The 113,134-nt window shown below is 71.4% G+C and carries 104 protein-coding genes and 4 tRNA genes (2 of these 108 only partly in view); 68 read left to right on the top strand and 40 right to left on the bottom strand.

The features are described from left to right. Positions 1-852 carry the 5' portion of an MFS transporter gene (locus DEJ09_RS03240; RefSeq protein ID WP_111030570.1) on the bottom strand. 390 nt of this gene lie to the left of the window's left edge, so 852 of the gene's 1,242 nt are visible here — the first part of the coding sequence; the start codon lies at positions 850-852; its stop codon lies beyond the left edge, outside the window. Beyond that, positions 849-1,298: a MarR family winged helix-turn-helix transcriptional regulator gene (locus tag DEJ09_RS03235; protein ID WP_111087616.1), complete on the bottom strand. Its 450-nt coding sequence runs from the start codon at positions 1,296-1,298 to the stop codon at positions 849-851. Before DEJ09_RS03235 ends, DEJ09_RS03240 begins: the two co-directional genes overlap by 4 nt. An 83-nt stretch (positions 1,299-1,381) precedes the next feature. Here DEJ09_RS03235 and DEJ09_RS03230 point away from each other — a divergent pair, with 83 nt between their 5' ends. Together DEJ09_RS03230 and DEJ09_RS03225 are read left to right on the top strand one after the other, a co-directional pair. After that, positions 1,382-1,672 carry a hypothetical protein gene (locus DEJ09_RS03230; protein ID WP_071405508.1) on the top strand — a complete coding sequence of 97 codons (291 nt, stop codon included), beginning with the start codon at positions 1,382-1,384 and terminating at the stop codon, positions 1,670-1,672. 29 nt (positions 1,673-1,701) lie between these two features. Further along, on the top strand, positions 1,702-1,962 hold the full coding sequence (locus tag DEJ09_RS03225) for a thioredoxin family protein (protein ID WP_027464648.1): 261 nt from the start codon (positions 1,702-1,704) through the stop codon (positions 1,960-1,962). On the opposite strand, the gene DEJ09_RS03220 is transcribed toward DEJ09_RS03225, so the two are convergent. From DEJ09_RS03220 to DEJ09_RS03210, 3 genes are all read right to left on the bottom strand, one after another. After that, positions 1,906-3,447: a DUF6716 putative glycosyltransferase gene (locus DEJ09_RS03220; protein ID WP_111087615.1), complete on the bottom strand. Its 1,542-nt coding sequence runs from the start codon at positions 3,445-3,447 to the stop codon at positions 1,906-1,908. The genes DEJ09_RS03225 and DEJ09_RS03220 overlap by 57 nt on opposite strands. A 67-nt stretch (positions 3,448-3,514) precedes the next feature. Beyond that, positions 3,515-4,387, bottom strand: a complete 873-nt coding sequence (locus DEJ09_RS03215; RefSeq protein ID WP_071405510.1) for an N-acetylneuraminate synthase family protein — start codon at positions 4,385-4,387, stop codon at positions 3,515-3,517. After that, positions 4,384-5,127: a cytidylyltransferase domain-containing protein gene (locus DEJ09_RS03210; RefSeq protein WP_111087614.1), complete on the bottom strand. Its 744-nt coding sequence runs from the start codon at positions 5,125-5,127 to the stop codon at positions 4,384-4,386. The genes DEJ09_RS03215 and DEJ09_RS03210 overlap by 4 nt, the downstream gene beginning before the upstream one ends. 152 nt (positions 5,128-5,279) lie before the next feature. On the opposite strand from DEJ09_RS03210, the gene DEJ09_RS03205 reads away from it, so the two are divergent. Then, positions 5,280-5,352, top strand: a tRNA-Arg gene (locus DEJ09_RS03205). A 62-nt stretch (positions 5,353-5,414) separates the two neighbouring features. Here DEJ09_RS03205 and DEJ09_RS03200 read toward each other — a convergent pair. Both DEJ09_RS03200 and DEJ09_RS03195 read right to left on the bottom strand, forming a co-directional pair. Continuing rightward, on the bottom strand, positions 5,415-6,743 hold the full coding sequence (locus tag DEJ09_RS03200) for a hypothetical protein (RefSeq protein WP_111087613.1): 1,329 nt from the start codon (positions 6,741-6,743) through the stop codon (positions 5,415-5,417). Positions 6,744-6,832: 89 nt separating this feature from the next. Continuing rightward, on the bottom strand, positions 6,833-7,099 hold the full coding sequence (locus DEJ09_RS03195; RefSeq protein WP_017886047.1) for a hypothetical protein: 267 nt from the start codon (positions 7,097-7,099) through the stop codon (positions 6,833-6,835). Between the two features lie 150 nt (positions 7,100-7,249). Between DEJ09_RS03195 and msrA the strand changes: the two genes are divergently transcribed. The 3 genes from msrA (at position 7,250) to DEJ09_RS03180 (ending at position 8,815) form a co-directional block, all read left to right on the top strand. Further along, on the top strand, positions 7,250-7,777 hold the full coding sequence (gene msrA, locus DEJ09_RS03190) for a peptide-methionine (S)-S-oxide reductase MsrA (protein ID WP_111087635.1): 528 nt from the start codon (positions 7,250-7,252) through the stop codon (positions 7,775-7,777). 37 nt (positions 7,778-7,814) lie between these two features. Beyond that, positions 7,815-8,018 carry a methyltransferase gene (locus DEJ09_RS03185; RefSeq protein ID WP_111039301.1) on the top strand — a complete coding sequence of 68 codons (204 nt, stop codon included), beginning with the start codon at positions 7,815-7,817 and terminating at the stop codon, positions 8,016-8,018. A 119-nt stretch (positions 8,019-8,137) separates the two neighbouring features. Further along, on the top strand, positions 8,138-8,815 hold the full coding sequence (locus DEJ09_RS03180) for a single-stranded DNA-binding protein (RefSeq protein ID WP_111054841.1): 678 nt from the start codon (positions 8,138-8,140) through the stop codon (positions 8,813-8,815). Between the two features lie 72 nt (positions 8,816-8,887). On the opposite strand, the gene DEJ09_RS03175 is transcribed toward DEJ09_RS03180, so the two are convergent. After that, positions 8,888-9,625 carry a hypothetical protein gene (locus DEJ09_RS03175; RefSeq protein WP_111087612.1) on the bottom strand — a complete coding sequence of 246 codons (738 nt, stop codon included), beginning with the start codon at positions 9,623-9,625 and terminating at the stop codon, positions 8,888-8,890. 189 nt (positions 9,626-9,814) lie between these two features. Here DEJ09_RS03175 and ettA point away from each other — a divergent pair, with 189 nt between their 5' ends. Both ettA and DEJ09_RS03165 read left to right on the top strand, forming a co-directional pair. Beyond that, positions 9,815-11,500, top strand: coding sequence for an energy-dependent translational throttle protein EttA (ettA, locus tag DEJ09_RS03170; RefSeq protein ID WP_111030561.1), 1,686 nt, complete (start codon positions 9,815-9,817; stop codon positions 11,498-11,500). Between the two features lie 5 nt (positions 11,501-11,505). Then, positions 11,506-11,985 carry a thioesterase family protein gene (locus DEJ09_RS03165; protein WP_111087611.1) on the top strand — a complete coding sequence of 160 codons (480 nt, stop codon included), beginning with the start codon at positions 11,506-11,508 and terminating at the stop codon, positions 11,983-11,985. Here DEJ09_RS03165 and DEJ09_RS03160 read toward each other — a convergent pair. Beyond that, positions 11,972-12,835 (bottom strand): acyl-CoA thioesterase II, encoded by an 864-nt coding sequence (locus DEJ09_RS03160; RefSeq protein ID WP_111087610.1) that lies wholly within the window; start codon positions 12,833-12,835, stop codon positions 11,972-11,974. The genes DEJ09_RS03165 and DEJ09_RS03160 overlap by 14 nt on opposite strands. A gap of 91 nt (positions 12,836-12,926) precedes the next feature. Here DEJ09_RS03160 and DEJ09_RS03155 point away from each other — a divergent pair, with 91 nt between their 5' ends. Continuing rightward, positions 12,927-13,628 (top strand): hypothetical protein, encoded by a 702-nt coding sequence (locus tag DEJ09_RS03155; RefSeq protein WP_071405518.1) that lies wholly within the window; start codon positions 12,927-12,929, stop codon positions 13,626-13,628. Between the two features lie 79 nt (positions 13,629-13,707). Then, the gene (locus DEJ09_RS03150) at positions 13,708-14,550 is read left to right on the top strand and encodes an NAD-dependent epimerase/dehydratase family protein (protein ID WP_111087609.1); all 843 of its coding nucleotides are present in this window, start codon (positions 13,708-13,710) and stop codon (positions 14,548-14,550) included. A gap of 208 nt (positions 14,551-14,758) precedes the next feature. Here DEJ09_RS03150 and DEJ09_RS03145 read toward each other — a convergent pair whose 3' ends face one another. The 3 genes from DEJ09_RS03145 to pepN all read right to left on the bottom strand — a co-directional run bounded on the left by DEJ09_RS03145 (position 14,759) and on the right by pepN (position 18,999). Continuing rightward, positions 14,759-15,220, bottom strand: a complete 462-nt coding sequence (locus DEJ09_RS03145) for a globin (RefSeq protein WP_244993484.1) — start codon at positions 15,218-15,220, stop codon at positions 14,759-14,761. 56 nt (positions 15,221-15,276) lie between these two features. After that, complete coding sequence (locus DEJ09_RS03140; RefSeq protein WP_111087608.1) at positions 15,277-16,344, bottom strand: mechanosensitive ion channel family protein; 1,068 nt, start codon at positions 16,342-16,344, stop codon at positions 15,277-15,279. Positions 16,345-16,419: 75 nt separating this feature from the next. Then, on the bottom strand, positions 16,420-18,999 hold the full coding sequence (pepN, locus tag DEJ09_RS03135; RefSeq protein ID WP_111039296.1) for an aminopeptidase N: 2,580 nt from the start codon (positions 18,997-18,999) through the stop codon (positions 16,420-16,422). 120 nt (positions 19,000-19,119) lie between these two features. Here pepN and DEJ09_RS03130 point away from each other — a divergent pair, with 120 nt between their 5' ends. Next, complete coding sequence (locus tag DEJ09_RS03130; protein WP_307810221.1) at positions 19,120-19,773, top strand: DsbA family protein; 654 nt, start codon at positions 19,120-19,122, stop codon at positions 19,771-19,773. A 121-nt stretch (positions 19,774-19,894) separates the two neighbouring features. Here DEJ09_RS03130 and DEJ09_RS03125 read toward each other — a convergent pair whose 3' ends face one another. After that, the gene (locus tag DEJ09_RS03125) at positions 19,895-20,413 is read right to left on the bottom strand and encodes a GNAT family N-acetyltransferase (protein WP_111087606.1); all 519 of its coding nucleotides are present in this window, start codon (positions 20,411-20,413) and stop codon (positions 19,895-19,897) included. On the opposite strand from DEJ09_RS03125, the gene DEJ09_RS03120 reads away from it, so the two are divergent. From DEJ09_RS03120 to DEJ09_RS03110, 3 genes are read left to right on the top strand one after another with little or no spacing between them, the layout of a single operon-like run. Beyond that, positions 20,412-21,053: a helix-turn-helix domain-containing protein gene (locus DEJ09_RS03120; protein ID WP_111087605.1), complete on the top strand. Its 642-nt coding sequence runs from the start codon at positions 20,412-20,414 to the stop codon at positions 21,051-21,053. The genes DEJ09_RS03125 and DEJ09_RS03120 overlap by 2 nt on opposite strands. A gap of 46 nt (positions 21,054-21,099) precedes the next feature. After that, on the top strand, positions 21,100-21,588 hold the full coding sequence (locus DEJ09_RS03115; protein ID WP_027464669.1) for a ribose-5-phosphate isomerase: 489 nt from the start codon (positions 21,100-21,102) through the stop codon (positions 21,586-21,588). Between the two features lie 36 nt (positions 21,589-21,624). Further along, a complete protein-coding gene (locus DEJ09_RS03110; RefSeq protein WP_110864895.1) occupies positions 21,625-22,554 on the top strand; it encodes an Fpg/Nei family DNA glycosylase in 930 nt (309 codons plus the stop codon). Between the two features lie 36 nt (positions 22,555-22,590). Here DEJ09_RS03110 and DEJ09_RS03105 read toward each other — a convergent pair whose 3' ends face one another. Both DEJ09_RS03105 and DEJ09_RS03100 read right to left on the bottom strand, forming a co-directional pair. Beyond that, entirely contained in the window at positions 22,591-24,063 is a 1,473-nt protein-coding gene (locus tag DEJ09_RS03105; RefSeq protein WP_111087604.1) for an amidohydrolase, read from the bottom strand. After that, on the bottom strand, positions 24,060-24,719 hold the full coding sequence (locus DEJ09_RS03100) for an FMN-binding negative transcriptional regulator (RefSeq protein WP_111087603.1): 660 nt from the start codon (positions 24,717-24,719) through the stop codon (positions 24,060-24,062). Before DEJ09_RS03100 ends, DEJ09_RS03105 begins: the two co-directional genes overlap by 4 nt. A gap of 179 nt (positions 24,720-24,898) precedes the next feature. On the opposite strand from DEJ09_RS03100, the gene DEJ09_RS03095 reads away from it, so the two are divergent. The 7 genes from DEJ09_RS03095 to DEJ09_RS03065 all read left to right on the top strand — a co-directional run bounded on the left by DEJ09_RS03095 (position 24,899) and on the right by DEJ09_RS03065 (position 33,431). After that, on the top strand, positions 24,899-26,485 hold the full coding sequence (locus tag DEJ09_RS03095) for an ABC transporter substrate-binding protein (protein WP_258373772.1): 1,587 nt from the start codon (positions 24,899-24,901) through the stop codon (positions 26,483-26,485). 8 nt (positions 26,486-26,493) lie between these two features. Continuing rightward, complete coding sequence (locus tag DEJ09_RS03090) at positions 26,494-27,888, top strand: M14 family zinc carboxypeptidase (protein ID WP_111087602.1); 1,395 nt, start codon at positions 26,494-26,496, stop codon at positions 27,886-27,888. Then, entirely contained in the window at positions 27,888-28,829 is a 942-nt protein-coding gene (locus DEJ09_RS03085; protein ID WP_111087601.1) for an ABC transporter permease, read from the top strand. Before DEJ09_RS03090 ends, DEJ09_RS03085 begins: the two co-directional genes overlap by 1 nt. Next, entirely contained in the window at positions 28,826-29,716 is an 891-nt protein-coding gene (locus tag DEJ09_RS03080; protein WP_042538539.1) for an ABC transporter permease, read from the top strand. The genes DEJ09_RS03085 and DEJ09_RS03080 overlap by 4 nt, the downstream gene beginning before the upstream one ends. 84 nt (positions 29,717-29,800) lie before the next feature. Further along, positions 29,801-31,210, top strand: a complete 1,410-nt coding sequence (locus tag DEJ09_RS03075) for a serine hydrolase (protein ID WP_258373770.1) — start codon at positions 29,801-29,803, stop codon at positions 31,208-31,210. Then, a complete protein-coding gene (locus DEJ09_RS03070; protein WP_111047788.1) occupies positions 31,207-31,773 on the top strand; it encodes a GbsR/MarR family transcriptional regulator in 567 nt (188 codons plus the stop codon). The genes DEJ09_RS03075 and DEJ09_RS03070 overlap by 4 nt, the downstream gene beginning before the upstream one ends. Further along, positions 31,770-33,431, top strand: coding sequence for an ABC transporter ATP-binding protein (locus DEJ09_RS03065; protein WP_111087600.1), 1,662 nt, complete (start codon positions 31,770-31,772; stop codon positions 33,429-33,431). Before DEJ09_RS03070 ends, DEJ09_RS03065 begins: the two co-directional genes overlap by 4 nt. An 18-nt stretch (positions 33,432-33,449) precedes the next feature. Here the strand turns inward: DEJ09_RS03065 and DEJ09_RS03060 are convergent, their stop codons facing one another. Next, the gene (locus tag DEJ09_RS03060; protein ID WP_146245664.1) at positions 33,450-34,031 is read right to left on the bottom strand and encodes a hypothetical protein; all 582 of its coding nucleotides are present in this window, start codon (positions 34,029-34,031) and stop codon (positions 33,450-33,452) included. 256 nt (positions 34,032-34,287) lie between these two features. On the opposite strand from DEJ09_RS03060, the gene DEJ09_RS03055 reads away from it, so the two are divergent. Together DEJ09_RS03055 and DEJ09_RS18020 are read left to right on the top strand one after the other, a co-directional pair. After that, the gene (locus tag DEJ09_RS03055) at positions 34,288-34,617 is read left to right on the top strand and encodes a hypothetical protein (RefSeq protein WP_035807629.1); all 330 of its coding nucleotides are present in this window, start codon (positions 34,288-34,290) and stop codon (positions 34,615-34,617) included. A 101-nt stretch (positions 34,618-34,718) separates the two neighbouring features. Next, complete coding sequence (locus tag DEJ09_RS18020; protein ID WP_163343414.1) at positions 34,719-34,871, top strand: hypothetical protein; 153 nt, start codon at positions 34,719-34,721, stop codon at positions 34,869-34,871. Between the two features lie 67 nt (positions 34,872-34,938). On the opposite strand, the gene DEJ09_RS03050 is transcribed toward DEJ09_RS18020, so the two are convergent. The 3 genes from DEJ09_RS03050 to DEJ09_RS03040 are packed head-to-tail and all read right to left on the bottom strand — an operon-like array spanning position 34,939 to position 38,083. Further along, the gene (locus DEJ09_RS03050) at positions 34,939-35,796 is read right to left on the bottom strand and encodes a DMT family transporter (RefSeq protein ID WP_071405532.1); all 858 of its coding nucleotides are present in this window, start codon (positions 35,794-35,796) and stop codon (positions 34,939-34,941) included. 13 nt (positions 35,797-35,809) lie between these two features. Further along, complete coding sequence (locus tag DEJ09_RS03045; protein ID WP_027464682.1) at positions 35,810-36,472, bottom strand: response regulator transcription factor; 663 nt, start codon at positions 36,470-36,472, stop codon at positions 35,810-35,812. A 39-nt stretch (positions 36,473-36,511) separates the two neighbouring features. Continuing rightward, positions 36,512-38,083: a sensor histidine kinase gene (locus tag DEJ09_RS03040; RefSeq protein WP_111087598.1), complete on the bottom strand. Its 1,572-nt coding sequence runs from the start codon at positions 38,081-38,083 to the stop codon at positions 36,512-36,514. A gap of 132 nt (positions 38,084-38,215) precedes the next feature. Here DEJ09_RS03040 and DEJ09_RS03035 point away from each other — a divergent pair, with 132 nt between their 5' ends. Continuing rightward, positions 38,216-39,046, top strand: a complete 831-nt coding sequence (locus tag DEJ09_RS03035; protein ID WP_111087597.1) for a helix-turn-helix domain-containing protein — start codon at positions 38,216-38,218, stop codon at positions 39,044-39,046. A gap of 243 nt (positions 39,047-39,289) precedes the next feature. Here DEJ09_RS03035 and DEJ09_RS03030 read toward each other — a convergent pair whose 3' ends face one another. Then, positions 39,290-40,321 carry a LacI family DNA-binding transcriptional regulator gene (locus DEJ09_RS03030; RefSeq protein WP_111030547.1) on the bottom strand — a complete coding sequence of 344 codons (1,032 nt, stop codon included), beginning with the start codon at positions 40,319-40,321 and terminating at the stop codon, positions 39,290-39,292. Between the two features lie 118 nt (positions 40,322-40,439). Between DEJ09_RS03030 and DEJ09_RS03025 the strand changes: the two genes are divergently transcribed. The 8 genes from DEJ09_RS03025 to DEJ09_RS02990 all read left to right on the top strand — a co-directional run bounded on the left by DEJ09_RS03025 (position 40,440) and on the right by DEJ09_RS02990 (position 50,246). Then, positions 40,440-41,714: a sugar ABC transporter substrate-binding protein gene (locus tag DEJ09_RS03025; protein WP_111087596.1), complete on the top strand. Its 1,275-nt coding sequence runs from the start codon at positions 40,440-40,442 to the stop codon at positions 41,712-41,714. Continuing rightward, a complete protein-coding gene (locus DEJ09_RS03020) occupies positions 41,714-42,592 on the top strand; it encodes a carbohydrate ABC transporter permease (protein ID WP_027464687.1) in 879 nt (292 codons plus the stop codon). Before DEJ09_RS03025 ends, DEJ09_RS03020 begins: the two co-directional genes overlap by 1 nt. Further along, positions 42,589-43,566, top strand: a complete 978-nt coding sequence (locus tag DEJ09_RS03015) for a carbohydrate ABC transporter permease (protein WP_214521659.1) — start codon at positions 42,589-42,591, stop codon at positions 43,564-43,566. Before DEJ09_RS03020 ends, DEJ09_RS03015 begins: the two co-directional genes overlap by 4 nt. Then, a complete protein-coding gene (locus DEJ09_RS03010) occupies positions 43,566-44,963 on the top strand; it encodes a cellulase family glycosylhydrolase (RefSeq protein ID WP_111087595.1) in 1,398 nt (465 codons plus the stop codon). Before DEJ09_RS03015 ends, DEJ09_RS03010 begins: the two co-directional genes overlap by 1 nt. Positions 44,964-44,977: 14 nt before the next feature. Further along, on the top strand, positions 44,978-48,004 hold the full coding sequence (locus DEJ09_RS03005) for a glycoside hydrolase family 38 C-terminal domain-containing protein (RefSeq protein ID WP_111087594.1): 3,027 nt from the start codon (positions 44,978-44,980) through the stop codon (positions 48,002-48,004). Positions 48,005-48,060: 56 nt separating this feature from the next. Next, positions 48,061-49,038 (top strand): endo-beta-N-acetylglucosaminidase H, encoded by a 978-nt coding sequence (locus DEJ09_RS03000; protein ID WP_111087593.1) that lies wholly within the window; start codon positions 48,061-48,063, stop codon positions 49,036-49,038. A gap of 235 nt (positions 49,039-49,273) precedes the next feature. After that, entirely contained in the window at positions 49,274-49,564 is a 291-nt protein-coding gene (locus DEJ09_RS02995; protein ID WP_111087592.1) for a DUF1905 domain-containing protein, read from the top strand. 349 nt (positions 49,565-49,913) lie between these two features. Next, complete coding sequence (locus DEJ09_RS02990; protein WP_111087591.1) at positions 49,914-50,246, top strand: hypothetical protein; 333 nt, start codon at positions 49,914-49,916, stop codon at positions 50,244-50,246. 46 nt (positions 50,247-50,292) lie between these two features. Here the strand turns inward: DEJ09_RS02990 and DEJ09_RS02985 are convergent, their stop codons facing one another. Beyond that, positions 50,293-50,709 carry a DUF3761 domain-containing protein gene (locus DEJ09_RS02985; protein ID WP_258373769.1) on the bottom strand — a complete coding sequence of 139 codons (417 nt, stop codon included), beginning with the start codon at positions 50,707-50,709 and terminating at the stop codon, positions 50,293-50,295. Between DEJ09_RS02985 and DEJ09_RS02980 the strand changes: the two genes are divergently transcribed. Beyond that, positions 50,606-50,872, top strand: a complete 267-nt coding sequence (locus DEJ09_RS02980; RefSeq protein WP_181433252.1) for a hypothetical protein — start codon at positions 50,606-50,608, stop codon at positions 50,870-50,872. The two genes, DEJ09_RS02985 and DEJ09_RS02980, sit on opposite strands and share 104 nt — an antisense overlap. A 489-nt stretch (positions 50,873-51,361) precedes the next feature. Here the strand turns inward: DEJ09_RS02980 and DEJ09_RS02975 are convergent. Next, positions 51,362-51,432 (bottom strand) — tRNA-Gly (locus DEJ09_RS02975). A gap of 54 nt (positions 51,433-51,486) precedes the next feature. Between DEJ09_RS02975 and DEJ09_RS02970 the strand changes: the two genes are divergently transcribed. The 5 genes from DEJ09_RS02970 to DEJ09_RS02950 all read left to right on the top strand — a co-directional run bounded on the left by DEJ09_RS02970 (position 51,487) and on the right by DEJ09_RS02950 (position 54,777). Continuing rightward, positions 51,487-51,762, top strand: coding sequence for a hypothetical protein (locus DEJ09_RS02970; protein ID WP_111087589.1), 276 nt, complete (start codon positions 51,487-51,489; stop codon positions 51,760-51,762). Positions 51,763-51,856: 94 nt separating this feature from the next. Next, a tRNA-Pro gene (locus tag DEJ09_RS02965) sits at positions 51,857-51,933 on the top strand. Positions 51,934-51,986: 53 nt separating this feature from the next. Continuing rightward, complete coding sequence (gene tig / locus DEJ09_RS02960; RefSeq protein WP_027464695.1) at positions 51,987-53,294, top strand: trigger factor; 1,308 nt, start codon at positions 51,987-51,989, stop codon at positions 53,292-53,294. 167 nt (positions 53,295-53,461) lie between these two features. Next, positions 53,462-54,091, top strand: coding sequence for an ATP-dependent Clp protease proteolytic subunit (locus DEJ09_RS02955; protein ID WP_071405541.1), 630 nt, complete (start codon positions 53,462-53,464; stop codon positions 54,089-54,091). Between the two features lie 26 nt (positions 54,092-54,117). After that, positions 54,118-54,777 (top strand): ATP-dependent Clp protease proteolytic subunit, encoded by a 660-nt coding sequence (locus tag DEJ09_RS02950; RefSeq protein ID WP_027464696.1) that lies wholly within the window; start codon positions 54,118-54,120, stop codon positions 54,775-54,777. A gap of 63 nt (positions 54,778-54,840) precedes the next feature. On the opposite strand, the gene DEJ09_RS02945 is transcribed toward DEJ09_RS02950, so the two are convergent. After that, positions 54,841-55,449, bottom strand: a complete 609-nt coding sequence (locus DEJ09_RS02945; RefSeq protein ID WP_181433248.1) for a copper resistance CopC family protein — start codon at positions 55,447-55,449, stop codon at positions 54,841-54,843. A 50-nt stretch (positions 55,450-55,499) separates the two neighbouring features. Beyond that, on the bottom strand, positions 55,500-56,228 hold the full coding sequence (locus DEJ09_RS02940) for a YcnI family protein (RefSeq protein WP_181433247.1): 729 nt from the start codon (positions 56,226-56,228) through the stop codon (positions 55,500-55,502). Between the two features lie 236 nt (positions 56,229-56,464). Between DEJ09_RS02940 and clpX the strand changes: the two genes are divergently transcribed. Further along, positions 56,465-57,745: an ATP-dependent Clp protease ATP-binding subunit ClpX gene (gene clpX, locus DEJ09_RS02935; protein WP_017886000.1), complete on the top strand. Its 1,281-nt coding sequence runs from the start codon at positions 56,465-56,467 to the stop codon at positions 57,743-57,745. 101 nt (positions 57,746-57,846) lie between these two features. Here the strand turns inward: clpX and DEJ09_RS02930 are convergent, their stop codons facing one another. Continuing rightward, a complete protein-coding gene (locus DEJ09_RS02930) occupies positions 57,847-59,871 on the bottom strand; it encodes a M3 family metallopeptidase (RefSeq protein WP_111087586.1) in 2,025 nt (674 codons plus the stop codon). A 226-nt stretch (positions 59,872-60,097) separates the two neighbouring features. Beyond that, positions 60,098-60,679: a TetR/AcrR family transcriptional regulator gene (locus tag DEJ09_RS02925; protein WP_111087585.1), complete on the bottom strand. Its 582-nt coding sequence runs from the start codon at positions 60,677-60,679 to the stop codon at positions 60,098-60,100. A gap of 122 nt (positions 60,680-60,801) precedes the next feature. Between DEJ09_RS02925 and DEJ09_RS02920 the strand changes: the two genes are divergently transcribed. Next, positions 60,802-61,641: an alpha/beta fold hydrolase gene (locus tag DEJ09_RS02920; protein WP_111030535.1), complete on the top strand. Its 840-nt coding sequence runs from the start codon at positions 60,802-60,804 to the stop codon at positions 61,639-61,641. 119 nt (positions 61,642-61,760) lie between these two features. Here the strand turns inward: DEJ09_RS02920 and DEJ09_RS02915 are convergent, their stop codons facing one another. Both DEJ09_RS02915 and valS read right to left on the bottom strand, forming a co-directional pair. After that, on the bottom strand, positions 61,761-62,012 hold the full coding sequence (locus tag DEJ09_RS02915; protein WP_111087584.1) for a hypothetical protein: 252 nt from the start codon (positions 62,010-62,012) through the stop codon (positions 61,761-61,763). Positions 62,013-62,077: 65 nt separating this feature from the next. Further along, positions 62,078-64,672, bottom strand: coding sequence for a valine--tRNA ligase (gene valS, locus DEJ09_RS02910; protein WP_258373768.1), 2,595 nt, complete (start codon positions 64,670-64,672; stop codon positions 62,078-62,080). A 288-nt stretch (positions 64,673-64,960) separates the two neighbouring features. Between valS and proP the strand changes: the two genes are divergently transcribed. Beyond that, positions 64,961-66,523, top strand: coding sequence for a glycine betaine/L-proline transporter ProP (proP, locus tag DEJ09_RS02905; RefSeq protein WP_258373767.1), 1,563 nt, complete (start codon positions 64,961-64,963; stop codon positions 66,521-66,523). A gap of 150 nt (positions 66,524-66,673) precedes the next feature. Here the strand turns inward: proP and DEJ09_RS02900 are convergent, their stop codons facing one another. The 4 genes from DEJ09_RS02900 to DEJ09_RS02885 are packed head-to-tail and all read right to left on the bottom strand — an operon-like array spanning position 66,674 to position 71,929. After that, complete coding sequence (locus tag DEJ09_RS02900; protein ID WP_111087583.1) at positions 66,674-68,416, bottom strand: ABC transporter ATP-binding protein; 1,743 nt, start codon at positions 68,414-68,416, stop codon at positions 66,674-66,676. Further along, positions 68,413-69,312 carry an ABC transporter permease gene (locus DEJ09_RS02895; protein ID WP_111087582.1) on the bottom strand — a complete coding sequence of 300 codons (900 nt, stop codon included), beginning with the start codon at positions 69,310-69,312 and terminating at the stop codon, positions 68,413-68,415. Before DEJ09_RS02895 ends, DEJ09_RS02900 begins: the two co-directional genes overlap by 4 nt. Then, positions 69,309-70,304: an ABC transporter permease gene (locus DEJ09_RS02890; RefSeq protein ID WP_111087581.1), complete on the bottom strand. Its 996-nt coding sequence runs from the start codon at positions 70,302-70,304 to the stop codon at positions 69,309-69,311. Before DEJ09_RS02890 ends, DEJ09_RS02895 begins: the two co-directional genes overlap by 4 nt. A gap of 5 nt (positions 70,305-70,309) precedes the next feature. Then, on the bottom strand, positions 70,310-71,929 hold the full coding sequence (locus tag DEJ09_RS02885; RefSeq protein ID WP_111087580.1) for an ABC transporter substrate-binding protein: 1,620 nt from the start codon (positions 71,927-71,929) through the stop codon (positions 70,310-70,312). A gap of 32 nt (positions 71,930-71,961) precedes the next feature. Here DEJ09_RS02885 and DEJ09_RS02880 point away from each other — a divergent pair, with 32 nt between their 5' ends. After that, entirely contained in the window at positions 71,962-72,561 is a 600-nt protein-coding gene (locus DEJ09_RS02880) for a TetR family transcriptional regulator (protein WP_111087579.1), read from the top strand. A 345-nt stretch (positions 72,562-72,906) separates the two neighbouring features. Here DEJ09_RS02880 and DEJ09_RS02875 read toward each other — a convergent pair whose 3' ends face one another. Beyond that, positions 72,907-73,929 carry a cation diffusion facilitator family transporter gene (locus DEJ09_RS02875; RefSeq protein WP_111087578.1) on the bottom strand — a complete coding sequence of 341 codons (1,023 nt, stop codon included), beginning with the start codon at positions 73,927-73,929 and terminating at the stop codon, positions 72,907-72,909. Between the two features lie 244 nt (positions 73,930-74,173). On the opposite strand from DEJ09_RS02875, the gene ileS reads away from it, so the two are divergent. From ileS to DEJ09_RS02850, 5 genes are read left to right on the top strand one after another with little or no spacing between them, the layout of a single operon-like run. Beyond that, on the top strand, positions 74,174-77,431 hold the full coding sequence (ileS, locus tag DEJ09_RS02870) for an isoleucine--tRNA ligase (protein WP_111087577.1): 3,258 nt from the start codon (positions 74,174-74,176) through the stop codon (positions 77,429-77,431). Beyond that, positions 77,428-78,921 carry a folylpolyglutamate synthase/dihydrofolate synthase family protein gene (locus DEJ09_RS02865; RefSeq protein WP_181433246.1) on the top strand — a complete coding sequence of 498 codons (1,494 nt, stop codon included), beginning with the start codon at positions 77,428-77,430 and terminating at the stop codon, positions 78,919-78,921. Before ileS ends, DEJ09_RS02865 begins: the two co-directional genes overlap by 4 nt. Beyond that, entirely contained in the window at positions 78,918-79,334 is a 417-nt protein-coding gene (locus tag DEJ09_RS02860) for a DUF4233 domain-containing protein (protein WP_051596525.1), read from the top strand. Before DEJ09_RS02865 ends, DEJ09_RS02860 begins: the two co-directional genes overlap by 4 nt. Positions 79,335-79,369: 35 nt before the next feature. Next, on the top strand, positions 79,370-79,789 hold the full coding sequence (gene ndk / locus DEJ09_RS02855) for a nucleoside-diphosphate kinase (RefSeq protein ID WP_017885984.1): 420 nt from the start codon (positions 79,370-79,372) through the stop codon (positions 79,787-79,789). Positions 79,790-79,803: 14 nt separating this feature from the next. Beyond that, positions 79,804-80,652 (top strand): thioredoxin domain-containing protein, encoded by an 849-nt coding sequence (locus DEJ09_RS02850; RefSeq protein ID WP_111039262.1) that lies wholly within the window; start codon positions 79,804-79,806, stop codon positions 80,650-80,652. A gap of 70 nt (positions 80,653-80,722) precedes the next feature. Here the strand turns inward: DEJ09_RS02850 and DEJ09_RS02845 are convergent, their stop codons facing one another. Both DEJ09_RS02845 and DEJ09_RS02840 read right to left on the bottom strand, forming a co-directional pair. Next, on the bottom strand, positions 80,723-81,586 hold the full coding sequence (locus DEJ09_RS02845; RefSeq protein ID WP_111087576.1) for a thioredoxin domain-containing protein: 864 nt from the start codon (positions 81,584-81,586) through the stop codon (positions 80,723-80,725). A 31-nt stretch (positions 81,587-81,617) separates the two neighbouring features. Then, positions 81,618-82,220, bottom strand: a complete 603-nt coding sequence (locus DEJ09_RS02840) for a vitamin K epoxide reductase family protein (RefSeq protein ID WP_244993419.1) — start codon at positions 82,218-82,220, stop codon at positions 81,618-81,620. 347 nt (positions 82,221-82,567) lie between these two features. On the opposite strand from DEJ09_RS02840, the gene DEJ09_RS02835 reads away from it, so the two are divergent. Further along, the gene (locus DEJ09_RS02835; protein ID WP_181433245.1) at positions 82,568-85,573 is read left to right on the top strand and encodes an Rne/Rng family ribonuclease; all 3,006 of its coding nucleotides are present in this window, start codon (positions 82,568-82,570) and stop codon (positions 85,571-85,573) included. Position 85,574: 1 nt separating this feature from the next. Next, positions 85,575-86,504: a hypothetical protein gene (locus tag DEJ09_RS02825; RefSeq protein ID WP_111087574.1), complete on the top strand. Its 930-nt coding sequence runs from the start codon at positions 85,575-85,577 to the stop codon at positions 86,502-86,504. Positions 86,505-86,720: 216 nt separating this feature from the next. Here the strand turns inward: DEJ09_RS02825 and DEJ09_RS02820 are convergent, their stop codons facing one another. Further along, positions 86,721-86,993, bottom strand: a complete 273-nt coding sequence (locus DEJ09_RS02820; RefSeq protein ID WP_071405560.1) for a DUF4031 domain-containing protein — start codon at positions 86,991-86,993, stop codon at positions 86,721-86,723. Between the two features lie 179 nt (positions 86,994-87,172). On the opposite strand from DEJ09_RS02820, the gene rplU reads away from it, so the two are divergent. The 15 genes from rplU (at position 87,173) to DEJ09_RS02745 (ending at position 103,492) form a co-directional block, all read left to right on the top strand. Then, entirely contained in the window at positions 87,173-87,481 is a 309-nt protein-coding gene (gene rplU, locus DEJ09_RS02815) for a 50S ribosomal protein L21 (protein WP_027464715.1), read from the top strand. 12 nt (positions 87,482-87,493) lie between these two features. After that, positions 87,494-87,745, top strand: coding sequence for a 50S ribosomal protein L27 (rpmA, locus tag DEJ09_RS02810; protein WP_017885976.1), 252 nt, complete (start codon positions 87,494-87,496; stop codon positions 87,743-87,745). 104 nt (positions 87,746-87,849) lie between these two features. After that, positions 87,850-89,427: a GTPase ObgE gene (gene obgE, locus DEJ09_RS02805; RefSeq protein WP_111087573.1), complete on the top strand. Its 1,578-nt coding sequence runs from the start codon at positions 87,850-87,852 to the stop codon at positions 89,425-89,427. A 7-nt stretch (positions 89,428-89,434) separates the two neighbouring features. Beyond that, the gene (gene proB, locus DEJ09_RS02800; RefSeq protein WP_217499638.1) at positions 89,435-90,253 is read left to right on the top strand and encodes a glutamate 5-kinase; all 819 of its coding nucleotides are present in this window, start codon (positions 89,435-89,437) and stop codon (positions 90,251-90,253) included. Between the two features lie 424 nt (positions 90,254-90,677). Further along, positions 90,678-91,943 (top strand): glutamate-5-semialdehyde dehydrogenase, encoded by a 1,266-nt coding sequence (locus DEJ09_RS02795; RefSeq protein ID WP_071405563.1) that lies wholly within the window; start codon positions 90,678-90,680, stop codon positions 91,941-91,943. A gap of 40 nt (positions 91,944-91,983) precedes the next feature. Beyond that, complete coding sequence (locus DEJ09_RS02790; protein ID WP_035807661.1) at positions 91,984-92,184, top strand: hypothetical protein; 201 nt, start codon at positions 91,984-91,986, stop codon at positions 92,182-92,184. Between the two features lie 11 nt (positions 92,185-92,195). Continuing rightward, on the top strand, positions 92,196-92,795 hold the full coding sequence (gene nadD, locus DEJ09_RS02785; protein WP_027464719.1) for a nicotinate-nucleotide adenylyltransferase: 600 nt from the start codon (positions 92,196-92,198) through the stop codon (positions 92,793-92,795). Beyond that, positions 92,792-94,318, top strand: a complete 1,527-nt coding sequence (locus tag DEJ09_RS02780) for a hypothetical protein (RefSeq protein ID WP_111087572.1) — start codon at positions 92,792-92,794, stop codon at positions 94,316-94,318. Before nadD ends, DEJ09_RS02780 begins: the two co-directional genes overlap by 4 nt. Before the next feature lie 132 nt (positions 94,319-94,450). Then, complete coding sequence (rsfS, locus tag DEJ09_RS02775; protein WP_027464721.1) at positions 94,451-94,825, top strand: ribosome silencing factor; 375 nt, start codon at positions 94,451-94,453, stop codon at positions 94,823-94,825. 108 nt (positions 94,826-94,933) lie between these two features. After that, a tRNA-Ala gene (locus DEJ09_RS02770) sits at positions 94,934-95,006 on the top strand. A gap of 80 nt (positions 95,007-95,086) precedes the next feature. Further along, positions 95,087-96,010, top strand: coding sequence for an aldose 1-epimerase family protein (locus DEJ09_RS02765; protein WP_181433244.1), 924 nt, complete (start codon positions 95,087-95,089; stop codon positions 96,008-96,010). Continuing rightward, the gene (locus tag DEJ09_RS02760; protein WP_111087570.1) at positions 95,989-97,506 is read left to right on the top strand and encodes an anthranilate synthase component I family protein; all 1,518 of its coding nucleotides are present in this window, start codon (positions 95,989-95,991) and stop codon (positions 97,504-97,506) included. Before DEJ09_RS02765 ends, DEJ09_RS02760 begins: the two co-directional genes overlap by 22 nt. A gap of 46 nt (positions 97,507-97,552) precedes the next feature. Continuing rightward, complete coding sequence (locus DEJ09_RS02755) at positions 97,553-98,422, top strand: hypothetical protein (RefSeq protein ID WP_181433243.1); 870 nt, start codon at positions 97,553-97,555, stop codon at positions 98,420-98,422. Continuing rightward, positions 98,419-100,047, top strand: a complete 1,629-nt coding sequence (locus DEJ09_RS02750) for a DNA polymerase Y family protein (RefSeq protein WP_084741164.1) — start codon at positions 98,419-98,421, stop codon at positions 100,045-100,047. The genes DEJ09_RS02755 and DEJ09_RS02750 overlap by 4 nt, the downstream gene beginning before the upstream one ends. Positions 100,048-100,081: 34 nt before the next feature. Next, the gene (locus DEJ09_RS02745; protein ID WP_071405567.1) at positions 100,082-103,492 is read left to right on the top strand and encodes an error-prone DNA polymerase; all 3,411 of its coding nucleotides are present in this window, start codon (positions 100,082-100,084) and stop codon (positions 103,490-103,492) included. A gap of 46 nt (positions 103,493-103,538) precedes the next feature. Here the strand turns inward: DEJ09_RS02745 and DEJ09_RS02740 are convergent, their stop codons facing one another. Together DEJ09_RS02740 and DEJ09_RS02735 are read right to left on the bottom strand one after the other, a co-directional pair. After that, complete coding sequence (locus tag DEJ09_RS02740) at positions 103,539-105,050, bottom strand: cell wall metabolism sensor histidine kinase WalK (RefSeq protein WP_111087569.1); 1,512 nt, start codon at positions 105,048-105,050, stop codon at positions 103,539-103,541. Further along, complete coding sequence (locus tag DEJ09_RS02735; RefSeq protein ID WP_017885962.1) at positions 105,047-105,724, bottom strand: response regulator transcription factor; 678 nt, start codon at positions 105,722-105,724, stop codon at positions 105,047-105,049. Before DEJ09_RS02735 ends, DEJ09_RS02740 begins: the two co-directional genes overlap by 4 nt. Before the next feature lie 195 nt (positions 105,725-105,919). Between DEJ09_RS02735 and DEJ09_RS02730 the strand changes: the two genes are divergently transcribed. Continuing rightward, positions 105,920-106,234, top strand: a complete 315-nt coding sequence (locus DEJ09_RS02730) for a hypothetical protein (RefSeq protein WP_110864838.1) — start codon at positions 105,920-105,922, stop codon at positions 106,232-106,234. 59 nt (positions 106,235-106,293) lie between these two features. Here the strand turns inward: DEJ09_RS02730 and DEJ09_RS02725 are convergent, their stop codons facing one another. Beyond that, entirely contained in the window at positions 106,294-107,388 is a 1,095-nt protein-coding gene (locus tag DEJ09_RS02725; RefSeq protein WP_111087568.1) for an aromatic acid exporter family protein, read from the bottom strand. 80 nt (positions 107,389-107,468) lie between these two features. Here DEJ09_RS02725 and DEJ09_RS02720 point away from each other — a divergent pair, with 80 nt between their 5' ends. Next, the gene (locus DEJ09_RS02720; RefSeq protein ID WP_071405569.1) at positions 107,469-108,713 is read left to right on the top strand and encodes a phosphotransferase enzyme family protein; all 1,245 of its coding nucleotides are present in this window, start codon (positions 107,469-107,471) and stop codon (positions 108,711-108,713) included. A 452-nt stretch (positions 108,714-109,165) separates the two neighbouring features. Further along, entirely contained in the window at positions 109,166-111,292 is a 2,127-nt protein-coding gene (locus DEJ09_RS02715; protein ID WP_181433242.1) for a DEAD/DEAH box helicase, read from the top strand. Between the two features lie 105 nt (positions 111,293-111,397). Here the strand turns inward: DEJ09_RS02715 and DEJ09_RS02710 are convergent, their stop codons facing one another. Continuing rightward, positions 111,398-111,670, bottom strand: a complete 273-nt coding sequence (locus DEJ09_RS02710) for a mycoredoxin (RefSeq protein WP_071405571.1) — start codon at positions 111,668-111,670, stop codon at positions 111,398-111,400. Positions 111,671-111,728: 58 nt separating this feature from the next. Between DEJ09_RS02710 and DEJ09_RS02705 the strand changes: the two genes are divergently transcribed. After that, positions 111,729-113,134, top strand: the 5' portion of a protein-coding gene (locus DEJ09_RS02705) for a CYTH domain-containing protein (protein WP_181433241.1). Its footprint extends 124 nt past the window's final position; only the first 1,406 of its 1,530 coding nucleotides appear in the window; it begins with the start codon at positions 111,729-111,731; its stop codon lies beyond the right edge, outside the window.

The following is a 113,134-nucleotide window of genomic DNA, read 5'->3' as shown; positions in this document are numbered from 1 at the left end:
CAGCGCGATCTTCAACACCGTCGTCCTCCGGAGACGGGCGGTGAGCATCGGGGCGACCCACACGGACGTGATCGCGAGACCGACACCCCAGCCGAAGAACGTGAACCCGATGCCGAGCGCGCCGAAGCCGAGCGGGAACGGCGTGTACGCCAGCAGGACGAAGAAGCCGATGTTGTAGAACAGCGCGGTCGCGGCGAGGGCGGCGAGTGCCGGACGGGTCAGGGCGCGGAAGGGTGCGGAGAGCTTCGTCGGCGTGGGCTTCTCGAGGCTGCCGGTCTTCAGCAGGGCGACGATGGCGATGAACGCGACGGCCATCAGGGTCGTGACGCCGAAGAACGGGCCGCGCCAGCTCACCGAGCCGAGCAGACCTCCGACGAGGGGACCGACGGCGATGCCGAGGCCGAGCGCTGCCTCGTACAGGATGATCGCCGAGGCGGTGCCGCCGGACGCTGCTCCGACGATGGTCGCGAGCGCGGTGGAGATGAAGAGCGCGTTGCCGAGGCCCCAGCCAGCACGGAAGTCGATGATGCTCCACACGCTGTTCGACGTCGCGGCGAGCACCGAGAAGAGCACGATCAGGGCGAGTCCGATGAGCAGGGTGCGCTTCGCGCCGATGCGGCTGGAGACCCAGCTGGTGAAGAACATCGCGACGCCGGTGACGGCGAGGTAGCTCGTGAAGAGCAGCTCGGTCTGCGCCGGAGTCGCCTTGAGGGACGCCGCGATCGCCGGGAGGATCGGGTCGACGAGCCCGATGCCCATGAACGCGACGACGCAGGCGAAGGCGATCGCCCAGACCGCGGACGACTGCTTGAGGATGGAGCCGGACTGGCCGGCGGGTGCGTGAGCGTTCACGCGGGGATCTCCGTTCCGTTGGGGGTTGTCCGGGTGCGCTGGGCGATCAGGTTCGTCGCGTGGTGCAGGACGTCCCAGTCGTCGTCGGTCAGGTCGGCGAACAACGGACCGACCGTGCTGGTGAGGGTGGAGCGCCAGGATGCGAGCCGTTCGCGTCCGGCCTCGGTGAGTTCGATGAGCTGCCCGCGGGAGTCGTCCGGGTCGACGCTGCGGCTGACCAGGCCGTCGGCGAGCATGCCGGCGACGAGTCGCGTCATCGTGGGCTGCGCCACACGGGAGGCGGTGGCCAGTTCACCGAGTCGCAGGGGTTCGTCGGTCTCGAGGATGCCGAGCGTGCGCCAGACCGCGGTGGACGTGGTGTTGCCCGTCGACTGGACGGCGCTGCGGATCAGGCGGTTGACGGAGACGAGGAGGGTCTCGATCGTCTGCTCACGCGGTGTTTCCATAGCTGAACTATATAGCCGTGCTATGCATAGCGCAACGACGGGCTCGACAGACCGCACCAGCCACCGCCTGGTAGAAGGGAGGCATGAGCGACATCACCATCCACGAAGGCGACGAGTACACCGCGATCTTCCACGGCGGTCCCTTCGACGGCACGACCGACACCCGCACCGCCACGAGCGACGCGCTGGACGACGAGGTCACGGTGTTCGCCGACGTCGAGGGCCTGCAGACGGCCTTCACCTACCGCGCCACCAAGTCCCGCCAGGTCCTCGACCAGATCTCGGTCGAGTTCACCTACGAGCCCGGCGAGTCCGACCCGGTCGACGACCTGCAGGACCGCGGCGACCGCAGCGGCGAGTTCGACCGGGAGTAGAACCCCCACCCGCCGCGTTGCAGGACCACATGCAGCTCGACCTCTGGACGTCCGCCTTCTGTGCGCCGTGCGCCGCCGCCCGCCGGGTGTCGGCCGAGGCCTCGGCGCTCGTCCCCGGGCTCACCGTGACCGAACGCGACGTGGCGGCACACCCCGACGACGCGGAAGACCTCGGTATCCGGTCCACGCCCACGATCATCGTGCGGCAGGACGACGGCACCGAGGTCTTCCGGTCACCTGGCGTCCCGACCCGCGACCAACTCCTGCTCGCGGTGGCCAAGGCGCTCTGAACGAGCCGCCGCCGCGGCCGGGGCGGCCGCCGCAGCGGTGGCCCCCGGCACGGGCACAGCGGCCCGCGCCCCCGCACGCTGCGACGTCGGCGCCGCCACCACGACGGGCTCCGGCGGATCGACCAGCGCCCGCACGCGTCGTGCCAGACGCTTCGCGCCCCGGATCGGCGCCCCGATGCCCAGTGCCACCAGTCCGAGCGGGCTGCGATCGGCCCCACCGAGGGCGTTCTTCCGCTCCCACGCACGGCGCAGCACGCCACCGCGACTCCGCCGAGCCGGTGCCCGGTCCACCAGCGTGCCGGCGTCCCGTCGGGCCATGAGCTCCACGAGCCGGTGCTGCCAGTCGTCCTCCGAGGCCGGGTGGAAGTAGTTGTCCCGCATCCACTCCGGCCGGACGACACCGAACCGTCCGTCGACCAGGTCGACGGCGTCACCCTCGAGGCCGCTCCCCACGAACACCTCGTTGATCAGGTGTCGCCCGATCCCGAAGTCGGTCAGCGTGAGCGCGGGCACGCCTCGCGCCGCCGCCTCGAGCACCGCGGTCGAGCTGATCGTCACGAGCGCCACCGCCCGGTCGAGGTGCTCGGCCATCGGGCCGCTCTCGACCACGAGGTTGGTCGGCGCGTCCGCCGGCACCAGGTCCGGGTACGGGTGCTCCTCGCGGTGTGTCTGGTGCTCGCCTGCCGCGGCGCGCGTCTTGATGACGACGCGCCACTCCGGGTGCGCCCGCGCCGCGTCGACGAGCCACCGCACGACGAGGGCACGGTCGGCCCGCTCGAACGGCACACTCGGCTGCGCCGCGAAGACGACGGAGTCGCGGACGGTCGAGCCCGCACCATCGCTCGCTCCGACACCGCCGGTCGCGCCGGCGCCCCGCGCGAAGGGCAGCGTGGCGAGCGCGAAGTGCGGCTCGACGCCGCCCTCGCGCGCCATCTCCTCGTACGCGCGGACCTCGCGATGGCTGTGCAGCACGAACAGGTCAGCCCGGGCTCGGAAGAAGATGCCCTTCCACTTCGACGGGAACGAGATCCCCGGCAGCCCCGAGACCAGCACCGGCCGGTCCGGGATCCGCCGGTGTACCTCGTCGATCACGAGCTCGGCCACCGGTCCGATCAACGACACCAGGACGGCGTCCGGCGGGTCCTGTCGGAGCTCCTCGACGACGGCGTCGACGTCCTTCGGCGCGGGCGGTTCCCGGTGCAGGTGGGCGAGGCGCCGGTCCAGCCCGCGGAACGCCGACCGCAGCTGCTTCGGACTCGCCGACCGCGGGGTCGCCACGGTGCGCAGCTCCAGGTCCCAGTCCGCCGGTGCGCTCGCCAGCAGGTGGGCGCCCCACTTCGCGAACGAGTCGGTGTCGACCAGGCCGACCACGCGTCGGACGCGTGGTGACGCGTCGGACGGGAGGCGCGCCTCCAGTCCGACCGTCGACCCACCGCCGTCAGCCGGCGCGTCCAAGGCGCTGGTCCCGTCGACCGGGCCGGTCACGCGCCGACGCGACGCAGCTTCGCGAGCGGTGCCTGCTCGCCGGCGGTCGGATGGGGACTGCATCCGCTCACGCGCCGACGCGACGCAGCTTCGCGAGCGGTGCCTGCTCGCCGGGGAAGATCCTCTTGACGCCGTCGCCGAGGGCGGTCTCGATGATGCGGATGTCACGGGCGAGCGTCTTCAGGCCGTGCGGCTCGAGCGACGCGGCGTGGTCGGAGCCCCACATGGTGCGGTCGAGCGTGATGTGGCGCTCGACGGCCGTGGCACCGAGGGCGACCGCGGCGATGGAGATCTGCAGGCCGGGCTCGTGGCCGGAGTACCCGACGGGGACGCCCGCGTAGCGGTGGGCGAGGGTGTCGATCATGCGGAGGTTCGCCTCCTCGGCCGGCAGCGGGTAGGTCGACGTCGCGTGCATGAGGACGAGGCGGTCGGTGCCGAGGGCCTCGACGGCGGCGTCGATCTGCTCGAGCGTGGACATGCCGGTCGACAGGATGACGGGCTTGCCGGTCGCGGCGACGGCGGCGAGCATGCCGAGGTCGGTGACGGACGCCGAGGCGATCTTGTACGCGACGACGTTGAGGTCCTCGAGGAAGTCGACCGACGGCTCGTCCCACGGCGACGCGAACCAGTCGAGCCCGCGGAGGGTCGCGTGGTCGCCGATCTCGATGTACTGGTCGCGGTCGAACTCGACGCGGTAGCGGTACTCCAGGTAGGTCATGTCGCCCCACGGGGTGCTGCGCGGGGTGTTCTTCATGTGCTCCGGCGTGGAGATCGCGGGGGTGCGCTTCTGGAACTTCACGGCCTGCAGCCCCGCGTCGGCAGCGACGTCGATGAGCTGCTTCGCGATGTCGACGTCGCCGTTGTGGTTGAGGCCGATCTCGCCGATGAGGTAGGCGGGGTGGCCCGCGCCGATCGTGGACGTACCGATGGTGACGGTCATGGTGCTCCGTTCGGTGCGGGGGTGGCCCGCGTCGGGGATGGGTCTCGGGTCGTGGTGGGTGCGGGCGCTTTGGCGAGGGCTTCGGCGAGGGCCAGGTCGGCCTCGTCGTCGATGTCGATCGCGCCGGCACCGTCGACGACGGCCAGTTCGACGCGGCCGTGGAACCGGTGTCGGTTCTCGAGGAACCCCGCCGTCCGCATCACGTAGAAGGCACCGGTCTCGCGGTACTCGGGCTCCCGGTCCTGCCGGCGGGGCCTGGTCGCAGCGTCGTGGTTCACCGCCACCGCGGTGCCGTCCGGGGCGGTCCGCCACAGGAACGCGTGCGACGGCGTGGCGGCGAACACCGCGTCGGCGTGCCCGTCGACCACGCGCGCGACGGCGGCGTCGAGGTCGGCCGGGTCGATGAACGGCGAGGTCGCCTGCAGGAAGACGAGGACCTCGGGCAGCGGCGTGCTGATCGCGTCGAGGACGTGCAGCAGGGCGGACTCCGAGGACGCCTCGTCACCGGCGAGCTCGGCCGGGCGGCGGACCACGGCGGCACCGGCGGCGACCGCCTCGGCAGCGATGGCGTCACCGTCGGTCGTGACGACGACCTCGTCGATGCGGGTGGCACGTCGTGCCGAGTCGACCGCCCGACGGACCAGCGAACGACCCGCGACCGTGCGCAGGTTCTTGCCGGGGATCCCCTTCGACCCGGCACGTGCGGGCACGACGGCGAGGACGGAACCGGTGGTGCGCATGCTCCGGACGCTACGAAGCGTGGGTGTCGCGGAGGGGAACGGGGAGCAGACGGCGGCCGACCGTTGGGCGACCGCCGGGTCCTGTCACGGCGACGCGGCGGGGCGCGCATCGAGCGTCCGGGGGCTGCTCGCCGCTACAATCGACGCTGCTCGCCTCCGTAGCTCAGTGGATAGAGCAGGTGGTTTCTACCCACCGTGCCGCGGGTTCGATTCCTGCCGGGGGCGCCGAAGACGAACAGGGCCGCCATCCTCTCCGGATGGCGGCCCTGTTCTCGTCGTGGGGGTGGTTACTCGTCGTCGTCCGCGGCCCGGCGTCGGAGTTCGGCGGCGCTGATCGGCTGCGTGTACGGCGCCTCCGAGGTCTCGTTCGCGTCGGCCGGCTCGGCGGGGGCCTGGTTCAGACGCGTCGGGACGGACGTGGTGTTCGTCGCGCCGGGGGTGTCGACCCGGGGTGCCGATGCGGGCGGGACGTCGTTCGCGGGCGCCCGGTTGACGTGGGCGTCGGCCGCGGTGGGCGTCGCGACGGGGCGGTCGGACGAGGACGGACGGTCGTTCCGCGGTGCGCGGTCGGTGTCGCCGAAGGCGCGGGTGGCACCGGCGTCGCCGGGTGCCCGCGTGGCGCTCGCGTCGCCGAAGGCCAGCGTGGCGCTGTCGTCGTCCACGACCTCGGTGTCGTCCGTGCCGCGGCCCTGGACGGAGCGGGCGGGCGAGGTCGGGGTGCCGAGCGCCGGACGGACCGGGGGTGCAGCCTCGTCGTCGCCGTAGACGCGGGTGGTGTTGTCACCGAAGGAGCGCGTGGCGTTCTGGTCGGCGCTGCCGCGGTTCGGGTTCGTGGCGGCACCACGGTTCACGGAGAACGACGGGGTCGACCCGCCGGCGGCCCCGGCAGACGCAGCGGGCGCGGCAGCACCGGCTGCGGCAGCGGCAGCGGTCGGCGCCGGAGGAGTCGAGGGTGCGGACGCGGGGCGCTGCGCCGGACGCAGCGAGGTCGTCGTCGGGGTGGGACGCTCGGCGGGAGCAGCCAGCGCCGGGGCCTGTGCCTGTGCCTGCGTGCGCGGGGGGTCGGCCTGGTCGGCGTTCCAGTCCTGCTGGCGCTTGATGAGATCGGCGTCGGGGTCCGGGGACTCGAACTTCCAGCGCTCGAGGTCGGCCTTGAAGAGCTTGCGCGCACGGCTCGGTCGCGCCTGCCAGTCGAGCAGGCGGTCACGGAACTCGGCGAGGGACTGGTCGGCCTGGAAGCTGAACGTCGACGAGTTCTTCTTGATGTCGGCGATCTCGTGCTGGGCCCAGTTGGCGGCCAGCGGCGCACCCTGCACGGGGAGCAGGCGCAGCCGGATGTCGGCGTCCTCGGCGAGGTGGTCCGCGTACGCACGCTCGTCGTGTCCGAGCGATCCCCACGCCGCTGCCTTGCGCGCAGCCGTCAGGATCGCGGCGACGGCCGCGTTCTTCGATTCCCGCTCCTGGAGCGCCACGACCCGCTTGGTCGCGCTGCGCCCGATGAGCGCCGCGATGACGCCCGCCACGACGATGGCGACGAAGGGGATCACAGCGCCCGAGAGCACCCGCCAACCCGTGTCGGACGAAGTCCAGTCGGTCAGGTCGTTCCACCAGTCCATGCGCGCACCATACCCACGGAACGGTCAGGCGTCGGGGAGGCCGGACGGCGTTCCGTGCATCCCGGTGCAGATGATTCCAATGTGGAACATCATGACCAGCGCAGGGTGTCCACGGCGTCGTCGGCGGACCACACGCTCGGCAGCTCGACGAACCGGCGCTCGGTCGCGACGTACCGGCGGGCACGGTAGGCGGTGTCGCCGGCGACGTCGATGCGGTCGACGTACCCGACGATCTCTCCGTTGGCCCGGGTGACCCGGCTCAGGTCGTCGCGGACGTCGAGGATGCGGTAGTCGCCCCGGGCTCGGGCCAGCGGGACGGTGCGGATCCGCAGTGCGGGTTCGGTGATGGTCTGCATCGCTGGCCTCCTGGTCGGTGTGGTGCCGACGCTACGGGGGACCACCGACACGCCGAGGGGCAACGTCCGATCTGGGGAACAGGGTCCCCGCGCACACTGTTGTGGAGGAACGACGGGGCTGCACGGGCAGCCCGGAGAGAGGTTGTGGCCATGACCACGTTCGTGCTCGCAGGTGGATGTTTCTGGTGTCTCGACGCCGTGTACCGCACGCTCCAGGGTGTGCAGGACGTGGTGTCGGGCTACGTCGGCGGACAGGTCGAGGACCCCTCGTACGAACTGGTGTGCACCGGGACGACGGGCCACGCCGAGGCGGTCGCGGTGACGTTCGACGAGTCGGTGATCCCGGCTGACGTGATCCTCGACGTCTTCTTCACGCTGCACGACCCCCGGCAGCTGAACCGCCAGGGGGCCGACGTCGGCACGCAGTACCGCTCTGCGATGTTCCCGGCCGACGACACGCAGCGCGAGCTGTTCGAGCGCGCCATCGAGCGGGCGTCGGACATCTGGGACGGCGGCATCGTCACCACCATCGAGCCGCTCTCGACGTTCTGGACGGCAGAGGAGTACCACCAGGACTTCTTCGCGAAGAACCCCGGGCAGGGCTACTGCCTCGCAGTCGCGCTGCCCAAGGTGAACAAGGTCCGGAAGGCCTACAGTCAGTACATCCTGGCGTCCTGACCCCGGGGCGGCAGGGCCACGAGGAGGTGGTTCGAACATGACGGACAACACGGGAACCTGGGTCGCGATCGGTCCGGCCGGAGCAGTGGGCAGCATCCACCGCGCGGTGGACGGGTTCCAGGTCGAGCTCTACGGACGACGACGAGCGGGCGGGCCGTACCCGTCCCTCGAGTCCGCGAAGGGCGCGGTCCACGCCGCGCTCGGACCGTTGGCCGCCCGGCCCGAGTTCCGAGCGCACTGACCGGGTCCGGACAGGAGGCTCGGGGGACTCTTCCTCCACAGGTCACCTGATCGGGTCCACACGCCACAGATCGAGCCCGGGGTCGCTGACGCGGCCCCGGGCTCCGTGACGATCGACGCATGAACGACATCATCACCGTCTGCGGAATCGTCGCCACCGAGCCCCGGCACCTCGTCACCGAGACCGGCATCGCCATCACGAGTCTCCGACTCGCCTCACCCTCGCGCCGCTGGGACCGGGCCACCGCCGCCTGGGTCAACGGCGCCACCAACTGGTACACCGTCACCGCGTTCCGGTCGCTCGCGTCGAACGTGTACAAGTCCCTGAAGAAGGGCGACCGGATCGTCGTCGCCGGACGGGTCCGCATCCGCACATGGGAACGCGACGGTCGCGGCGGGACCTCGGTCGAGATCGACGCCGACGGCATCGGCCACGACCTGGCGTGGGGGATCAGCAACTGGCTGCGGGTGCCGCGGCAGGTCGGCGACGGCGCCTCGGGGCAGGGTGGTCTGCGCGGGGTGGACCCCCGCACCGGCGAGGTCCGCGACCCGGCGGGGCACGGCGCCGGTCACGGCTCCGACCACGGGGCGGAGCCGGACGGTCCGCACGACCACGCACCGGCGACCGAGCACGGTCCGGACGGTGACGGCGACGTCGACGGGGTCCACGGGGCACCGCCGCCCGGCGACGGCGAGGAGCCCGCGGGGCCGTCCGAGCACGTCCTCGAACAGGACGCCGCCCCCTGGGACCCCGCGCCGCCCCTCGACGACCACGCCCACGACGCCGAAGCGGCCTGACCCGCACGCCGACCGGAGTCGGGGTGCGGGTCAGGCCGCCGGGGACGCGTGCGGTTCACCGCGTCGCGTCGGTCACCACTTCTGGGCGATCATCCCGATGCCGGAGACCTGGGCGGTGTCCCAGTTGCCGCCGCGGGGCAGCCCGGTCACGCGGCCGTCGATCTTGAAGCTGGCGCCCTGCACCCGCGGGCTGTTCGTCTGCTTCGCCTTCAGCCCGTGGAACGAGAAGCTCGTGTCCCACTTGCCGTTCAGGCCGGTGTTCGACCTGCGGTCACCGACCGTGATGCGGGTGTTCTGCACCGTCGAGTGCACGACGTCACCGTTCAGGCGGGCGTTGGCCTCGGCGTTGAAGAACAGGCGACCGTCGAGGTTGAGCTTGAGGGTGCCGATCGTCTTGTGGTTCACGATCATCGTCGCGACGTCGTTCTTGTACCAGCGCATGCCGATGGGCGTGAGCTTGTTGGTGGCCGGGCCCAGGTAGCCGTAGGTGAACTTGCCGTTCTGCACGCGCTCCCAGATGTAGCGCGGCTTGCCCTTGCTCTGCGGGGAGCCCTTGTCCGACTGGATCCCGAACGCGTAGGCGTTGTTGTGGGCGTCGTGCACGTTGATGTACGACGAGTAGCCGGTGCCCGTGCCGTTGGCGCTGATGCTCGCCGTGTACAGCAGGTAGGGGCTGCCCTTCGGCACGGCACCGGCGGCCGATGCCGGCGACACCGGGGCGATGAGCGCGACGGTGAGTGCGATCGCTCCGACGAAGGGGAGTGCGAGGCGGCGGAGCCGCGACGGGGTCGTGGTCGTGTGCGTGGTCATGGTCCTCGTCCTGTCCGTGGTCCTGATCCTGGTCCTCGTCGTGGTGGGTGACGGGCCCGAGGTAGCGGGGTGAGGCCAAGCTACGTCGTCCGTGTCGCGAACAACAGGCTTGTTCGTACAGGTGCGGGAAGCGGCGATCCGGCGTCGGGCGAGCGGTGCTCCGACGGTGTCACTACACTTGGGGCCGATATGGCTGAGTACATCTACCAGATGGTCCGCGCCCGCAAGGCGGTCGGCGACAAGCTGATCCTCGACGACGTCACGATGTCGTTCCTCCCCGGTGCCAAGATCGGCGTCGTCGGACCGAACGGTGCGGGCAAGTCGACGATCCTGAAGATCATGGCGGGTCTCGACCAGCCGTCCAACGGCGAGGCGAAGCTCACGCCGGGCTTCAGCGTCGGCATCCTCATGCAGGAGCCGGAGCTCGACGAGAGCAAGACCGTGCTCGAGAACGTGCAGGAGGGCGTGGGCGAGATCCACGGCAAGCTCGCACGCTTCAACGAGATCTCGGCGCTCATGGCCGAGCCGGACGCCGACTTCGACGCGCTCCTGGCCGAGATGGGCACCCTGCAGGAGGACATCGACGCCGCCGACGCGTGGGACCTCGACTCCCAGCTCGAGCAGGCCATGGCCGCGCTGCAGTGCCCCCCGGGGGACGAACTCGTCACCCACCTGTCCGGTGGTGAGAAGCGCCGCGTCGCGCTCTGCAAGCTGCTGCTCCAGAAGCCCGACCTGCTCCTCCTCGACGAGCCCACCAACCACCTCGACGCCGAGAGCGTGCTCTGGCTCGAGCAGCACCTGCAGCAGTACCACGGTGCCGTCCTTGCCGTCACCCACGACCGGTACTTCCTGGACCACGTCGCCCAGTGGATCGCCGAGGTCGACCGTGGCCGCCTGTACCCGTACGAGGGCAACTACTCGACCTACCTCGAGAAGAAGCGTGCTCGTCTCGAGGTCCAGGGCAAGAAGGACGCCAAGCTCGCGAAGCGCCTGTCGTCCGAGCTCGACTGGGTCCGGAGCAACACCAAGGGCCGTCAGGCGAAGTCGAAGGCCCGTCTCGCCCGGTACGAGGAGATGGTCACCGAGGCCGAGCGCACCCGCAAGCTCGACTTCGAGGAGATCGTGATCCCGGTCGGCCCGCGTCTGGGTTCGCAGGTCATCGACGCTGAGCACCTGCGCAAGCAGTTCGGTGAGCGCGTCATCATCGGCGACCTGTCGTTCACGCTGCCCCGCAACGGCATCGTCGGCGTCATCGGCCCGAACGGTGTCGGCAAGACCACGCTCTTCAAGACGATCGTCGGCCTCGAGCCCCTCGACGGCGGCACGCTGAAGATCGGCGACACGGTCGACATCTCGTACGTCGACCAGAGCCGTGGTGGCATCGACCCGAACAAGAACCTGTGGGAGGTCGTTTCCGACGGACTCGACTACATCCAGGTCGGCAAGACCGAGATCCCGTCCCGCGCGTACGTGTCGCAGTTCGGCTTCAAGGGTCCGGACCAGCAGAAGCGCGCCGGCATCCTGTCCGGTGGTGAGCGCAACCGTCTGAACCTGGCGCTGACGCTCAAGCAGGGCGGCAATCTGCTGCTCCTCGACGAGCCGACCAACGACCTGGACGTCGAGACGCTCGGCAGCCTCGAGAACGCCCTGCTCGAGTACCCCGGTTGCGCCGTGGTCATCACCCACGACCGGTGGTTCCTCGACCGCATCGCCACGCACATCCTGGCGTGGGAGGGCCTCAACGAGGACGGCACGCCGAACTGGTACTGGTTCGAGGGCAACTTCGAGGCGTACGAGGAGAACAAGATCGAGCGCCTCGGTGCCGATGCCGCGAAGCCCGGTCGCGCGACGTACCGCAAGCTCACCCGCGACTGACCCTCGTGGCGAGACTGCACGCTCCCATCCGCCTGCGGTGGAGCGACATCGACGCCTACGGTCACGTCAACAACTCCGCGATGCTGCGCCTGCTCGAAGAGGCGCGCATCGTGGGGTTCTGGGGTGCCGACCCCGGTGAGGACCCCGACGGCGACCTGCCCGAGCCGATCATCGACGGTCGGCCGGGTTCCGGCACCATGACGGTGATCGCCGGCCAGCGCCTCGAGTACCTGGCGTCGATCCCGTACCTCCGTCAACCGCTCGACATCCAGATGTGGATCGGGCGGCTCGGGGGCGCGAGCATCGACGTCTCGTACGAGGTCTGGTCGCCGGTGGGGCAGCACCCCGCCGTCCTGTACACCCGGGCGACGACGGCACTCGTGATGGTCGATGCGGCGACGAACCGTCCGCGTCGACTGACCGACCCCGAGCGTGCCGCGTGCGAGCGCTACCTCGAGGAACCGGTGCAGTTCAGCCGGCCGTAGGCACCCGCATCATGCCCTCCTGGGCGACGGTGGCCAGCAGCTGACCGTCGCGGGAGAACATCCGACCGAACGCGAGTCCCCGGCCGCCCTGTGCGCTCGGGGACTCCTGCGTGTACAGGATCCAGTCGTCGGCGCGACCGTCGCGGTGCCACCACATGGCGTGGTCGAGGCTCGCGCTCTTGACCCCCGGGGTGCCCCAGGCGACGCCGTGCCGCCGCATGATCGGCTCGAGGATCGACAGGTCGCTCGCGTACCCGAGCACCGCACGGTGGAGCGCCGGGTCGTCCGGCAGGTCGCCCTGCACCTGGAACCAGACCGCCTGGTGCGGCACGTGCTCGCCCTGCACGTCGACGAACACCGGCCCCTCGACGTGGCGCAGATCGATGGACCGTGCGGCCCAGGCACGTGCGACCGGGTGGTCGATCGCGGACAGGATCGACGCGGCCGACGGCAGGGACTCCGGGTCCGGGGTGTCCACCGGGTACGGGTCCTGGTGCTCGATGCCGGTGTCCGGCACCTGGAACGACGCGATCATCGAGAAGATCGGGACACCGCGCTGGTACGCCTGCACGCGTCGGGCCGCGAACGAACGACCGTCGTGGATGCGCTCGACCCCGAAGGTGATCGGCACGTCGATGTCGCCGGGCCGCAGGAAGTATCCGTGCATCGAGTGGACGTCGCGTCCCTCGATCGTGCGCTGCGCGGCGACGATGCACTGCGCCAGCACCTGCCCGCCGAACACCCGTCCGCCGGGGGACCAGTGGCTGGCACCGGTCAGGATCGTCTCGCCCGTGCTCGCGCCGGTGTCCTCGAGTCGCAGGGTCCGCAGGAAGTCGGGTTCGCCGTTCACGCTGTGCAGTCTACGAACGGCTGCCCGCCGCCGTCGCAGGTCGTCGCGCCCAGGCCGCTCGGCGCCGATGGCCGGTAGGATCGGGGACGACATGGGCAACTCGTTCACGCTTCCCGACGCCGCCTCACTCGGTGACCTCCGCACGTACCTCGGACGTGCCGCTCGGATCGAGGACGGCTCGGTCCGGCTCATCGCCGACTCCGGCGTCCTGGCCGTCTACACGGCGATCCTCTACCCGCTCGGGTTGCTCGACGAACTGCCGACGGTGCTCGGGCTCCGCACGTTCTCGCTCACCGAGCCGGCGTCGATCGACACCGTGGTCCCGCTGCAGTCGCTCCTCGAGCGTCTCCGCCTGCTGGCCGAGGCGCAGGACGCCGAACACGCCGAGGGCGCCGACCCGACGCGGGCCACCCCGATCGAGGTCGAGCTACCGCACGAGGTGCACACCGTGACGTGGGCGGCCATCTCCCCGCCCCGCGGTGGCTGGGTCCCGCTGCCGGACGTCTCACCGGAACTCCTCCGCCGCGCCACCCGCGACGGCATCGCCGAGGTCGCCGACGCCGTGCCGTCCAACGCCGGCGAGGCCATCGTCCGACGGATCCGTGCCGAGGTCTGGGGCCGACCGGTCCCCGGCGTCGAGCACCTGCCCGCCGGTGCGGGCTTCGCGGGCGAGAGCCTCGGGTTCCTCGGGCACGACCCGGTCCGGCTGTTCGAGACGGGTCCGTGGAGCCGACTCACGACCTCGCGCGGCCACGTGCTCGTCAAGCGCCGCGCCTGGACCCTGAGCTCCTAGCAAAGACGACGGCGACGACGACGGGGCGCCGACCACCGCCGACCGCGACGCCGCCCGGCCGCCGTGGTTGGCTGGCCGCATGCACGTCTTCCTCACCGGTGCGTCCGGCTACATCGGCTCCTCCGTCCTCCGCTCCCTCGTGGCCCACGGCGACGAGGTCACCGCGCTCGTCCGCTCCGACGAGAAGGCCCAGCACGTCCGTGACGCCGGTGGCCGGGCCCTGGTCGGCGACGTCACCGACACCGACGTCGTCGAACGCCTGCTGCACGAGAGCGACGGCGCCATCCACACGGCATCGGCGCCCGGCGTCGACCCGGACTTCATCCGCACCGCGATCGGTGCCCTGGCCGGCACACCGAAGCCGTTCGTGCACACCGGCGGCATCTTCACCTTCGGTGACTCGACGGACATCTCCGAGCAGTCGCCGATCGACCCGCCGTCCTTGACCGCCTGGCGCGGACCGAACGAGGCCCTGCTGCGGGCGAGCGACGTGCGGAGCACCGTCGTCGCCCCCGGGATCGTGTACGGGCGCGGCGCGGGCATCCCGGCGATGTTCGTCAGCGACGGTGAGCAGCCGGTGCAGCTGGTGGGCGACGGCTCGCAGCGCTGGACGACGGTGCACGTCGACGACCTCGGCGAGCTCTACGTCCTCGCGCTGCACCGCGGCGAGCCCGACGGGTACATCGTCGCCGCGACCGGCGACAACCCGACCGTCCGGCAGATCGCCGAGGCCGGGGCCCACGGTGCACCGGTCGTCGCCGAGCGCCTGGACGCGAGCCGCGAACGGCTCGGGCGCGACTTCGCCGACGCCCTGCTGCTGCACCAGGAGGCGTCCGGCGCACACGCCCGGTCGGCCTTCGGCTGGCGGCCGTCGCGGCCGTCCCTGGTCGAGGACCTCGCCTCCGGCTCATACGTGCGCTGACCGCGCTGCCCGAACACGCCGGCGTTCCGCGGGCACGAGAACGTGCGGACAGTCGGACGGGAGGCCCGTGGCGGCGCCGCCACGGGCCTCCCGTCAGCCGCTCGCGACGATCACTGCACGCCGGCGTCAGCGGAAGACGCCGCGGGAGCGTCGAGACGCCGCCGGATTCGGCGGCGTCTCGACGACACGACGGCGTGTGCCGCGCGCGTCAGTCGAAGGTGTTCGTCATCGCGTGGGCAGCGCGGTCCAGGTAACCCCAGAGCTCGGCTTCGTCGAGGGGCGCGAGCTCGAGTGACTCGACCGCCTCGTGCATGTGGTGGAGCCAGCGTTCCCGGGCCTCGGACGTGATGCGGAACGGGTTGTGCCGCATCCGCAGGCGGGGGTGGCCGCGCTGCTCGCTGTAGGTGCCCGGGCCGCCCCAGTACTGCTGCAGGAAGGCGGACAGGCGCCAGATCGCACCCTCGAGGTCGTCGGCCGGGTACATCGGCCAGATGACCTCGTCCTGCTGCACGCCCTCGTAGAAGCGCCGGACGAGCTGGTCGAAGGTGGGGGCGCCGCCGATCCGCTCGTACAGCGACCCGGTGGCCGAGGCACCGTGCTCCCCGACGCGCAGGGTGATCGGCTGCGCCGGGACGCCGACCGAGCCTGGCATCGCGGGGGAGCCGGGCATGCCGAGCGAGCCGCGTGCTCCGGGGCCGCCCGTGCCGCTCGGGGGTGTGGGGTCGGTCATCGGGGGTCCTTCCCGCTGTCGGGGTCGTCGGTGCGGATCGGCTGCCCGAGGATGTTGCGCTTGGTTCGCCGGGGCTTCGTGGGGGCCGGCGTCGGCTGGGTGCGGACGGTGCGCAGTCCGTTGATCGAGGTGGCGTTCTCCCAGCCCTCGGGCATGATCATCGCCATCGCCGGCAGGGTGATGCCGAGTTCGTCGACGGCGTGCTTCAGGCGGGTGCGGAGCTCCCGGCCGACGACGTCGAGCTCGGACGCGCGGGTCTTCACGACGAGGCGGAAGACCATGCCGGCGTCGGTGATCGACTGCAGGCCCCAGATCTCCGGCTTCTCGACGATCCGCTGCCGCCAGCGGGACTCCTGCGACATCGTGACTGCCGCCTTGAGCAGGGCGTCCTGCACGGCGTCGATGTCGGTGTCGTAGGGCACGGTGATGTCGACGAGCACGCGCGACCAGCCCTGCGACAGGTTGCCGACGCGCAGGATCTGGCCGTTCGGCACGAACCACAGGATGCCGTTCACGTCGCGGATCTGCATGACGCGCAGCCCGACGTTCTCGACGACGCCGGTGGCCTGACCGGTGTCGACGACGTCACCGACGCCGGCCTGGTCCTCGAGGATCATGAAGATGCCGGACAGCAGGTCCTTCACGATGGACTGGGCGCCGACGGCGAGGCCGGCTGCGACGAGCGATGCACCGCCGACGATGCCGACCGCGGCGCCCTTCCACAGCGCCGTCGCGATGATCACGAGCGCGATCACGACGACGACCACGGTGGCGAGGTTCTCGAGCACGCTGCCGAGCGTCCGGGTCCGTTGCACGACCCGCGCGGTCTGCACGGGTGAGGCGATGAGGGCCTGGGTGTCGGCCGCTCCCTGACGCTTCTTGACGCCGTTCACGATGCGGTCGACGACCTGCTTGATCATGCGACGGAGGATCAGCCGGAGGATGATCGCCGCGAGGATCGTGATGACGATCGTGATCGGTGCTTGCCAGGCATCGACGAACTGGAGGAACGCGTTGGACGCCCACTTCGGGACGTCGGTGGTGTCTGCTGCAGCCAAGTTCATATCCGGTCGATGCTAAGCGGCGGGGCCTCGGCATCCCTGGAGGAACACCAAGACCCCGCCGGATCAGAGCAGGGGTCAGGCGTCGGCGGCCTGGACCCGGAGTGCGCGCTCGGTGCCCGCGAGGCTCTCGGACACGATGCGGCGCAGCGCCGGCGTCTCCGGGTGCTCCTCGAGCCACGCGGCGGCGGCGTCACGGAGCTCGGCCGACGCGAGCGGCGCCGGGTAGAGGCCCGAGACGATGGTGTCGGCCATGTGGTAGCTGCGCTCGGCCCAGATGCGCGTGAGCACCTCGAAGTACTTCGGCACGAGCCCCTCGAGCAGCACCGGGCTGTTCACGTGCTGGAACCCGACCGTGGTCTGGCGCACGATGGCGTTCGGCAGCTCGGACGAGTCGACCAGTGACGAGAACGCCGCCAGCTTGCCCTCGGCCGTGGGGATCGTCGCCCGGGCGCGGGCCGCGGCCTGCTCGCCCGACGCGGTCTTGTCCGCGGCGAGCTCGGCGTCGATCTCTGCGTTGTCCGCAGCACCCGCGAGCACGAGGCCCTCGAGCAGCTCCCAGCGCAGGTCGGTGTCGATCTCGAGGCCCTGCAGCGTGACCGATCCGTCGCGGAGGCCCTGCAGGGTCGCGACGTGCTCGGGCGTGGACGGGACCTGCGCGAAGAACTTCACGAACTGGAACTGCGCGTCCGAGCCGGCCTCGGCCGAGGACGCGAGCTGCCAGAGGGTGTCGCCGACGGTGCGGACCGTGGCCTCGACCGAGCCCGGTGCCACGTAGTTGCGTGCGGTGAGCAGCAGCTGCGAGAGCGTCGTGCGGATGGTCGTCGACTCGGTCTCGGTCGCGATGTTGCCCAGCACCAGACGGACGTAGTCGCTGGCCGGGGACTCGGCGTCGCGCGTGGCGTCCCACACGGAACCCCAGACGATCGAGCGGGCGAGCGGGTTCGCGATCGACGCGAGGTGCTCGATCGCGGTGCGCCGGGAGTGCTCGTCGAGACGGATCTTGGCGTAGGCCAGGTCGTCGTCGTTCAGCAGCACGAGGTCGCCGCGCTGGACGCCGACGAGCTCGGGCACCTCGGTGCGGGCACCGTCGACGTCGATCTCGACGCGGTGGACCCGCTCGAGCTTGCCGCCGGCGGAGGCCGTGTCGGCACCGAACGGCGCGGACTCGTCGTTCCGGAAGGCGTACACGCCGATCGCCAGACGGTGCGGGCGCAGCGTCGGGTAGTCGGCGGGGGCTTCCTGCAGGACGGTGAACGACGTGATGACGCCGGATTCGTCGGTCTCGATCTCGGGACGCAGGGTGTTGACGCCCGCGGTCTCGAGCCAGAGCTTCGACCACTCGGTCAGCTCACGGCCGCTCGTCGCCTCGAGCTCGACGAGCAGGTCGCGGAGCTCGGTGTTCGAGTGGTGGTGCTTCTTGAAGTACGCGGAGACACCGGCGAAGAACGCGTCGATGCCGACCCAGGCGACGAGCTGCTTGAGGACCGAGCCACCCTTCGCGTAGGTGATGCCGTCGAAGTTGACCTGGACGTCCTCGAGGTCGTTGATCGTCGCGACGATCGGGTGCGTCGAGGGGAGCTGGTCCTGGCGGTAGGCCCAGGACTTCTCCATCGCCTGGAACGTGGTCCAGGCCTCGGTCCACTCGGTGGCCTCGGCCGTGGCGATCGTGGAGGCCCACTCGGCGAAGGACTCGTTGAGCCACAGGTCGTTCCACCACTTCATGGTGACCAGGTCGCCGAACCACATGTGGGCGAGCTCGTGCAGGATCGTGACGACCCGGCGCTCCTTGATGGCGTCGGTGACCTTCGACCGGAACACGTAGGTCTCGGTGAAGGTGACCGCGCCGGCGTTCTCCATCGCACCGGCGTTGAACTCCGGCACGAACAGCTGGTCGTACTTGTCGAAGGGGTAGGCGACGTCGAACTTCTCCTCGAAGTACGCGAAGCCCTTCTTCGTGATGTCGAACACGTACTCGGGGTCGAGGTACGAGGCGAGCGACTTGCGCGCGAACACGCCGAGCGGGATCGTCCGGCCGTCGCGGCTGGTCAGCTCGTCGCGCACGACCTCGTACGGGCCGGCGACGAGCGCGGTGATGTAGCTCGAGATGCGCGCGGTGGGCGGGAAGGCCCAGGTCGCGACGTCGCCGTCGACGTGCGGCTCCGGCGTGGGGGAGTTCGAGACGACCTGCCACCGCGACGGCGCCGTCACGGTGAAGGAGAACTCGGCCTTCAGGTCGGGCTGCTCGAACACCGCGAACATGCGGCGGGAGTCCGGGACCTCGAACTGGGAGTACAGGTACACCTCGTCGTCCACCGGGTCGACGAAGCGGTGCAGGCCTTCACCGGTGTTCGTGTACAGCGCGTCGCTGACGACCACGAGCTCGTTCTGCTCCTGCAGGTCGTCGAGCTGGATGCGCACGCCGTCGTTCACCGCGGCGACGTCGAGCGCCGAGCCGTTCAGCGTGATCGAGTGCACGGTCTTCGTGATGGCGTCGATGAAGGTCGATGCGCCGGCGGTGGCGGTGAAGCGCACCCGCGTGGTGCTGCCGAAGCTGTCGGCGCCGCGGGTCAGGTCGAGCTCGACGTCGTACGTCTGCACGGCGACGACGGCCGCGCGCTCCTGGGCTTCGATTCGGGTGAGGTTCTCTCCGGGCACGCAACGCTCCATCTTCGCTGGGGACGCGGACGATCGGTGTCCGCGTACGGGGCCCCGGACGGCGTCGTGCGCCGGCGGGACGATGGGTTCCAGCCTAGCGACGCCGCGTACGCTCGGATCGTGACCGAGACGACTGTGGACAACCCGACCGACCCCACCACCGAGCGCACCGCCGTGGAGTTCTGGTTCGACCCGAACTGCCCCTGGGCCTGGATGACGAGCCGCTGGGTGGGTGAGGTCGCCGAGCACCGCGACCTCGACGTGACCTGGAACGTGATGAGCCTGTTCGTCCTCAACGAGGACCAGGACGTGCCGGAGAGCTACAAGGAGCGCCTGCACGCCGGCCAGGTCTACCCGCGCATCGTCACGGCGGCGAGGCTCCGGCTCGGGCAGGACGTCGTCAAGCCGCTGTACGACGCCCTCGGCGAGCACATCCACCACCGCCAGGAGTCCGACCCGGAGCAGGTCGTCCCCGCCGTGCTCGCGGAGCTCGGCCTCGACGCCGACCTGCTCGAGTACGCCTGGACGGACGAGGTCGACGCCGCCGTGCGCGTCAGCCACCAGGACGGCATCGACCGCGTCGGACAGGACGTCGGCACACCGGTCATCGCCGTCGAGGGCACCGCGTTCTTCGGACCGGTCATCTCCCCGGCGCCCAAGGGCCAGGAGGCGCTCGACCTGTGGGACGGCGTCGTCGCCGTCGCGAAGTACCCCGGCTTCTTCGAGCTCAAGCGCTCGCGCACCGTCGGCCCGATCTTCGACACCACCGACTGACGCTTCGGAACCAGGTTCCGGACACAGCACCGCGGAATCGCGTGGTTCCGTGTCCGGAACCAGGTTCCGTTCGTCGACGGGCGGCCGGGAGGCCCGTGGTGCGCCCGCCCCGCCCGTCCCGTCAGACGAGCGGCAGGCGCATGAGCGTCAGGTCGAGCCAGCGGTCGAACTTGCGTCCGACCTCGGGCACGACCGCGACCGTGGTGAACCCCAGACGTTCGTGCAGGGCGATCGACCCCGTGTTGGTGCTGCAGATCCCGGCCATCATGACGTGCCGGCCCTCGGCGGTGGCCCGCGCGACCAGCTCGGCCATCAGGGTCGTCGCGATGCCCCGGCCGCGGAACGCCTCGACCACGTAGACGCTGTGCTCGACGGTGTGCCGGTACCCGTCCGGTTGCCGCCACTGCGAGTACGTGGCGTACCCGGCCACGACGCCGTCGACCTCGGCCACGACCACCGGGTACCCGCCGCCCTGCCGCTCGGCGAGCCACCCGTCGAAGTACGCACGCGGGTGCGGGGTGTCCTGCCAGATGGCGGTGGAGTGCAGGACGGCATCGACGTGCAGGGCGTGCACGACGTCGAGGTCGGTCGGGGTGCAGTCGCGGATCACGACCCCGTTCGTCGCATATGCTGTCGTCATGTCTCACATCGTAGACGACGCGCGCGCCGATCCCGCAACCGGCGCCGACGACACCTCGGTCGCCGAGCAGCGGGCGCTCGGTGAACGCCTCCAGCGCCTCCGCACCGAGCGGAAGTGGAGCCTCACCGAGCTCGCCGAGGAGTCCGGCGTCTCCCGCGCGATGATCAACCGGGTCGAACGCGGAGTTTCCAGCCCCACCGCGACGATCCTCGGTCGCCTGTCCGGTGCCTTCGGCCTGACGATCTCGCAGCTCCTCGACGATGCCCTGGAGCACGAGGTGCCCAGGGTGACGGACCCCGACGAGGCGCGCGGGGTGCAACGGGGCGCGACCGCCGATTCCTGGACCGATCCCGACACCGGGTACCGCCGCCGTCCGGTCTCGAGCGCGGCGTTCCCCGCTGACGTCACCGAGGTGCGCCTCCCGGCCGGCCGCGAGGTGGCCTACCCGGCGTCCGCCTACGCGTTCCTGCGGCACTGCATCTGGGTCGTCGAGGGCGTGCTCGAGGTCGTCGTCGGCGGCGAGCCGACGCGTCTGGCGGCGGGGGACCGGATCGAGCTCGGCGACCCCGCCGACGTCGTCTACCGCAACCCGGGCGAGGACCCCACCCGGTACCTCGTGGTGGTGGTCCGCGCACCGTAGTCCGTCGTGGTCCGGGCCCCGGAGCCGCAGGAATAGGATCGGTTCCATGCGCATCCACCTCGGAACGGACCACGCCGGCCTCGAGTTCAACAAGACCCTCGCAACCCACCTGACCGAAGCCGGGCACGAGGTGGTGGACCACGGTCCGACCGAGTACGACGCGCTCGACGACTACCCCTCGTTCTGCATCAACGCCGCGCACGCCGTGGTGCAGGACCAGCGCGCCGGTGTCCAGGCCCTCGGCGTCGTCTTCGGCGGTTCCGGCAACGGCGAGCAGATCGCCGCCAACAAGGTCGAGGGCATCCGCGCCGCGCTCGTCTGGAACGAGTCGACCGCCCTGCTCGCCCGGCAGCACAACGACGCCAACGTCATCTCCATCGGTGCGCGCCAGCACACCGAGGACGAGGCGATCCGGTTCGTCGACCTGTTCATCGCCGAGCCGTTCTCCGGCGAGGAGCGCCACGCCCGCCGCATCGCCCAGCTCGCCGAATACGAGACCACCGGGCTGATCGCCGGCCGCCAGATCGACGCGTAGTCCGGCTCGTCAGGGGTACCGGGTAGAACGGTAGTCATGCCCGAGGGTCACTCCGTCCACCGCATCGCCAACCAGTTCACCCGGCACTTCGTCGGCAAGCGCTGCGAGGTGTCGAGCCCCCAGGGTCGCTTCGCCGCCGGGGCCGCGCAGCTCGACGGCAAGCGCATGATCGCCGCGCGTGCGGTGGCGAAGCAGATGTTCCTGGAGTTCGAGGACGACCTGTTCCTCCGCGTCCACCTCGGGCTGTACGGGGCGTGGGACTTCGCGGGCGTGATCTCCACCGCCGAGGCGCTGTCCGACGACGACGACCGCGAAGAGTCGCTCAGCTCGATCGGCGCACCGCGGCTCGCTCGCTACCGGATGGCCGAGCAGGAGAAGGCGGAGGACCCGATCGAGTCCTTCCCGCCGGACCCGGTGGGCCAGGTCCGGGTGCGGATCCTCACCGAGGACACCGTCGCCGACCTGCGTGGCCCGACCGCGTGTGTCGTGGAGACCCCGGCCGAGGTGCAGCGTGCGCTCGACAAGCTCGGCCCCGACCCGATGAACGACGACGGGCCCGAGGCCGAGAAGACCTTCGTCGACAACGTCCGCCGTCGGAACGTCGCCATCGGGCAGCTGCTCATGGACCAGTCCGTCGTGGCGGGCATCGGCAACATCTACCGCGCCGAGCTGCTGTTCCGGCAGCGCATCGACCCGTACAAGCCGGGCAAGAAGATCACCGTCAAGCAGGCCAAGGCGCTCTGGGCCGACTGGTCGAAGCTGTTGCACGACGGCGTCCGCGACGGCCTGATGATGACGATGGACGACCTGTCCGAGGCCGACCACAAGAAGGCCCTGCGCTCCCGCAAGGACCGCCACTGGGTGTACCACCGGCAGGGCGAGCCGTGCCGGGTCTGCGGCACCGAGATCCGGATGGCGGACATGGCCGGCCGGAAGCTCTACTGGTGCCCGAAGGACCAGAAGTAGTCCACGGGGCACAGACGCAGCCGCCGGCCCTCCTGCTCACAGCTCCCGGTACGTGAACCGTCCGGCGACGGCCGTCCCCAGCACCCGCATGCCACGCAGTGCGGCGGACGAGGACGCGGCCAGCGGGTCGGTCTCGACGAGCACCAGGTCCGCCACGTCGCCGACGGACACGCCGACGCGCCCGTCGGTCGACCCCTGCCACGCGACGAGTGCCGAGAGCCGCTCGGCCGGGTGCCACGGGTCCCGCCCGTCGCGGTCCCGCCCGACGGCCGCCGCCATCGACACCCACGGGTCGAGCGGCGCCACCGGCGCGTCCGACCCGAGCAGCAGGCGCGCGCCGGCCCGTGCGAGCGATGCGAAGGCGAACGCCCGGTCGGTGTGCCCGGCCCAGTGCCGGTCGGCGATGTCCCGGTCGTCCATGGCGTGTTCGGGCTGCACGGACGCGGCGACCCCGAGCCGGGCGAACCGGTCGACGTCGGTGTCGACGAGCAACTGCGCGTGCTCGATCGTGCCGCGGGTCCCGACGGTCTCGAAGACGTCGAGGGCCAGCGTGTTCGCCCGGTCGCCGATCGCGTGGATCGCGGGGACGAGTCCGGCGTCGACGGCACGGCGGGTGATCGCGACGAGCTCCTCGAACGGCCAGGCGAGCACACCGGAGCCGTCGGTCATGGCGGCGGTCCGGGTGCCGAGGGACCCGTCCGTGACCACCTTGAACGGCCCCATCGTGAGCAGGCCCCGCGTGCCGTCGACCACGTCGCCGGTGCGCAGTCCCCGGGCGATGGCCTCGTCGAGCTCGGCCGGGTACACGCCGGACGCGACCCGGATCGCGTCGGTGCCGGCGTGGATCCGGCGGCGCCAGCGGTCGAGTCCGAAGCGCATCTCGAGGTCGACCACGCCCGTCACCCCACGTGCCGCCGCGGCTTCGGCAGCGTCCGCCACGTAGGCGTCGAGCAGGTCGTCCGGCACCTGCGACAGCGCACCGGTCACGTCGAACGCGTCCTGCTCGCGCAGGACCCCGTCCTCGCCCGCCTCGAGCGGTCGGCCGACAGCAGCCGAGAAGTGCGCGAGCGCGAGCGCGTTGCACCACACCGCGTGCAGGTCCGCGCTGATCACGACGACCGGGAGGCCCGGTGCGGCACGGTCGAGCAGCTCGCGTCGCGCAGGGCGCGGCCACATCCCGTCGCGGTAGCCGTGTCCGACCAGGACGCGGTCCGCCACGCCCGCCCGCGCGACGGCGGCGAGCAGGTCGGCGGTCGCCTCGGCGGAGTCGCAGCCGGTCACGTCGACACGGCGGCGGACGAGCGCCCACTGGTCGAAGTGCGTGTGGTGGTCGCGGAGCCCCGGGCCGAGCCAGGCGCCGGCGGCCTCGACCACGTCGGTGTCGACGCTCGTGGGGTCGAGGGTGCCGGTCGGTGCGATCTCGGTGACGCGACCGTCGACGATGCGGACGTCGGCAGGGGCCCCGGAGGTGCCCACACGCCGGACGGTGCGGAGCAGGATGTCCGTCACGACGCCTCCAGGCCGTTCGCCGGGGACGGGACGGGCCGGACCCGCTCGACCTCGTCGGCGAGCGCCGGCGACGCGTAGGGGCCGTCAGCCCGCAGCCCGGCGACGATGCGGTCGATCACCTCGGGGGCCTTGTTCTGCGAGAGCTTCGCGCGGGCGTCGAACCGGGTGACGCGGATCCGGATGCCCACGGTGCCCTTGGCGATCCGGCGGGCGGTCTCCTCGTCGATCTGCAACGACACGGGCGAGGGCATGACCTGCTCGAAGTGGTCGACGAGTTCGCCGAGCACCCGGAAGTTCTCGTCGTCGGACAGGATCTCGGGGGTGCCCCAGACGTGGGCGGTGACGTGGTTCCAGGTGGGCACGAACTGCTCCGGCGGGTACCAGGCGGGGGAGACGTAGCCGTGGGGACCCTGGAACACGACGAGCACCTCGTGCTGTCCGAGTTCGTGCGCGACCTCGTCGGGGCGGCCGACGTGGGACACCAGCACGAGGGCGTCCGGGTCGTCGTCGGGGCCGGGGGCCTCGAGCAGCACCGGGTAGTGCGAGGCGACCAGCCCGGCCGCGGTGTGGGACACGATCGTCGCCCACGGGTTCCCGGTGATGAGGCGTCGGACCTCGTCGACGTCGGTCATCAGGAAGTGCGGTGTGTGGCGCATGTTCCGAGCGTGGCACAACGGGCCCGGTCGCGCGACGGGTGTCGTTTCGTCAGTGTTTCTGCGCGGTAAAACTCTCAGAGCGCATTGAAAGAAGTCTTGTGGTCGGGATTCGAACCGTCCTAGCTTTCCCACCACGACGACCGGGCAGGGATCCGGCCGCACCCGATCGAGGAGAGATCATGCGACGCAGGACGATCGCCGCGCTGGCCGCGGCGGCAACCTTGGCACTGGTGGCGACCGGCTGTTCGGCGGGCGGCGCGGCCGACGACGACGCTCCCTCGAGCCTGGTCTACGCGACCGGCGAACCCGACCACCTGACCCCGGGCCGGCAGACCGTGGCCTTCGACCAGGTGATGAGCGTCTTCGCGCCGCTGACCCAGACCGACGCCGACGGTGACCTGCAGGACGTGGCGGCGAAGAGCGTCGAGAGCGACGACGCCACCACGTGGACGATCACGCTGCGGGACGGCTGGACGTTCCAGAACGGCGAGGCCGTGACGCCGGAGAGCTACGTGAAGGCCTGGAACCACGTCGCCTACGGCCCGAACGCGTGGGAGAACAGCGGTCAGCTCGCCGGGATCGTCGGGTACACGGACCTCAACCCGGCGAAGGGCACCCCGAAGACCAAGGAGATGTCGGGACTGAAGGTCACCGGCAAGGACACCTTCACGGTCACGCTCACCCACGCGGACAGCCAGTTCCCCCTGCAGCTCAGCCAGGCCCAGACGGCGTTCTACCCGATGCCCGAGGCCGCGTACGACGACCTGAAGGCGTACGACAAGAAGCCGATCGGCAACGGCCCGTACGAGATGACGGAGGCGTGGAAGGCGGACCAGGAGTTCACCGTCACGGCCTGGAAGGACTACGAGGGCACGAAGCCCGCCACCGACGAGGTGACCTTCCGCAGCTACTCCGACATGAACACCGCGTACACCGACGTCCTGGCCGGCAACGCCGACGTGCTGTTCCTGCCGACCGACAAGATGACGAGCGCGAAGGCCGACTTCGGCGACCGCCTGCACTCCTTCGACGCCCCCGGCATCGACTACCTCGGGTTCCCGCTGTGGGACGACCGGTACTCCGACCCCGACGTGCGCCGCGCGATCTCGATGTCGATCGACCGTGACGAGGTCAACGACGCGATCTACGGCGGGCTGTACGAACCGGCCACCGCACTCACCCCGCCGTCGATGTCCGGCACCGAGGAGGGCATCTGCGGCGACGCCTGCGAGTTCGACCCGGCAGCGGCGAAGAAGCTCCTCGCCAGTGCCGGCGGGTTCGACGGCACGATGACGCTCGTCTACCCGGGCGGCACCGGCCTCGACTCCCTGTACGAGGCGTACGCCAACCAGATCCGGCAGAACCTGGGCGTCGACGCCGAGGCGAAGGCCACCACCGACTGGGCGTCCTACTACTCGGAGCTCACGGACAAGACCGTCGCCGGCCCGCACTTCGGCCACTGGGGCGCGCTGTACATCAGCCAGCAGAACACGCTCCGTGCGCTGTTCACCACGGCCGGTGGCTGCTCTCCGTGCACCGGCTACTACCAGTCCGACGACGTCGACTCGCTGCTCGCGAAGGCCGACTCCGCCGGGTCCCAGGACGAGGCGAACGGGTACTACACGAAGACGCAGGAGGCCGTCCTGCAGGACTTCCCGATCGTCCCGACCTTCTTCGACAAGTACTCGTACGTCACGAGCGACAAGATCGCGAAGCTGCCGGCGGTGGCGGGCAGCCCCGTGATCGCGCAGATCGCCGTGAAGTAGGGCGGGGCATGGAGCAGCACACCGTCCTCGACCTGGTCCGCGACGTCCCCGACCGCGACGGCTTCCCGCTCGTCGACGACCTGCACGCCCGGTTCGCCGCGCTCGCCGCGGCGCACCCGGACCGGGTCACGGTCACCCGGATCGGCACGAGCCGCCTCGGCGAACCCCTGCACAGCTACCGCATCGGCACCGGGTCGCACGCGGCCGTCGTGGTCGGCGGGGTGCACCCGAACGAGCCGATCGGTTCGTGGACGGCGCTGCACCTCGCTGAGACGGCCCTCGGTGACGAGCGGGTGGCCGGGCTCGACGTCACCTGGCACATCGTCCCGACGATCGACCCGGACGGCATGCGGCTCAACGAGGCGTGGTTCCACGACCCGCACGACCGGGTCTTCTACTCGCGGCACTTCTACCGGCCCGCTCCGGACAGCCAGGTCGAGTGGACGTTCCCGAACAGCTACAAGTCGGTGTACTTCGACCAGGTGCTGCCCGAGACGCTCGCGTTCATGCGGCTCATCGACGACACCGAGCCGGACCTGCTCGTGAGCCTGCACAACGGTGAGATGGGCGGCGTCTACTACTACCTGTCCGAGGACCTGCCCGACGTCGTCGACACCCTGCACGCGGTGCCGGCCGCACTCGGGCTGCCGCTCGACACCGGCGAGCCGGAGTCCCCGTACCTGCGGGAACTCGCCCCGGCCGTGTTCGCGATGGACGGCATCGAGACGGCGTACGCCTACCTCGAGGAACTCGGCGTCGACCCCGGCGAGCACATCCACGGCGGATCGAGCGCGGCGTGGGCGATGCGGCACGGGGCCCTCTGCATGGTGGCCGAGCTGCCGTACTGGAGCCACCCCGACGCCGACGACCAGACCCCGACCGGCGAGCCGTACGCCGACCTGCTGCGCCGGTGCGCGGACGAGCTCGGTGCCTCGGGTACGGAACTGCAGGCGTTCCTCGACGAGGCATCGCCGATGCTCACGATCCCGTCCCCGTTCGTCGAGGCCTCCCGGGCGTTCGTGCCGATGCTCGTCGGGATGGCGGACACCGACCGCCGCCGCGCCGAACGGGAACCGGCGGACCGGACGGCCACCGTCGCGGAGCGCTTCGGCTGCGAGGACCTCGTCCGCTGCTTCCGCCTGCGCTACGGCGGCATGCTCCTGCGCGCCGTCGAGGCGGAGACGACCGCCGGCACGGCGTCCGCGCCGCTCCGACGGCTCCGCGACCGCCTGGCCGAGCGCTACGCGCGCTGGCAGGCGGACGCGTCGACGGGTGCGCAGCCGATCCCGGTGGGGAAGCTCGTGGGCGTGCAGTACGGGGCGATCCTCGCCTGCGCGGCGCACGTGGCGGACCCGACCCGCGCCTCCCGTCCGGTGTCGGCGGCCGTGTCGGGAGGCGCGTGATGCGTCCGACGCTCGCCGTCGGTCGCCGACTCGGCGGCCTGGTCATCGTGTTCCTCGGGGTGACCTTCCTCATCTACGCGATGACGTTCGCGCTGCCCGGCGACCCGATCAAGGCGCTCGGCGGCGAGCGCCCCCTGACCGACTCGGTCGTGCGGGCGCTGCGGGCGGAGTACCACCTGGACCAGCCGCTGTGGCTGCAGTACGTGCAGTACCTGGGCGGCCTGTTCCGGGGTGATTTCGGCACCGACTTCAACGGGCAGTCCGTCGGCGAGCAGATGGCCTCGCGGTGGCCCGTGACGATCACGCTGGCGCTGAGCGCCTGGGCGCTCGAGATCGTCCTCGGCATCGGGCTCGGCGTCGTCTCGGCGCTCAGGCGCGGCACCGCGCTCGACAAGACGGTGCTCGTCGGCACGATCGTCGTCGGGGCGGTCCCCGTGTTCGTGCTCGGCGTGGCCCTGCAGCTGGTGTTCTCGGTGCGGCTGCACTGGTTCCCGGTCGCGGGGGTCACCGCCGGGTGGCCGACCGCGTACGTCCTGCCGGCGTTCGTGATCGCCCTGTTCGGCCTGGCCGCAGTGTCCCGGCTCACCCGGACGTCGATGATCGAGACGCTCGACGCCGACTACGTCCGGACGGCCCGCGCCAAGGGGCTCGCTCCGGGCCGGATCGTCGGCGTGCACGTCCTGCGGAACTCGCTCATCCCCACCGCCACCTACCTGGCGACCGACCTCGGGTACCTGATGGGCGGCACCGTCATCATCGAGGGCATCTTCAACCTGCCGGGCGTCGGGAACCTGCTGTTCCAGGGCATCCGCTCGCACGAGGGCGCCGTCGTCGTCGGCATCTCGACCGCCCTCATCCTGGTGTTCCTCGTCACGAGCGTGCTCGTCGACCTGCTGCACGCCGCCCTCGACCCGCGCGTCCGGACAGGAGCCTCCCGATGACCACCGAAGCCCTCGGCGCCACCGTCGAACCCGTCGTCGGGGTCCGGCGTCGGCCACTGCTCGCCGCCGCACGGACGCCGGGGTTCTGGGTGCCCGCGTCGGTGCTCGTGGTGGTCCTGCTCATCGCAGCGTTCCCGCAGCTGTTCGCCGGCCTGTTCGGCCACGGCGACCCCCGGGTGTGCGACCTCGGCCGGAGCGGGGCGTCAGCGACCGCCGGGCACCCGTTCGGCTTCGACCTGCAGGGCTGCGACGTGTACGCGAACGTCATCTGGGGCACCCGGTCGTCGATCGCCGTCGCGGTGCTCACGACCCTGCTCGCCGGCATGGTCGCGGTCGTCGTCGGCACCGTCGCGGGCATGGTCGGCGGGTGGGTGGACGCCGTCCTCGCCCGGCTCACCGACGTGTTCCTCGGGTTCCCGTTCCTGCTCGGCGCCGTCGTCGTGCTGAACAGCGTGGGGGAGCGGTCGGTGCTCACCGTGTCGCTCGTGCTCGCCCTGTTCGGGTGGCCGACGATGGCCCGGCTCGTGCGGTCGAGTGTCCGCAGCGTCCGGGGTGCCGAGTTCGTGCTCGCCGCCCGGACCATGGGGCTGTCGACGTGGCGGATCACCACCCGGTACGTGCTGCCGTCGTCGATCTCGCCGCTGCTCGTGCTGGCCACCATCACCGTCGGCGGGGTCATCGTGTCCGAGTCGTCGCTGACCTACCTCGGCATCGGGCTGGAGCGTCCGGCGATCTCGTGGGGGCTGCAGCTGTCCGCCGCGACGTCGCAGTTCCTCCGGGCCCCGCACATGCTCATCGCGCCGGCGGCGTTCCTCGCCGTGACCGTGCTCGCCGTCATCGCGCTCGGCGACACGCTGCGCGCCGCACTCGACCCACGTCGGCGCTGACCGGCACGGCACACGCCGCGTCGCGGCGGGCACCGTCGCGACCGACGCGCCAGACTCGAACCACCGCCCTTCGAAAGGACCACCGTGACCGACACCCTCTCCGCGTACCGGAAGACCCTGCCCTACATCCGTGAGTGGGTGTCGTACAAGGTGTGGCAGCTGCGGGTGCCCGGCGTGCAGGTCGCCGTCGGCTTCGGCGGCGAGGTCCTGTTCGACGAGGCCTGGGGCTACGCCGACGTCGAGGCCGGGCGCCGCCTGACCACCACCGACCTGTTCCGCATCGCCTCGCACTCGAAGACCTTCACCGCGACGGCCCTGCTGCAGCTGGCCGAGCGCGGGTCGCTCCGGCTCGACGACACCGTCGGCACGTACGTCCCGGCACTGGTCGACGGCGGCTCCCCGCTCGCCGACGCAACCCTGCGCGAGCTCATGGAGATGGGCGCCGGCGTCATCCGCGACGGACACGACGGCGACTACTGGTCCCTGCTCCGCCCGTTCCCCGACGAGCAGGAACTCCTGGCGCTCGTGCTCGACCGGGGCCAGAAGGTGCCGACCGGCTCGTCGTTCAACTACTCGAACCTCGGCTACTCCCTGCTCGGCCTGGTCATCGCCGCGGTGTCCGGGCGGTCGTACAACGACTTCGTGCGCGAGTCGATCACCGAACCCCTGGGCCTGCGGAACACCGGCCCCGACTGGGACCCCGCACGCGCCGACGACTTCGTGGTCGGGTACACCGGCTTCCACACCGCCCGGCACCGGCAGCGCATCGACCACGTCGACACCCGCGCGATGGCCGCCGCCACCGGGTTCCACGGCACCGCGTCCGACCTGGTCCGCTACTTCTCGCAGCACGTGATCGGGCAGGGCACCCTGCTCGACGACCACTCCAAGCGCCTCGCGCAGCGGAAGGCCTGGAGCGCCACCGACGACCCCGCGGCCCGCGGCTACGGTGCCGGGTTCATCGTCGACCGGATCGGCGGGCGCGAGATCCGCGGCCACTCGGGCGGGTTCCCGGGGCACATCACCCAGTCGATGTTCGACCCGGCGTCCGGGCTCGTCGTGTCCGTGCTCACGAGTGCCGCCGCCGGACCCGCCACGCTCATCGCCACCGCGGTCATCGCCATGCTCGACGCCGCGGCCGACGCCGACGCCCCGGGGACCCCGTTACCCGTCGACGTCGACACCGCCGCCTTCACCGGGCGCTTCGCCAACCCGTGGGGCGTCACCGACGTCGCCCGGATCGGTGACCGGCTCGTCGAGGTCGACCCGTCCGGCGCCGAGCCGATGGACGCCCCCACCCGGCTCGAGGTCGTCGACGCCGACACCCTGCGGATGACCCACGGCAACCGCTTCGGCTCGGTCGACGAGGACATCACCTACACCCGCGACGAGGACGGCACCGTGCGGGCGATCCGTGGCGGTGGCGGCATGTCGCAGGAGCCGTGGTCGATCCCGGACGAGCGACCCGAGGTGGCCGCCGGGCTGGCCTCGTGACCGACGACAGAGGCACCGCCGAAGGGGCCCCCGACGACGACCGGCTGCTCGGACCGGAGCGCCAGGCGTTCGTCGAGGAGTTCGCCCTGATGCTCAACGACGGCGCGGGCATGCCCCTCACCGACGCCCGGGTGCTCGGCTACCTGATGATGACCCGCGCACCGCACTCGTCGTCGTCGGACCTGCAGGCAGCGCTCGGTGCCAGCTCGGGGTCGGTGTCGATGGCCACCCGACGGCTCGTCGACTCCGGGTTCGTGAAGCGCCACATCGTCCCCGGCGAGCGCAGTCACTACTTCCGGGCCGAGGCCGACGTCTGGGGCTCCTGGCTCGCCAGCGAACGGAAGTACCTCGACCGGCAGCGCGACATCATCGGCCGCGGGCTCGCCGTCGTCGAGGGTGCCGGCCGCACCGGCACGGGCGACGTGGACGCCGAGGTCCGCGAGCGTCTGCTCAACGGCCGCGACTACATGCAGTGGCTGCAGGGCTACCACCGCAAGATGCTCGAGGAGTGGGAGGCCTTCAAGGCCGCCCGCGACGACACCGACCCCCCGGAGACCCCATGAGCGGCACCACCGACGTCCTGACCGTCGAGCACCTCACCGTCACCTTCGACGTCGACGGCGAGGTGGTCCGCGCCGTCGACGACGCCTCGTTCACCGTGGCCCGGGGCGAGGTCGTCGCGGTCGTGGGGGAGTCCGGCTCCGGCAAGAGCATGACCGCGATGACCGCGATGGGCATCGCCCCCGACGGTGCGCGCGCCTCGGGGAGCATCCGGCTCGGCGACCTCGAGGTCATCGGCACCGACGAGCGCACCCTCCGGTCGGTCCGGGGTCGCAGCGTGTCGATGATCTTCCAGGACCCGTCCGCGGCCCTGAACCCGGTGTTCACGATCGGGTTCCAGCTCGCCGAGGCCGTTCGACGCACCGACGGCCAGCACGACCGCGCCGCCGTCCGGGAACGCTCGCTCGAGCTGCTCCGTGCCGTGGAGGTCCCCGAACCCGAATGCCGCCTGGGCCAGTACCCGCACGAGCTCTCCGGCGGGCAGGCCCAGCGCGTGATGATCGCGATGGCGCTCGCCGCCGACCCGGACCTGCTCATCGCGGACGAGCCGACGACCGCCCTCGACGTCACGGTGCAGGCCGAGGTGCTCGACGTCCTCCGCGCGCTGCGCGAGCGGACCGGCACCGCGATCCTGCTCATCACCCACGACATGGGCGTCGTCGCGGACCTCGCCGACCGCGTGGTCGTGATGCGCCGCGGCCGCGTCGTCGAGACCGGCACCGCCGAGGCGGTCTTCGCCGCACCGTCCGCCGACTACACGCGCGAACTCCTCGCTGCGGTCCCGCGCATGGGCACCGGGTCCGGTCTGGAGGCCCGGCTCGGCTCCGCCACGGAGCCCCCGGCCGCCGTCCTGGACGTCCGGCACCTCGTGGTCGAGTACGGCGGCGCCTTGCGCGGGCGCTTCCGTGCCGTCGACGACGTGTCGTTCACCGTCGGCCGTGGCGAGATCGTCGGCCTGGTGGGGGAGTCCGGCAGTGGCAAGACCACCATCGGCCGGGCCGCGGTGGGCCTCGCGCCGATCACCTCGGGCTCGGTGGTCGTCGACGGCACCGACGTCGCCGGCGCACGACGAGCCGCCCGCCGGCAGATGCGCCAGCACGTCGGCGTGGTGTTCCAGAACCCGCTCCGGTCGCTCAACCCCCGGTACACCGTCGGGCAGACCGTCGCCGAGCCGCTCCGCCAGATCCTCCGGCTGCCGGCGGTGCAGGTCGAGGAGCGTGTCGAACGGCTCCTCGCCGACGTCGGTCTCGACGGCGGGTACGCCGAGCGCTACCCGCACGAACTCTCCGGCGGCCAACGGCAACGCGTCGCGATCGCCCGCGCGGTGGCGCTCGACCCCGCCCTCCTGATCGCCGACGAGCCGACGAGCGCACTCGACGTGTCGGTGCAGGCCCGCGTGCTCGACGTGTTCCGCGAGCTGCAGGAGCGCCTCGGGTTCGCGTGCCTGTTCGTCACGCACGACCTCGCCGTGGTCGACACCCTGTGCGACCGGGTCGTCGTGCTGCACGGCGGCCGGGTCGCCGAACACGGCACCCGCGACGCCATCCTGCGCTCGCCACAGGACCCGTACACACGACGGCTCATCCAGGCCGCCCCGGTGCCGGACCCCGCGGAGCAGGCACGCCGACGCTCCGAGCGCCTGGCCGCTCGCGCGGGCTGAGGTGGGCGGGAGTCCGGGTCAGCGCACCTCGGCCGAGGCCCACAGCACGCCGGCCCCGCGGCCCACCGGGCGCAGCAGCGGCACGGCGACGAGCACGGCCGCGGCCAGGTAGGCGACGGTCTGCAGCAGGCCCGGGACCGCGAAGGCGACACCGAGCGACTCCTGCGGGAGCGCCGTGAGGAGCACGGTCCCCGACAGCAGTGCGGTGACGAACCACGCCGCAGCCGCCACCGTGACGATCCAGCCGAAGGCCCGCTGCGCACCCGGTCCACTCCGGACGGTGACGACGCCGAAGGCCACGAGCGCCGCCTGCGCGACGACGAGGAACACATCGATCAACAGTCCGGGAACCAGCGACACGAGCGCGAACGCGAGCACGGACACCGCGAACGTGAGCGCCCGGCGGTCTCGAGCACGCACCGCGGCGACGAGCACGACGACGGCAGCGATGCCCCCGACGACCGTGGCGCCGAGGAGCAGCCCGCGGGGTAGGTCCCAGGGTGCCAACCAGACCGTCCCGACCAGTCCGGCCGCTCCGAACACCAGCGCCGCCACCACCGCGGCCGCCGACACCACCCGTACCCCCGTGCTGCTCTGCATGCCCGCACCCTATGCCCGGGACCCCGCCAGCGGAACACCCCTCCGCTCGGCGAGGGACGGACGTTCGTGTCCGCGCGATGACGGTTCCGGTTCGCGCAGCCCGGGGATCGTGAACCAGAACCGTCAACGAGGTGGGAACGCGTGCCCATCCGCCCCGGCTCGCCGCTCGCCGACGACACGCCCGTCCGATGCCAGGTCGTCGTCCAACCGGCGCGGTCGACTTGACTGTCGTTCGAACACACGTTCGAATACCGTCGTGGGACGGCGTCGCGAGAACCGGTGGCAGCCCCCGGAACACCCGGAGGTCGAGCGTCCGCGCGCGTACTCCCTGTCCGAGGACGCCCGCGGCGGCGACGTGTGCCATGCCGTCACCCCGAAGCCGGTCTGGGCGTGGATCCAGTTCCCGACCTTCCACGTCCGGGTGAAGGCCTTTGCCAAGAGCTGGACCCGCGACGCCGTGCTGGTGGAGTGGGCGCAGTTCGGGCAGCAGGCCGAGGCGTGGGTGTGGCGCTCCGCGGTGAAGCACCGCACGCTCCGTGCCGACCGGGACAGCGCGAACCGGAGTCCGCAGAACGCACTGCGTTGACTTCCACCCACACCCCGAGGATGGTTTAGCGAACGCGGGTTCAGCAAGTAACTCACTGATCGAGGCATTCGATCCGGACCCGTACCCACGAAGGAGGCACCATGAAGAACGCAGCGGTGCCGTCCTGGGTCGCCCACGTGCTCACCCCGCCCGAGGTCATCAGCGCCTACGTCGAGCGGCGGATCAACGATCCGTCCCTCCTGTCGGGTGAGCAGTCGGAACCCACGTACGCAGACTTCCTGCGCGACGAGTAGACGGTCTTCTCAGGAGGCCCGGATCACGCACCGCCGTCGGCGGACGTGATCCGGGCCTCCTCTTCGTTCATCCCACCGGTCCGCCGCGTCGGCGACGGGCCGACAGCGTCACGCCGACGCTCGCGGCGGTGACGCACGCCAGGGCGACCGTCTCGAGCACCGAGAGCCCCTCGGCCAGCACGACGAGACCGGCCAGGGCGGCGATCGCCGGGCCGAGGCTCTGCAGCACCCCGAACACCCGTGTCGGCATCCGGCGGAGCGCGAGCATCTCGAGGGCGTACGGCAGCACGCTGGACAGCACGGCGACGGCGCCGAAGACGAGCAGGAGCGTCGGTTCGTGCACGACGCCGTCGACCGCGGAGCGGAGCCCGAACGGCAACGACACGAGCATCGCGACCACCATCGACACGACGAGCCCGTCGACGCCGGGGATCGCGGCGCCGACGTGCCGGTTCATCACTATGTAGCCCGCCCAGCACGCGGCGGCGAGGACCGCCCAGACGACCCCGCCCACCTCGGTCACCGCGGTCGGCCCGACGCCGAGCAGCACGACCCCCGCGAGCGCCAGCACGGCCCACAGGGCATCGCGCCAGCGCCGGGTGTGCACGAGCGACAGGGCGAGCGGCCCGAGGAACTCGATCGTCACGGCGACACCGATCGGGATGCTCGCGAACGACAGGTAGATGAAGACGTTCATGCCGCCGAGCGCCAGGCCGAGGCCGACCGCACCGAGCCACTGCGCCCGCGTCCAGTGCCGGACGCGGGGACGGACCACCAGGGCGAGCACGACGGCACCGATGACGAGCCGGAGCGTGGCGGCCCCGACCGCGCCGACGTCGTCGAAGTGGGTCTTCGCGATCGCGGCGCCGAGCTGGACGGACACCATCGCGGTGAGGGCCAGCAGGGGTGCGGGGACCCGGTTCATCCTCGGGCTCGGCTCATCCGAGGTAGGCGAGGACGGCGAGGACGCGGCGGTGGTCCTCTCCGGTGTCCTCGAGCGCGAGCTTGCCGAAGATGCTCGACACGTGCTTCTCGACGGCACCGGTACCGATCACCAGGGCGCGGGCGATCGCGGCGTTCGTGCGGCCCTCGGCCATCAGCCCGAGCACGTCACGCTCGCGCGGGGTCAGGGCTGCGAGCGGGTCGCGGCGGCGGCTCATCAGCTGCGTGACGACCTCGGGGTCGAGCACGGTGCCCCCGGCGGCGATGCGGCGGACGGCGTCGTCGATCTCCTCGAGCCGGGTGACGCGGTCCTTGAGCAGGTACCCGATGCCGGTCGCGCCGGCCGCGAGGACGTCCTCGGCGTAGGTGGCCTCGACGTACTGGGAGAGCAGGAGCACACCCGTCCGTGGAGCGATCCGGCGGGTCTCGACGGCGGCGCGGACGCCCTCGTCGGTGAAGGTCGGCGGCATCCGCACGTCCATCACCACGACGTCGGGCGCACCCTCGGGCAGCGTCGCCAGGAATGCCCGGGCGTCGGAGTACTGCCCGATCACGTCGATGCCGGCCTCGTCGAGCACTCGTGCCAGGCCCTCTCGCAGCAGGACGGCGTCGTCGACGACGACGGCCCGGATGCGTGCTGCATCCGGGCCGTCTGTCATGCCGACCAGCCTAGTGGGAGCGCGGGCGCCCCCGTGGGGTCACGACCGCTGGTTCGCCGCCGTCGGCACGCCGTTCAGGGCACCGAGGGGGATCCGGGCGGTGGCCTCGGTCGGGCCGCCCTCGGGGCTCGAGACGACCAGGTCGCCGTCGAGGGCCCGCATGCGGCCGATCAGGCCCTCGATCCCGTGGCCCTGCTGCGGTCGTGCGCCACCCCGGCCGTCGTCGGTGACGCTGACCGTCAGGTACCAGAGGCCCGAGGCGTCGACGACCAGCCCGAGGTACACCCCGGCGGTGGTGGCGCCGGCGTGCTTCATGGTGTTCGTCAGCAGCTCGCTCACCGTGAAGTACACGTTGCGCTGGATCTCCGTGGCGAGCTCCAGGCCCTCGGGCAGCCGGACGTCCAGGCCCACCGGGATCGGGGTGCGGGCGACCAGTGCCTCGAGCGCCGCGACGAGTCCGCGGTCGAGCAGGATCGGCGGGGCGAAGCCGCGGGACAGTGCGCGCAGTTCGTCGAGGGCGTCCTGGGCGTGCTCGGATGCCTCACCGATGAGCTGCTTGGCCTTCTCGGGGTCCTTCTCGAAGGCGCGCTCGGCGGCGGACAGGTCCATGCGGAGTCGCACCAGCCGCTGCTGCGGGCCGTCGTGCAGGTCGCGCTCGATCTGGCGGAGTGCCTGCCCCTCGGCGGTGACGGCACCGGCGCGGGAGGCCTGCAGGCCGGCGACGCGCTGCTCGAGCTGCTCGGCGCGGAAGCCGCCCAGCAGGCCGAAGTCGACCCAGTAGTGCGCCAGGACGGACCCGCGGGCCCAGAGCGGGAAGAGCACGACCGAGGCGGCCATCGACAGCAACCCGGCGACGCCGATGCCGGCCACCACGCCGTAGTCCCAGCTCGGGTACGACAGCCCACCCACACCGCCGAACGCCCAGGCGCCCGCCACGACGACCGGCCAGGTGAACCCGAGGATCAGCAGTGCGCCGGCCCCGACGGTCACGACCGCGACGAGCGGGTACACGACCGCGGCGTGCAGCAGGTAGAGCCAGTAGTGCGGGTTGGCGACGGCCGACCCCGTGCGGGTCCACCAGTTCTGCTGCCAGCGGGGCGTCCAGTCCACCGGGCGGATCGGCCTCGGGTCGGCCCAGCTCATGCGGAGCTTCTCGAACTGTCCGAGCCACCGCGCCACGAACAGCGCGATGAAGAACATGAGCAGGACGAAGGGGTTGAAGAGGTCGCGGAACCCGCCACCGAAGATCGCCGTCGGGAACGCGAAGTACAGCGTGCAGAGCAGCACGGCGGTGAGCGCCATGTAGCCGAAGTCCCGCGGCAGGCGCTTCCACGCGTCGCGGTAGAACTGCCCGGCGGTCATGCCGGGCCCGCGACCGGAACCACCGACCGGGCCGGACCCGACCCGCGGGGTGGCGCTCCACGACGCCGGCGGGGACTGCGGGGCGTCCTGGGGGTCCTGGTGGTGCTGGCGCGGGTACTGGGGCATCGGCTTGGTGGCTCCAGGGGGCACGGAGCCGCCCAGCGGGACGGTCTGGGCCTGGTCGGGCGAAGGCGTGACGTCGTCCAGCGGGACGGTTCGCGCCTGGTCGAGGCGGTCGGTGTCGGTCATGCATCCAGCCTCGCGATCGCGGAGCCGTTCCCCCATCCTGCCCTCTCCCCACCCCGGGTGGGGTTATCCCCCCTCTTCCACAGGTCGCCCGATCCACGCTCGCGCGTCCTGCCCGTGGATCACGCTCGTCGGATGGCTGATGCGCTCCGAGCACTGATCGACGCCGTCGGGCTCCAGGTGGGGCCGGGCACCGAGGTCCGGTCCGACGACGAGGCGTGGACGCTCGACGTCGAACCGACGGGCACCCACGTCTGGGTGGCGACGCGGTCCCGTTCCGTGTGGATCCGGCGCGGAGACGACATCGCGATCGTCGACGCCGGCACCGCCGCCCTCGTCGAAGGGCACGCGACGATCACGATCAGCACGGGCCCCGAGCGCTCCGGCCCGCCCCGCGTCGCGGAGACGTACGCGTTCCCGCACGAGGCGCTCTTCGCGCTGACCGGAGTCCTCGTCGGTGCCGCAACGCTCGGCCCGCTCGTCGACGAGGTCCTCGCACTCCCGCCCATCGCGAGCACCGGCCCACCCGGTGCGCCCTCGCCAGACGTCGGCCTCGCGCTGCGCCACGTCGGGCACCTCGACGGCGGGAGGTGGCACGGCGCGCAGCAGCAGGCCCTCGCCCGGCTCGTCGTCACGACGGTGCTCCGCGACAACCCGCCCCCGATGCTCGGCGACAACGGTCTCGCGCGGATCCTCGACCGCCTGTTCGATCCGGCTGGTCCGTCGTCTCTGCAGGGCATCCTCGTCGGTGTCCAGATGTCGGAGCGCACCCTCGAGCGCCGGTGCGCCGCAGCAACGGGATGCTCGCCCGCGCAGCTCGGCCGCTGGTACCGCAGTCTCGCCGTCCGCAGCGCACTCACCCGTGGCGACCGCCCGTCCGACGTCGCGACACGCTTCGGCTTCAGCACGACGTCGTCCATGCGGCGAGCCCTCGAGCGGGTCCGACCCCCGACGACCCGCCGGTGACCGTCGACCGCGGGGAAGGAGGTTCCGAGCCGCATCGATGACGGTTCTGGTTCACGATCCTCGGGTTTCGTGAACCAGAACCGTCACGGCGCGGAGAAGACCACGTCGTCCCGCGTCGGTGCAGTGCGGTGCAGTGCGGTGCGTGCGCTAGATGCAGGCAGCCGCGCCGCGCTTCGGAAGCGGCAGCGGCGGGAGCGGGAGTGGGAGCGGGAGCGGGTCGTCGGCGCCGAGGTCCGGAGCGGGTCAGGCGGGGGCGCGGCCGGTGGACTCGCGGACGCTCAGGGTGAGCGAGGGGCCCGGGCGTGAGGGGAGCGGGGCGCTGGCGTCGATCTGCGCGCGCAGCAGGGTCGCCGCACGCTGTCCGAGCTCGACGGTGTCACGGGTGAGGGAGGTGATCGCCGGGCGGACGAGCCGGATCATCGCCGAGTCGTCGAAGGACACGATCGAGACGTCGCCGGGTACCGCGACGCCCATCTCGCTCGCCACGCCCAGCCCGGCGACGGCGAGCACGTCGTTGTCGTAGACGATCGCGGTCGGTCGGATGCTCCTCGACAGCAGGGTGCGGGTGGCGCTGGCGCCGGCCTCGGCCGAGTAGTCCGTCGGCACCGAGACCGTGTCGTCGAGCCCCTCGTCGGCAGCGAACGCGCGGAGCCGGTCCATGCGCATGGCGGTGTGCTCGAACTCGGGCCGGCCGGCGACGTGCGCGATGCGTCGGTGCCCGAGGGCGTGCAGGTACCGCAGAACGGTGTCGGTGGCGTCCGAGTCGTCGATCCAGACCGTGGGGGCGGCGCCGTCGGGGGAGGGGTGCGAGCCGACGACGACGGTCGGCATGCCGAGGTCGGCGAGCAGGGCGAGCCGGGCGTCGTCGCGACGGGGGTCGATCACGATCACGCCGTCGACACGGTGTCCGCGCCACCAGTCCCGGTAGGTCTCGAGTTCTTCCTCGGCATCACGCGCGACGAGCAGGTTCATGCCGACGTGCGTGCCGGCGAGCCCGAGCTGGATGCCGGAGATCAGGTCGCCGAAGAACGACTCCGTGCCCAGGGTCCGGGCCGGGCGGTTCAGCACGAAGCCGATGGAACCGGCCTTCGCGCCGCCGAGTGCCCGGGCCGCGGTGTGCGGCTGCCAGTCGAGCTCGCGGGCGATCTCGCGTACGCGGCGACGGGTCTCGTCGGAGACGCCGGGGCGGTCGTTCAACGCGAACGACACCGCACTGATGGACACGCCGGCCCGCGCGGCGATGTCGGCGATCGTCGTTCGACGCTTGGTGGCCACGGGGTTGACTATAGCGCTTTAGTCATTCACAGTGGCTGCCACACACGGGTTCGGTGACTGCTGCTGAACCGGTTCAGCTATGACGAGGGAGTCAGACGCCATGAGGACCACCACACGCATGACGAGGGGCCGCGCCACCGCGCTGCTCGCGACGGCCGCCGCCACGGCGCTCGTCCTGACCGGCTGCTCGAGCGGCGGGAACGCGGCCGACAACGGCGGCGGCGAGATCAGCGGCACCATCACCCTGCAGACCTGGGCGCTCACGCCGACCTACACGGGCTACCTCAACGGGGTCATCAAGGACTTCGAGCAGGCCCACCCGGACGCGAAGGTCAAGCTGCAGGACCAGCCCGGCGACGGGTACGCCGACAAGGTGCTCAGCCAGGCCTCGTCGAACAGCCTGCCCGACGTGATCAACCTGCCGCCGGACATCGCTCTGCCGCTCGCGAAGCGCGGGTTCCTGCAGGACGTCGCGAAGGACGACTCGAAGCTCGCCAGCACGTACGTCGCCGGCGCGTTGGACTCGTACAAGTACAAGGGAGTGGACGGCACGTTCGGGTACCCCTGGTACCTCAACACCGACGTGAACTACTGGAACTCGACGATGTTCGCCAAGTGCGGCCTCGACGCGAAGAACCCGCCGAAGACCACCGACGAGCTGTTCACGCAGGCGAAGACCATGCACGACAACTGCCCGACCGACTACCTGATGAGCCGGAAGCCCGGCCTCGGCGACTTCACGCTCGCCGGCGTCAAGGTGCTCAACGCCGACGGCACGAAGTTCACCTTCGCCGACTCGTCGAAGGCCGCCGACCTGATCGACCGCTACAAGGACGCGTACCAGGACGGCTACATGCCCTCCAACGTGCTGAACAGCGACTACCTCGGCAACTCCACCCTGTTCACGCAGGCCAAGGTCGCCTGGACCACCGGTGGTGCCACCTCGCTCGCCGACTTCGAGAAGAACAACCCGTCGCTCAAGGGCAAGGTCACCGTCAGCCCCGCACTCGACACCCCGCCGCTCTACGTGCAGGGCCTGTCGGTCTCGAGCAAGTCGAAGCACCTCGCCACCGCCGAGGCCTTCGCGAAGTTCATGACGAACGCGGAGAACCAGGAGGCGTTCGCCCACGAGGTCAACATCTTCCCGTCCACCACGTCGTCACAGTCCGACCCGTACTTCTCGAAGGACGACGGCACCGTGAACGGCGAGGCCCGGGTCCTGGCGAACGAGGCCCTGAAGACGGCGAAGGTCATCAACCCGGTCGAGGCGAACTCCGCGATGACGGACTTCCTCGACCAGCAGATCGCCCTCGCGATGAAGGGCCAGGTGGCGCCGAAGCAGGCGCTCGAGACCGCCCAGACCAAGATGAACAGCCTGCTGGCCAACGGCTGATGCGTGCGAACCGCTGGTACACGCCCTGGTTGCTCGTCCTGCCGGCACTGATCTGGCTCGTCGCGTTCAGCCTGTGGCCCTCGATCAACACGGTCCGGTTGTCGTTCACGAACGCCAGCCCGCTCGGCGGCGTCAGCCAGTGGGTCGGGGTGCAGAACTTCGAGACCCTGCTCGCTGACCCGCAGGTGTGGGAGGCGCTGCTCAACAGCGTCATCTACATGGCGGTGTGCCTGCCGCTGCTGACGGTCCTCCCGCTCCTCATCGCGGTGCTCGTGCAGCAGAAACTGCCCGGGATCGCGTTCTTCCGCACCGCGTTCTACACGCCGGTCATCGCGTCCGCGGTGGTCGTCGGGCTCATCTGGACGTGGATCCTCGACGACCGCGGTGTCATCAACGAGATGGCGCAGGCGCTCGGCGTCGTGCAGGGCAGCGTCCCGTTCCTGACCGACCGGTGGCTGCTGCTCCTCAGCGCCATCAGCCTGACGGTGTGGAAGGGGCTCGGGTACTACATGATCATCTTCCTGGCCGCCCTCGGGAACGTCGGCAAGGACCTGCACGAGGCCGCCGCGCTCGACGGCGCCGGCGCGGTTCGACGCTTCTGGTCGGTCACGATGCCCGGGGTCCGCGGCACCATGACGCTCGTCGGGATCCTGGTGTGCGTCTCCGCGCTCCGGGTGTTCAGCGAGCTCTACATCCTCACGAACGGCACCGGGGGGCCCGGCGGGCAGGACAACTCGCTCGTCATGCTCATCCAGCAGTACGCCCGCGGCTTCACCGGCAACCTCGGCTACGCGTCCGCCCTGAGCCTCCTGCTCTTCGTCGTGACGCTCGTGCCGATGCTCGCCCTCGCCCGGATGAACAGCAAGGCGGACAAGTGACGAACACGACCAGCACGACCGAACCCGTCATCGGCGGCGCGCAGGGCGCAGCCAGCCCGACGCCGGACGTGACCGGCGCGACGGGCGCTGGACGGGCCTCCAGGCAGAACGGACGCGACGGACGCAAGCGGCGCCGCGCGGTCTGGGGCGTCATGTCCACCCGCGAGAAGGTCGTCCGCTACGTCCTGCTCATCGTGGTGCTCTTCATCACGATCGGCCCGTTCCTGTGGCAGCTGTCCACGTCACTCAAGGGCGCCGGTGAGGACATCTACACGGCGAACCCGTCGTTCATCCCGTCCGAACCGACCATCGAGAACTACCTGAAGGTCGCCGCCGCGATCCCGGTGTGGCGGTACATCGGCAACTCCCTGCTCGTCGCCGCGATCGACGTGCTCGGCAACATCGTGTTCGCGACCCTGGCCGGCTTCGCCCTCGCCCGGCTGCAGTGGCGGCACCGGAAACTCGTGCTCGGCCTGTTCCTCGGCACCCTCGTGCTGCCCGGCGAGGCGACGATCATCTCGCAGTTCGTCACCGTGAAGGACCTCGGCCTCGCCGACAACCTGGTCGGCGTCGCCCTGCCCGGCATGATCGCGGCGCTCAACGTCCTGCTGATGTTCAACGCGTTCCGGCAGATCCCCGAGGAGATCGACCAGGCCGCGGTGATGGACGGCGCGAACGCGATGCAACGCCTGCGGTACATCTCGCTGCCCGCGGTGCAGGGGACCATCGCGGTCATCGCGATCTTCTCGTTCATCGGTGCGTGGGACGACTTCCTCTGGCCGCTCATCGTGCTGCAGTCGCCCGAGAACCTCACCCTGACCGTCGGGTTGCAGTACCTGCAGGGCACGTTCGCCACCGACCAGCGGATGATCGCGGCCGGCACCATGATCGCCTTCATCCCGATCGCCGTGATCTTCGCCGTCCTGCAGCGCTTCTTCTTCAAGGGCGTCGAAGAGGGCGGTGTGAAGGGCTGATGCGCTTCGGGGTCAACTACACGCCCTCGGTCGGCTGGTTCCACTCGTGGCTCGACTTCTCGCGGTCGGACACCGCCAGGGACCTCGAGGCGATCGCGTCGATCGGTGCCGACCACGTGCGGATCTTCCCGCTCTGGCCGGTCGTCCAGCCGAACCGGACGCTCATCCGGCAGCAGGCCCTCGACGACGTCGCGACGGTCGTCGACCTCGCCGGCTCGTTCGGACTCGACGTCAACGTGGACGCGCTGCAGGGGCACCTGTCGAGCTTCGACTTCGTGCCGTCCTGGCTGGACAGCTGGCACCGCCGCAACATGTTCACCGACCCGGACGTGGTCGCGTCGACCGCCGCGTACGTCCGGGCGCTCGCCGGAGCGGTCGCCGACAAGCCCAACCTGCTCGGCATCACCATCGGCAACGAGGTCAACCAGTTCGCACACGCGCCGCACCCCGCACCGCACACGATCACGGCGGAGCAGGGGCACGCGTGGGCGGCGGCGATGGTCGCGGCGGCGCGGGCGGGGCTGTCGGACGGGTCGTCGGCGTCGGTCGCGTCGTCCGTGTCGGTCGGCCGGGAGGCGCGGCTCGACCCCGCCTCGACGGTCCCGCCCGCCACCGGGTCGCGTCCCGGGCCACTGGTCACCGTCGCGCAGTACGACGCGGCCTGGTACGACGACGCCCAGCCCTTCGGCCCCGAGCACGCGGCGGACCACGGTGACGCCACGGTCACGCACTCGTGGGTGTTCAACGGCTCGGCGGCCCTGCACGGCGCCCTCGGAGCCGGGTCGGTGCGGCACGGGGAGTACCTGCTCCAGCTCGCCGCGGCCTGGAACCACGACGCCGCCCGGCCGAACTGGCTGCAGGAGGTCGGCGCCCCCACCAACGTCGTCGACCCCGCCGACGCCGCCGCGTTCACCGAGCAGACCATCCGGCACGTCCTCGACGCGCAGCAGGTGCTCGGGGTGACGTGGTGGTGCTCCCACGACGTCGCCCGGTCGCTCGCGGACTTCCCGGAGCTCGAGTACGACCTCGGGCTGTTCACGAACGACGGACGGCTGAAGCCCGCCGGCGAGGCGTTCGCCGCCCTCGCCCGCGCCGAGCACACCCGCGACGCCCGCGCCGCACCGCCGACCACCGCGCTCGTCCTCGACGACGTGCTGTCCGACGGCACCGACCGGCACGGCACCCGTGCCGACTGCGCCCCCGGCGGTCGGTTCGCCGCCGCCTGGGTCGCCCTGGCCGAGGCCGCACCGGACGGCCGCGGCCCCCAGGTCGTCCTGCGCTCCCGGCTGTCGGACACCGCGCTGCTGGCCGCGCGGGGCATCGACCGCTGCGTCGACGTGCCGTCCGACCTCGACACCACCACCGTCCGCGTCGCCCACCCGGCGACCACGCCCTGACCCCGGAAGGCCCCATGCACGACGACATCCCCCTCACCACCGGACGCGCCCGACGGGTGCTCGACGAGCGGATCACCCCCGCGGTGCACGCGACCACGACGGCCCTCGAGGCCGCGTGGCACGAGCTGCCGGGGGAGCCGGTCCCGCCGACCGAGGGGCTCGCGCTCACCTTCGAGCCCTACGAGGTCGGCACCCCGTGGGGCGCGGCCTGGGGCACGACGTGGTTCCGGCTGACCGGGACCGTGCCGACCGAGTGGGCCGGACGCCGGGTGGAGGCCGTGATCGACCTCGGCTTCGACAAGAACATGCCCGGGTTCCAGTGCGAGGGACTCGTCTACCTGGCCGACGGCACCCCCGTGAAGTCGATCAACCCGCGCAACCAGTGGGTCCTGGTCACCGAGCGGGCCGAGGGCGGCGAGACCGTCGAACTGTTCGTCGAGGCCGCGTCGAACCCCGTCCTGCTCGACTACCACCCCTTCCTGCCGACGCAGGAGGGCGACGTGCAGACCTCGTCCTCGAAGCGCCTCTACGCCACCCGCCGGATGGAGCTCGCCGTCTTCGAGTCCGAGGTGCACGAACTCGCCCTCGACATCGACGTCCTGCTCGAACTGCAGGCCGAGCTGCCCGCCGGACCCCGACGCATGCGGATCCTGCAGGCCCTCGACGACGCCCTCGACGCGCTCGACCTGCAGCACATCCCGGAGACCGCCGGGGGCGCCCGTGCGGCGCTCGCCGAGGTGCTGGCCGCTCCCGCCGAGGCCTCCGCGCACACGATCTCGGCTGTCGGGCACGCCCACATCGACTCCGCCTGGCTCTGGCCCGTGCGCGAGACCATCCGGAAGGTCGCCCGCACCACGTCGACGATGACCGAGCTCATCGACCAGACCGACGACTTCCTGTACGGCATGTCGAGCGCGCAGCAGTACGCGTGGATCAAGGAGCACCGCCCCGAGGTCTACGCCCGGGTCAAGGCCGCGGTCCAGGCCGGCCGGTTCCTGCCGATCGGCGGCATGTGGGTCGAGTCCGACACCGTGATGCCGACCGGCGAGAGCATCGTCCGGCAGTTCTCGCAGGGCCAGCGGTTCTTCGAGTGCGAGTTCGGCATCCGACCCAAGGGCGTTTGGCTGCCGGACAGCTTCGGGTACTCGCCGGCGCTGCCGCAGCTCATGCGCCGAGCGGGCTTCGAGTGGTTCTTCACGCAGAAGATCTCGTGGAACCAGGTCAACAAGTTCCCGCACCACACGTTCCTGTGGGAGGGCATCGACGGGTCGCGGGTGTTCTCGCACTTCCCGTCGATGGACACCTACAACTCGCGATTGTCCGGCAGCGAGGTCGCGAAGGCCTCCCGCCAGTTCCGCGAGAACCGGCTCGCCACCGGCTCGATCGCCCCGGTCGGCTGGGGCGACGGCGGCGGTGGCACCACCCGCGAGATGACCGGCACCGCCGCACGGTTGGCCGACCTCGAGGGCAGCGCGAAGGTCCGCTGGGAGCACCCGGACACGTTCTTCGACCGGGCGAAGTCCGAACTGACCGATCCGCCCGTGTGGGTGGGGGAGCTGTACCTCGAGCTGCACCGGGCCACGCTCACGTCGCAGCACGGCACCAAGCAGGGCAACCGTCGGTGCGAGCAGCTGCTCATCGAGGCCGAGCTCTGGGCCGCGACCGCCGCCGCCCGCACCGACTTCGCCTACCCGTACGACGAGCTCGACGCCCTGTGGCAGCAGGTCCTGCTCCAGCAGTTCCACGACATCTTGCCGGGCACCTCGATCGCGTGGGTGCACCGCGAAGCGGTCGAGCGGTACGCCGAGACGGCCGCGGCGCTGACCACGATCATCGACCAGGCGCTCTCGGCGCTCGCCGGCACCGGGGACGCGGCCGTCGTCGTGAACCCGGCCCCGTTCCTCCAGGCCGGTGCACCCGCGCAGGGCGCCGTCGTGGCGACCGACGTGGCGGCGGCGACCGCCGTGTCCCTGACCGAGCAGGACGGCGGGTACGTGCTGGCGAACGACCTGGTGCGGGTCGTGGTCGACGCGCAAGGGCTCGTGATGAGCGCCGTCGACCTGGCGAGCGGGCGCGAGGCGATCGCGGCCGGCCAGGCGGCGAACCTGCTGCAGCTGCACCAGGACTTCCCGAACATGTGGGACGCGTGGGACGTCGACCGGTACTACCGCAACCGCGTCGAGGACCTCGTGTCGACCACCGGGTTGACCGCGTCGGTCGACGAGTCCGGGGCCGCACGGGTCGTCGTGTCCCGGGCGTTCGGTGACTCGACGGTGACGCAGGAGATCGTCCTGCCGCCGGGGTCGCGCACCCTGGAGTTCGACCAGGTGACCGACTGGCACGAGACCGAGAAGTTCCTCAAGGTGGCCTTCCCGCTCGACGTCCGCGCCGAGCACACCGTCGCCGAGACGCAGTTCGGCGCGCAGAAGCGGGTGACGCACACGAACACCTCGTGGGAGGCCGCGAAGTTCGAGACCTCGATGCACCGCTACGTGCTGGTGTCGGAACCGGGCTTCGGCGTCGCCCTCGTGAACGACTCGATCCACGGCTTCGACACCACGCGCGACGCCGTCGACGGGCACGTCACCACCACCGTGCGGCTGTCGCTGCTGCGGGCACCGCGGTTCCCGGACCCCGAGACCGACCAGGGCGTGCAGACGCACCGGTACGGCATCGTCATCGGCACCGACCAGCTCGGCGCCACGTCGGCCGGCGTGCGGATGAACGCGGGCGCGCGGACGATCACCGGGGCGCACGGCTTCGACCCGCTGGTGCAGGTCTCCGGCGACGTCGTGCTGTCGAGCGTCAAGCTCGCCGACGACCGGTCGGGCGACCTGGTCGTGCGCGTCTACGAGCCGTCCGGGCAGCGGGGGACCGGGGGCATCGCGGTCTCGGCCGACGAGGCGACCTTCGGCGCTGCCGTCGAGGTGACCCTCCTCGAAGAACCGCTCGGTGACGCCGTGCCGTCGTCCGACGCGGCCGCGTCCTCGTTCGCCGTCGACGCCTACGAGGTCCGCACCTTCCGGTTCCCGCGCAACTGACCGACCGACTGACCGACTGACCGACCGACCGCCCGTCCCACCCAAGGAGGAACCACATGAAGCAGTCCACGAAGTTCAGCATCGCGACCGCACTGGTCGCCATGCTCGCGGCACCACTGGTGCCCGCCGCAGCGTCCGCGGCGCCCTCCTCGTCCGGGTCCAGCCACGGGCACGGACACGGTTCGTCCCACGGCGGTGGGCACGGCCACGGTCATGGTCACGGGCACCACGCTGCGCCCACCAAGTCGGGGCCGACGAGCATCGCCTACGTCGAGGTGAACAACGACGAGCTCGCCAACGTCGGGCGGTACACGCTGGAGAACGGCGCGAACGCGTTCGACGTGGCGATCATCTTCGCCGCGAACATCAACTACGAGGACGGCAAGGCGGTCCTGTACAACAACGAGAACGTCCAGCGGACCCTCGACCAGGCCGCCACGCAGATCCGCCCGCTGCAGGCCAAGGGCATCAAGGTGACGCTCTCGGTGCTCGGCAACCACCAGGGCGCCGGCCTGGCGAACTTCCCGACGAAGGCCGCGGCGCGGGACTTCGCGGCGCAGGTCTCGGCGACGGTCAAGAAGTACGGACTCGACGGCGTCGACCTGGACGACGAGTACTCCGACTACGGCGTGAACGGCACCCCGCAGCCGAACCAGCAGTCCATCGGCTGGCTCATCAGTGCCCTGCGTGCGGACATGCCGGGCAAGATCATCTCGTTCTACGACATCGGCCCGTCCTCCGATGCCCTGAAGACCGCGAGCCCGTCGATCGGCGGAAAGCTCGACTACGCCTGGAACCCGTACTACGGCACTTACACGGCACCGACGATCCCGGGCCTGCCGAAGTCGAAGATCTCCGCCGCCGCGGTCGACATCCAGAACACCCCGCAGGCCACGGCGGTGTCGCTCGCGCAGCGCACGAAGGCCGACGGCTACGGCGTCTTCATGACGTACAACCTCCCGGGAGGCGACGGATCCGCTTACGTCTCCTCCTTCACCAAGGTGCTGTACGGACAGGCCGCGTCGTACCGCTGACGCGTCCGTCCTGACGGCGACTCGCGCCCCGTGCTCCCCGGCTCCGGCCTGGAGGCACGGGGCGCGTCGTCCAGGTCCCGCTGGGCGGGGGGTGGAGAGGAGGGGGAGGCACCAGTTCCTCCTCGCCCGTGACGGTTCCGGTTCGCAGACCCCGGCGATCGTGAACCGGAACCGTCATCCACCGAGAACGAATCCCGACCCGGCGCGCCCGACGCCGCGGCCGTACGATCGCCGCATGGAGCTCGAGTTCCGCGGCGAGGTGATGGAGTGGCGCGGCCCGTCACCGTTCTTCTTCGTCGTCGTGCCACCGGACGCTGCCGAGGTCATCGCCGACCTCGCTCCGGTGCTCACCTACGGGTGGGGTGTGATCCCGGCCCGCGTGACGATCGGCTCGGTGACGTGGACGACGTCGCTGTTCCCGAAGGACGGCGGGTACCTCGTGCCGTTGCGGGCGGCGGAGCGGAAGCGTGCCCGGGTGGAATTCGGCGACTCCCCGGAGATCACCCTGGAGTTCACCGACCCCTGACGTTCGTGCCATCGACCCTCACTCCTCCACAGGTCCGTCGATCGCGATACCTCCCCACAGTCATCGACGGTGGGCCCCGGTGTCGCGGTCCTGCTCCCTACCGTCGAAGGTGTGGAGGGGAGGTGGCGATGGTCGAACGACCACGACATCCCAAGAAGGACATCGAACTGGTCATGCGCGGTGCAGAGGCGCGGGGATGGCGCTTCGCGAAGGGGAGGAAGTACCACAAGGCGTACTGCCCGTGCGGAGAACACCTGCACACGGTCCACTTGACGACGTCGAACCCCTGGTACGTTGTGCATCTGAAGTATCGGCTCGCGCGAACGGGCTGTGAGGACAGGAGAACGTGATGACGAACTACCTCGTGCGGCTCGAGTGCGTGGCGCAACTCGGGGCAGCGGACGATCCGCGCGCAGCCCTCGCGGCGGACTTCGACGCCATCGCGGAAGCACTCTTCGACCTCGACGACGTCCACGACCAGGACCTGACCGCTGACCTGCCGACCGGCACGCTCACCTTCTCGATCGGTGTCGACGCAGACGACGAGTCCGGGGCGCTCGACCGTGCGCTCGGTGCTGTCCGGACCGCGCTGCACGTTGCTGGTCGCGGCACTCCCGGTTGGGAGCAGCACTACCGGATGCTGCGGCAGGAAGTCGGAGAAGCGCCGCTCGGAGCGCTCTAGGGGTGGCTCGGGAGCGTGCGACCGTTCATCGTCTCAGCGGCCGGGGTCACAACCAAGTGGCGACGCCGCCGTGCCCGGAGCAGGTCCCTCGCCGCGACTGGCTGTAGCTGTAGACACCGTCGACACACTGTGCCGTCGCTCCGGCGGGTGCGCTCGAAGCTGCTTCGGGTCGGCAGACCGTTGCGCCAGCGGAATTGACGTACGTGCCGTTGGAGCACGTCGGAGCTGCGGGAACTGCGGGAGCGACGTAGGTGCCGACCGTCGTGACCTGCGTCACCGGCGGGGTCGTCACGCGTTCGCTCTTCAGGACCCGACCGGACTCCACGCCATCGGTGTAGGTGATCGTGTAGGTCTTCGTGGTGACGCCCCGCACCCCGGGCGTCGTGACCGTCGTCGTCCCCTGCGCCAGCGTCGAGCTCTGCACCGTCGTGGAGCTGAACGGGATCCGTGAGGTCTCCGTCATCGCCTTGGTCGTGACCACCGGTGTGGGTGTCGGCGACGGTGTCGTTGTGGGCGTCACCGTCGGTGTCGGGGACGTCTTCGGCTTCGCGGCCGTCGTCGCGCTCGGGGTCGTCGCGGCGGCGACCTGTGCCGGTGCGTCCGGCAACGGATGGGTCGCACCGTAGGCCGAGGTGGATCCGATCAGTGCGGCGAGAGCGATGCCCGCACCGATCGCTGCAGTAGCTCGCTTCCTCGGGATCCGGAGCCAAGTCGACCGCCGGAAGGCGACGGCGTAGAGCGTCGTGGGCAGGATGACGAGCGCGATCATCATCAGCATCCCCCAGACCCCGGTCGATGCGAAACCGGCGAGCGCGAGGACGGCGGTTCCGACGATGCCGACCCACGTGATGATCGGTACCCGCCGACGGGTACGTGGCGAACGCGGGCTTGTGGTCTGGCGGGGGTTCGGCACTGAGCTCCTATGCATGGCGAGGACCGCTCAAGTGTCCTGGAGACAGCTCCGCCGCCCCATCCCCAGTTTTGGGTGGTGTCGATCGCGCGCTGCGCCCGTTCGCTCGTGGTGCGAGGTTGATCACTCGGTGCGCCGAAACAACCTCGCACCGAGCGTGCAACCGTGCACCAGCCGACGAAGCGCGGGGCAGAAGGAAGATGAGAGGGGATGACGGGAATCGAACCCGCGTAGCCAGTTTGGAAGACTGGGGCTCTACCATTGAGCTACATCCCCGCGCCTGCGCACCAGGCGCAGCCCGACCATCGTAGCGGACGAACGAGCACCGACATGCCGACGCGCGTCATCCCGAAGCCGGACGCCGGTGCCGAGCGCACCATCCGCTGGTCGCGGGTGGTCTCGTACGTGCTGGTGGTCCTCGCCGCCGCGGTGCTGTCCCTGCGTCCCGACCTGTTCGGTGACCCGCAGTCGCAACCCGCGCACGCACTGCTGCACGTCTGGCGGATCGTCGTCGGACTGCTGCTCGCGGTGGCTGTCCTCGGGGTCCAGGTGGCCGTCGGGATCCGGTGGCGGCGGGGTCTGCGACGCGCCGCGGAGGACGACTGAGCAACCCCCGGGAACAGCGCGCCGTCGGACCGCTAGACTCACCGGGGTCGCATGCGCCCCTCGGCGTGCGCGGCTGATCCCTGGCACGAAGCAACGGGGCGTAGCTCAGCTTGGTAGAGCGCCCGCTTTGGGAGCGGGAGGTCGCAGGTTCAAATCCTGTCGCCCCGACCAGGTCCTCCGAGCACCACCGACCACACGAACGTCAACCAACAGGAGAACATCCCTTGGCCACCAGCACCGTCGACAAGGTGAGCGACACCCGCGTCAAGCTCACCGTGAACGTGACGCCGGACGATCTCAAGCCGAGCATCGACCACGCCTACAAGCACATCGCCGAGCAGATCAACATCCCCGGCTTCCGCAAGGGCAAGGTCCCGCCGGCGATCGTCGACCAGCGCGTCGGCCGCGGCGAGGTCCTGAACCACGCCGTCGGTGACGCCATCGACAACTTCTACCGCCAGGCGGTCGAAGAGCAGGAGCTGCGCATCCTCGGCCGTGCCGAGGCCGACGTCGCCGAGCTGCCGAACGTCGCGGACTTCACCGGCGACCTCGTCCTCACCTTCGAGGTCGACGTCCGCCCCGAGTTCGACCTGCCGGACTACTCCTCGTACGAGCTCACCGTCGACGCCGTCGAGGTGTCGGACGACGAGATCGAAGAAGAACTGCAGAACCTCCGCACCCGCTTCGGCACGCTCGTGACGGTCGACCGTCCGGCGAAGACCGGCGACTTCGCGCAGATCGACCTCACCGCCAGCATCGGCGACGACGAGGTCGACTCGGCCACCGGCGTCTCCTACGAGATCGGCTCCGGCGACCTGCTCGAGGGCATCGACGAGGCGCTCGAGTCCCTGACCGCCGGTGAGTCGACGACCTTCGAGTCGAAGCTCGTCGGTGGCGACCGCGAGGGCGAGACCGCTCAGATCGCCGTCACCGTCACCGCCGTCAAGGAGCGCGAGCTCCCCGAGGCCGACGACGAGTTCGCCCAGATCGCCAGCCAGTTCGACACCATCGACGAGCTCAAGGCCGACCTGAAGGAGCAGATCGCGAAGTCCAAGACCTTCGGTCAGGGCGCCGCGGCTCGCGACAAGCTCGTCGAGAAGCTCACCGAGGACGTCAACATCCCGATCTCGGAGCAGCTCATCGCTGACGAGGTGCACCGTCACCTCGAGCAGGAGAACCGCCTCGAGGACGAGGAGCACCGCAAGGAGGTCTCCGAGTCCAGCGAGACCGCCTTCCGCTCGCAGATCCTCCTCGACGCGATCGCCGAGAAGGAAGAGATCCAGGTCTCGCAGGAGGAACTGACCCAGTACCTCATCCAGGCCGCCGCGCAGTACGGCATGGAGCCGGCCGAGTTCATCAAGGTCATCGACCAGAACGGCCAGATCCCCGGCATGGTCGGCGAGGTCGCCCGCTCGAAGGCGGTCGCGACCGTCCTGTCCAAGGTGACCGTCAAGGACACCAACGGCGACGCCGTCGACCTGTCCGCCTTCACGGCGGGCGTCGCGCAGGAGCCGGCAGGGGACGCCGAGTAACGATCTCGACGCCACCAGTACGACAGACGGGAGGCGCGGTGCCAGCTGGCACCGCGCCTCCCGTCCGTATTTCCGCACCACCGCATTGCTGTCGGCGAACAGACGAGAACTGGTGCGTTGCACCCGATAAGTTCGACAACAAGCGACAACTGAACGGGAGCTTTTCCATGGCCGAAGCAACACTGAACCCCAGTGTTTTTGACCGCCTTCTGAGAGACCGGATCGTGTGGCTCGGCTCCGAGGTCCGCGACGACAACTCGAACGAGATCGCAGCCAAGCTGCTGCTGCTCGCCGCCGAGGACCCTGAGAAGGACATCTACCTCTACATCAACTCGCCCGGTGGTTCGATCACCGCCGGCATGGCGATCTACGACACGATGCAGTTCGTCCCGAACGACATCGTCACCGTGGGCATCGGCCTCGCCGCGTCGATGGGACAGTTCCTGCTGTCCTCCGGCACGCCCGGCAAGCGCTACATCACGCCGAACGCGCGCGTGCTGCTCCACCAGCCGTCCGGTGGCTTCGGCGGCACCGCTGCCGACATCCAGACGCAGGCCAAGGTCATCCTCGACATGAAGCAGCGCATGGCGGAGCTCACGGCCGAGCAGACCGGCAAGTCGGTCGAGCAGGTCCTCAAGGACAACGACCGCGACAACTGGTTCACGGCGCAGGAAGCGCTCGAGTACGGCTTCGTCGACCACCTCCGCGCCTCGAGTGCCGAGGTCATCGGCGGTGGTGGCACCGTCGGCGACGGCGAGACGCCCACCAGCGCAGCCGAGCCCGACGCCCAGTCCTGATCACCACCGAAGAAAAGGAAACGAGAATGCATCTCCCCATGCTCGGTGGCGCGCAGAACGTCCCGGCTCCGTCCAATCGGTACATCCTGCCGAGCTTCGAAGAGCGCACGGCCTACGGCTACAAGCGCCAGGACCCGTACGCCAAGCTGTTCGAGGACCGCATCGTGTTCCTCGGCGTGCAGGTCGACGACGCGTCGGCTGACGACGTCATGGCCCAGCTGCTCGTGCTCGAGTCGATGGACCCCGACCGCGACATCGTGATGTACATCAACTCGCCCGGTGGCTCGTTCACCGCGATGACGGCGATCTACGACACGATGCAGTACATCCGTCCGCAGATCCAGACGGTCTGCCTCGGCCAGGCTGCCTCGGCCGCGTCGGTGCTCCTCGCCGGTGGCACCCCCGGCAAGCGCCTCGCGCTGCCGAACGCCCGTGTGCTGATCCACCAGCCCGCGACCCAGCAGGGTGGCGGTCAGGCGTCCGACATCGAGATCCAGGCGGCGGAGATCCTCCGCATGCGCACCTGGCTCGAGGAGACGCTGTCGAAGCACTCCAACAAGACGCCGGAGGAGATCAACCACGACATCGAGCGCGACAAGATCATGTCCGCGCAGGAAGCCGTGGAGTACGGCCTGATCGACCAGGTCCTCACCAGCCGCAAGAACCTGCCGGCGCTCGTCAAGTAGCACCAGCAGGAACGACGAAGGCCCCGCACCGAACGGTGCGGGGCCTTCGTCGTTGCGTTGCGGCTAGTCGTCGGTGTCGTCGGACTCCGGGGCCGGCTTGCGGCGCAGGAGCAGCAGTACCGCGACGACCACGCCGACCAGCACGACGCCACCGGCGCCGATCCAGATCGCGTCGGACGCCGCCGAGTCGCTCGACCCCGAGGCGGTGCCGGTGGTGGTGTCCGAGCCGGCGTCGTCGTCACCGGCGGTGGCGCAGGTCGGGGGCTTCGCCGCGCCCGAGGCCGGGGTGAAGCCCGACGGTGCCTTCCACGTGAAGGGGTACTCGTCGGACACGGTGTGCCCGTCAGCGGAGACGATCTGCCACTCGACGGTGTACTTGCCCGAGTCGCCGAGTGCGGCGGCCGTGGTCATCGACGGCCCCTCGACGTCGACGCAGCCGTCCTCGTAGTACTTGCCGTCCGGGCCGACGATGCGGAACGCGAACCCGGACCCCGAGTCGCCGATGTCGAGCAGCTTGTCGTTCGTCGTGATGTCGAACGTCTCCGGCAGCTCGGTCAGGGTGCCGCCGACCTCCGGGTCGGACGAGATCAGGTAGTTGTGCGCGCTGGCCGGGCCGGCGAGCCCGAGGACCGCGCCACCGGCGATCGCGACGGCCGCGGCGGACCCGGCCACGAGCCTCCAGGCAGAGGACCGAGGCCGGGACCGACGCGAGCCGCGCTGCGTCACTTGGCGGAGCTCCGACGACGCGTGCCGGCGACGGCGACGACCAGGGCGACGGCGCCGAGCACCAGGCCGCCGAGGCCGAGGAAGCGACCGACCAGGTCGGGGTCGCTCGAGACGGTCGTGCCGGCGGCCTCGGCCGTCGGGGTCGCGGCGATCGGGTCGCCGTCGTCGTCCGTCGCCTCGGCGGCGGTCAGCGTGATCGAGGGGGCCGGGTGCTCGGGCTCGGCTTCGCCGGCCTTCTGCTCCTGGTTCCACTCGACGCTGCCCTTCTCGCAGGTCTGGATCGCGGGGAACTCGACCAGGTCACCGGCCTTGCCGTCCGGCAGCGAGAACGAGAGCGCGAAGGTGTCGCGCTCGTCGGCGGGCAGGGGGGTCTTCGCGGTGTACGTGACGCTGGTGACGCGCTCGGCGGCCGTCTCGGCGTGGTCCTCGTCGGATGCCGAGGCCGAGGGGTCGGTGTAGGGCTCGGTCGCCTTCGTGATCGTCCAGTTCGGGTTCACGGTGGGCGTGACCTCGATGACGGACTCCGGCACCTGGAACTGGATCTTCGTCGTGGGGGAGCCGTCGCAGCCGTGCGGGACCGAGAAGGTCGCCGTGGTGTACGAGTTCGCTGCGGTCGACGTGGCCGTGGCGGACACGTGCGCGCTGGCCGCCGTGGCGCTGCCGAGGACGATGACGGCTGCGACACCGAGGGTGACGGCGCCGCCGGCGGCGAGACGCTTCTGCATGGGGTTCCTTCCGGGGTGGTTCTGCACCTGCTGTTCTACAAGATGTAGAGAAGTTCGGATCACCGTAGCAGGCTCGCACGCCCTGGGCGAACGCGCGGGCGGATTCCGGAGGGGCATCGCGGTCGGTGTCACCGGTTGCGGTTAGGCTCGTGTCCACGACGAGGTGCCCACCAGCAGCGGTGCACCAGCGGTGGTGCGACAGCGCGGCCGGCATGTCCAATCAGGGAGGCACGGGAATGGCACGCATCGGAGAGAGCGGCGATCTCCTCAAGTGCTCGTTCTGCGGCAAGAGCCAGAAGCAGGTCCAGCAGCTCATCGCCGGACCGGGCGTCTACATCTGCGACGAGTGCGTCGAGCTCTGCAACGAGATCATCGAGGAACGTCTGGCCGAAGCCGGCGAGGACACCTCGAGCGGGGACTTCGAACTGCCCAAGCCGCGGGAGATCTTCGACTTCCTGCAGGAGTACGTCATCGGCCAGGACCCGGCGAAGCGCGCCCTCGCCGTGGCCGTCTACAACCACTACAAGCGCATCCGGGCGCAGGGGCAGATCACCGCCGCCGAAGACCGCGACGACATCGAGATCGCCAAGTCGAACATCCTGCTCATCGGCCCGACCGGCTGCGGCAAGACGTACCTGGCGCAAACCCTGGCCAAGCGCCTCAACGTCCCGTTCGCCGTCGCGGACGCCACAGCCCTGACCGAGGCCGGCTACGTCGGCGAGGACGTCGAGAACATCCTCCTCAAGCTCATCCAGGCCGCCGACTACGACGTGAAGCGTGCCGAGACCGGCATCATCTACATCGACGAGGTCGACAAGATCGCCCGCAAGGCCGAGAACCCGTCGATCACCCGCGACGTCTCGGGCGAAGGCGTGCAGCAGGCGCTGCTCAAGATCCTCGAGGGCACGGTCGCCTCGGTCCCGCCGCAGGGCGGCCGCAAGCACCCGCACCAGGAGTTCATCCAGATCGACACGACGAACGTGCTGTTCATCGTGGCGGGTGCGTTCGCCGGGCTCGAGGACATCGTGTCCTCGCGCGTCGGCAAGCGCGGGATCGGCTTCGGGGCACCCCTCCACAGTGCGACCGACCACCAGGACCTGTACTCCGAGGTGCTGCCGGAAGACCTGCACAAGTTCGGTCTGATCCCCGAGTTCATCGGTCGTCTGCCCGTCGTCACCACGGTGTCGCAGCTCGACCAGGCGGCGCTCATGCAGATCCTGACCGAGCCGAAGAACGCGCTGGTCAAGCAGTACCAGCGGATGTTCCAGATCGACGGCGTGGAGCTCGAGTTCGACCAGGGTGCGCTCGAGGCCATCGCGGACCTCGCGGTGCTGCGCCAGACGGGTGCCCGCGGGCTCCGGGCGATCCTCGAAGAGGTCCTCGGCCCGGTGATGTTCGACGTCCCGTCCGACGACGACGTCGCCCGCGTGGTGATCACCCGCGAGTCCGTGCTCGAGAACGCGGCGCCGACGATCGTGCCGCGGCCTCGGGCCAAGCGCGTCGAGAAGTCGGCGTAGCCCTCCGGAACCAGCGAACGGACACAGCACCACGGGATTCCGTGGTGCTGTGTCCGTTTCGTGGTGCGGTGCGAGGCGCTCGGCGGCCTGCGCGGGCGCGCCTACTCGAGCCCGCGGCGCCGCAGCAGCGGGCCGACCTCGGCGTCGCGGCCGCGGAAGTCCCGGTACGCCTCGAGCGGGTCCTTCGCCCCGCCGACCCCGAGCAGACGCTCGGCGAACCGCTTGCCGGCCTCCCGGTCCAGCCCGCCGTTGTCGCGGAACCACTCCACCGTGTCGGCGTCGAGCACCTCGGACCAGATGTACCCGTAGTAGCCGGCGTCGTACCCGCCCGAGAACGTGTGCGCGAAGTACGTCGACGAGTAGCGCGGCGGCACTGCCTCGACCGCGATGCCGGCGGACTCCAACGCAGAGCGCTCGAAGTCCTCGACGGACGTCACCGCCGCGGCGTCGGCCGCCGAGAGCCGGTGCCACGCCTGGTCGAGCAGCGCTGCGGCGAGGTACTCGGTCGTGCCGAAGCCCTCGTTGAACCCCTCGGCCTCGCTGAGCCCCAGGACGAGCTCGGGCGGCAGGGGTGCTCCGGTCTCGTGGTGCTTCGCGTAGTTCGCCAGCACGGACGGCCACGACAGCCACATCTCGTTCACCTGGCTCGGGAACTCGACGAAGTCCCGCTCGACGTTCGTGCCGGAGAACCGCGGGTAGGTGGTGCGGGCGATGAGGCCGTGCAGGGCGTGGCCGAACTCGTGGAAGAGCGTCTCGACCTCGTCCTGGATGAGCAGGGTGGGGGAGCCGGCGGACGGCTTCGCGACGTTGAGGTTGTTGACCACGACGGGCAGGGTGCCGAGCAGCTCGGACTGCTCGACGACCGGGTTCATCCACGCGCCGCCGCGCTTGCCGTCACGCGTGTAGAGGTCGAGCAGGTACAGCCCCACGGGCTCGCCGTCGTCGCCGGTGACCTCGAAGACCCGGACCTCGTCGTTGTAGCCGTGCAGGTCCGGGCGCTCGGTGAAGGTCAGGCCGTACAGGACACCGGCGGCGTGGAAGACCCCGTCGTGCAGGACCCGGTCGGCCTCGAAGTACGGGCGGAGCGCGGTGCTGTCCGCGGCGAACTGCTCGCCACGCAGGATCTCGGTGGCGTACGCCCAGTCCCACGACTCGATGTCGAACCCGACCGTGCGCGATCGGACCGCGCGTTCGTCGTCGGCGTTCCGGGCGGCGGCGCCGACGAGTGAGGACAGCAGCCCGTCGACGGCCTCGGGGGTCTTCGCCGTCTCGTCGGCGGTGACCACCGCGGCGTGGTTCGGGAACCCGAGCAGCTCGGCGCGCTCGGCCCGCAGCCGGACGATGCGCAGCAGCACATCGCGGTTGTCGTACTCGTTGCCGCGACGACCGCGGGCGAGCGAGGCGCGCATGATCCGCTCGCGCAGGTCGCGGTTCGCCAGCGAGGACAGCCACGGGTGTCCGGTGTAGAGCGGCAGCGTGATGAGCCAGCCGTCGAGACCCCGGTCCGCGGCAGCGGCGGCCGCGGCGGACTTCGCCCCGTCGTCGAGCCCCTCGAGCTCGTCCTCACTCGTCACGTGCACGGCGGAGTCGTTGGTGTCCTCGAGCAGGTTCCGCTCGAAGGTCGTCGTGAGGGTCGAGAGCTCCTGGTTGATCGCGGTCAGACGCTCCTTGCCCGCGTCGTCGAGGCCCGCGCCCGCCAGGGTCATCTCGGCGTGGGTCCGCTCGACCAGGCGCAGCGCCTCACCGGTCAGCCCGGCGGCCTCGGCGCCGTCGAGCACCTCCTGCACGCGGGCGTACAGACGGGAGTCGAGCGTGATCGCGTCGCGGTGGGCGGCGAGGAGCGGGGAGACCTCGGCCTCGAGGTCGTGCAGCTCCGGGGTCGAGTCGGCCGACGACAGCGTGAAGAACACGTGGCTGACGCGGGTCAGCAGCTGCCCGGATCGCTCGAGTGCGACCAGGGTGTTCTCGACCGTCGGGGCGTGCGGGTCGGTGGCGATGGCCTCGACCTCGGCGCGTTGCTCGGCCATGCCGGCTTCGAACGCCGGTCGGTAGTGCTCGAGTCGCACGTCGCCGAAGGGCGGCAGGGCGTAGGGGAGGGTGCTCGGGACGTCGAACGGGGTTGCCATCTGCCCACCCTATGCACGGGTGCTGGAGTCCGTTCCTTCCCATGACACCCGGACTGGGAAGCGGGATCGGGCGTCCCTGGTCGAAAGAACGTACCCGGTACGCCCGGAACGACCAGGGACGCCCGGAACGACCCGGCACGCGCACCCGCGCCCGAAGCGACCCACAGACGGACGGGAGGCTCGTGGCGGCGCCGCCACGGGCCTCCCGACCGCCCCGCATCGCGTGTCAGCGCATCGCGGCGTCGATCAGGGTCACCGCGGCACGACGCGCGTGCGCGGCCGGCGCCGTGGTGCCGGCGATGGCCGCGGTGGTCTGCGCGCCCTCGGCGAGCAGTGCGAGCTGCGCGGCGAGTTCCTCGGCGTGCTCGGGGTCGGCGACGACCTCGGCGGTGAGGCGCTGCACGAACTGCTGGAACGAGTCCTTGTGCTCGCGCGCGATCTCGGCGACGGCGGGCGAGGTCGCACCGAGCTCGCCGAACGCGTTGATGAACCCGCAGCCGCGGAACGTGTCGTCGCCGAACCACGACTCCAGGAAGTCGTAGACCGCCAGGAGCTTGTCCCGCGGGCTGGCCGTAGCCTCGACCGCGCCGTGCACGCCCTGCTCCCACATGTCGTGGCGGCCGGCGAGCACCGCGGCGATGAGCTGCTCCTTGCCGGGGAACGCCGCGTACAGCTTCTTGAGGGAGACCCCGGCGCCCGTCCGGATCTCGTCCATCCCCACGGACTGGATACCGCGCGTGTAGAACAGCTGGTCCGCGACCTCGACGATGTGTGCTCGGACGTCCGGCTCGACGGTGCTGGTGGCCATGTGTGTACCCCGTTCCCTGAGTGTTCACCGTTCTCGAGTTGCGCTGGGAACGGGCGTTCTCTACTGTAGTCCACATCGGCAGAGAACGATCGTTCTCCGCGATACTCAGGGAAGGAACGATCATGGGTGCCATCACCGTCGGAACCGAGAACAGCGTCGACATCGAACTCCACTACGAGGACAAGGGCCAGGGGCAGCCGATCGTGCTGATCCACGGCTTCCCCCTCGACGGCAACTCGTGGGAGGGGCAGGTCCCGATGCTCCTCGAGGCCGGCTACCGCGTCATCACGTACGACCGCCGTGGCTTCGGCCAGTCCTCGCAGCCGTCCACCGGCTACGACTACGACACCTTCGCCGACGACCTGCACACGGTCCTGACGACCCTCGACCTGCGCGACGTGATCCTCGTCGGCTTCTCGATGGGCACCGGCGAGATCGCCCGCTACATCGGCCGCCACGGTGAGGACCGGATCGCGAAGGTCGCGTTCCTCGCCTCGCTCGAGCCGTTCCTCGCCATCACCGACGACAACCCCGACGGCGCCGGCCCGATGTCGTTCTTCGAGGGCATCGCCGCCGACGTGGCGAAGGACCGCTACGCGTACTTCACGAACTTCTACCAGGACTTCTTCAACCTGTCGGAGAACCTCGGCACCCGCATCTCCGAGGAGCAGGTCCGCAACGCCTGGAACATCGCGGCCGGCTCCGGCTCGATCGCGTCCGCCGCAGCACCCCTGACCTGGCCGACCGACTTCCGCCAGGACATCCCGAAGGTCACCGTCCCCGCCCTGATCGTGCACGGCACATCGGACAACATCCTGCCCATCGACGCCACCGGCCGACGCTTCACCCAGGCACTGCCCGCGGCGGAGTACGTCGAGATCGAGGGCGCCCCGCACGGCCTGCTCACCACGCACACCGCCGAGGTGAACGAGGTCCTGCGCACCTGGCTCGCCGAGTCCTGATCCCTCGGCGATCACGCGGGCGGTCCCCGGCGGGGGCGCCCGCATCGTGAGCACAAATGGTCGGGTTCCCACCGGGGACCCGACCATTTCTGCACTCCAAGCGAACCGCTCGCCGCGCGCTAGTCCTCTTCGCCCGCGTCGTCGGGGTTCGTCACCTGGGCGTGCTCGAGCGCGTCGAGGTGGATCGAGGTGCCGTCGTCGAGCTCGACGATCTGCTTGCCCTCGAGGAACGTCAGGGTCCAGCCCCACGTCGCCGTGTCGACGGACTCCGCCGCGAGCTCGTCCTCGACCCCGCGCACGGCGACGACCATCGTCTCGGGCAGTCGCGCAGGCGGCTCCCCACCCACGTTCCAGCGTGTGCCCAACTGCATCCGTGCCTCCAGTCCGGTGGTTGACGGGCCGGGTCACCAAGGCGACCCGGCCCGGACAGGCGACGTTACGCCTGCTGCTCCGCGAGCTCGATCTCGGTGACGGCGAGCTCGTCACCGTCGACGAACGACAGGTTCTCGATGCGGCCGACGGCCGCCAGGTCGACCGCCGCGCGCTCGATGAGCACCCGCGTCTCGGCGGGCGCCGCGACGACCGCACGCGTCACGGGCGTCTTCTGGGACGCCTTCGCCGCCGTCTTCGCCCCGCGGATCCCGATGAGCGCCTGCCCGACGGCCGCGAGCAGCCCGGTGGGGGCCGCGTCGGTCGGCAGGTCGGCAGCGGTCGGCCAGGAGGCCCGGTGCACGCTGGTGTCGTGGGTCCAGGCCCACACCTCCTCCGTCGCGTACGGGAGGAACGGTGCCAGCAGTCGGAGCAGCACGTAGATCGCGCCGCGCAGCGCCAGGACCGCGCTCGCCTGCGTCTCGTGCGTCGCGTCGGACGCGGTGCCGTAGGCGCGCTCCTTCACGAGCTCGAGGTAGTCGTCGCAGAACGTCCAGAAGAAGCGCTCGGTGATCTCGAGGGCACGGGCGTGGTCGAACCCGTCGAACGCCGCGGTGGCCTGCTCGACGACGGCACCGAGCTCGGCGAGCATGTCGACGTCGAGCGCCTCGGTGACGCTCGTGGCGCCCTCGGGCAGCGGGAAGCCGTAGACGAACTTCGCCGCGTTGAGCACCTTGATCGCCAGACGGCGGCCGACCTTGATCTGCTTCGGGTTCTGCGGGTCGAACGCCGCGTCCGTGCCGAGCTTGGACGAGGCCGCCCAGTAGCGGACCGCGTCGGCGCCGTGCTGCTCGAGGATGGACAGCGGCGTGACGACGTTGCCCTTCGACTTCGACATCTTCTTGCGGTCGGGGTCCACGATGAAGCCGGAGATGGAGGCGTGCTTCCACGGCACCACGTCGGCCTCGAGCTGGCTGCGGAGCACGGTCGTGAACAGCCACGTGCGGATGATGTCCTGCGCCTGCGGGCGGACGTCGTACGGGTACACCAGGTCGTAGAGTGCCGGGTCGGTCTCCCACTTGCCCGCGAGCTGCGGGGTGAGCGACGAGGTGGCCCAGGTGTCCATGACGTCGAGTTCGCCCTGGAACCCGCCGGCCACGCCGCGCTGGTCCTCGGTGAAGCCGGGGGCGGGCTCGGAGGCCGGGTCGACGGGCAGCTGCGCCTCGGTCGGGACGATCGGCTGGTCGAACACCGGGTTGCCGTCGGCGTCGAGCGGGTACCAGACGGGCAGCGGCACGCCGAAGAAGCGCTGGCGCGAGATGAGCCAGTCGCCGGACAGGCCACCGACCCAGTTGTCGTAGCGCACCCGCATGAAGTCCGGGTGGAACGCGATCTCCTCGCCGCGCTGGCGGAGCGTGCTCTTCAGCTGCTCGTCGCGCGCGCCGTTGACGATGTACCACTGGCGGGTCGACACGATCTCGAGGGGCTTGTCGCCCTTCTCGAAGAACTTCACCGGGTGCTGGATGGTCTTGACGTCACCGATCAGCTCGCCGGACGCGGTCAGGGCGTCGACGACGACCTTCTTGGCCGAGAACACGGTCTTGCCGGCCATCTCGGCGTAGAGCTCCCGGCCCGTCGCGGACTCGATCCAGGCGGGCTCGTCCGAACGCACGCGGCCGTCGAAGCCGATGATCGCGCGGTTCGGCAGCTGCAGCTCGCGCCACCACACGACGTCGGTGGTGTCACCGAAGGTGCAGACCATCGCGATGCCGGCACCCTTGTCCTTCTGCGCCAGGTGGTGTGCGAGCACCGGGACCTCGACGTCGAACAGGGGGGAGCGGACCGTGGTGCCGAAGAGATCCTGGAACCGCTCGTCGTCCGGGTGTGCGACCAGGGCGACGCAGGCGGGCAGGAGCTCGGGGCGGGTGGTCTGGATGACGACGTCGTCGCCGCCGTCGGTGCGGTGGAAGGCGATGCCGTGGTACGCGCCGGGCATCTCCTTGTCCTCGAGCTCGGCCTGCGCGACCGCGGTGCGGAACGTGACGTCCCACAGGGTCGGGGCGTCGGCCTGGTAGGCCTCGCCGCGCTCGAGGTTGCGCAGGAACGCGCGCTGGGCGCTGGCCCGCGAGGTGTCGTCGATGGTGCGGTACGACTGGGTCCAGTCGACCGAAAGCCCGAGCGTGCGGAAGAGCTCCTCGAACTGCTGCTCGTCCTGCACGGTCAGGCGCTCGCACAGCTCGATGAAGTTGCGGCGCGACACGGGCAGCTGGTCGGCGGCCTTCGAGGACTTGCCGTCCCCGCCCTCGAACGGCGGCGTGAACTCGGGGTCGTACGGCAGCGTCGGGTCGCAGCGGACGCCGTAGTAGTTCTGCACACGGCGCTCGGTGGGCAGACCGTTGTCGTCCCAGCCCATCGGGTAGAAGACGTGCTTGCCGCGCATGCGCTCGAACCGGGCCTTGAGGTCGGTGTGCGTGTACGAGAACACGTGCCCGATGTGCAGCGAGCCGGAGGCCGTGGGCGGCGGGGTGTCGATCGACCAGACGGCGTCACGGTGACCGGCGGCGTCGCGGTCGAAGCGGTAGGTGCCGTCCTGCTCCCAGACCGGCCCCCAGACCTGCTCCAGTCCGTCGACGCTCGGCTTCTCGGGCATGGGCTTGGTCATGGGTGTGCCTTCCGTACGTGTGTGCGGCACCGAGTCCGTGATGAGGTGCCTGAGTGTTCCGCGCCTGACGCGCGGTGCCCCAATCGTAGCGGCCGCGCACGCGCACGCAGGCGGACGAACCGGTCGGACGCGGCCATCACCGAGCAGCGCCTAGCACACCGAACTGTCGGACACGCCCGGAGCCTGCTAGTCTTCCTGGGTTTGTCCGGCGAGCGCAGGGTTCGCAGGAGCTGCAACGTCGCCGTCCGCCGGACGCCCGAAGGAAGCACCGCACCCCGGAGGAACGACTTGGCACCGAACAACGCACCCCACCCGCACGGCGATCGGCCGTTGCGCACGAAGGGCGCCGCGAAGCGCGCTCGTCGCGATCTGACGAAGGACGACGTCACCGTCGTCGAGGAGTCGCTGCTCAAGCGTGCCGTCGCGGCTGCCGCGCTCGGCAACGCCATGGAGTGGTTCGACTTCGGCATCTTCGCGTACCTGACGGTCACCATCTCGCAGGTGTTCCTGCCGCAGGGCGACCCCGCCGCGAACATCGTCGCCACGTTCGGCTTCTTCGCCGCAGCGTTCATCGTGCGCCCGATCGGCGGTGCCGTGTTCGGCCCGATCGGCGACAAGATCGGCCGCCAGAAGGTCCTCGCGCTGACGATGATCCTGATGGCCGCCGGCACGCTCATGATCGGCCTGATCCCGTCGTACGACACGATCGGCTTCTGGGCCCCGGTCCTGCTGCTCGTCGCCCGCTTCGTGCAGGGCTTCTCGACCGGTGGTGAGTACGGCGGCGCCGCGACCTTCATCGCCGAGTACTCGCCCGACAAGCGCCGCGGCTTCATGGGCTCGTGGCTCGAGTTCGGCACCCTCGCCGGCTACGTGCTCGGCGCCTCGATCGTCACCGGCCTGCAGTTCGGCCTGTCCGAGGACGCCCTGCTCAGCTGGGGCTGGCGCATCCCGTTCATCGTCGCGGGCCCCCTCGGCCTGATCGGCCTCTACCTGCGCCTCAAGCTCGAGGAGACCCCGGCGTTCCAGAAGCAGCAGGAGCAGGCCGCCGAGCGCGAGGGCCAGAAGACCCCGTTCCTCAAGCTCTTCGCCGAGAACTGGCGCTCGCTCATCATCTGCATCGGTCTGGTCCTGGTCTTCAACGTGACCGACTACATGCTGCTGTCGTACATGCCGACCTACCTCGAGCAGAACCTCGGCCAGAACGCCACGTTCGGCCTGATCCTCATCGTCATCGTGATGCTGCTCATGATGGTCGTCATCACCTTCGGTGGCCGGCTGTCCGACCGGTTCGGGCGCCGTCCGGTGCTCGCCGCCGGCTGCATCGGCTTCATCCTGCTGTCCTGGCCGGCCCTCAAGCTGGTCCAGACCGGCACCGGTGTCGGCGTCTTCGCCGGCCTGCTGATCCTCGGCGTCGTGCTGGTCACGTTCACCTCGACCATGCCGTCGACGCTGCCCGCGCTGTTCCCGACGATCATCCGCTACGGCGCCCTGGCGATCGCGTTCAACGTGTCCGTGTCGCTCTTCGGCGGGACCACCCCGCTCGCGACCGCCGCGCTCATCAACGCCGCGAAGGACGCCGGGTACGGCTGGGCCGAGGACATCCCCGCGTTCTACCTGATGCTCGCCGCCGTGATCGGCCTGGTCGCGGTGTACTTCACCAAGGAGACCGCCGCGAGCCCGCTCATGGGCTCCGGCCCGACGGTCGGCTCCGAGGACGAGATCGCCGGCGTGATCGAGGACTACAACGACCCGACGTCGGAGCTCGCGCAGTCCGACTGGGCGAAGGACTTCTCGACGAGCGAGATCCCGATCATCTCGGCCGACGCCCAGAAGGAACCCTCCGGTTCCTGACCACGGGGCCGCCCCGCGGCAACCCGGCCAGGAGGCCCGGTGCACGTTCCGTCTCGGAACGCGCCCCGGGCCTCCTGGCCGTTGCCGGGCCGTCGGTGACGTCACGCGCGCAGCGACAGTCCACGGGTGCGAGCGCGCGTGGAGTGTCGCTCAGCCCGCGAGGCCGGCTGCGGTGCCCGCGGCGGGGCCCGCTGCCAGCCGCTCCGCGGCGTGCAGCAGCCGCGCGGTCACCGGGTGCGCCGGGCGCGCGAAGACCTCGGCGGCGGGGCCGTGCTCGACGACCGCGCCGCGGTGCACCACGAGGACGTCGTCGGCCATCCGCCGGACCGCCCGCAGGTCGTGCGACACGAACACCATCGCCACGCCGGTCTCGTCGCGGAGCCGTTCGAGCAGCCGCAGCACGGCGTCCTGCACCGTGGCGTCGAGGGCGGTCACCGGCTCGTCGAGCACGATCACCTCGGGGTCGGTCGCCAGCGCACGGGCGATCGCGAGCCGCTGTCGTTGCCCGCCGGACAGGGTGCGGGGGGAGCGGGACCGCAGCACGGGGTCGAGGTCGACCTGTCGCAGTGCCGCGTCGACCCGTTCGCCGAGCGCACCGCGTGCCCGCCGTTCGTCACCGCGCGAGAACGCGTCGGCGAGGACGCGCTCGACGTTCCACCGTTCGTCGAACGTCGCGCCGGGGTCCTGGACGACGGCCGCGACCCGGTGCCGTCGGGGGCGGCGCTCGCGCTCGGGCAGCGGGACCCAGGGTTCGTCGTCGAGCGTGACCGCGCCGGCGTCGGGCGTCTCGAGCCCGAGGAGCATCCGCGCCAGCGTCGTCTTGCCCGAGCCCGAGGCGCCGATCACCCCGAGCGCCCGGCCGCGTTCGAGCCCGAACGACACGTCGTCGACCGCGAGCACCCCGTCGTACTCCCGCGAGAGTCCTTGCGCCGCGAGCACGCCGCCCCTCGCACCGTGCGAGGTTGCCCGCTCGGTGCCGCGGCTGCCGATCGGCGCACGGTGCGGAGTCGTGCGGTCGGTGCGAGGTTGGCCGCTCGGTGCATCGTCAGAGGACTGCACGGAGCCATCGACCTCGCACCGGTCTGCGAGATCGGCACCGTGCGCCGGCGCGGGCGCAGCCGCCGCGGCAGCACCGGCAGCACGCACCAGCGCCCGGGTCGCGGGGTGCTGCGGCGCCGCGAAGACCTCGGCGACCGCACCCTGCTCGACGATCCGGCCCTCGTGCACGACGGCGACCCGGTCGGCCCACCCCGCGACGAGCCCCAGGTCGTGCGTGATGACGAGCAGTCCGGCGCCCCGTGTCTGCGCGGCCCGCAGCTGTTCCATCACGGTGACGGCGACCCCGGCGTCGAGCGCCGTCGTCGGTTCGTCGGCGACCAGCAGCGCGGGGGACCCGACGGTGGCCGCGGCGATGAGGGCCCGCTGTCGCATCCCGCCCGACAGTGTCCCGGCGAGCCGGCCGTCGGTCGCGATGTCCGGGTCGAGGCCCACCGCGGCCAGGGCGTCGCGCACGGCGTCCACGCGCTCGGCCGCACGCATCTCGGTGTGCAGGCGGAGGCTGTCGGCGACCTCGCGCCCGACGGGGCGCAGCGGGTCCAGCGCGCCCAGGGCCTCCTGGCCGACGTAGCCGACCCGCGATCCCCGCAGCCGACGCCACCGCCGGTCCGTGTACCCGCCGACGTCGACGCCGTCGACCGTGAACACGTCGGCGTGCACGGCGGCGCCGGGCGCGGACAGACCGAGCACGGCGCGGGCGGTGACGGTCTTGCCGGAGCCGGACGCCCCGACCAGGGCAACGCACTCGCCGGCGTCGACGCGCAGGTCGACTCCGTGCACGATCGGAGTGCCGCCGATGGCGACGGTGAGCCCGCGGACGTCGAGGACGGCGCTCACCGCGCGGCCCCGGTCCGTCGGATCGCCCGGCCGAGCACGGTGACGGCGGTCGCGAGCACCACGATCGCGAGTCCGGGGAAGGTGCTCATCCACGGCGCGGTCTGCAGGTAGGTGCGACCGTCGGCGAGCATCGCGCCCCACTCCGGCGCGGGCGGGGGCGTGCCGACCCCGAGGTAGCTCAGCGCCGAGGCCCACACGACCGCCTGCCCAACCCCGAGCGTGGCGACGGCGACGACGGGCCAGAGCGCCGTCGGCAGCACGTGCCGGACCACGGTGCGGGTGGGGGAGCGGCCGAGCAGCACCGCCGTCTCGACCACCTGCGAACCCCGGGCGGCGCGGACCAGGCCGCGCACGATCCGGGCGTATCCGGGAGCGGTCGCGAACCCGACGGCGAGCACCGCCGGCACCGGACCCGGACCGGTCACGGCGATGACGACGAGGGCGACGAGCAGCAGCGGCAGGGCGAACGCGACCTCGGTGACGCGGCCGATGACGGCGTCGAGCAGTCGTCCGGGTCGTCCGGCCCCGGCACCGAGACCGGCGACGACGCCGAGCAGGACGCCCACGCCGCCGCCGATCAGGGTCGCGGCGACGCCGACGACGAGCGATGCCCGGGTCCCCGCGACCACCCGTGCCAGGACGTCGCGTCCGGACTCGTCGGTGCCGAACGGGTGCGCGCCGCTCGGCGCGGCCAGGGCATCTGCGGGATGCACCGCGAGCGGGTCCCCGCCGCCGAGCAGGGCGGGCCACGCCGCCGCCACGACGGCGACCAGGACGACCACCCCCGCGGCGATGCCGACGGCGCCGAGCGTCCCCCCACGGACGCGCTCGGTGCCGGCGGCGGTCTGGTGGCCGGGCGCTCCGGTCTGGAGGCCCGGGTCGGCGATCCCGCTCACCGCGCGCCCGCCGGACGGCCGGGCTCACGGCGTCGCGCACCACCGGGGCGCAGGGCCGCGTTCCGTGCGGTGCTGCGCGGGTCGACGGCACGTTCGACGAGGTCGGCCACGGCCAGCACGACGACGTACGCGGCCGCCGACACCATCGCGATGCCGGCGACGAGCGGCATGTCCCGCTGGGTGACCGCGGTGACCAGGGCACGGCCGATGCCGGGCAGGGCGAACACGGACTCCACGACCACGGCTCCGGAGACGAGCGACCCGAAGGCCCACGCGGACAGCGCGATCCCGGGCAGGGCGGCGTGCCGGAGCAGGTGCCGTCCGAACAGGCCGAGGCGGGTCTCACCCCGGCCCCGGGCGGCGAGTGCGAAGGCGGAGCGCTGCGCGTCGACCACGCCGTCGCGCACGGTCTCGGCCAGGTACCCGGCGACCGGCACGGCCACGGTCAGCACCGGGAGCACCCAGCCGCGCGCGGTGCCGTCACTGACCGCCGGCACCCACCCCAGGGACGTGGCGAACACGACGATGAGCACGCTGCCGAGCCAGAAGTGCGGCATCACGCTCGCGGTGACGCTCAGGGCGCTGGTGAGCCCGGCGGCGATCCGGCCGCGCTGCGTCGAGGCCCAGGCGGCGACGATCGCGAGCACCCAGGCGACGACGAGGCCGGCGACCGCGAGCGTCAGCGTGACGGGCAGCTGCTGGGCGAGGAGCGTCGCGACCGGGGTGCGGAAGGCGTACGAGTCGCCGAGCTGCCCGGATGCCAGGCGTCCGAGGAACACCGCGTACTGCACCAGGACCGGCTGGTCGAGGCCGTACTCGTGGCGGACCTGGGCGACGGCCTCGGCTGACGCCTGCGAGCCCGGTCCGCCCAGGATCGCGAGCGCCGGGTCACCGGGAATGAGCCGGATCGCGACGAAGACGATCGTCGCGACGGCCCAGAGCACGCCGATGCCCCCGGCGAGCCGCCGGACGGCCCACCAGACCCATCGCATCCGTGTCAGCGGTCGATCCAGGCGGTGCCGAACCAGGGCGTCGAGACCGGGGTGGTCCGGATGCCGTGCACGGCCGAGCGCACCAGGAAGTGGTTCTGCTGGTCGTACAGGGGGAGCACCGTGTCGCTCGCCAGGATCGTCTGCTGGGCCTGCTCGTACAGGTCGGCGCGCTCGTCGGCGTCCGAGGTGCGGGCGGCCTGCTCGAGCAGCCGGTCGACGGCGGGGTCGTCGAGCTGGGCCAGGTTCGCGAAGTAGCCCGACGGTGCCGGTTCGATGCTCGCGCTGTCGTACAGGATGCGCAGGACGTCGGGGCCGACCTTCGTGTACGGGGCGCTGACGACGTCGTACTCGTTCGCGGCGAGGGCGGCGTACCAGCTGGACAGGTCGAGTTCGTCGAGCACGACCTTGAACCCGACGGCCTTCTCGGACGCCTGGATCTGCTGGAACAGGCTGCGCTCGGCCGGCACCGACTGGTTCGTCGAGACGGGGAACGTCACGGTGAGCTGCTGGCCGTCCTTCTCGCGGATGCCGTCGGACCCGACCTTCCACCCGGCGTCGTCGAGGAGCTGCTTCGCCTTGGTGGGGGAGTAGTCGAACCGGCTCTTCTCCGAGTACGCGAGCGGCTCCGCGCTCGAGAGCACCGAGTACGAGCGCTTCGCGGTGCCGAGGAACAGCGACTGCAGGCCGGGGTCGATCTCGGCACCGGCGATGAAGGCCTGGCGCACCGCTTCGTCGCGGAACACCCCGTGCCCGGAGTTCAGCTCGAGCCGGTTCGACGCGCCGGGGCGCGGGGCGTCGAGGTCGCGGATGGCGCCCTTCGCCGACGCGGCCTTGAGCTGGTCGGGCTGGGCGTTGTCGATCACGTCGACCTGGCCGGACTGCAGTGCGGCGTAGCGCGAGGTCGAGTCCGGCAGGAACCGCCACGTGATGCCCGACAGGCGCGGCTTCGTGGCGCCCCAGTAGTCGGTGTTCTTCGTCAGGGTGACGCGGTCGCCGTGCTTCCAACCGGTGACCTCGAAGGGGCCGGTGCCGACGGGGGACTCGCAGTTCGTCGCCTGCTTCCGTTCGAGCGCCTTCGGGGACTCCATGCCCACCCAGGGCTGCGAGAAGGACTCGAGCAGCGCGCTGTCCGGTCGGCTCAGCGTCAGCGTGACGGTGTGCTCGTCGGTGGCGGTCGCCTTCGTGATGGACTGCAGCGCCAGGTATCCGGTGCTCGAGGCGGTGGCCGGGTCCTGCACGTGCTCGATGTTCGCCACGACCGCGGCGGCGTCGAACGGGGTGCCGTCGGTGAAGGAGACGTCGTCACGCAAGGTGAACGTCAGGGTCTTCCCGTCGTCGCTCGTGCTCCACTTCGTCGCGAGCTCGGGCGTGGGCTTGCCGTCCTCGAGCCCGACGAGCTCCTCGATGTACTGCGTCGCCAGGAGTGCCTGCGGGTAGTTGCCGCCGACGTGCGGGTCGAGGCAGGTCGGTTCGGCGTCGCCGGAGGCGTAGGTGAGCGTGCCGCCCGCGACCGGGGTGCTGCTCCCGGTGCTCGTGCCCGGTCCGCTGCAGGCAGCCAGGACGAGCAGGACCGCCGAGGCGCCCGCGACGGCGGTGAGGGTTTTCTGTACTGAGTCCAAGATCATGGCTGAACGAGTCTAGCGGTTTACTGGGGCCCATGGACGAACCGATCCGCCGCGGTGGCCGACCCCGACGCTCGAGCGCCGAGGTGCTCGCGGACGCCGCCGCCGAGCTCTTCCTCGAGCAGGGGTACGGACGCACCACGGTCGACCAGATCGCCGCCCGCGCCGGGGTCAGCCGTGCGACGTTCTTCAACTACTTCCCGGCGAAGGCCGACGTGATGTGGCTCGAACTCGACGCCGCCGTCGCCGGGCTGCCCGGGTACCTCGCCGCGTCGACCGAGCCGAGCGTCGTCCGGGCCGTCGAGCAGGCGCTGCTCGCAGCAGCCCGTGCCCACGACCCCGAGCGGGTGCCGTGGGCCGTCGCGCAGGCCGAGGTGATGGGCATCGGGCCTGAGCTGGTGGCGGGCGTCGCGGTCCGGGTGACGGCGCAGCACGAGGCCGTCGCCGCCTTCGTCGCCAGCCGCACGGGGGAGCAGCCGCGCTCACTCTGGCCGCAGACGGTGTCCGGCGCGATGCTCGGTGCCGCCGCCGCGGCGTTCGGGGTGTGGGTCACCGACGGGGTCGGCCGCCGTGCGCTCGTCGAGTACGTCGCGGCGGCGCTCACCCCGGTGGTCGCGGGCCTCGACGCCCGCTGACGCGCCGGCGTCTTCGCGCGACGCCGCCTCGACGGCGAGACGCCGTTGAATCCTGCGGCGTCTCGAGCACATGGCGGCGTCTTGCTGACACGCCGGCGTCCCACGGGCCGCGCGCGGGGCGGTGGACGTGACGGGCGGCGGACGGGAGGCCCGTGGCGGCCTGGCACCGCGCCTCCCGTCCGACGTTCGGTCGCCCACGGAACACGCCGGCGTCTTCACCTGACGCCGCCTCGACGGCGAGACGCCGCTGAAACCGGCGGCGTCTCGAGCACATGGCGGCGTCTTGCTGACACGCCGGCGTCTTGCGACACGAACTCCGCCGCCGGCCACCCACCCAGTCGACGCTCACTCCGTGCGCAGGGTCCCCGCGCCACCGGACGCCACGTCCGAAGCCGTCCCGTCCCGCACGACCTCGGGCACGTCGCCGTCGGTCGGCACCAGCGACTCGTCGCCCGGGTAGCTCAGGGTGAGGACGGCCTCCTCGATGTACGGGCTTTCCTCGAGCGACTGCTCCACGTCACGCAACCGCACCGCCACGTGCTCCTCGGTCTCGTTGCCCGTCAGGTCGACGGCCGCGACGAGGTACACCCGCGACGGCCCCACGAACTCCAGGTGCAGGTAGGTGACCCGCTCGACCTGCGACCGGCCCAGCAGCTCGACGAGCACCGCGTTCTCGAGCTCCGGGGACGTGCTCTCGCCGAGCAGGAACCGGCGGTTGCGGTCGATCAGGACGATCGCCACGACCCCGAGCAGCACACCGATCGCGATGGAGCCGAGCGCGTCGAAGACCGCCAGCCCGGTGACCTGGTGCAGGAACACCCCGAGGAACGCCACGACCAGGCCGATCAGCGCCGCCGCGTCCTCGGCGAACACCGCGCGGAGCGTCGGGTTCGACGACTGCAGCACGTGCCGCAGCACCGGGACCCTGCGCTTCGTCGCGGCGCCGTGCGCCTGCCGGTACGCCTGCAGGAAGCTCGTGCCCTCGAGCAGGAACGCGACCCCGAGCACGACGTAGTTGAGCACGACGTCCTCGGCCGGCCCGGTGTCCCCGAACTCCGAGATGCCGTGGTAGATCGACACGATCGCACCGGCCGTGAACAGGCCGAACGCGGCGAACATCGACCAGATGTACGTCTCGCGTCCGTACCCGAGCGGGTGCGCGGTGTCCCGCTTCTTGCCGCCCCGTCGTTCGGCGACGAGCAGGAACACCTCGTTGCCGGTGTCCGCCCAGGAGTGCGCCGCCTCGGCCACCATCGAGGCCGAGCCCGAGACGAGCGAGGCGACCGTCTTCGCGATCGCGACGAGCAGGTTCGCCCCGAACGCGATCAGGACGGTGACGAGTGACTCGGGGCGTTCTTCTGCGGGCATCACTCAAGCATGCTCCCGTCCGGTAAAGTCGTGTTCCAAGAGCGTCGATCCGGCCATCACCGGGGAGCTTCCGGAAGAACACGGAGCGCACCAGCGGCTCCGTCAGTAGAACCGGGCGGGTTCGGGACCGTCACCACCCCCGACACAGAGTGGTCGCACAGCGCACGTTGGGCGGCAAACGAGGTGGTACCGCGGAACCAGTTTCCGTCCTCGTGGAGATCGAGCGAACCCACAAGGAGTCCCGGTGCCGTACCCGTTGAACGCCGATGCCGATGGCGTCGTCCCCTCGCCGAGCTTCCCCGCCGTCGAGCGGGGCATCCTCGCCTTCTGGAAGCGCGACGACACGTTCCAGGCGTCCATCGACGCGCGACAGGGCTGCCCGGAGTGGACGTTCTACGACGGCCCGCCCTTCGCCAACGGCCTGCCGCACTACGGGCACCTGCTGACCGGCTACGCCAAGGACGTCTTCCCGCGCTACCAGACCATGCGCGGCAAGCAGGTGCACCGCCGCTTCGGCTGGGACACCCACGGCCTGCCCGCCGAGCTCGAGGCGATGCGCCAGCTCGGCATCACCGAGAAGCACGAGATCGACGCCATGGGCATCGACGTCTTCAACGCCGCCGCCAAGAAGTCGGTGCTGCAGTACACCGACGAGTGGCAGGAGTACGTCACCCGCCAGGCGCGCTGGGTCGACTTCGAGGACGACTACAAGACCCTCGACGTCACCTTCATGGAGAGCGTGCTCTGGGCCTGGAAGCAGCTCTGGGACAAGGGCCTGGCGTACGAGGGCTTCCGGGTCCTGCCGTACTGCTGGAACGACCAGACGCCGCTGTCCAACCACGAGCTGCGCATGGACGACGACGTCTACAAGATGCGCCAGGACCAGTCCGTCACCGTCTCGTTCCCGCTGCACGGCGACCGCGCTTCCGCGCTCGACCTGACCGGTGTGCGGGCGCTCGCCTGGACGACGACCCCCTGGACCCTCCCGACGAACGCCGCGTTGGCAGTCGGTCCGGAGATCGCGTACGCGGTCGTCCCGGCAGGGCCTGGAGGCGCGGCTGACGGTGCCGACGCCGGTTCCGTCTCCTACCTGCTCGCGTCCGACACCGTGGCCGCGCACGCGAAGGAGCTCGGCTACGCCTCGGGTGACGAGGCGCTCGCCGCCGTCGCGCGCACGCTGACGGGCGCCGAGCTCGACGGCGTCGAGTACGAGCGGCTGTTCGACTTCCTAGCCGACCAGGAAGGGTACGAGAACGCTTGGCGAGTACTGGTCGCCGAGTACGTCGAGACCGGTGAGGGCACCGGCATCGTGCACCAGGCCCCGGCCTACGGTGCCGACGACCAGGAGGTCTGCGCCGCCGCCGGCATCCCCGTCGTGCTGTCCCTCGACGAGGGCGGCGTCTTCACGTCGCAGTTCGGCGAGGTCGCCGGCATGCTCTGGTCGGACGCGAACAAGCCGCTGACCAAGGCGGTCCGCGACGCCGGGCGACTGCTCCGCCAGGCGTCCTACGAGCACAGCTACCCGCACTGCTGGCGGTGCCGGAAGCCCCTCATCTACAAGGCCGTCTCGTCGTGGTTCGTCCGCGTCACCGAGCTCCGTGACCGCATGGGCCAGCTCAACCAGGACATCAACTGGGTGCCGGACAACGTCAAGGACGGCCAGTTCGGCAAGTGGGTCGGCAACGCCATCGACTGGTCGGTCTCGCGCAACCGTTACTTCGGCACGCCGATCCCGGTGTGGCAGTCCGACGACCCCGAGTACCCGCGCACCGACGTGTACGGCTCGCTCGCCGACATCGAGCGCGACTTCGGTCGCCTGCCGGTGAACGCCGAGGGCGAAGTGGACCTGCACCGGCCGTTCATCGACGACCTGACGCGGCCGAACCCCGACGACCCCACGGGCAACTCGACGATGCGCCGGATCACCGACGTGTTCGACGTGTGGTTCGACTCCGGGTCGATGCCGTACGCCCAGGTGCACTACCCGTTCGAGAACCGCGAGTGGTTCGAGTCGCACAGCCCGGCCGACTTCATCGTCGAGTACATCGGGCAGACGCGCGGCTGGTTCTACGTCATGCACGTGCTCTCCACCGCGCTGTTCGACCGGCCGGCGTTCCAGAACGTCATCAGCCACGGCATCGTCCTCGGCTCGGACGGCCAGAAGATGTCGAAGTCGCTCCGGAACTACCCGGACGTCTCCGAGGTCTTCGACCGCGACGGTGCCGACGCCATGCGCTGGTTCCTGATGTCGTCGTCGGTGATCCGCGGCGGCAACCTCGTCGTCACCGAAGAGGGCATCCGCCAGGGCGTCCGCGAGTTCATGCTGCCGCTGTGGTCGACGTACTACTTCTTCACCCTGTACGCGAACGCCTCGGGCCCCGACGGGTACCGGGCCCAGCGCCGGACCGACTCGACCGACGTGCTCGACCGCTACCTGCTCGCGAAGACCCGGGTCCTCGTCACCGACGTCCGGACGCACCTCGACGCGCTCGACACCCCGCTCGCGGCCCAAGCCGTCCGCGACTTCGCCGACGTGCTGACAAACTGGTACGTCCGCCGCTCGCGCGACAAGTTCTGGACCGGGGCCGACGCGGACGCCGGCGCCGAGACCCGTGCGGCGTTCGACACGCTGTACACCGTGCTCGAGACCCTGACCCGGGTCGCCGCCCCGCTCGCGCCGCTCGTTGCCGAGGAGATCTGGAAGGGCCTGACCGGCGGACGCAGCGTCCACCTGACGGACTTCCCGGACCCCGACGAGTTCCCCGCCGACGACGCCCTCGTCGACGCGATGGACCGCGTGCGCGACGTCGCCTCGAAGGGTCTGGCGCTCCGCAAGGCCACCGGCAAGCGCGTCCGCCTGCCCCTGGCCACGCTGACCCTGGTGGTGCCGGACCCGGCCGCGGTCGAACCGTTCGCCGACATCCTGCGCGACGAGCTCAACGTCAAGCGCGTGGTGCTCGAGGCCCAGGCGGAAGAGTCGCTGGCGCAGTACGGCATCGAGCGGAAGCTCACCGTGAACGCCCGCGTCGCCGGCCCCCGCATCGGCAAGCAGGTGCAGCAGGTGATCCCGGCCGCCAAGAAGGGCGACTGGACCGCGACCGACTCCGGCGTGACCGTCGGTGGCGTCGACCTGATCGAGGGCGAGTACTCGCTCGACCTCACCGTGGCCGACGCCTCGGTGGCCGTGGCGTTCCTCGACGAGGGCGGCTTCGTCGTGCTCGACACCGTGACGACGCCCGAGCTCGAGGCCGAGGGGCTCGCCCGTGACGTCGTCCGCGCCGTCCAGCAGGCCCGCCGCGACGCCGACCTCGACGTCAGCGACCGCATCGCCCTGACCCTCCGGGTGGACGACACGGCCGACGGCGCGGTCCGCGCGCACCAGGAGCTCATCGCGGGGGAGACCCTGGCGACGAGCGTCGAGATCGTGCCCCTCGGGGCGGACGACACCACCACCGACGTCGGTGACGGTGCGAAGGTATCCGTGGAGGTAGCGCGCGCATGAGTGACCACGACCAGTACGACGACCACGAGGCGAACGAGGAGTTCGTCGGACACGACGACCTGGACGGTCGCGACGAGGACGGCATCCGGATCCCGGTCGGCCCCTCCGGCGACGCTCCGGCCGACGCCGTGCCCTACGGCGGCGACGACGACGAGGTCCGGCGCGTCGAGGCCGCCCTGTACGCCCGCATCGGCGAACAGGCGCCCGAGCGCCGGCTGACCGCCACGCGCCGCGCCGTCGAGCTGCTCGGCGACCCGCACCTGGCGTACCCGGTGATCCACGTCACGGGCACGAACGGCAAGACGTCGACCGCGCGCACCATCGAGAGCATCGTCCGGGCCCACGGTCTGCGCACCGGCCTGATGACGAGCCCGCACCTGGTGTCGATCCGGGAGCGCATCGTGGTCGACGGTCAGCCGATCGCGGCGGACCGGTTCGTCGAGAACTGGGACGACATCGCCCCGGTGCTCGAGATCACCGACCGCGAGCTCGCCGACAAGGGCGAACTCCCGCTGACCTTCTTCGAGGCGCTCACCGTGCTCGCCCTGGCGTGCTTCGCCGAGGCCCCGGTGGACGTCGCCGTGATCGAGGTCGGCATGGGCGGCGAGTGGGACTCCACCAACGTCGTGCAGAGCCAGGTGTCGGTGTTCACGCCGATCGCCATCGACCACGCGAAGCAGCTCGGTGCCACGGTGGCCGAGATCGCCCGCACCAAGTCGGGCATCGTCAAGCCGTCGTCCGCCGTGGTCTCGAGTCGGCAGGTCCCCGAGGCCCTCGCCGAACTCGAGCGTGCCGCCGAGCTCACCGAGTCCACCCTGGCTGTTGAAGGCATGGGATTCAGTGTCGTCGACGTCACCCCGGCCGTGGGCGGACAACTCATCACCGTGCAGGGCATCGCCGGCCGCTACGACGACCTGTTCCTGCCGCTGTTCGGCCGGCACCAGGCCGAGAACGCCGCCGTGGCCATCGCGGCGGTCGAGTCGTTCCTCGGCCGCGGGGCCCAGGCCCTCGACGAGGACGTCCTGTCCGAGGGCATCGCCGGCACGACCAGCCCCGGTCGCCTGCAGCCCATCGCGACCGACCCGACCGTCGTCGTCGACGCCGCGCACAACCCGCACGGTGCGAAGGCCCTGGCCGAGGCGCTGCCGGTCGCGTTCCCGTCCGAGCACGTCGTCGGCGTCGTCGGGATCCTCGGCGACAAGGACGCCCGCGGGTTCGTCCGCGCGCTCAAGGACACCGTCGCCACGTTCGTCGTGACGCAGCCGCCGGGGGAGCGTGCGCTCGACGCGGACGAGTTCGCCCGGGTCGTCGTCGACGAGGTCGGCGAGGACCGCGTCGTCGTCGAGCCGTCCCTGGCGTCCGCACTGCAGGAAGCGCGCAGCCTGGCCGACGAGGCGGACGCCGAGGACGCCCTCGTGCTCGTCGCGGGGTCCATCGTGATGGTGGGCGCGGTCATGGACCTCGTGCACCGAGAAGGCGAGGCGAAGTGACGGACGCACCACGGGCCTCCCGGCCGGGCCGCGCACCGCGCACCCGGAAGCCGCGCCGCGAACGCGGGGCGCAGGAGAGCCTGCTCTCGATCACGCTGGTGCTCGAGGCGATCATGTTCTTCTTCCCCATGCTCGTCGTCTTCGGCAAGGGCACGCTGCCGCCCGCAGCGGCCTTCGGCGGGGGCATCGGCGCGATCATCGTCCTCGCAGCTGCCTCACGTCTGACGGGCAACCGGGCCGGTGTATGGTTCGGGTGGCTGCTGCAGGCGGCCATCCTCGCCACCGGGTTCATCGAACCGTTCATGTTCGCGGTCGCCGTGGTGTTCCTGGCGCTGTGGGTCTTCTGCTTCGTCAAGGGCGGTCAACTGGACCGTCAGAACGCCGCGCGCCGAGCGGCCATGGGCGAGGACTGACCACCACATTCGACCCCGAACACAGGGAGTACTGCGTGTCCGACTTCGAAGAGACCCTCGTCCTCGTCAAGCCCGACGGCGTCGCCCGCCAGCTGACCGGTGAGATCCTCCGCCGGATCGAGGCGAAGGGCTACGAGCTCGTCGACCTGAAGATGCTCACCGCGCCGCGTGACCTGCTCGACGCGCACTACGAGGAGCACCAGGGCAAGCCGTTCTTCGAGCCGCTCGTCGAGTTCATGCAGTCCGGTCCGGTCGTCGCCGTGCGCGTCGCCGGCAACGGTGCGATCGCGGGCTTCCGCTCGCTCGCCGGCACCACCGACCCGACCTCGGCCGCGCCCGGCACCATCCGTGGTGACCTGGGCCGCGACTGGGGCCTCAAGGTGCAGCAGAACCTGGTCCACGGTTCGGACAGCCCCGAGTCGGCCGCGCGCGAGCTCGCGCTCTGGTTCGCCTGAGCGACGGGGACGACGTGACGAACAACGACCGACCCACCAAGAACGAGCGGCGTCAGCATGCCCGAGAGGTCGCACGCCAGCGCGCCGACGCCGAGAAGCGCCGCAAGCGCCGCAACAAGTGGTTCCTGCAGGGCGGCATCGGCCTGGGCATCGTGGCGATCGCCGCGATCATCGCGATCGTCGTGGTGAACGTGAACAACGCGCCCGTGGTGTCGGCAGCCGGGCCGAAGAACATGGCCACCGGCGCGATCCAGTTCACCGGCCAGGACGGCAAGGTCACCCCGGTGACCACGCCGGCCGTCTCCCCGACGGGCTCGGCCTCGCCGGTCCCGACGGCGAACAGCGACGGTGCCGTGACGGTCACCGAGTACGTCGACTGGGCCTGCCCGGTCTGCAAGCAGTTCGAGGCGGCCTACTCCGACCAGATCCTCGACAAGGTGAAGTCGGGCGACGCGACCCTGGCGATCCAGCCGGTGTCGATCCTCGACCGCAGCTACGCGGGCTCCCGCTACGCCAGCCGTGCCGCGAACGCCGCCATGTGCGTGGCGAACTACGCGCCGGACAAGTTCCTCGACGTGCAGACGCAGTTCTTCGAGAACCAGCCGGCCGAGGGCACCAAGGGCCTGACCAACTCCGAGATCGCGAAGCTCGTCAAGGCGGGCGGCGCGACCGGTTCGGACCTGTCCCAGTGCCTGTCGTCCGAGCAGTTCAAGGGCTGGGTGACGAAGTCGACGCAGGCCGTCACCACGAACGAGGCGCTCGCTGGCACGCAGGGCTTCGGCACGCCGACGATCGTCGTCGACGGCAAGCGCCTGGACGACCTGAGCACCGTCATCACCGCGATCGACGCCGCGGCGAAGTAGCACTCCCCGAACGACTGACGGCCCTCGCTCCCATCCGGGAGCGGGGGCCGTTCGTCGTGCGCGGAGAAGGCTAGGACGTCCCGCCGTGCTGCCGGACGAAGGCCGCGAACGCGTCGACGTCGGCGAGGGACGCCGCACCGTCCGCGTTGTACTGCTCGCCGTCGACGATGATCGTCGGCGTGCTCGTGATCCCGTCGAGCGACGAGTTCGGCACCGGGTCGTTCATCGCCCGGTTCGTGGCGTCGGCGACCCACGCGGCGAAGTCCTGCCGGGTGATGCACGGTGTCACGGCCGGGTCCGTCGCCCCGGCTTCGTGCGCGAGGGACGCCAGCTCGTCGTTCGTGAGTCCGCGCGTGCTCTCCGAGGGCTGGTGGTCGTAGAGCGAGCTGTTGAAGGCCAGGAACGCGTCCGGGTCGTGGTCCGCGACGCACGCGGCAGCCGCGGCCGAGCGGGTGGAGTACCGCGATCCGAGCGACACGCGGTCGAGCAGCCCGAGCGGGTGCAGCTCGAGGGTGGCGGTTCCGTCCTCCACCCACTGCCGGATCCGCGGCATCTGGGCCGTCTCGAACTGGTTGCAGTACGGGCACATGTAGTCCGCGTAGATCGTGATCGCGGTCTTCGAGCCGTCCTGCTCGGTCGGCGTCGGGGTCCCGCCGTCGGGCACCGCTCGCGTCTCGACGGGCACGATCCTGCCGCGCACCCCGGTGAGCAGGACGCCGTCGCTCGCCGTGTTCCGTGGACCCGGCCCGGCGGGCTGCACGGAGTTCGCGAGCACCAGGACGACCACCGCGACCACCGCGAGGCCCCCGACGATGATCCCGCTGATGCCGAGTGTGCGGAGGCGACGGCGGCGCGACTGCTCTGCCGCCCGTGCCGCTCGCGCGCGTTCCCGTGCGGCGTCGCGGCGCGCCCTGCTGCTCTCGTGCTCGCTCATCGATCCCGAGCGTAGGGGCAGCGGGGACGGCTCAGAAGCTGGTGAGGACCGCGGGGAACTTGATGATGATCGTGACGATGATGACCAGGTAGTTCGCCAGCGCGAACGCCCAGCTGAACGGCAGGAGCGACCGCCCGACACGCTGTGCCCCGGCGCCGAAGCGACCCTGGGCCGTGTTCCAGATCGTGAACACCCAGAACATCGGGATCGTCATCGACCAGACGAGCATGCACCACGGGCACAGCGCGCCGATGACGAAGACGGTCTGCGTGAACAGCCAGGTCACGAACACCCACGCCAGGAAGACCCCGGCGTTGAAGACGATCCAGAACCAGCGCGAACCGTTCCGGAACCCGGCGAGCAACAGCACGGCGACGGCGATCGGGGCGACGAACCCCATGACGCCGAGCAGTGGGTTCGGGAACCCGAACAGGTGCCCCTGCCAGCTGGCCATCACGTCGGAGCAGTTGATGAACGGGTTCACGTCACAGCTCAGGACGGCCTTCGGGTTCTCGTACTTCGTGAACTCGTCGAGGACGAGCCGGAAGGAGCCGAACAGGCCGACGATCCCGGTGACGAGCAGGAAGACCGCCATCGCGATCGGACGACGGGGGGCAGGTGCAGACGCGGTCACGCGGTCATCATCGCATGCGGGTTCCGGTGCTTTCCGGGTGCGGCATGCGATAATGCCTGGAGGTCGTGCGGCCAACCGCACACCGAAGAGAGCTTTCCGAGTGACGCCCCACCGGGCCGAACCCGGACGATCCGGTGCGGTGAGAGCGCACTGTGGTCGGGCAGCGTCACTCCGATGCCGAGCCGGAACGGGCCGGGTGCCCGGACCGGAACGGGCGCGGACGCAACGAGAAGTTGACGCGGACCGATCACGAGACAGCGAGCGCGGGGGCGTCGACGCCGCCCGCCACGACACAGAATTCCCGCCACCCGAAAGGGTGCGAGTGGGGCCGAGGAGTGCACCAGTCCATGGTGGAGCAGAACAACGACAACACGACCAACGACGAGAACGCGCCGAAGCGCCGGAGCCGCCTGTTCGGCGGTCGCCGCGCCCGGTCGTCCGGCCAGGAGGCCCGTGGGGGCGCCGAGCAGGCACCCCACGCCGACGAGACCCTCGCGCTGACGGGCGGCGCTGACGCCCGTCCCGCGGCCAGCGTCGCGTCGGCCGGTTCGCCGGACTCTCCCGGTTCGCCGGACTCGCCCGACTCCCCGGCATCGCCGGCGTCGCCCGTCGAGCCGACCGACACCGGGGCGGTCTCCGTCGCGGTCGAGGCCGTCGCCGACAGCGGTGCCGAGCCGCACGACGTGAGCACGCTGACCGGCGACCTGCCGGTCGTGACGGGTGACCGGTCGGCCACCGCGACCGACGGGGCGGACGCGGACCGCGCCTCCCGTCCGGCCGACGCCGCACCGACCGCCGAGGCGAGCGACGACGCCGCACCTGCCGACGAGCCGTTCGTGCCGAAGGCCACGAGCACGCTCAGCCTGATCTTCCACGCGCCGGTGCTGCCGGAGCTGCCGCAGCGCGCACCCCGGTTCGAGCGTGACCGCGACCGCGACCGCGACCGCGATCGTGACCGCGACGAGGACGACCGCTACGACCGCGAGGACCGCTTCGACCGCGACCGTGACGACCGCGACGACCGCGACGACCAGGGCGGCTCGCGCCGTCGTTCGCGTCGCCGTGGTTCGAGCGCCGACCGCGAGGCCCGCGAGCCGCGCGACCACCAGGAGCCGCGCCGCCGCGAGCCTGAGCTCATCACCGAGCCGCAGCGCATCAAGGGCTCGACCCGGCTCGAGGCGAAGAAGCAGCGCCGTCGTGACGGCCGCGATGCCGGACGCCGCCGCCAGGTCGTCAGCGAGGACGAGTTCCTCGCCCGCCGCGAGAGCGTCGACCGCCAGATGATCGTCCGCTCCAGCTCGTCGACGATCGAGATCGGCGTGCTCGAGGACGGCATCCTCGCCGAGCACTACATCACCAAGTCCGAGAACGTGTCGCTCATCGGCAACGTCTACCTCGGCAAGGTGCAGAACGTCCTGCCCTCGATGGAGGCGGCGTTCGTCGACATCGGTCGTGGCCGGAACGCCGTGCTCTACGCCGGTGAGGTCGACTGGAACTCCGTCGAGACCGGCAACCACGGTCGCCGCATCGAAGCAGCACTCAAGCCGGGCGACAAGGTCCTCGTGCAGGTCACGAAGGACCCGGTCGGCCACAAGGGTGCCCGCCTCACCAGCCAGATCTCGCTGCCGGGTCGCTACCTGGTCTACGTGCCGAACGGCTCGATGAACGGGATCTCGCGCAAGCTGCCGGACACCGAGCGTGCCCGACTGAAGAAGATCCTGAAGGAGGTCCTGCCGGAGCACGCGGGCGTCATCGTGCGCACCGCTGCCGAGGGCGCGACCGAGGAGCAGCTCACCCGCGACGTGCAGCGCCTGACCAGCCAGTGGGAGGCCATCCAGAAGAAGGTCGCCGGTGGCCACGCCCCGGTGATGCTGCACTCCGAGCCCGACCTGCTCATCAAGATCGTCCGCGACGTCTTCAACGAGGACTTCACGAAGCTGATCATCGACGGCGAGGCCGCCGGCGGCACGATCGACGAGTACCTGTCGGCCGTCGCCCCGGACCTCAAGGACCGCGTCGTCCGGTACGAGGGCCCGGACTCCTTCGAGGAGTTCCGCCTCAACGAGCAGATCGACAAGGCGCTCGACCGCAAGGTCTGGCTGCCCTCCGGTGGTTCGCTCGTCATCGACCGCACCGAGGCCATGACGGTCGTCGACGTCAACACCGGCAAGTTCGTCGGTTCCGGCGGCAACCTCGAAGAGACGGTCACGAAGAACAACCTCGAGGCCGCCGAGGAGCTCGTCCGCCAGCTCCGCCTGCGCGACATCGGCGGCATCATCGTCGTCGACTTCATCGACATGGTGCTCGAGGAGAACCGCGACCTCGTGCTCCGCCGCCTGGTCGAGTGCCTGAGCCGCGACCGCACGAAGCACCAGGTCGCCGAGATCACCTCGCTCGGCCTCGTGCAGATGACCCGCAAGAAGATCGGTGTCGGCCTGCGCGAGTCCCTCGACGAGGTCAACGCGAAGATCAACGACAACAACGCCGACCCGGGCCCGAGCAAGGGCCGTCGCAAGGGCCGCGGCGGGAACGGCAACGAGAACGGCCGATCCGACAACGGCAACGGCAACGGCGGCAAGGGGAACTCCGGTTCCTCGGGGCAGTCGAACGGTGCCTCCGGCCAGGCGCACCAGATCACCGACGACGTGAAGAACGCGCTGTCGCGGATCGCCGCATCGACCCTGTCGCACGACGAGCAGGAGGCCGCAGCGGCTGCCGTGACCGCGACGGAGGCCACGGCACCGTCGTCGGCCGACGCGTCGACCGGCCCGGACAGCACGGGTGGCGAGCAGCCGACCGGTTCGAAGCGTCGTCGCCGTGGCCGTGGCGGCCGCGGGGCAGAGCAGCAGAGCGGAGACCAGCAGGGCGGCGACCAGCAGGCCGCTGCCGACGCTCGGGCCACCGATGCGCCGCAGGCACCCGCTGCCGAGCAGTCGGACGCGCCGGGGTCGTCGGTCACCGCTGAGCCCGCCGTGATCGTCGAGTCCGAGGCTCGCGCGCCGAAGGTCGCCGCTCCGGCCGTCACCGAGCCCGCAGCCGCACCGAAGGCGAAGGCCCCGGCCCGTCGTCGCGTGAGCTCGAGTGCCACCGTGACGCCGACCGACAACACCGTGGCGATCCTGGACATCCCGATCGCCGCGGCACCGAAGCGCGAGCCCCGCGCGGTCGCCCCGGACGCCGAGTCCCTGCTCGACTCGGTGCTCCAGGCGCTCCCGGAGCCGAAGCAGCCCGGACAGGGGCGCTCGCGCTCCCGCCGGGTCTCGTCGCCGAGCATCAGCGCTCCCGCCACGCCGACGGAGGAGTCGACCGCCGACGCCGACGGCTCCGACGGCGCAGTGATCCTGGGGAACTGACGTGACGAACCCGGGCGACCCGCAGCAGCAGCGTGGGTACTACGGTGCGGGCTGGTCCCAGCCCGCACCGCCCGGTCCGGGTGCCCAGCAGCCCGGCGGCCCGGTGCCGCCGCAGCAGGGCGGTGTGCCGCAGTACGGGCGTCAGCCCGGTGCCGGTGCGCCGTACGCCCCGCCGCGGCCGCCCCGTGCCCCGGCCGACCCGCGCCGGGCCTTCGCGCCCGGCGCCTCGGTGACGAACACGGCCGGTGCGCTCATCGCCGTGGTGGCCCTGGTGCTCGTCGAGTTCGTGTCCGGGCTCTTCGGGCTGCTCGGCACCTCGCTCGTGGTCAGTCCGTTCCGGCACTACGGCGCCGGCACGAGCCTGCTCGGCAGCTTCACGACCGGGGTCTTCGTGGCTCCGTTCCCGTACTACGTCGGCGCGTTCCTGGCCCTGGCGTTCCTGACGCCGATCGACCGCCGTAGCCCGCTGCCGAGGCTCCTGCTCCGCGTGGTCCTCGCCGGCGCCGCGGGCACGGTGGCCCTGATGCTCGTCGGGGTGTTCACCGGCTCGTTCGGAGCCGCCACCGCCGGCGGCTCCCAGCTCGTCATCGACGTGCTCACGCGGCCGCTGCAGAACGGTCTGCCGTTCACCGTGATGCTCCTGGCGACCGCCACGGCGGCCTGGCTCTGGCTCGGTCGGCCGCGCCGCGGACGTGGCTCGTCGACGACTCCGGGGATGCCGGGCACCGTCCGACCCGCCGACGCGGTCCCGCCCTCGACGATCCAGCCGCAGGCACCGCAGCAGGGACAGCAGCAGCCGCCGGCACCGTACGGGCAGGGGCGTGTGCAGCCCGACCCCCACGGGCAGTACGGCGGGCAGTACGGCGCCGGGCCGCGGCCAGACCAGCAGCAGCCCCCGGCGAACCCCTGGGGCGGCCCAGCGCCCCGCTGAGCCCGTTCGCGACCCCTCGCACGGTGCGAGGCCCGGCCGCGTCACCGCCGCCCCCTTCGAGCCGTGCGAGGTTCCGTACTCGGTGCGCCCGTCTCCACGTCGCACCGAACCCGGAATCTCGCACCGTTCGCGCGGCCCTGCGAGCCGGCGGCGCACCGTGTGCGGCGCCGGGCGGGGCGGACCAGCACCGCGCCTCCCGGGCGTCCGGACGGGCGGTCAGAGACCGCGCTTGTCCCGCTGCGCCACGCGCAGCCCACTGCGGATCAACCGCAGCACGAGCTCACGTCCGGTCACGGCCGAGGCACCAGCGGCCACCAGTTCGTCGTACCGCGACAGCGGGACGTCGTAGTGGTCGTGGTCGAACGCACGGCGCGGCACACCGGCCCGCGCAGCGAACGCGTGGAGTTCCGCGTAGGATTCATCACTGACGAGGTGCGACCACAGTGTGTCGTGGGCGGGCCACGTCGGTGGGTCGATCAACACGGTCACCGTGCAATCGTACGGGTGTCGCCGTTTGACCGGACCCAGGGTGATCGAGTATTCTCGGTCCCTGGTGTCAGCGGGCCGTTCTGCCTGCGTCGCCGATCGGGCCCGGCCTTCCGGGAGCCGCTCGTGCAGAAGTGGGCACCCGAGACTTCCCTCAAGCAGAGTTACGTAAGGATTTCCACGTGGTTTACGCAGTAGTGCGCGCCGGCGGCCGTCAGGAGAAGGTCGAGGTCGGCACCATCCTGACCATCGACCGTGCCAAGGCGGACGACAAGGGCAACATCGACCTCGCCCCCGTGCTCCTCGTGGACGGTGACAAGATCACGTCGGCGGCTTCCGAGCTCGCGAACGTGACCGTCACCGCCGAGGTGCTCGACGACCTCCGTGGTCCCAAGGTCATCATCCAGAAGTTCAAGAACAAGACCGGGTACAAGAAGCGCCAGGGTTTCCGCGCTGAGCTGACCCGCGTCAAGATCACCAAGATCGCGTAAGGGAGTCAACTCATGGCACACAAGAAGGGTGCGAGTTCCACTCGCAACGGTCGTGACTCGAACGCACAGCGCCTCGGCGTGAAGCGCTTCGGTGGCGAGGTCGTGAACGCCGGCGAGATCATCGTCCGCCAGCGCGGCACGCACTTCCACCCGGGCGCCAACGTCGGCCGCGGTGGCGACGACACGCTGTTCGCCCTCTCGTCCGGTTCGGTCGAGTTCGGCACCAAGGGTGGCCGCAAGGTCATCAACATCGTCAACGCGTAGTCGTTCGAACGACTGCAGCTGGAGGGGCGGGCCGAGTGCCCGCCCCTCCTTCGCTTTTCCCGCCGACGATCCCGTCGGCACAACGAAACACCTGGAGTGGACCCATGGCGACCTTCGTCGACCGCGTGACCCTGCACCTCAGCGCGGGGCACGGCGGCAACGGCTGCGTGTCGGTCCGCCGTGAGAAGTTCAAGCCCCTCGCCGGGCCCGACGGCGGCAACGGCGGTGACGGCGGCGACATCGTGCTCGTGGCCGACCCGCAGGTGACGACGCTGCTCGGCTACCACCGTTCGCCGCACCGCTCGTCGAAGAACGGGCAGCCCGGCATGGGTGACCACCGCAGCGGTGTCAGCGGCGAGGTCCTCGAACTCCCGATGCCCGTCGGCACCGTGGTGTACGACGAGTCCGGCGAGGTCATCGCCGACCTCACCGAGCCCGGCATGCGCGTCGTCGTGGCCCCCGGTGGACAGGGCGGCCTCGGCAACGCGGCGCTCTCCACCACGAAGCGCAAGGCCCCCGGCTTCGCGCTGCTCGGCACCGAGGGCTGGGCGGGGGACATCAGCCTCGAGCTGAAGACCATCGCGGACGTGGCCCTCGTCGGATTCCCGAGCGCCGGCAAGTCCTCGCTGATCGCGGCCGTCTCCGCCGCCAAGCCGAAGATCGCGGACTACCCGTTCACGACCCTCACCCCGAACCTCGGCGTCGTCGAGTCCGGTGACACCCGCTTCACCGTCGCCGACGTCCCCGGTCTGATCGAGGGCGCGTCCGAGGGCAAGGGCCTGGGGCTCGAGTTCCTGCGCCACGTCGAGCGGTGCGAAGCGCTGCTCCACGTCATCGACTGCGCCACGCTCGACCCGGGCCGTGACCCGATCAGCGACCTCGACGTCATCCTCGGCGAGCTCGAGCGCTACCCGGTGCCCGAGGGCCAGGTGCCGCTGCTCGAGCGCCCGCAGCTCATCGCCCTGAACAAGATCGACGTGCCCGAGGCGCAGGAGCTGGCCGAGTTCGTCACCGCCGAGCTCGAGGGCCGCGGCTACCGCGTCTTCCCGATCTCCACGGCGTCCCGCAAGGGGCTCCGCGAGCTGACGTTCGCCCTCGCCGACATCGTCGAGCAGGCCCGCGCCGCCCGTGCGGCCGAGCCGGTGCCGGAGCGCATCGTGCTCCGCCCCCGTTCGGTCAACGAGAAGCCGTTCACCGTGCGCGCCGAGGGTGGCGAGGAGCACCGCTTCTACCGCGTCCGCGGCGCCAAGCCGGAGCGCTGGGTCCAGCAGACGGACTTCACCAACGAAGAGGCGATCGGCTACCTGGCCGACCGGCTCGCGAAGCTCGGCGTCGAGGACGGCCTGTTCAAGGCCGGAGCCGTCGCCGGCTCCACCGTCGTCATCGGTGGCGACGGCGGCATGGTCTTCGACTGGGAGCCCACGCTCACGTCGACCGCGGAGCTCATCACGAGCGCCCGTGGGACCGACGCCCGCATCGGTGCGACGGCGCGTCCGACCCGCAACGAGCGGCGCGAGGAGTACTTCGAGCGGATGGACGCCAAGGCGGCCGCCCGTGCCGAGCTCGAGCAGGAGCGCGTCTCCGGACTCTGGGTGGACGACGACGTGGTGACCAGCGACCAGCTCGGCACCGGCGACCAGTTCGACGCCGACCAGGTCGAGACCAGCGACCAGAAGGACTGACCGCGGCATGACCGACACGACCGCCCGCACCGACCTCGGACCCGTCACACGGCGCGAGGACATCCCGCGTGCGCGGCGGATCGTCGTCAAGGTCGGCTCGTCCTCGGTCAGCGGTGACGCCGCCGGCCAGATCGGCCCCCTGGTGGACGCGCTGGCTGCCGCCTACGGCCGGGGGACCGAGGTCGTGCTCGTCTCGTCCGGTGCGATCGCGACCGGGTTCCCGTTCCTCGGGCTCGAGGGCCGGCCGGACGACCTCGCCACGCAGCAGGCGGCCGCCGCCACCGGGCAGAACGTCCTGATGTTCCGGTACCAGAAGGAACTCGACCGGCACGGTGTCGTCGCGGCGCAGATCCTGCTCACCGCCGGTGACCTGCAGAACCCCACGCACCGGGTGAACGCCCAGCGCGCCATCGACCGCTTGCTCGCGCTGCGGGTGCTGCCGATCGTGAACGAGAACGACACCGTCGCCACGCACGAGATCCGCTTCGGCGACAACGACCGGCTCGCAGCCCTGGTGGCCCGGTTGCTCGGCGCCGACGCCCTCGTGCTGCTCTCCGACGTCGAGGCGCTCTACACGGCGCCCCCGGAGCAGCCCGGCGCGACCCGCATCGACGAGGTGCCGTTCGGCGACGAGCTCGCCGGGGTCACCTTCGGCTCGATCGGCACCGCCGGCGTCGGCACCGGGGGAGCGGGGACCAAGGTCGCCGCCGCGCGGCTCGCGGCCGAGGCGGGCACCGCGGTGCTCGTGACCGACACGGCGCTGGTCGACCGCGCGCTGGCCGGGGAACACCTCGGCACCTGGTTCCACGCCGCGCCGCGTCCCTGACGCAGCCCGCACCGCGCCGCGCCGCGTCGCGCCGGTGGCAGCGAGCGGTCACGACTCGCCGTCGGGACGGCGCCGACTGGTCGGAGGCCGTCGGTGTGGGCGTCGCGGAGCGACGGTCTGTGACCGCTCGCGTGGCGCAGGACGACGTGTCGTGACCGGTCGGCGAGGTGAACGCGACCGCCTGGAGGCCCGGCGCAGGTCCCGGGGACCGGTGCCGGGCCTCCAGGCGGTCACGACTCCCCGTCGGGACGCCGTCGAACGATCGGGAGCCGTCGGTATGGGCGGCGCGGAGCGACGATCGGTGACCGCTCGGCAGGCGGGTGACGACGTGTCGTGACCGCTCGGAGCGGCGGACCGGGCCTAGAGGCACGGCCAGCGTCCGGCACGCCCGTCACGAACCGAGGGGCGGACCTACAATCGGTCCATGTCGTCGATCGCGCCCGCCCCGACCCTCACCGACAAGCTCGTGGCGGCACGGGCCGCTTCGTCGGCGCTCGCGACCGCGACGACCGCCGTCAAGGACGCGGCCCTCGGCGCGATCGCCTCGGCGGTGCGTGCCGCGACCGACGAGATCGTCGCCGCGAACCACGACGACCTCGTCGCCGGCGAGGACGGCGGGCTCTCGTCCGGGCTGCTCGACCGGTTGCGACTCGACCCCGTCCGGATCGAGGCCCTCGCCGCCGCGGTCGAACACGTCGTCGGACTGACCGACCCCGTGGGGGAGCACGTGCGCGGGTCGCAGCTGCCGAACGGACTCCAGCTCACCCAGGTGCGCGTGCCGTTCGGTGTCGTCGGGGCCATCTACGAGGCACGCCCGAACGTCACCGTCGACATCGCCTCGCTCGCGCTCAAGTCGGGCAACGCCGTCGTGCTCCGTGGCGGGTCGGCGGCCCAGCACACGAACGCCGTGCTCGTCGCCCGGATCCAGGACGCGGTCGAGTCGGTGGGGCTGCCCCGCGACCTGGTGCAGACCATCGACGAGTTCGGCCGCGCCGGTGCCACCGAGCTCATGCGGGCACGGGGCCTGGTCGACGTGCTGATCCCGCGGGGGAGCGCCGCACTCATCCAGACCGTCGTCACCGAGTCGCAGGTGCCGGTCATCGAGACCGGTGCGGGCGTCGTGCACGTGTTCCTCGACGCGTCCGCACCCGAGCAGCGTGCGGTCGACATCGTCCTGAACAGCAAGGTGCAGCGGCCGAGCGTGTGCAACGCCCTCGAGACCCTCCTGGTGCACGAGGCCGCGGCCGAACGGCTCCTGCCGCTGCTGGCCGACCGGCTGCGGGCGTCCGGTGTGACGCTGCGCGGCGACGACGCCACGCGGGCGATCGTGCCCGGGGTGCTCCGCGCCACCGACGACGACTGGGCGACCGAGTCGATGGACCTCGACCTGTCGATCCGTGTCGTGCCCGACGTCGACGCGGCGATGGCGCACATCGCCCGGTGGTCGACGCACCACACGGAATCGATCGTGACGAACGACGTCGACACCGCCGAACGGTTCCTGGCGACCGTCGACTCGGCGGTCGTGATGGTGAACGCCTCCACCCGGTTCACCGACGGCGGCGAGTTCGGTTTCGGGGCCGAGGTCGGCATCTCGACGCAGAAGCTGCACGCGCGCGGTCCGATGGGCCTGCCGGAGCTCACGAGCACGAAGTGGATCGTGCGCGGGTCCGGGCAGATCCGCGGCTAGACTGAACGGCGTCTTTCCCCGACCGAACGGAGCACGAACGATGACCCTCCTCGCAGAAGCTGCTGAGCACGCCTCCGGGGCGCCCGCGTTCGTGTTCCCGATGGTCGGTGCCCTCTTCTTCATCTTCCTCGGCTTCGTGACCTGGAGCTTCCGCGACGTGGCCTACCGCCACTCGCAGAAGTTCGAGGCCACCCGCCACCACGAGACGGGTGTCGACGAGTTCGGTCACACCAAGATCTGACCGACCACTCGATGCTCGAGACCACCGGACGGCCACGCATCGGCGTGATGGGTGGCACGTTCGACCCCATCCACCACGGGCACCTGGTCGCGGCGTCCGAGGTGGCGCGGGCGTTCGACCTCGACGAGGTCGTCTTCGTCCCCACCGGACAGCCGTACATGAAGTCCGACGTCACCGACGCCGAGCACCGGTACCTGATGACCGTGATCGCCACCGCGTCGAACCCGATGTTCACCGTCAGCCGCGTGGACATCGACCGCCCGGGGCCGACGTACACCGTCGACACCCTGCGGGACCTGCACGAACAGCGACCGGATGCCCAGCTCGTCTTCATCTCGGGCGCAGACGCCGTTCAGCAGATCGTCGACTGGAAAGACCATGATGGTCTCTGGGACCTCGCGCACTTCGTGGCCGTGACGCGTCCGGGACACGCCTTGAGCCTCACCGGATTGCCCGAGCGGGACGTAAGCTTGCTCGAAGTCCCTGCACTGGCCATATCCTCGACGGATTGCCGTGACCGGGTTCGACGGGGGTTCCCCGTCTGGTACTTGGTTCCCGACGGTGTCGTCCAGTACATCTCCAAGCACCATCTGTATCGGAGCGTTGCATGAGTTCGTCCGACGCGCAGCCGCCCCTGTCGCGGCGCCAGGCGCGCGAGCGGGAGCGTGCCGCCGCGGCCGGTTCGCAGCCCGCGACGCCGCCCCCGACCGTCGCCGCACCCGCCGCCGAGACCCCCGAGTCCCGTCGCCGTCCGGGGTCGCACGTCGCCCCGGCCCCCGGTGGCCCCGCCCAGTCGTCCGCGCCGGCATCGGCGCAGACCGACCCCGGATCCGCCGCGTCCGTCCCGGTGTCGGCACCCGCGGCCGGTGTGCCGCCGTTCCCGCCGGCCTCCGCGACCGAGATCGTCCCCGGCAGCGGTGGGCTCACCCGTCGGCAGATCCGGCAGCTCCGTGCCGCCGAGCGCCAGGCGGTCCTGCCGGTCCCGCTGCAGAACCCCACGCCCCAGTCGTCCGACCGCACCGTCGAGGACGTCCTCGGGTCGGTGGACACGATCGACCCCTCCGCCGCGCCGCAGAGCGCTCCGGGTTCCGAGGCCGCGCACGACGAGCAGCCCGCTGCCCCGACGGTCCTCGACCAGGCCGCGGTCGCCCAGGCCACCGAGGCCGACGGGTCCCCGGACGCGCTCGAGCCCCTCGACGAGGCCGCCGCGCACGCCGAGGAGCCCCGCCGCCACCGGTCCACGTGGTCGCCGCCCGCCGACGTCCCCGAGTCCGACGCGTCCGCGACCGACGTCCCGGAGTCCGGAGCGCCGGAGACCGGCGCACCGGCTTCCGACGCCCTTGCGGAGGAGACGACCGACGCCATTGCGGAGGAGACGACCGACGTCGCACCGGCGGACGAGTCGTCCGAGGACGCTCCGGCCCGGTCTGCCGACGACGCTCCCGCTCCCGCTGCCGGGTCGCAGCCCGCCGTCACGCCGGTCCCGATCCCGACGAACGCCGCCGCAGCGACCCCCGCGGTGTTCCCGCTCTCGCTCGACGCCGAGGACGACGACACCAATGAGGTGCCGCTGCCCGAGCCCGCGACCGAGGCCCCGAAGGTCCCCGCGGCGTTCCAGCGTCCGACCGAGCCGAAGCCGGTGACCACGGCCTTCGCGCCGCCCGCCGGCCACTGGTCGCAGCAGGCGCACGACTCGAACGACTCCGAGGTGCACGACGCCGAGACGGGCACCCGCCGCGTCGCGGTGACGAACACGAACGCGATCATCCTGCCGAACTCGGCCCTGGCCGACCCCACCGGTGCGCTCAACGCGACGGGCGAGGTGATCCTGACCGGGTCGATCGACCTGCCGGCGTCGCTGTCGTCGACGGGGTCGCACCGGCCGATCGACGGCGCCGAGGTCGACCGCCTGCTCGAGCAGCAGGACGAGCAGCCCGAGACCGACGCCAGCCCGGTGCGGGCCAGCCGCGCGGTGTCCAGCCACACCTCGACCCGTCAGGTCGTGCTCGCCGCCGCCAAGCCGAAGGAGTCGCGTACCCCGCTGATCCTCGGTGTGACGGTCGGCGCGGTCGGGCTGGCTGCGGCCGGCGTCATCATCACCGCACTGCTCACCACCCACGCGTTCGGCGGCTGACCGCTGCCGTCCTCGACGTCCGTTCTCCACCACCCCGCCGACCCTGGCCTGGCCGCTGTCGGCGGGGTGGCTTATGATCGTGACCCATCAAGCGAACCGGCTGTCCGTCGGTTCGACGACCGGAAGGAATCCGTGACCGCCTCCACTCGCGCACTGGAACTCGTGCAGGCCGCAGCACTCGCGGCCGACGCCAAGCAGGCCGAGGACCTCGTCGCTCTCGACGTGACCGGGCCGTTGCAGCTCACGGACGTGTTCCTGCTCGCAACCGGTCGGAACGAGCGCAACGTGCAGTCCATCGCCGATGCCGTCGAGGAACGCCTCCTCGAGCTCGGTGCCAAGACGCTCCGCCGCGAAGGCCGTACCGAGGGCCGCTGGGTCCTCATCGACTTCGGCGAGATCATCGTGCACGTCTTCCACGACGAAGACCGCCAGTACTACTCGCTCGAGCGTCTCTGGGCCGACTGCCCGACGATCCCGCTCGAGCTCCCGGTGGACCACACCGCCTGATCAGCGACGCGCCCGGGTGACGGCTTCGATTTCGTTGCCCGGCGTTCGCATGGTGTACGCTTCTATGGTGCCTCCGGGGAACCGGTTGGTACGGAAGCAGCACAATCTGGGTCTGTGGCGCAGCTGGTAGCGCACCTGCATGGCATGCAGGGGGTCAGGGGTTCGAGTCCCCTCAGATCCACCCTCAACCCCGTCGTTCCTCGGAACGGCGGGGTTTTCTCGTGCGCCCGGCGGGACTCGGTGGCCCGATACGCTGAGCGCATGAGCAACGACGCGCCGCTGTCCGGGTCCCCGCTGACGATCGCCTCCGCCGGGTACACGGCCGACATCGCCACCGTCGGAGCGACACTGCGGACCCTGCGGCACGAGGGCCGAGACCTGGTCGTCCCGTTCGACGCCGACGAGGTCCGTCCGGTCTTCCGCGGTGCCGTCCTGGCCCCGTGGCCGAACCGGATCGTCGACGGCGAGTACTCCTTCGGCGGCGTCGACCACGAGCTCGCCCTCACCGAGCCCGCACGCCACCACGCCCTGCACGGACTCGTCGCGTGGACGGACTTCCGCGTGCAGGAGCAGGCGGACGACCGCGTGGTGCTCGCCACGACCGTCCAGGCACAGCAGGGCTACCCGTACCGCGTCGAGGTCACCGTGGAGTACCGGCTCGATGCCGAGGGGCTGCACACGACGATCACCGGGACGAACACCGGGTCCGAGGACGCACCGTGGGGGACCGGCCCGCACCCGTACCTCGTCGCGGGTGCCGGCACCGTCGACGACTGGACCCTGACGCTCCCCGCCGCCCAGGTGCTCGAGGTGACGCCGGACCGGCTCGTCCCGACCGATCTGGTCCCCGTGCACGACGAGTTCGACCTGCGCACGCCCACGCTGATCGGCGACCGGTTCATCGACCACGCCTTCACCGGCTTCGACCGCGACACCGCCGGCCTCGCCACCATCGCGGTCACGGCGGCGGACGGTCGCGGGGTCCGTGCGACCTTCGGGCCGGAGTGCGGCTGGGCGCAGGTGCACACCGCCGACCACGTCGTCCCCGAGTACCACCGCGCCGGTCTCGCCGTCGAGCCGATGACGTGCGCCCCCGACGCCTTCAACGACGGCGAGGACCGCGGCCTCGTGGTGCTCGCGCCCGGTGCCTCGCACGCCGCCGCATGGACGATCGCCACGATCTGAGCACCCCCGACCCCGGCGTCCGCGTCGAGGTCCGCCGACTCGACCCGGTCCCCGACCTCGCGGCCCTGGCGGCGCAGGTCGCCGGGGACCTGGTGTGGCTCGACTCCGGCCTGCCGGACGGTGCTCCCGCCACGGCTCGGCCCCGGGCACGGTGGTCCGTGCTGGCGTGGACGGACGGGCCGTTCGCCGCCCGGTTCCGGCACCAGGACCGTCGCGCGCACCTGACGGTCGCCGCGCCCGTCGAGGGGTGGTTCGGGCCCGCCCGATCCGAGGAGCGTCCGGCCTTCGCGGTGCTGGCGGACCTGCTCCGACGCACGCCCCGCCTGCCCGAGCCGGTCGTCGGGTGCGGGTTCGCGCTGGGCTGGGTCGGGTTCCTCGGCTACGAGCTCGGCCGCGAGTCCGGCGGTCCGGACCGCACCGCCGACGGGCACGCCGACGCCGACCTGCGGTTCGTCGACCGAGCCGTCGTCGTCGACCACACCGGTGGCGCCTGGGCGCTCGCGCTCGTCGCCGACGCGGAACCGGCGGCCAGCGCGCGGAACCGCGCGTGGCTCGAGGAGGTGCCCACCCCCGCGATGTCGGCCGGCGTCGTGGACGCGGCCACGGGCCTCCCGGCCGGGGTGTCCACGGCGACCGGACGCGTCACGCGCGCCGCCTACGAGCGGGCGGTCGACGCGTGCCGCGCGGAGATCCGCGAGGGGAACGCGTTCCAGGTCTGCCTCACCACCGCCTTCGCGGTCGGACTGGAGGCCCGTGGCGGCCCCGGTACGGACCCGCACCTGGGCGAGTACCTGCGGATGCGGGCGGCCGACCCGGTGCCGTTCGGCGCGTTCCTGCGGCTCGGCCCGCTGCGCGTGGCGAGCCGGTCACCGGAGCGGTTCCTGCGGATCGACGCGGCCGGAGCGGTGCTCGCGGAGCCGATCAAGGGCACGCGGCGGCGGCTCGCCGACGCGGTGGCGGACGCGGCTGCGCGGGACGACCTGGCGGCGAGCCCGAAGGACCGCGCCGAGAACGTGATGATCGTCGACCTGCTGCGGAACGACCTGCTGCGGACCGCGGTGCCCGGGTCGGTGCACGTCGAGCGGCTGTGTGCCGTCGAGACGTACGCCAGCGTGCACCAGCTGGTCTCGACGATCGGGGCGGTGCTGCCGCCGGGGACGTCGCGGGCCGACGTGGTGCACGCGGCGTTCCCGCCGGGGTCGATGACCGGAGCGCCGAAGAGCAGTGCCACGGCGATCGCGGACCGGCTCGAGGGGGCCCCGCGCGGGGTGTACTCCGGGGCGATCGGGTACTTCTCGGCGAGCGGGGCGGTCGACCTGTCGGTGGCGATCCGTAGCCTCGTGACCGTGCTCGACGAGTCGGGGGCGGTGCGTTCCCGGACCCTCGGAGCCGGGGGAGCGGTGACCTGGTCGTCGGTGCCCGCGGACGAGGCGGACGAGGTCGAGACCAAGACGCGGTCGGTGCTCGGCGGGGTCGGGGCGGTCGCCAGCTGGTGAGCTGCTGCCCTGATCCGAACACGTGTTCGATCAGGACTGTCCACGGATGTCGGACGCGATTGACATCATCGAACACATGTTCGAATATGAGGGCATGCAGACGGCGGCGGCACTCCGGTCGCCCACCCCGGACCGGGGCGGGCGGAGCGGTGCTGCACGCGGCGGCAGCGGTGCGGGCGGTGGTGGTGCGCGCCGTGGGCCGGACCACCTGAGCGATGCCCGGGCTGCGCTCGACCGCATCACGTCCCTGCGGTCCCGGGTGGCCGACATGGAGTCCACCCGGGTCGACACCGCCGGGCTCCCCACCGCTTCGGCACTCGAACCCCTGCTGCCCGGCGGCGCGATCCGGGTCGGTGGCACCTACGCCGTCCCCGAGTCGGTGCTGCTCGCGATCACCATGCTGCAGGCGGCCTCGGCGGCCGGGGCGTGGTGTGCGGTCGTCGGGGTGCCGTCCTTCGGGATCGAAGCCGCCGCCGCCGCGGGGATCGACCTCGAACGGCTCGTGCTCGTCCCCGATCCGGGTGACCAGTGGCTCGCCGTGACGGCGGCGATGGCCGACGTCGCCCAGATCGTCCTCACCCGACCGCTCGGCCGGGTCGTGCCGGGCGACGTGGCACGGCTGTCGGCCCGGCTGCGACAGCGCGGTGGAGCACTCGTCGCGCTCGGCTCCTGGCCCGGGGCGGACGTCACGCTGCGGGTCACGTCCTCGACGTGGAGCGGCATCGGTCAGGGCCACGGCCACCTGACGGAGCGCCGGGCCACCGTGACCGCGACCGGGCGTGCCGGCGCGGTGCGTCCGGCGACCGCCGAGCTGCTCCTGCCCGCGGCCGACGGTGCGGTCCGGGCCGCCACACCGGTGCCGACGGTGGGCTCCGGGGACACCCGCGTGCTGCGGCCCGTGGCGGTGGCGTCGTGATCGCCTCCGGGCGCGTCCGGACCGACGCGATCACGCGGGGAGCGGCGCTGCCCGAACCACCCCCGACCCGGACGATCGTGCTCTGGTGCCCGGACTGGCCGGTCATCGCGGCGGCTCGGGCCGGTGGCACCCCGCCGGAGCAGCCCCTCGCCCTGACCGCGAAGGGGCTCGTGTTCGCGAGCTCTGCGTCCGCGCGTGAGCAGGGTGTCGTGCGGGGGCTCCGCGTGCGTGAGGCGCAGGCGCGGTGCCCCGAGCTCCTCGTGCAGCCCTACGACGACGCCCTCGACCACCGCGCGTTCGAGCCCGTCATCCGTGCGGTCGAGGCGGCGGTCCCCGGGGTCGAGGTGCTGCGGCCGGGCACCCTCGCGCTCCGCGCCCGCGGGCCGGCCCGGTACTACGGCGGTGAGCGCGCGGCGGCGGCGACCCTCGCCGGCATCGCCGCCGACCACGGCGCCCCCGCGGTGCGGGCCGGGGTGGCCGACACCCCGTTCGCGGCGGACCAGGCCGCCCGGGCCCGTCCGGTGCGTCCCGGCGAACGGGTGCGGCTCGTGCCCGTCGGGGGATCGGCGGACTTCCTCGCGCACCTGCCGCTCGGTGTGCTCGGCGACCCCGACCTCACGACGGTGCTCGACCGGCTCGGCATCACCACGCTCGGCGACTTCGCGGCACTCGGCGACGAGCAGGTGCGGGACCGCTTCGGCGTGGCCGGGGCGTTCCTGCACCGGTTGGCCGGTGGCCGTGACCCCCGCGAGATCGCGGCGCGGGAGATCCCGCCGGAACTCCGGGTCGAGGCGTCGTTCGAACCCCCGCTGGACCGTGCCGACCAGATCGCGTTCGCGTTCCGGCGTTCCGCCGACGACTTCGCCGAGCGACTCCGGGCCGCGGGACTCGTGGCGACGACCATCCGTGTGGGGATCGTCGACGAGCGCGACATCCTGCTCGAACGGACCTGGGCGCACCCGCGCTGGTTCGACGCTGCCGACGTGGTCGACCGGGTGCGGTGGCAGCTCGCCGGCGGGGTGGACCCCAGCGGGCTCGAGGCGCCGGTCACCTCGGTCGTGCTCGAGCCGGTCGCCGTCGACGACATGGCGAACCACGAGCGCGGGCTGTGGGGCTCCGGCCCGGACGAGCGCGTGCACCACGGCCTCGCCCGGATCCAGGGCATGGTCGGCCACGACGGCGTGGTGAGTCCGCGCATCGGTGGGGGCCGCACCCTGTCCGAGCGCGTGGTGCTCGTGCCGTGGGGCGACGCGCCCGCCGGTGGTGAGCGTGCCCTGGCGACCGTCCGCGACCGCCCGTGGCCCGGCAAGCTGCCCGGCCCGCCCCCCGCCACCGTGCTCGAGCGCCCCCGACCGGTCGACGTCGTCGCCGTCGGCGGTGCGAGCGTCGACGTCGATGAGCGCGGCGTGCTGTCCGGCGCACCCGACCGGTTCCGCGCCGAGGGCGACCGGGGCGGCGGGTTCTCCGCCGTGACGGCCTGGGCGGGTCCGTGGCCGCTCGTCGTCCGGTGGTGGGAGTCCGGCGGCCGACGCCTGCACCGGCTGCAGCTCGTCGACGCCGAGGGGCGTGCCTGGTACCTGGTGCTGGCGGACCACCGCTGGTGGGCCGAGGCGATCGCGACGTGACCCCGACCACCACCACCGACAGGAGCGTGACCTGATGGGCTACAGCAACCCACCCATCCCGTGGTCGCAGTTCGAGCGCGCGCTGTCCGACAAGCGGAGCCCGGGCACGGCGCACGACGGCGACGGCGGCGACAGCCCGGCGTGGTCGCGGAAGCGCGAGCCGTACGTCCCGTCGCCGCTCGACACCGACGGCGGGCCCGTCGTGCCGTACGCCGAACTGCACGCACATTCGGCCTTCAGCTTCCTCGACGGCGCCAGTCAGCCCGAGCACCTGTTCGAAGAAGCCGCTCGGCTCCGACTGCACGCCCTCGCGCTCACCGACCACGACGGCTTCTACGGGGCTGCCCGGATGGCCGAGGTCGCCGAGTCGTACCCGCAGGTCGGCACCGTCTTCGGCACCGAGCTGTCCCTGGGGCTGACCGAGCCGCAGAACGGTGTGCCCGACCCCGAGGGCTCGCACCTGCTCCTGCTCGCCGACGGCCAGGACGGCTACCACCGGCTCGCCGGCGCGGTGACGAGCGCACACCTGGCAGCCGGGTCCGAGAAGGGCAGCCCGCAGTACGACCTCGACGACCTCGCCGCGCGGGCCGACGGGCACTGGCGGGTCCTCACCGGCTGCCGGAAGGGCTCCGTGCGGCAGGCCCTCGAGCAGGGTGGCGAGTCGGCCGCCGAGACCGCGCTCCGGGTGCTGCTCGACCGGTTCGGCAGCCGCAACGTCGTCGTGGAGCTGCTCGACCACGGCGACCCGCTCGACAGCGCCCGCAACGACGCCCTGGCCACCCTCGCCGCGAAGCACGCGCTGCCCCTGGTCGCCACCGGCAACGTGCACTACGCCACCCCCGACCGGTTCCCGGTGGCGACCGCGCTCGCTGCGGTGCGCGCCCGCCGCAGCCTCGACGAGATCGACGGCTGGCTGCCGGCCGCCGACACCGCCCACCTGCGCTCCGGTGCCGAGATGGCCAGACGGTTCGGGCGCTACCCCGGCGCGATCGAGCGGACCGTGGAGCTCGCCGACGAGCTCGGGTTCCGGCTGAAGACCGTGCAGCCCGGGCTGCCCGACCTCGACGTCCCGGACGGGCACACCGCGATGTCGTGGCTCCGCGAGCTCACGTGGACGGGTGCCCGGCGGTTCTACCCCGGCAGCGCCGACGGCGTCGACCCCCGCAAGCGGGAGCGCATCGAGCGTGAGCTGTCCGTGATCGAGGAGAAGAACTTCCCGGGGTACTTCCTGATCGTGCGCGACATGGTGCAGTACGCCCGCGGTCGGGGCATCCTCTGCCAGGGGCGGGGCTCGGCGGCGAACTCGGCGGTCTGCTACCTGCTCGAGATCACCGCGGTGGACTCGATCCGGTACGGGCTGCCGTTCGAGCGGTTCCTGTCGGCGATGCGCGACGAGGAACCCGACATCGACGTCGACTTCGACTCGGACCGCCGCGAAGAGGTGATCCAGTACGTGTACGCCAAGTACGGCCGGCACAACGCCGCCCAGGTCGCGAACGTCATCACCTACCGCCCCAAGGGCGCGGTGCGCGACATGGCGAAGGCGCTCGGCCACAGCCCCGGGCAGCAGGACGCCTGGTCGAAGCAGGTCGAGCGGTGGGGGTCGGTGACCGAGAGCCAGGACCACGACATCCCGCCGGCGGTCGTCGGGCTCGCGAGCGACGTCCTCGGGTTCCCGCGGCACCTCGGCATCCACTCCGGCGGCATGGTGCTGACCGACCGCCCGGTGGGCGAGGTCGTGCCGATCGAGCACGCCCGGATGGACGGCCGCACCGTGCTGCAGTGGGACAAGGACGACTGCGCCTACATGGGGCTCGTGAAGTTCGACATGCTCGGGCTCGGCATGCTCGCGGCCCTGCAGTACTCGTTCGACCTGGCGGCAGAGCACTGCGGGGAGCGCTGGGAGATGCACTCCATCCCGAAGGAGGAACAGGGGGTCTACGACCAGCTCTGCCGCGCGGACACGATCGGGGTGTTCCAGGTGGAGTCCCGTGCGCAGATGGGCACCCTGCCCCGACTGCTCCCGCGGCGGTTCTACGACCTGGTGATCGAGGTCGCACTCGTCCGCCCCGGGCCCATCCAGGGCGGCGCGGTGCACCCGTACATCCGCCGGCGCACGGGCGAGGAACCGATCACCTACATGCACCCGGCGCTCGAACCCGTGCTCGAACGCACCCTCGGGGTCCCGCTGTTCCAGGAACAGCTCATGCAGATGGCGATCGCGGTCGGCAACTGCTCCGGTGACGACGCCGACCTGCTGCGACGGGCGATGGGGTCGAAGCGCGGGCACGAGAAGATCGACCGACTGCGCGACAAGCTCTACACGGGGATGGCGGACAACGGCATCCACGGGGCCGACGCCGACGCGATCTACGCGAAGATCCAGGCGTTCGCGAACTTCGGCTTCGCGGAGAGCCACTCGATCAGCTTCGCCCTCATCGTCTACGCGAGTGCGTGGATGCGGCTGCACTACCCGGGGGCGTTCCTGGCGGCACTGCTCCGGGCGCAGCCGATGGGGTTCTACTCACCGCAGACCCTGGTCGCCGACGCCCGGCGGCACGGCGTCCGCGTACTGCGACCGGACATCCTGCGGTCCGGGGTCGACGCCACGCTCGAACCGCTGCCGGACGGGGACGCCCCTGCCGGTGACGACGCGTGCCTGGCCGCCGAGCAGCCCCCGGTGCTGCCCTTCGACAAGGCACTCCCCGACGACACCGCGAGCCACCGACGCGACGGGGCCTTCGCCGTGCGGCTCGGGCTCGCCGAGGTCGCGTCGCTCAGCCGGAAGAGCGCCGAGAAGATCGTCGCGGAGCGGGACGCCAACGGTCCCTTCCGCGACATGTCGGACCTGGCCCGGCGGGTCGGGCTCACCACGCCGCAGCTCGAGGCCCTCGCCGCCGCCGACGCCTTCGCCCCGTTCGACATCGACCGCCGCGGTGCGATGTGGTCGGCTGCCCAGGCGGCCGCCGAGCGTCCGGACCAGTTGCCGGACACGCAGGTGTTCGTGCAGCCGCCGCTGTTCGGGCAGATGACGAGCGGGGACGTGCTCATCGCCGACATGTGGTCGACGGGCATGACGACCGACGACCACCCCGTCCGGCACGTGCGCGACCGGCTCGCAGCCCGCCGGGTGCTCAGCGTGCAGGACACCGCGACCGCCGAGACCGGACGACGGGTCGAGGTCGGCGGGATCGTGACGCACCGGCAGCGTCCGGCGACGGCCTCCGGCATCACGTTCCTGAACGTCGAGGACGAGACCGGGCTGGTCAACGTCATCTGCAGCGTCGGGGTCTGGGGGCGCTTCCGCCGGGTGGCGCGGGAGTCCCCGGCGGTGATCGTCCGGGGCATCCTCGAGCGCTCGCCCGACGGGGTGGTCAACCTGGTGGCGGACCGCATCGAGCACCTGTCGCTGTCCGTCCGCACCCGCTCGCGGGACTTCCAATGAGCGGTCGTGCTCGGGTGAGCGGGCGCGCCCGGGTGAGCGGTCGTGCTCAGCGCACCTCGGGCAGGCGGATCGTGACCTCGAGCCCACCGGCGGGCTCGTTGCGGAGCGACGCCGTGCCTCCCGCCCGTTCCGCCACCGCACGCACGATCGCGAGTCCCAGCCCGGAGCCGCCGGGCAGGGCGCCGGCACCAGTCGACGGGTCCGGGTTCGGGCGGGACGTCCGGGCCTCGTCCGGACGCGTGAAGCGGTCGAACGCCACCGGGATGAAGGACTCGGGCACGCCGGGGCCGTCGTCGGTGATCTGCAGCACGCCCTCGCCGCCGGTGCTCCGCCAGGACACGAAGATGCCGCCGCCGCGGGGGAGTGCGGCCACGGCGTTGCCCGCGATGTTCGTGACGAGCTGGGCCATCCCGCCGGTGTCGATCCGGTACCGCGGTTCGACGGTGCCGCCACCGATGCCCGGGCCGGAACCGCCGACGGCGACGGGCGGCTCGAGGTCGAAGTCGACGGTGACGTCCTTCGCCGACGCGATGAGCCGGACGCGGTCGACCGCGGCCATCACCTCGTCGCCGAGGTCCGACCACGCGGTCTCGGGGCGCCGGTCGCCGTCCTGTTCACGCCGCTCGGACTCCTCGATCCGCGACAGGGCGAGCAGGTCGTTCGCCAGCCGTGACAACCGCGCGACGCTGTGCTTGGCGCGTTCGATGTGGGCGGCGAGGGCGGCGGCGTCGTTGCCGTCGAGCGAGGCGAGGTCGAGCTGGGTCGTCAGGATGGCCAGGGGCGTCCGGAGCTCGTGGCTGGCGTCCGACACCATCTGGCGTTCGCGCTCGGTCGCCTGCCTGGTCCGGGCGAGGAAGGCGTTGAGCGTGGTCGCCAGGGACGCCAGCTCGTCCTGGGCGGGGCCCACCGGCAGTTCGGCACGCTCCGGGGCCACGGAGAGCCGTTCGGCCTCGCGGCGCATCCGGTTCACCGGGCGCAGCGCGGTGGTCGCGAGCACCCAGGACGCAACGCCGAAGGCGAGCAGGATGGCCAGACCGGTCAGCGACAGCGTCGTCGTGAGGTCGTCGACGACGATGGCCTCGGCCTGCGAGTTGCGGGCGGCGACGACGGTCCAGCGGCCGGCCTCGTTGACGGGGTGCTCCACCACGACGCGGTACTCCGAGCCGGATGCCGTGATGATCGAGGTGCCGGCGGGGGTGGACCGCAGACTGCCGAGCGCTTGCTCGACACGATCGGGCATCGTCGACAGCACGATCTCGCCGGACGGGGACACGACGGCGACGAGCTGCGCGTTGCCCGGCGGCGAGAGGTCCGGGTCGCTGTCGACCTCGAGCGTGGCGACGTACGGGTCGGCATCGGCGTCGAGCAGGGTGCGGGTCGCACTCGCGACGACGCTCACCACCTGGAAGCGCATCACCAGGACGAGCAGCAGGATGACGATCGCGGCGATCGCCGTCGACCCGATCGTGATCCGGGCACGCAGTGACAGCAGACGCAGCGGCCGGATCGGACCGCCGCGTCGGCGGTCCGATCGTGGGGCGTCGTCGGCCCCGCTCACGCCCCGAGCAGATCCAGGCGGTACCCGCGACCGCGGACCGTGGCGATGGCGACGGTGGCCTCGTGCGCGGTGAGCTTCTTGCGGAGGTACGAGATGTACTGCTCGACCACGTTCGGGTCGACGTGCTGCGAACCGTCCCAGACCTCTTCGAGGATCTTCGGGCGGTCGACGACACTGCCGGCGGACCGGGCGAGCAGTCGGAGCAGGGCGAACTCGGTGGGGCTCACGGCGACGCGCTGGCCCTTGATCGAGATGCGGCGGGCCTCGGAGTCGATCGACACGTCCCCGACCTCGATCGTGCGGGGTGCCCCGGCGGACTCACGACGGCCGAGCGCACGCAGCCGAGCGGTGAGCTCGGCGAAGGCGAAGGGCTTGGTGAGGTAGTCGTCCGCGCCCGCGTCGAGCCCGAACACGCGGTCGTCGACGGCGTCGCGCGCGGTCACGAGGAGGATCCGCACGGGGTCCTCGCGCTCACGGATCCGCCGGGCGAGCTCGAAGCCGGACATGCCGGGCATCATCACGTCCACGACCGCCAGGTCGAACGCCTGCTCGCCGAGGGCGATGAGCGCCTCGACACCGTTCTCGACGGCCGTGACCCGGTACCCCTCGGCCGCGAGTCCGCGTTCCATCAGGGCACGCATCTCGTCGTCGTCCTCGACCACCAACAGCCGCATAGTGGACCTCCTCGGACCCATCGTGGCATCGAACCGGCGCGGACGGCCGTTCTGCGGGTCCGACTCGCTGAATCTCGTCACAGGACAAAGCAGAACGGTCTGTCCCACGTTCTAGGGACGTGAGTGCCGCTTGCTTCGTTGCTAGGCTCCGGCAGCGGACAGCGCGACCCGATGCGCCGCCCGCACTGGGGGATCATGAACGACTCGATCGACCACCCGGCCATCGTGCGCCTGCGCGCCGAACTGGACGCCGCGTGGAAGGGCATCGGCGCGCTCGCGCAGCTGGAGGACGCACCGCGCGACCGCGTGGTCGCGGAACTGCGGACGGCGGTGCCGGACGTGGCGAGCCGTGCTGCACGCGAGGTCGGCACCGAGGCCGTCGTCGCCGAGATCAGCCGGTACGCCGACGCCGGCATCCCGGGTGCGACCGCGACCGACGTCGTGCCGACCGCGGTGATCTGGTCGGACGTCGTGCGGACGGCGTCGGAAGCGGCCTGCGCAGCGCGCTGACGCCCAGCAGCGCGCCGACGCCCAGCAGCGCGCAAGCGCAACGTGCCGGTGTGCCGGCGCTAGTCGTCCTCGCCGAGCAGCTCGCCACGCACCCGTCGGATGTCCTCGAGCAGCGCCCCGATGAGCACCCAGTGCCGGGAGTTCGGCCGGACCACCTCGAGCGGCGCGGTGAGCGCCGGCTCGGAGGCCTCCGCCCACGGCCCGACGTCCGGCCCGGAGGCAGCAGTGTCCGCTCCGCCGACCCCGTCCACCGGGTCGAGCCGTGTCGATTCCACCCGAGCGCTCAGCGCCCGGACGTCCGCACCGATCCGTGCCACCTCGGTCGCGATGCCGTGCACCACCGGGTCGTCGCGCAGGTCCGGTGCGGTGTTGTCGCGGATCGCCCGGGTCATCCCGGTGACCCGGGTCACCAGGACGCGCAGGTGGTCGGTGGTCACAACGTCGCGGTCGAGGATCGTCCGGTGCCGGCCACTGCGCGGGTTCATCGTCAGGGACTCACGCGCCGACCCCAGGGACGCCTCGGCCTTGGCGTGCTGCTGCCGCAGTGCGCGGGCCGCGACGAGCGCCTCGTCCCAGCGCTCGCGGTCCCACCCCTCGGTCAGGCCGATCGCGATCCGCTCGAACGCCACCGCGGTGTCGCGGGCGAGCCGGGCGACGGCGAGGTGCGCCGGTTCGAGCAGCACGGGCGGCACGATGAGCGCGTTCACGACCAGGGCGACGATCGCACCGATCACGGTCTCGAGGATCCGGTCGGCGGAGTAGTTCGGCGTCACGACCCCGGCGGTGAGCACGAGCATTCCGCTGATCCCCACCTGGGTGGCCGAGGTCGGGGTGAGCCGGAGCGCCCACGCGATGAGGATCGCGAGCACGATCACGAGCAGCACGACGAACACGCCGTCGCCGAGCAGCAGGTGGAACCCGGTGGCCAGCACGACGCCGATCACCACGCCCGCGCTCCGCTCGAGCCCCTTCACGAACGACTGGTTGATGCTCGGCTGCACCACGAGCAGTGCAGCGATCGCCGCGAAGGTGGGGAACGGCCCCTGGATGACCAGGCGGCAGAGGAGTACGGCCGCGACCACCGCGACGGCGGTCTTCACGACCTGCAGGAACGGCGTGCGACTGGAGCTGCGGAGACGCGCGACCGGGTTCACACCGACCACGGTAGCCACCGGCCGCGCGCCGAGCCGTGCACGAACGCGACGAAACCCGCGCGACACGGTTGACTGATGTCGTGTGGCCCAACCATGAGCGCGTCATCCCGCAGGCCTTCGCCGGCTCCGGGACCTCCGTGGTGGCCGCGCGGGCGCACTCCGTCGAGCCCTCGGGCAACGGCTACCTGTACGGCTACGAGGTCGACACGGTGGACCGCAACGGCCAGCGCGCCACGGTCCTGACCTACGTCGACACCGGCGGCACCCACGACCAGAACAGCGCGATCGTCACCGACCCGGCGACGGGCGACCCGGTGTCGGTGTGGGCGTACCCCAACGACCCCGGCCTGCCGGTGCTGCCGCAGGTCACCTACCGCGATGCCGTCGCCGAGCTGCTGACAACGCTCGGCATGCCCGTCACCGACCCGGTGCTCACCGTGGCGGCGTACCGCCCCGGCAAGCGCGCGGTCGTGCGCGTCGACGCCCCCGAGCGCACCCTGTTCCTGAAGATCGTCCGTCCGCACCGGGTCGCACCGATCGTGCAGTCGCACGAGCAGTTCGTCGCGGCCGGTCTGCCGGTGCCGCGTGTGCTGTCCAGCCGTGGCGACGGCCTGCTCGTGCTCGAGCGCATCCGCGGCGTGCCCGCCGGCAGCCGCATCCTCGACATCGCCGACGACCCCCGTTTCGTGGCGTCGCTCGCCGCGCTGAGCGGTCGGGTCGCCACCGTCCCGATGACCCAGCAGGCCCGCGCCGACGCGATGGACCACGCCGACTGGCACCGTCGCACGCTCATCGCGGCTCTTCCGCGCGACGCCGAGGAGATCGACCGCCTGTACGACGCCATCGGCCGCCGCTCCATCGGCTGGTCGAGCTCGACCAAGCAGGTCGTGCACGGCGACCTGCACCTGGAGCAGGTGTTCGTCGACGAGGACGAGCCGTGGCGCATCTCCGGCCTGCTCGACATCGACACCGCGGGCTGGGGCTTCCCGGTCCGTGACGTCGGTGCCGTCGTCGCCCACCTCGTGGTCACCGGGCTCTGGCACCGGTCCCGAGGCGACGCCGAGCGCGGCGCCGCCGCCGAGCGCCTCGCCGACGCGATCGCCCGCGACTGGGTCGCGCGCAACCCGCGCGAGGCCGACCGCATCGGACCCGCCATCGGCGCCCAGCTGCTCGCCCACGCCGGCGGCCAGGCGACCACCGGTTCCGCCAACGGGATCCAGACCGCCCAGCAGCTCCTCGCCGCGACGCAGGCCGCCCTGGCGGACGCGGCCCCGAGCCTCCCGACCGGTGGTTCGACCCGCCCGCGGTCCGCACCGCAGGTCTGAGACGCGACCGAAGGACGGACTGGAGGCCCGGGTCGGGCCCGCCACGGGCCTCCCGTCCGCCATCGCGACGCGCGCGGGCAACGCGCCGGTCGCCTCCGTCGGTGGTCCGGGAGTAAACTGAGCGCGCACGCACCGCGTTCCCGCGTGCCGCGTCGATTCCGGACGCAGCCGTCGATCACTTGATCGACGCGGGGACCGGGCCGTGACCGCCCCGAGGGGGCATCACGTGCGTGTGACGACGCCGGATCCCGGCGCGGACCGTCCGAACCTGCTCCCGGCAGGTGCTCGTGTGGAACGGCTCGCGGGAGTCCACCGGACGTCCCGATGCGGGGACCGGCGATGCGGTGGGCCACGGTGGCCCGCTGCTGAACCGGAGCCGCGCCAGGCGCCGGTGCAGGACTTCCCGCCCCACGGGCGGATCGCCCCGACGTGTGGGCGGAACAGGAGGAGCGTTGGCTCGATCAGGCACCCGGCGTGCTGCCGGCGGGACGCGGACCGCGTCACGTCGCACCAGGCCGCTGGACAACGACGGCGTCATCCCCGTCCTCGCCCGCGCTGTGCGCGAGGTCGAGGCCGCGGCGCAGCGCGGACCGCTCAAGGCATCGAACCGGACGAAGTTCCAGGCGGTCGCCCTGCTCATGCGCGAAGAGCGCGCACGGGTGAAGGCCGACACGGAGCTCACCGACGCGCAGCGCGCCGAGCAGCTCAAGCGGCTCGACGGCGTGGCCACGATCCTGGCGAAGACGGCGGCGCGGGACACCAGCGTCATCCAGCTCCTCGCCGAAGAGGTCCAGGTGTCCGAGGCGACGCGTGCGGTCAAGCGAGACATGATGATCGCCGGCGGCATGGAACTGCAGCCGGAGGACCTCGTCATCGCGTCCGAGCCCGCCGCGGTGGTCGAGACCCCGGTGCGGGCCGTCGTGCCGCAGGCGGTCGTGCAGCGCCAGCTCGCGAACCCCTTCATGCCACCGGACTTCGCCCTCGCCGACCAGCCCGTCGCGCACCCGCGTCGCCTGGCGAACTGGGAACTGTTCGGACCGCTGTTCAAGTCGTTCGAGTACGGCGCGGGCGGGGGAGCGGCGACGATGCCGCTGCCGGAGCCCACGACGCTGCACTCGCGCTCGGGCACCACGCTCATGAAGCACCAGGCGGAACTCGTCGCCGCCGCGTCGCAGGGGCACCGCACGTTCCTGCTCGCCGACGAGCCCGGCCTCGGCAAGACCGCACAGTCGCTGCTCGCCGCCGACGCCGCGAACGCGTTCCCGCTGCTCGTCGTCGTGCCGAACGTCGTCAAGACGAACTGGGCGCGTGAAGCCGAGCGCTGGGTGCCGAACCACCGCGCCACGGTGATCCACGGGGACGGCAACGACCTCGACGGGTTCGCCGACATCGTCATCGTGAACTACGAGATCCTCGACCGGCACGCCGGGTGGCTCGGCAACTTCGGGTTCAAGGGGATGGTCGTCGACGAGGCGCACTTCATCAAGAACAGGGACTCGCAGCGCGCCCGGTTCGTGCTGCAGATCGCCGAGCGCATCCGGCAGCGCACCGCCGCGCCGCTGCTCATGGCGCTGACCGGTACCCCGCTGATCAACTCGGTCGAGGACTTCCGCACCATCTGGGAGTACCTCGGCTGGATCGACGACAAGAAGCCGCGCGCGAAGCTCATGAACGAGCTCGAGGAGATCGGCCTGACGCCGGCCGACCCCGGGTTCTTCGTCGAGGCCCGCCGTGCCGTCATCGACCAGGGCATCGTCCGACGCCGCAAGGTCGACGTCGCCGCGGACATCCCGGCACGCCGGATCGCCGACATCCCCGTCGAGCTCGACGGTGACGAGGGCCGCTCCATCCGTGACGCCGAGCGTGAGCTCACCGCGAAGCTCGTCCGCCGCTACCACCAGGCGCTCGACGCCCGCACCGGGCAGGACCCGGTCGTCGGCATCGACCACAAGCTGGTCCGACAGGTCGCGCGCTGGGAGCTCGAGGACCAGGACGCCTCGTCGACCGGCGAGAACGTGTTCTCGATGGTCCGCCGCATCGGCCGGGCCAAGGCCCAGCTCGCGGCCGACTACGCGGCGCAGCTCGCCTCGAACGTCGGCAAGGTCGTGTTCTTCGCGAAGCACCTCGACGTGATGGACCAGGCGGAAGAGGTGTTCGCCCGTCGCGGGCTGCGCACCGCCACGATCCGCGGCGACCAGACGCCGACGCAGCGCACGGCCGAGATCGACTCGTTCGTGAACGACCCCGACGTCGCCGTCATCGTCTGCTCGCTGACCGCGGCCGGTGTCGGTCTGAACCTGCAGGTGTCGTCGAACGTCGTGCTCGCCGAGCTGTCGTGGACGAGCGCCGAGCAGACCCAGGCGATCGACCGCGTGCACCGCATCGGGCAGGAAGAGCCCGTCACCGCGTGGCGCATCATCGCCGCGCAGACGATCGACACCAAGATCGCCGAGCTCATCGACTCGAAGGCGTCCCTGGCCGCCCGCGCGCTCGACGGTTCGGACGAAGAGGTCGTCGACTCCGGTGACATCCAGCTCGACGCCATGGCTGCGCTGCTGACCGAGGCGCTCGGCGGCTAGCTCGGCGCGTCCGGCGCTGACAGCAAAACACCGGTGTTCGCACTCTGAACCGCGTCATGCGCGTGTTCGGAGCGTGAACACCGGTGTTTTGCGGAGGGCCGCCGCTCAGATGCGGGACTGCACCTCGGCCAGGGACGGGTTCGTCGCCGTCGAGCCGTCGGGGAAGACCAGCGTCGGCACGGTCTGGTTGCCGCCGTTGACCTCGGCGACGAGCTCGGCGGTACCGGGGGTCTGCTCGATGTCGACCTCGGTGAAGGGCACCCCGGCCTTCGACATCTGGTTCTTCAGCCGGGCGCAGTAGCCGCACCACGTGGTGGTGAACATCGTGACGCCGCCGGCTTCGGGCGTGAACTGCTCGCGGGTGATCGTGTCGCTCATCCCTGCAGGCTAACCCCGGGTGCGGGGAAACCCCGCAGTGCCTGGTAGACAAGAGCGTGTGAGCCACACGCACCTCGAGATCGAGCGCACCTACGACCTGCCCGAGGGCGGTGCCCTCCCCGACCTCGTCGGCGCGGGCGGCATCCTCCGCACCGAGCACCAGGAGCCGTTCGAACTGGACGCGACCTACTGGGACACCGAGCGGTACGACCTGGTGGCCGCGCGGGTGACCGTGCGCCGTCGCACGGGTGGCCCCGACGCCGGCTGGCACATCAAGCGCTCGGAGTCGGACACGGTCCGCCACGAGCAGCAGTTCCCCCTGACCGACGACGCCGACACGGTGCCCGACGAGGTCCTCGCCGCGCTCTTCACGGAGCGTCGTGGCCGCGGGCTGCGTCCCGTCGTCCGGATCACGACCACCCGCACCGTCACCCGACTGCTCGACGAGGACGGCGACCAGATCGCCGAGCTCGCCGACGACCAGGTCACCGCACAGCGTCTCGACGACGACGCTCCGGAGACCCCGCGCACCTGGCGCGAGGTCGAGGTCGAGACCGTCGACGGCGTCGACCCGCAGATCGCCCACGAGCTGTTCGCGGCCCTCGACGGACGCTTCGCGGCCGTCGGCGCCGGCCCCGCCGCCGTCGCGTCCAAGCTGGCACGCGGGCTGGCAGGAGCACCGGCACCGCGCCTCCAGACCGAGGAGAAGCCGGCCAAGGGCACGACCGCACGCATCCTGGCGAAGCGGGTGCGCAAGCTGCGCGTCGCGCTGCTCGGCCAGGAGGCCCGGCTCCGCTCCGGCGACACGGCCGACCTCCGGCAGGCGGCCGACACCACCCTCGAGATCGCCGCGATCCTGGGCGCCTACCGACCTGCATTCCCCGACGGCGAGGCCGTCGACCGCGCCGCCGAGGCGGCGGACGGCCTGGCGGGCGTCACCGCGCGTGCGGCGCTGGCCGAGTACCTGATCGACCGGTTGCCGCGGGCGTCGTCGCCGGCGCAGGACGACCTGGTCGACGCGATGACCCGTGAGCGCATCCTCGCCTCGACCCGGGAACGTCGCGACCAGGCGGTGCGGGACGTCGTCGCGTTCCTGCACGGCGAGCCGTTCCTCGAACTGCTCGATGCCCTCGACGACGCGGCCGAGCGACCGGCTCCGACGGCGTGGTCGCTCCGCGCACCGAAGCAGGTCGCGCAGGACGTCGGCGCCGTCGTGAAGCCGCGCGTGCGCGAACTCGTCCGGGCCGCCGTCGCCGACGACACCTCGGACACCGCTGCCGAGCGCGAGGCCGCCGACCGGACCACCACCGAGGCGGCGTGGCAGGAGACGATGCGCGCCCGGATGGCGATGGACGTGCTCGGCGACGACGCGTTCCCGCACGCGCTGTGGAAGCGGATCGGCACCGCCGCCGACGTGCTGACCGAACGGGTGCGGTCCCTGCACGCCCTCGACATCCTGCGGGC

Source organism: Curtobacterium sp. MCLR17_055 (assembly GCF_003234305.1).
Classification (GTDB): domain Bacteria; phylum Actinomycetota; class Actinomycetes; order Actinomycetales; family Microbacteriaceae; genus Curtobacterium; species Curtobacterium flaccumfaciens.
This window is presented reverse-complemented; position numbering and strand designations above follow the sequence as displayed.

What these genes read in the sequence shown, in the direction of transcription:
- DEJ09_RS03210 (WP_111087614.1), bottom strand. Translation starts at nt 5,127, where the DNA reads ATGCGCACCACCGGTTCCGTCCTCGCCGTCGTGCCCGCACGTGCCGGG.
- DEJ09_RS03200 (WP_111087613.1), bottom strand. Translation starts at nt 6,743, where the DNA reads ATGGACTGGTGGAACGACCTGACCGACTGGACTTCGTCCGACACGGGT.
- DEJ09_RS03145 (WP_244993484.1), bottom strand. Translation starts at nt 15,220, where the DNA reads ATGCCCGGCTCCCCCGCGATGCCAGGCTCGGTCGGCGTCCCGGCGCAG.
- DEJ09_RS02835 (WP_181433245.1), top strand. Translation starts at nt 82,568, where the DNA reads ATGGTGGAGCAGAACAACGACAACACGACCAACGACGAGAACGCGCCG.
- DEJ09_RS03120 (WP_111087605.1), top strand. Translation starts at nt 20,412, where the DNA reads ATGTCTCACATCGTAGACGACGCGCGCGCCGATCCCGCAACCGGCGCC.
- DEJ09_RS03140 (WP_111087608.1), bottom strand. Translation starts at nt 16,344, where the DNA reads ATGAACTTGGCTGCAGCAGACACCACCGACGTCCCGAAGTGGGCGTCC.
- DEJ09_RS02780 (WP_111087572.1), top strand. Translation starts at nt 92,792, where the DNA reads ATGAGTTCGTCCGACGCGCAGCCGCCCCTGTCGCGGCGCCAGGCGCGC.
- msrA (WP_111087635.1), top strand. Translation starts at nt 7,250, where the DNA reads ATGACCACGTTCGTGCTCGCAGGTGGATGTTTCTGGTGTCTCGACGCC.
- DEJ09_RS03235 (WP_111087616.1), bottom strand. Translation starts at nt 1,298, where the DNA reads ATGGAAACACCGCGTGAGCAGACGATCGAGACCCTCCTCGTCTCCGTC.
- DEJ09_RS02760 (WP_111087570.1), top strand. Translation starts at nt 95,989, where the DNA reads ATGGACGATCGCCACGATCTGAGCACCCCCGACCCCGGCGTCCGCGTC.
- DEJ09_RS03040 (WP_111087598.1), bottom strand. Translation starts at nt 38,083, where the DNA reads ATGACCGACACCGACCGCCTCGACCAGGCGCGAACCGTCCCGCTGGAC.
- DEJ09_RS02930 (WP_111087586.1), bottom strand. Translation starts at nt 59,871, where the DNA reads ATGGCAACCCCGTTCGACGTCCCGAGCACCCTCCCCTACGCCCTGCCG.
- DEJ09_RS02755 (WP_181433243.1), top strand. Translation starts at nt 97,553, where the DNA reads ATGTCGGACGCGATTGACATCATCGAACACATGTTCGAATATGAGGGC.
- DEJ09_RS02845 (WP_111087576.1), bottom strand. Translation starts at nt 81,586, where the DNA reads ATGAGCGAGCACGAGAGCAGCAGGGCGCGCCGCGACGCCGCACGGGAA.
- DEJ09_RS03175 (WP_111087612.1), bottom strand. Translation starts at nt 9,625, where the DNA reads ATGACCACGCACACGACCACGACCCCGTCGCGGCTCCGCCGCCTCGCA.
- DEJ09_RS03080 (WP_042538539.1), top strand. Translation starts at nt 28,826, where the DNA reads ATGACCACCGAAGCCCTCGGCGCCACCGTCGAACCCGTCGTCGGGGTC.
- DEJ09_RS02970 (WP_111087589.1), top strand. Translation starts at nt 51,487, where the DNA reads ATGCCGACGCGCGTCATCCCGAAGCCGGACGCCGGTGCCGAGCGCACC.
- DEJ09_RS03050 (WP_071405532.1), bottom strand. Translation starts at nt 35,796, where the DNA reads ATGAACCGGGTCCCCGCACCCCTGCTGGCCCTCACCGCGATGGTGTCC.
- valS (WP_258373768.1), bottom strand. Translation starts at nt 64,672, where the DNA reads ATGACCAAGCCCATGCCCGAGAAGCCGAGCGTCGACGGACTGGAGCAG.
- DEJ09_RS02730 (WP_110864838.1), top strand. Translation starts at nt 105,920, where the DNA reads ATGAACGACTCGATCGACCACCCGGCCATCGTGCGCCTGCGCGCCGAA.
- DEJ09_RS03125 (WP_111087606.1), bottom strand. Translation starts at nt 20,413, where the DNA reads ATGACGACAGCATATGCGACGAACGGGGTCGTGATCCGCGACTGCACC.
- DEJ09_RS02735 (WP_017885962.1), bottom strand. Translation starts at nt 105,724, where the DNA reads ATGCGGCTGTTGGTGGTCGAGGACGACGACGAGATGCGTGCCCTGATG.
- DEJ09_RS03115 (WP_027464669.1), top strand. Translation starts at nt 21,100, where the DNA reads ATGCGCATCCACCTCGGAACGGACCACGCCGGCCTCGAGTTCAACAAG.
- DEJ09_RS03230 (WP_071405508.1), top strand. Translation starts at nt 1,382, where the DNA reads ATGAGCGACATCACCATCCACGAAGGCGACGAGTACACCGCGATCTTC.
- DEJ09_RS02915 (WP_111087584.1), bottom strand. Translation starts at nt 62,012, where the DNA reads ATGCAGTTGGGCACACGCTGGAACGTGGGTGGGGAGCCGCCTGCGCGA.
- DEJ09_RS02745 (WP_071405567.1), top strand. Translation starts at nt 100,082, where the DNA reads ATGGGCTACAGCAACCCACCCATCCCGTGGTCGCAGTTCGAGCGCGCG.
- ettA (WP_111030561.1), top strand. Translation starts at nt 9,815, where the DNA reads ATGGCTGAGTACATCTACCAGATGGTCCGCGCCCGCAAGGCGGTCGGC.
- DEJ09_RS18020 (WP_163343414.1), top strand. Translation starts at nt 34,719, where the DNA reads ATGAAGAACGCAGCGGTGCCGTCCTGGGTCGCCCACGTGCTCACCCCG.
- DEJ09_RS02940 (WP_181433247.1), bottom strand. Translation starts at nt 56,228, where the DNA reads ATGCAGAAGCGTCTCGCCGCCGGCGGCGCCGTCACCCTCGGTGTCGCA.
- DEJ09_RS03180 (WP_111054841.1), top strand. Translation starts at nt 8,138, where the DNA reads ATGAACGACATCATCACCGTCTGCGGAATCGTCGCCACCGAGCCCCGG.
- obgE (WP_111087573.1), top strand. Translation starts at nt 87,850, where the DNA reads ATGGCGACCTTCGTCGACCGCGTGACCCTGCACCTCAGCGCGGGGCAC.
- DEJ09_RS02885 (WP_111087580.1), bottom strand. Translation starts at nt 71,929, where the DNA reads ATGATCTTGGACTCAGTACAGAAAACCCTCACCGCCGTCGCGGGCGCC.
- DEJ09_RS03005 (WP_111087594.1), top strand. Translation starts at nt 44,978, where the DNA reads ATGCACGACGACATCCCCCTCACCACCGGACGCGCCCGACGGGTGCTC.
- DEJ09_RS03020 (WP_027464687.1), top strand. Translation starts at nt 41,714, where the DNA reads ATGCGTGCGAACCGCTGGTACACGCCCTGGTTGCTCGTCCTGCCGGCA.
- DEJ09_RS02790 (WP_035807661.1), top strand. Translation starts at nt 91,984, where the DNA reads ATGACCCTCCTCGCAGAAGCTGCTGAGCACGCCTCCGGGGCGCCCGCG.
- DEJ09_RS02890 (WP_111087581.1), bottom strand. Translation starts at nt 70,304, where the DNA reads ATGCGATGGGTCTGGTGGGCCGTCCGGCGGCTCGCCGGGGGCATCGGC.
- DEJ09_RS03095 (WP_258373772.1), top strand. Translation starts at nt 24,899, where the DNA reads ATGCGACGCAGGACGATCGCCGCGCTGGCCGCGGCGGCAACCTTGGCA.
- DEJ09_RS02865 (WP_181433246.1), top strand. Translation starts at nt 77,428, where the DNA reads ATGAGTGACCACGACCAGTACGACGACCACGAGGCGAACGAGGAGTTC.
- DEJ09_RS03155 (WP_071405518.1), top strand. Translation starts at nt 12,927, where the DNA reads ATGGGCAACTCGTTCACGCTTCCCGACGCCGCCTCACTCGGTGACCTC.
- clpX (WP_017886000.1), top strand. Translation starts at nt 56,465, where the DNA reads ATGGCACGCATCGGAGAGAGCGGCGATCTCCTCAAGTGCTCGTTCTGC.
- DEJ09_RS03065 (WP_111087600.1), top strand. Translation starts at nt 31,770, where the DNA reads ATGAGCGGCACCACCGACGTCCTGACCGTCGAGCACCTCACCGTCACC.
- proB (WP_217499638.1), top strand. Translation starts at nt 89,435, where the DNA reads ATGACCGACACGACCGCCCGCACCGACCTCGGACCCGTCACACGGCGC.
- DEJ09_RS03185 (WP_111039301.1), top strand. Translation starts at nt 7,815, where the DNA reads ATGACGGACAACACGGGAACCTGGGTCGCGATCGGTCCGGCCGGAGCA.
- DEJ09_RS03060 (WP_146245664.1), bottom strand. Translation starts at nt 34,031, where the DNA reads ATGCAGAGCAGCACGGGGGTACGGGTGGTGTCGGCGGCCGCGGTGGTG.
- DEJ09_RS03225 (WP_027464648.1), top strand. Translation starts at nt 1,702, where the DNA reads ATGCAGCTCGACCTCTGGACGTCCGCCTTCTGTGCGCCGTGCGCCGCC.
- DEJ09_RS02765 (WP_181433244.1), top strand. Translation starts at nt 95,087, where the DNA reads ATGAGCAACGACGCGCCGCTGTCCGGGTCCCCGCTGACGATCGCCTCC.
- DEJ09_RS02875 (WP_111087578.1), bottom strand. Translation starts at nt 73,929, where the DNA reads ATGCCCGCAGAAGAACGCCCCGAGTCACTCGTCACCGTCCTGATCGCG.
- DEJ09_RS03025 (WP_111087596.1), top strand. Translation starts at nt 40,440, where the DNA reads ATGACGAGGGGCCGCGCCACCGCGCTGCTCGCGACGGCCGCCGCCACG.
- DEJ09_RS02920 (WP_111030535.1), top strand. Translation starts at nt 60,802, where the DNA reads ATGGGTGCCATCACCGTCGGAACCGAGAACAGCGTCGACATCGAACTC.
- DEJ09_RS02985 (WP_258373769.1), bottom strand. Translation starts at nt 50,709, where the DNA reads ATGACGGAGACCTCACGGATCCCGTTCAGCTCCACGACGGTGCAGAGC.
- DEJ09_RS03110 (WP_110864895.1), top strand. Translation starts at nt 21,625, where the DNA reads ATGCCCGAGGGTCACTCCGTCCACCGCATCGCCAACCAGTTCACCCGG.
- DEJ09_RS03100 (WP_111087603.1), bottom strand. Translation starts at nt 24,719, where the DNA reads ATGCGCCACACACCGCACTTCCTGATGACCGACGTCGACGAGGTCCGA.
- DEJ09_RS02795 (WP_071405563.1), top strand. Translation starts at nt 90,678, where the DNA reads ATGTCGTCGATCGCGCCCGCCCCGACCCTCACCGACAAGCTCGTGGCG.
- DEJ09_RS03045 (WP_027464682.1), bottom strand. Translation starts at nt 36,472, where the DNA reads ATGACAGACGGCCCGGATGCAGCACGCATCCGGGCCGTCGTCGTCGAC.
- rpmA (WP_017885976.1), top strand. Translation starts at nt 87,494, where the DNA reads ATGGCACACAAGAAGGGTGCGAGTTCCACTCGCAACGGTCGTGACTCG.
- DEJ09_RS03000 (WP_111087593.1), top strand. Translation starts at nt 48,061, where the DNA reads ATGAAGCAGTCCACGAAGTTCAGCATCGCGACCGCACTGGTCGCCATG.
- DEJ09_RS03215 (WP_071405510.1), bottom strand. Translation starts at nt 4,387, where the DNA reads ATGACCGTCACCATCGGTACGTCCACGATCGGCGCGGGCCACCCCGCC.
- nadD (WP_027464719.1), top strand. Translation starts at nt 92,196, where the DNA reads ATGCTCGAGACCACCGGACGGCCACGCATCGGCGTGATGGGTGGCACG.
- DEJ09_RS03150 (WP_111087609.1), top strand. Translation starts at nt 13,708, where the DNA reads ATGCACGTCTTCCTCACCGGTGCGTCCGGCTACATCGGCTCCTCCGTC.
- DEJ09_RS02990 (WP_111087591.1), top strand. Translation starts at nt 49,914, where the DNA reads ATGACGAACTACCTCGTGCGGCTCGAGTGCGTGGCGCAACTCGGGGCA.
- DEJ09_RS03090 (WP_111087602.1), top strand. Translation starts at nt 26,494, where the DNA reads ATGGAGCAGCACACCGTCCTCGACCTGGTCCGCGACGTCCCCGACCGC.
- DEJ09_RS02955 (WP_071405541.1), top strand. Translation starts at nt 53,462, where the DNA reads ATGGCCGAAGCAACACTGAACCCCAGTGTTTTTGACCGCCTTCTGAGA.
- DEJ09_RS03085 (WP_111087601.1), top strand. Translation starts at nt 27,888, where the DNA reads ATGCGTCCGACGCTCGCCGTCGGTCGCCGACTCGGCGGCCTGGTCATC.
- DEJ09_RS03035 (WP_111087597.1), top strand. Translation starts at nt 38,216, where the DNA reads ATGGCTGATGCGCTCCGAGCACTGATCGACGCCGTCGGGCTCCAGGTG.
- DEJ09_RS03195 (WP_017886047.1), bottom strand. Translation starts at nt 7,099, where the DNA reads ATGCAGACCATCACCGAACCCGCACTGCGGATCCGCACCGTCCCGCTG.
- DEJ09_RS02925 (WP_111087585.1), bottom strand. Translation starts at nt 60,679, where the DNA reads ATGGCCACCAGCACCGTCGAGCCGGACGTCCGAGCACACATCGTCGAG.
- DEJ09_RS02995 (WP_111087592.1), top strand. Translation starts at nt 49,274, where the DNA reads ATGGAGCTCGAGTTCCGCGGCGAGGTGATGGAGTGGCGCGGCCCGTCA.
- DEJ09_RS03010 (WP_111087595.1), top strand. Translation starts at nt 43,566, where the DNA reads ATGCGCTTCGGGGTCAACTACACGCCCTCGGTCGGCTGGTTCCACTCG.
- DEJ09_RS02710 (WP_071405571.1), bottom strand. Translation starts at nt 111,670, where the DNA reads ATGAGCGACACGATCACCCGCGAGCAGTTCACGCCCGAAGCCGGCGGC.
- DEJ09_RS02880 (WP_111087579.1), top strand. Translation starts at nt 71,962, where the DNA reads ATGGACGAACCGATCCGCCGCGGTGGCCGACCCCGACGCTCGAGCGCC.
- DEJ09_RS02950 (WP_027464696.1), top strand. Translation starts at nt 54,118, where the DNA reads ATGCATCTCCCCATGCTCGGTGGCGCGCAGAACGTCCCGGCTCCGTCC.